At 40.2% G+C, this 115,343-nt stretch carries 112 protein-coding genes, 1 tRNA gene and 1 other annotated feature (2 of these 114 cut by a window edge); of the genes, 19 read left to right on the top strand and 94 right to left on the bottom strand.

All coding sequences use genetic code 11. The features are described 5' to 3' along the window. A protein-coding gene (locus IGI73_RS09940) for a SpaA isopeptide-forming pilin-related protein (RefSeq protein WP_428207116.1) crosses the window boundary here: on the bottom strand, positions 1 to 471 show its start. Its footprint begins 3,105 nt before the window's first position; 471 of the gene's 3,576 nt are visible here — the first part of the coding sequence; the start codon lies at positions 469 to 471; its stop codon lies off the left edge, out of view. Positions 472 to 814: 343 nt separating this feature from the next. On the opposite strand from IGI73_RS09940, the gene IGI73_RS09945 reads away from it, so the two are divergent. Beyond that, positions 815 to 2,308, top strand: a complete 1,494-nt coding sequence (locus tag IGI73_RS09945) for a helix-turn-helix domain-containing protein (RefSeq protein WP_428207115.1) — start codon at positions 815 to 817, stop codon at positions 2,306 to 2,308. 129 nt (positions 2,309 to 2,437) lie between these two features. On the opposite strand, the gene lepB is transcribed toward IGI73_RS09945, so the two are convergent. The 7 genes from lepB to IGI73_RS09980 all read right to left on the bottom strand — a co-directional run bounded on the left by lepB (position 2,438) and on the right by IGI73_RS09980 (position 7,940). Next, positions 2,438 to 2,986: a signal peptidase I gene (gene lepB, locus IGI73_RS09950; protein WP_005229602.1), complete on the bottom strand. Its 549-nt coding sequence runs from the start codon at positions 2,984 to 2,986 to the stop codon at positions 2,438 to 2,440. Positions 2,987 to 3,017: 31 nt separating this feature from the next. After that, entirely contained in the window at positions 3,018 to 4,448 is a 1,431-nt protein-coding gene (locus IGI73_RS09955; RefSeq protein ID WP_428207114.1) for a S41 family peptidase, read from the bottom strand. 68 nt (positions 4,449 to 4,516) lie between these two features. Continuing rightward, a complete protein-coding gene (locus IGI73_RS09960) occupies positions 4,517 to 4,738 on the bottom strand; it encodes a YozE family protein (protein WP_005229600.1) in 222 nt (73 codons plus the stop codon). Between the two features lie 4 nt (positions 4,739 to 4,742). Beyond that, positions 4,743 to 5,252, bottom strand: a complete 510-nt coding sequence (gene msrA / locus IGI73_RS09965) for a peptide-methionine (S)-S-oxide reductase MsrA (protein WP_284591571.1) — start codon at positions 5,250 to 5,252, stop codon at positions 4,743 to 4,745. Continuing rightward, positions 5,252 to 5,902: a YpmS family protein gene (locus IGI73_RS09970; protein WP_005229598.1), complete on the bottom strand. Its 651-nt coding sequence runs from the start codon at positions 5,900 to 5,902 to the stop codon at positions 5,252 to 5,254. The genes msrA and IGI73_RS09970 overlap by 1 nt, the downstream gene beginning before the upstream one ends. Then, on the bottom strand, positions 5,899 to 6,885 hold the full coding sequence (locus tag IGI73_RS09975) for an SGNH/GDSL hydrolase family protein (RefSeq protein WP_010749380.1): 987 nt from the start codon (positions 6,883 to 6,885) through the stop codon (positions 5,899 to 5,901). The genes IGI73_RS09970 and IGI73_RS09975 overlap by 4 nt, the downstream gene beginning before the upstream one ends. 212 nt (positions 6,886 to 7,097) lie before the next feature. Beyond that, positions 7,098 to 7,940 (bottom strand): DegV family protein, encoded by an 843-nt coding sequence (locus tag IGI73_RS09980; RefSeq protein WP_026008095.1) that lies wholly within the window; start codon positions 7,938 to 7,940, stop codon positions 7,098 to 7,100. Between the two features lie 126 nt (positions 7,941 to 8,066). Between IGI73_RS09980 and trhA the strand changes: the two genes are divergently transcribed. Next, complete coding sequence (trhA, locus tag IGI73_RS09985; protein ID WP_005229593.1) at positions 8,067 to 8,720, top strand: PAQR family membrane homeostasis protein TrhA; 654 nt, start codon at positions 8,067 to 8,069, stop codon at positions 8,718 to 8,720. Positions 8,721 to 8,783: 63 nt separating this feature from the next. Here the strand turns inward: trhA and IGI73_RS09990 are convergent, their stop codons facing one another. From IGI73_RS09990 to IGI73_RS10055, 14 genes are all read right to left on the bottom strand, one after another. Next, on the bottom strand, positions 8,784 to 9,272 hold the full coding sequence (locus tag IGI73_RS09990; RefSeq protein WP_005229592.1) for a dihydrofolate reductase: 489 nt from the start codon (positions 9,270 to 9,272) through the stop codon (positions 8,784 to 8,786). A gap of 5 nt (positions 9,273 to 9,277) precedes the next feature. After that, positions 9,278 to 10,024: a hypothetical protein gene (locus IGI73_RS09995; RefSeq protein WP_428207112.1), complete on the bottom strand. Its 747-nt coding sequence runs from the start codon at positions 10,022 to 10,024 to the stop codon at positions 9,278 to 9,280. Between the two features lie 44 nt (positions 10,025 to 10,068). Then, the gene (locus IGI73_RS10000; protein WP_428207111.1) at positions 10,069 to 11,016 is read right to left on the bottom strand and encodes a thymidylate synthase; all 948 of its coding nucleotides are present in this window, start codon (positions 11,014 to 11,016) and stop codon (positions 10,069 to 10,071) included. A 16-nt stretch (positions 11,017 to 11,032) separates the two neighbouring features. Then, positions 11,033 to 12,940, bottom strand: a complete 1,908-nt coding sequence (locus IGI73_RS10005) for an ABC-F family ATP-binding cassette domain-containing protein (RefSeq protein ID WP_428207110.1) — start codon at positions 12,938 to 12,940, stop codon at positions 11,033 to 11,035. 204 nt (positions 12,941 to 13,144) lie between these two features. Next, positions 13,145 to 15,181 carry a cation:proton antiporter gene (locus IGI73_RS10010; RefSeq protein WP_428207109.1) on the bottom strand — a complete coding sequence of 679 codons (2,037 nt, stop codon included), beginning with the start codon at positions 15,179 to 15,181 and terminating at the stop codon, positions 13,145 to 13,147. A 3-nt stretch (positions 15,182 to 15,184) separates the two neighbouring features. Continuing rightward, positions 15,185 to 15,466, bottom strand: a complete 282-nt coding sequence (locus IGI73_RS10015) for a hypothetical protein (protein WP_015510017.1) — start codon at positions 15,464 to 15,466, stop codon at positions 15,185 to 15,187. Between the two features lie 189 nt (positions 15,467 to 15,655). Further along, positions 15,656 to 17,776, bottom strand: coding sequence for a peptidoglycan D,D-transpeptidase FtsI family protein (locus IGI73_RS10020; protein ID WP_428207108.1), 2,121 nt, complete (start codon positions 17,774 to 17,776; stop codon positions 15,656 to 15,658). 310 nt (positions 17,777 to 18,086) lie between these two features. Continuing rightward, positions 18,087 to 19,115, bottom strand: coding sequence for an LCP family glycopolymer transferase (locus tag IGI73_RS10025; RefSeq protein WP_428207107.1), 1,029 nt, complete (start codon positions 19,113 to 19,115; stop codon positions 18,087 to 18,089). Positions 19,116 to 19,300: 185 nt separating this feature from the next. After that, positions 19,301 to 20,110, bottom strand: coding sequence for an ABC transporter permease (locus IGI73_RS10030; RefSeq protein WP_016610774.1), 810 nt, complete (start codon positions 20,108 to 20,110; stop codon positions 19,301 to 19,303). Between the two features lie 45 nt (positions 20,111 to 20,155). Continuing rightward, a complete protein-coding gene (locus tag IGI73_RS10035) occupies positions 20,156 to 21,211 on the bottom strand; it encodes an ABC transporter ATP-binding protein (RefSeq protein ID WP_428207106.1) in 1,056 nt (351 codons plus the stop codon). 168 nt (positions 21,212 to 21,379) lie between these two features. Beyond that, a complete protein-coding gene (gene tagD / locus IGI73_RS10040; RefSeq protein WP_115232543.1) occupies positions 21,380 to 21,781 on the bottom strand; it encodes a glycerol-3-phosphate cytidylyltransferase in 402 nt (133 codons plus the stop codon). 107 nt (positions 21,782 to 21,888) lie between these two features. After that, positions 21,889 to 22,089 carry a cold-shock protein gene (locus tag IGI73_RS10045; RefSeq protein WP_005229578.1) on the bottom strand — a complete coding sequence of 67 codons (201 nt, stop codon included), beginning with the start codon at positions 22,087 to 22,089 and terminating at the stop codon, positions 21,889 to 21,891. 141 nt (positions 22,090 to 22,230) lie between these two features. Then, the gene (locus IGI73_RS10050) at positions 22,231 to 22,836 is read right to left on the bottom strand and encodes a superoxide dismutase (protein WP_428207105.1); all 606 of its coding nucleotides are present in this window, start codon (positions 22,834 to 22,836) and stop codon (positions 22,231 to 22,233) included. A 75-nt stretch (positions 22,837 to 22,911) separates the two neighbouring features. Further along, entirely contained in the window at positions 22,912 to 23,355 is a 444-nt protein-coding gene (locus IGI73_RS10055; protein WP_428207104.1) for a GtrA family protein, read from the bottom strand. A gap of 132 nt (positions 23,356 to 23,487) precedes the next feature. Here IGI73_RS10055 and IGI73_RS10060 point away from each other — a divergent pair, with 132 nt between their 5' ends. Continuing rightward, positions 23,488 to 24,297 (top strand): DUF1189 family protein, encoded by an 810-nt coding sequence (locus IGI73_RS10060; RefSeq protein WP_428207103.1) that lies wholly within the window; start codon positions 23,488 to 23,490, stop codon positions 24,295 to 24,297. Positions 24,298 to 24,323: 26 nt separating this feature from the next. Then, on the top strand, positions 24,324 to 25,319 hold the full coding sequence (locus IGI73_RS10065; protein WP_375819688.1) for a phosphoglycerate dehydrogenase: 996 nt from the start codon (positions 24,324 to 24,326) through the stop codon (positions 25,317 to 25,319). Between the two features lie 67 nt (positions 25,320 to 25,386). Here IGI73_RS10065 and IGI73_RS10070 read toward each other — a convergent pair whose 3' ends face one another. From IGI73_RS10070 to IGI73_RS10180, 23 genes are all read right to left on the bottom strand, one after another. Continuing rightward, entirely contained in the window at positions 25,387 to 26,328 is a 942-nt protein-coding gene (locus tag IGI73_RS10070) for a glycosyltransferase family 2 protein (RefSeq protein WP_010749368.1), read from the bottom strand. A 57-nt stretch (positions 26,329 to 26,385) separates the two neighbouring features. After that, positions 26,386 to 26,685, bottom strand: coding sequence for a HesB/YadR/YfhF family protein (locus IGI73_RS10075; RefSeq protein WP_005229567.1), 300 nt, complete (start codon positions 26,683 to 26,685; stop codon positions 26,386 to 26,388). An 11-nt stretch (positions 26,686 to 26,696) separates the two neighbouring features. After that, a complete protein-coding gene (locus IGI73_RS10080; protein ID WP_005229566.1) occupies positions 26,697 to 27,362 on the bottom strand; it encodes a potassium channel family protein in 666 nt (221 codons plus the stop codon). 86 nt (positions 27,363 to 27,448) lie between these two features. Beyond that, the gene (locus tag IGI73_RS10085) at positions 27,449 to 28,078 is read right to left on the bottom strand and encodes a response regulator transcription factor (RefSeq protein WP_005229563.1); all 630 of its coding nucleotides are present in this window, start codon (positions 28,076 to 28,078) and stop codon (positions 27,449 to 27,451) included. A gap of 3 nt (positions 28,079 to 28,081) precedes the next feature. Continuing rightward, a complete protein-coding gene (locus IGI73_RS10090) occupies positions 28,082 to 29,149 on the bottom strand; it encodes a sensor histidine kinase (protein ID WP_005229561.1) in 1,068 nt (355 codons plus the stop codon). Beyond that, complete coding sequence (liaF, locus tag IGI73_RS10095; RefSeq protein ID WP_010749367.1) at positions 29,146 to 29,877, bottom strand: cell wall-active antibiotics response protein LiaF; 732 nt, start codon at positions 29,875 to 29,877, stop codon at positions 29,146 to 29,148. The genes IGI73_RS10090 and liaF overlap by 4 nt, the downstream gene beginning before the upstream one ends. Before the next feature lie 152 nt (positions 29,878 to 30,029). Next, on the bottom strand, positions 30,030 to 30,509 hold the full coding sequence (greA, locus tag IGI73_RS10100; RefSeq protein ID WP_005229556.1) for a transcription elongation factor GreA: 480 nt from the start codon (positions 30,507 to 30,509) through the stop codon (positions 30,030 to 30,032). 115 nt (positions 30,510 to 30,624) lie between these two features. Further along, positions 30,625 to 31,968, bottom strand: coding sequence for an endolytic transglycosylase MltG (gene mltG, locus IGI73_RS10105; RefSeq protein ID WP_332282987.1), 1,344 nt, complete (start codon positions 31,966 to 31,968; stop codon positions 30,625 to 30,627). Positions 31,969 to 32,064: 96 nt separating this feature from the next. Next, on the bottom strand, positions 32,065 to 34,002 hold the full coding sequence (locus IGI73_RS10110) for a DUF5776 domain-containing protein (RefSeq protein ID WP_438759202.1): 1,938 nt from the start codon (positions 34,000 to 34,002) through the stop codon (positions 32,065 to 32,067). A gap of 16 nt (positions 34,003 to 34,018) precedes the next feature. Next, on the bottom strand, positions 34,019 to 35,044 hold the full coding sequence (locus IGI73_RS10115) for an alcohol dehydrogenase catalytic domain-containing protein (RefSeq protein WP_317720991.1): 1,026 nt from the start codon (positions 35,042 to 35,044) through the stop codon (positions 34,019 to 34,021). 10 nt (positions 35,045 to 35,054) lie between these two features. Beyond that, positions 35,055 to 35,768, bottom strand: coding sequence for an IspD/TarI family cytidylyltransferase (locus IGI73_RS10120; protein ID WP_194188039.1), 714 nt, complete (start codon positions 35,766 to 35,768; stop codon positions 35,055 to 35,057). 15 nt (positions 35,769 to 35,783) lie between these two features. Beyond that, positions 35,784 to 37,280, bottom strand: a complete 1,497-nt coding sequence (locus IGI73_RS10125) for a glycosyltransferase family A protein (RefSeq protein WP_428207101.1) — start codon at positions 37,278 to 37,280, stop codon at positions 35,784 to 35,786. After that, entirely contained in the window at positions 37,273 to 37,929 is a 657-nt protein-coding gene (locus tag IGI73_RS10130; protein WP_194188041.1) for a hypothetical protein, read from the bottom strand. Before IGI73_RS10130 ends, IGI73_RS10125 begins: the two co-directional genes overlap by 8 nt. 2 nt (positions 37,930 to 37,931) lie before the next feature. Next, a complete protein-coding gene (locus IGI73_RS10135) occupies positions 37,932 to 40,649 on the bottom strand; it encodes a bifunctional glycosyltransferase/CDP-glycerol:glycerophosphate glycerophosphotransferase (protein ID WP_428207100.1) in 2,718 nt (905 codons plus the stop codon). Next, positions 40,646 to 43,549 carry a CDP-glycerol glycerophosphotransferase family protein gene (locus tag IGI73_RS10140; protein WP_438759203.1) on the bottom strand — a complete coding sequence of 968 codons (2,904 nt, stop codon included), beginning with the start codon at positions 43,547 to 43,549 and terminating at the stop codon, positions 40,646 to 40,648. Before IGI73_RS10140 ends, IGI73_RS10135 begins: the two co-directional genes overlap by 4 nt. A 128-nt stretch (positions 43,550 to 43,677) precedes the next feature. Further along, positions 43,678 to 46,974: a CDP-glycerol glycerophosphotransferase family protein gene (locus tag IGI73_RS10145; RefSeq protein WP_428207099.1), complete on the bottom strand. Its 3,297-nt coding sequence runs from the start codon at positions 46,972 to 46,974 to the stop codon at positions 43,678 to 43,680. 3 nt (positions 46,975 to 46,977) lie between these two features. After that, complete coding sequence (locus IGI73_RS10150) at positions 46,978 to 48,177, bottom strand: CDP-glycerol glycerophosphotransferase family protein (RefSeq protein ID WP_115232549.1); 1,200 nt, start codon at positions 48,175 to 48,177, stop codon at positions 46,978 to 46,980. Next, positions 48,158 to 48,904: a WecB/TagA/CpsF family glycosyltransferase gene (locus tag IGI73_RS10155; RefSeq protein WP_181409176.1), complete on the bottom strand. Its 747-nt coding sequence runs from the start codon at positions 48,902 to 48,904 to the stop codon at positions 48,158 to 48,160. The genes IGI73_RS10150 and IGI73_RS10155 overlap by 20 nt, the downstream gene beginning before the upstream one ends. Continuing rightward, entirely contained in the window at positions 48,894 to 50,057 is a 1,164-nt protein-coding gene (locus tag IGI73_RS10160) for a CDP-glycerol glycerophosphotransferase family protein (protein ID WP_081116199.1), read from the bottom strand. The genes IGI73_RS10155 and IGI73_RS10160 overlap by 11 nt, the downstream gene beginning before the upstream one ends. Before the next feature lie 201 nt (positions 50,058 to 50,258). Continuing rightward, a complete protein-coding gene (gene asnS, locus IGI73_RS10165; RefSeq protein WP_005229504.1) occupies positions 50,259 to 51,557 on the bottom strand; it encodes an asparagine--tRNA ligase in 1,299 nt (432 codons plus the stop codon). Positions 51,558 to 51,600: 43 nt separating this feature from the next. Further along, a complete protein-coding gene (locus IGI73_RS10170) occupies positions 51,601 to 52,794 on the bottom strand; it encodes a pyridoxal phosphate-dependent aminotransferase (RefSeq protein ID WP_005229502.1) in 1,194 nt (397 codons plus the stop codon). A 50-nt stretch (positions 52,795 to 52,844) separates the two neighbouring features. Then, positions 52,845 to 53,345, bottom strand: coding sequence for a cell wall elongation regulator TseB-like domain-containing protein (locus IGI73_RS10175; RefSeq protein ID WP_010749344.1), 501 nt, complete (start codon positions 53,343 to 53,345; stop codon positions 52,845 to 52,847). Positions 53,346 to 53,393: 48 nt separating this feature from the next. After that, positions 53,394 to 56,150 carry a helicase C-terminal domain-containing protein gene (locus tag IGI73_RS10180; RefSeq protein WP_428207097.1) on the bottom strand — a complete coding sequence of 919 codons (2,757 nt, stop codon included), beginning with the start codon at positions 56,148 to 56,150 and terminating at the stop codon, positions 53,394 to 53,396. A 212-nt stretch (positions 56,151 to 56,362) separates the two neighbouring features. On the opposite strand from IGI73_RS10180, the gene IGI73_RS10185 reads away from it, so the two are divergent. Continuing rightward, positions 56,363 to 57,133 carry an SDR family oxidoreductase gene (locus IGI73_RS10185; RefSeq protein ID WP_015510036.1) on the top strand — a complete coding sequence of 257 codons (771 nt, stop codon included), beginning with the start codon at positions 56,363 to 56,365 and terminating at the stop codon, positions 57,131 to 57,133. A 99-nt stretch (positions 57,134 to 57,232) separates the two neighbouring features. On the opposite strand, the gene IGI73_RS10190 is transcribed toward IGI73_RS10185, so the two are convergent. The 5 genes from IGI73_RS10190 to IGI73_RS10210 form a co-directional block, all read right to left on the bottom strand. Further along, on the bottom strand, positions 57,233 to 57,865 hold the full coding sequence (locus IGI73_RS10190) for an HD domain-containing protein (protein ID WP_010749341.1): 633 nt from the start codon (positions 57,863 to 57,865) through the stop codon (positions 57,233 to 57,235). 109 nt (positions 57,866 to 57,974) lie between these two features. Further along, positions 57,975 to 58,175, bottom strand: a complete 201-nt coding sequence (locus IGI73_RS10195; RefSeq protein ID WP_003126918.1) for a cold-shock protein — start codon at positions 58,173 to 58,175, stop codon at positions 57,975 to 57,977. A 278-nt stretch (positions 58,176 to 58,453) separates the two neighbouring features. Continuing rightward, complete coding sequence (locus IGI73_RS10200) at positions 58,454 to 59,578, bottom strand: baeRF6 domain-containing protein (protein WP_005229492.1); 1,125 nt, start codon at positions 59,576 to 59,578, stop codon at positions 58,454 to 58,456. 107 nt (positions 59,579 to 59,685) lie between these two features. Further along, complete coding sequence (locus tag IGI73_RS10205; protein WP_060792914.1) at positions 59,686 to 60,381, bottom strand: ThuA domain-containing protein; 696 nt, start codon at positions 60,379 to 60,381, stop codon at positions 59,686 to 59,688. A 96-nt stretch (positions 60,382 to 60,477) separates the two neighbouring features. Further along, positions 60,478 to 61,410 carry a DUF7916 family protein gene (locus tag IGI73_RS10210; protein ID WP_074536761.1) on the bottom strand — a complete coding sequence of 311 codons (933 nt, stop codon included), beginning with the start codon at positions 61,408 to 61,410 and terminating at the stop codon, positions 60,478 to 60,480. A 69-nt stretch (positions 61,411 to 61,479) separates the two neighbouring features. On the opposite strand from IGI73_RS10210, the gene IGI73_RS10215 reads away from it, so the two are divergent. Next, positions 61,480 to 61,551: transfer RNA gene (locus IGI73_RS10215), tRNA-Arg, on the top strand. 76 nt (positions 61,552 to 61,627) lie between these two features. On the opposite strand, the gene IGI73_RS10220 is transcribed toward IGI73_RS10215, so the two are convergent. From IGI73_RS10220 to sfsA, 11 genes are all read right to left on the bottom strand, one after another. Then, positions 61,628 to 62,809: a GNAT family N-acetyltransferase gene (locus tag IGI73_RS10220; protein ID WP_428207096.1), complete on the bottom strand. Its 1,182-nt coding sequence runs from the start codon at positions 62,807 to 62,809 to the stop codon at positions 61,628 to 61,630. 60 nt (positions 62,810 to 62,869) lie between these two features. Beyond that, positions 62,870 to 63,283: a DUF3284 domain-containing protein gene (locus tag IGI73_RS10225; protein ID WP_015510041.1), complete on the bottom strand. Its 414-nt coding sequence runs from the start codon at positions 63,281 to 63,283 to the stop codon at positions 62,870 to 62,872. Next, a complete protein-coding gene (locus IGI73_RS10230; RefSeq protein WP_428207095.1) occupies positions 63,283 to 63,468 on the bottom strand; it encodes a DUF3188 domain-containing protein in 186 nt (61 codons plus the stop codon). Before IGI73_RS10230 ends, IGI73_RS10225 begins: the two co-directional genes overlap by 1 nt. Positions 63,469 to 63,510: 42 nt before the next feature. Next, on the bottom strand, positions 63,511 to 63,732 hold the full coding sequence (locus IGI73_RS10235; protein ID WP_010749335.1) for a hypothetical protein: 222 nt from the start codon (positions 63,730 to 63,732) through the stop codon (positions 63,511 to 63,513). Between the two features lie 87 nt (positions 63,733 to 63,819). Beyond that, positions 63,820 to 65,256 (bottom strand): PTS sugar transporter subunit IIC, encoded by a 1,437-nt coding sequence (locus tag IGI73_RS10240; RefSeq protein WP_010749334.1) that lies wholly within the window; start codon positions 65,254 to 65,256, stop codon positions 63,820 to 63,822. 81 nt (positions 65,257 to 65,337) lie between these two features. Next, on the bottom strand, positions 65,338 to 65,655 hold the full coding sequence (locus tag IGI73_RS10245; RefSeq protein ID WP_005229473.1) for a PTS lactose/cellobiose transporter subunit IIA: 318 nt from the start codon (positions 65,653 to 65,655) through the stop codon (positions 65,338 to 65,340). A 37-nt stretch (positions 65,656 to 65,692) separates the two neighbouring features. Continuing rightward, positions 65,693 to 66,010 carry a PTS sugar transporter subunit IIB gene (locus IGI73_RS10250; RefSeq protein ID WP_005229471.1) on the bottom strand — a complete coding sequence of 106 codons (318 nt, stop codon included), beginning with the start codon at positions 66,008 to 66,010 and terminating at the stop codon, positions 65,693 to 65,695. Positions 66,011 to 66,144: 134 nt separating this feature from the next. Then, positions 66,145 to 68,859, bottom strand: coding sequence for a sigma 54-interacting transcriptional regulator (locus tag IGI73_RS10255; RefSeq protein ID WP_010749333.1), 2,715 nt, complete (start codon positions 68,857 to 68,859; stop codon positions 66,145 to 66,147). A gap of 66 nt (positions 68,860 to 68,925) precedes the next feature. Then, positions 68,926 to 70,200, bottom strand: a complete 1,275-nt coding sequence (locus IGI73_RS10260) for a DEAD/DEAH box helicase (protein WP_428207094.1) — start codon at positions 70,198 to 70,200, stop codon at positions 68,926 to 68,928. Positions 70,201 to 70,214: 14 nt separating this feature from the next. Continuing rightward, positions 70,215 to 71,216, bottom strand: a complete 1,002-nt coding sequence (locus IGI73_RS10265; RefSeq protein ID WP_159160909.1) for a Gfo/Idh/MocA family protein — start codon at positions 71,214 to 71,216, stop codon at positions 70,215 to 70,217. 18 nt (positions 71,217 to 71,234) lie between these two features. Next, positions 71,235 to 71,960: a DNA/RNA nuclease SfsA gene (gene sfsA / locus IGI73_RS10270; protein WP_428207093.1), complete on the bottom strand. Its 726-nt coding sequence runs from the start codon at positions 71,958 to 71,960 to the stop codon at positions 71,235 to 71,237. Between the two features lie 183 nt (positions 71,961 to 72,143). On the opposite strand from sfsA, the gene IGI73_RS10275 reads away from it, so the two are divergent. The 3 genes from IGI73_RS10275 to IGI73_RS10285 all read left to right on the top strand — a co-directional run bounded on the left by IGI73_RS10275 (position 72,144) and on the right by IGI73_RS10285 (position 74,447). Then, the gene (locus IGI73_RS10275) at positions 72,144 to 72,488 is read left to right on the top strand and encodes a DUF4828 domain-containing protein (RefSeq protein WP_015510045.1); all 345 of its coding nucleotides are present in this window, start codon (positions 72,144 to 72,146) and stop codon (positions 72,486 to 72,488) included. 214 nt (positions 72,489 to 72,702) lie between these two features. After that, positions 72,703 to 72,867, top strand: coding sequence for a hypothetical protein (locus IGI73_RS10280; RefSeq protein WP_005229460.1), 165 nt, complete (start codon positions 72,703 to 72,705; stop codon positions 72,865 to 72,867). Between the two features lie 245 nt (positions 72,868 to 73,112). Further along, positions 73,113 to 74,447: a serine hydrolase gene (locus IGI73_RS10285; protein WP_195961146.1), complete on the top strand. Its 1,335-nt coding sequence runs from the start codon at positions 73,113 to 73,115 to the stop codon at positions 74,445 to 74,447. 53 nt (positions 74,448 to 74,500) lie between these two features. On the opposite strand, the gene IGI73_RS10290 is transcribed toward IGI73_RS10285, so the two are convergent. Next, entirely contained in the window at positions 74,501 to 75,013 is a 513-nt protein-coding gene (locus tag IGI73_RS10290) for a GyrI-like domain-containing protein (protein WP_010749327.1), read from the bottom strand. A gap of 124 nt (positions 75,014 to 75,137) precedes the next feature. On the opposite strand from IGI73_RS10290, the gene IGI73_RS10295 reads away from it, so the two are divergent. Beyond that, positions 75,138 to 76,337 (top strand): YdcF family protein, encoded by a 1,200-nt coding sequence (locus tag IGI73_RS10295; RefSeq protein ID WP_016610745.1) that lies wholly within the window; start codon positions 75,138 to 75,140, stop codon positions 76,335 to 76,337. Positions 76,338 to 76,385: 48 nt separating this feature from the next. Here the strand turns inward: IGI73_RS10295 and IGI73_RS10300 are convergent, their stop codons facing one another. Both IGI73_RS10300 and IGI73_RS10305 read right to left on the bottom strand, forming a co-directional pair. After that, the gene (locus IGI73_RS10300) at positions 76,386 to 76,895 is read right to left on the bottom strand and encodes an HD domain-containing protein (protein ID WP_005229452.1); all 510 of its coding nucleotides are present in this window, start codon (positions 76,893 to 76,895) and stop codon (positions 76,386 to 76,388) included. Positions 76,896 to 77,018: 123 nt separating this feature from the next. After that, positions 77,019 to 77,780, bottom strand: a complete 762-nt coding sequence (locus tag IGI73_RS10305; RefSeq protein WP_428207092.1) for a TrmH family RNA methyltransferase — start codon at positions 77,778 to 77,780, stop codon at positions 77,019 to 77,021. Between the two features lie 95 nt (positions 77,781 to 77,875). On the opposite strand from IGI73_RS10305, the gene IGI73_RS10310 reads away from it, so the two are divergent. From IGI73_RS10310 to IGI73_RS10320, 3 genes are all read left to right on the top strand, one after another. Further along, the gene (locus tag IGI73_RS10310; RefSeq protein WP_142968304.1) at positions 77,876 to 78,154 is read left to right on the top strand and encodes an acylphosphatase; all 279 of its coding nucleotides are present in this window, start codon (positions 77,876 to 77,878) and stop codon (positions 78,152 to 78,154) included. 124 nt (positions 78,155 to 78,278) lie between these two features. After that, positions 78,279 to 79,208, top strand: a complete 930-nt coding sequence (yidC, locus tag IGI73_RS10315; protein ID WP_010749323.1) for a membrane protein insertase YidC — start codon at positions 78,279 to 78,281, stop codon at positions 79,206 to 79,208. Positions 79,209 to 79,314: 106 nt separating this feature from the next. Continuing rightward, a complete protein-coding gene (locus IGI73_RS10320; RefSeq protein WP_284591896.1) occupies positions 79,315 to 80,256 on the top strand; it encodes an AEC family transporter in 942 nt (313 codons plus the stop codon). A gap of 126 nt (positions 80,257 to 80,382) precedes the next feature. On the opposite strand, the gene IGI73_RS10325 is transcribed toward IGI73_RS10320, so the two are convergent. The 10 genes from IGI73_RS10325 to rpsB all read right to left on the bottom strand — a co-directional run bounded on the left by IGI73_RS10325 (position 80,383) and on the right by rpsB (position 93,926). Next, positions 80,383 to 81,006, bottom strand: a complete 624-nt coding sequence (locus IGI73_RS10325; RefSeq protein ID WP_428207090.1) for a helix-turn-helix domain-containing protein — start codon at positions 81,004 to 81,006, stop codon at positions 80,383 to 80,385. 250 nt (positions 81,007 to 81,256) lie between these two features. Further along, a complete protein-coding gene (locus IGI73_RS10330; protein WP_086295594.1) occupies positions 81,257 to 85,606 on the bottom strand; it encodes a PolC-type DNA polymerase III in 4,350 nt (1,449 codons plus the stop codon). Between the two features lie 118 nt (positions 85,607 to 85,724). Next, positions 85,725 to 87,434 (bottom strand): proline--tRNA ligase, encoded by a 1,710-nt coding sequence (locus IGI73_RS10335; RefSeq protein WP_005229438.1) that lies wholly within the window; start codon positions 87,432 to 87,434, stop codon positions 85,725 to 85,727. A gap of 69 nt (positions 87,435 to 87,503) precedes the next feature. Then, positions 87,504 to 88,772 (bottom strand): RIP metalloprotease RseP, encoded by a 1,269-nt coding sequence (gene rseP, locus IGI73_RS10340; RefSeq protein ID WP_060792267.1) that lies wholly within the window; start codon positions 88,770 to 88,772, stop codon positions 87,504 to 87,506. Positions 88,773 to 88,921: 149 nt separating this feature from the next. Beyond that, entirely contained in the window at positions 88,922 to 89,728 is an 807-nt protein-coding gene (locus IGI73_RS10345) for a phosphatidate cytidylyltransferase (RefSeq protein WP_010749318.1), read from the bottom strand. After that, positions 89,725 to 90,525: an isoprenyl transferase gene (locus IGI73_RS10350; protein WP_015510051.1), complete on the bottom strand. Its 801-nt coding sequence runs from the start codon at positions 90,523 to 90,525 to the stop codon at positions 89,725 to 89,727. The genes IGI73_RS10345 and IGI73_RS10350 overlap by 4 nt, the downstream gene beginning before the upstream one ends. A gap of 191 nt (positions 90,526 to 90,716) precedes the next feature. Beyond that, positions 90,717 to 91,274 (bottom strand): ribosome recycling factor, encoded by a 558-nt coding sequence (gene frr, locus IGI73_RS10355; protein WP_005229434.1) that lies wholly within the window; start codon positions 91,272 to 91,274, stop codon positions 90,717 to 90,719. Between the two features lies 1 nt (position 91,275). Further along, positions 91,276 to 91,998, bottom strand: coding sequence for a UMP kinase (gene pyrH, locus IGI73_RS10360; RefSeq protein ID WP_005229433.1), 723 nt, complete (start codon positions 91,996 to 91,998; stop codon positions 91,276 to 91,278). A 147-nt stretch (positions 91,999 to 92,145) separates the two neighbouring features. Further along, positions 92,146 to 93,027, bottom strand: coding sequence for a translation elongation factor Ts (tsf, locus tag IGI73_RS10365; protein ID WP_005229432.1), 882 nt, complete (start codon positions 93,025 to 93,027; stop codon positions 92,146 to 92,148). A 110-nt stretch (positions 93,028 to 93,137) separates the two neighbouring features. Further along, on the bottom strand, positions 93,138 to 93,926 hold the full coding sequence (rpsB, locus tag IGI73_RS10370) for a 30S ribosomal protein S2 (protein WP_428207088.1): 789 nt from the start codon (positions 93,924 to 93,926) through the stop codon (positions 93,138 to 93,140). Between the two features lie 302 nt (positions 93,927 to 94,228). Here rpsB and IGI73_RS10375 point away from each other — a divergent pair, with 302 nt between their 5' ends. Further along, entirely contained in the window at positions 94,229 to 94,699 is a 471-nt protein-coding gene (locus tag IGI73_RS10375) for an arginine repressor (protein WP_005229424.1), read from the top strand. A gap of 82 nt (positions 94,700 to 94,781) precedes the next feature. Here IGI73_RS10375 and argS read toward each other — a convergent pair whose 3' ends face one another. From argS to IGI73_RS10425, 10 genes are all read right to left on the bottom strand, one after another. Continuing rightward, a complete protein-coding gene (gene argS / locus IGI73_RS10380; protein WP_428207087.1) occupies positions 94,782 to 96,473 on the bottom strand; it encodes an arginine--tRNA ligase in 1,692 nt (563 codons plus the stop codon). A 128-nt stretch (positions 96,474 to 96,601) separates the two neighbouring features. After that, positions 96,602 to 96,795: a binding site (T-box leader), on the bottom strand. Positions 96,796 to 96,874: 79 nt separating this feature from the next. Further along, positions 96,875 to 97,888 carry an ornithine carbamoyltransferase gene (gene argF, locus IGI73_RS10385; protein ID WP_438759204.1) on the bottom strand — a complete coding sequence of 338 codons (1,014 nt, stop codon included), beginning with the start codon at positions 97,886 to 97,888 and terminating at the stop codon, positions 96,875 to 96,877. A gap of 137 nt (positions 97,889 to 98,025) precedes the next feature. Beyond that, a complete protein-coding gene (gene tsaD, locus IGI73_RS10390) occupies positions 98,026 to 99,045 on the bottom strand; it encodes a tRNA (adenosine(37)-N6)-threonylcarbamoyltransferase complex transferase subunit TsaD (RefSeq protein WP_428207085.1) in 1,020 nt (339 codons plus the stop codon). Further along, positions 99,038 to 99,511: a ribosomal protein S18-alanine N-acetyltransferase gene (rimI, locus tag IGI73_RS10395; protein ID WP_005229417.1), complete on the bottom strand. Its 474-nt coding sequence runs from the start codon at positions 99,509 to 99,511 to the stop codon at positions 99,038 to 99,040. Before rimI (IGI73_RS10395) ends, tsaD begins: the two co-directional genes overlap by 8 nt. Further along, on the bottom strand, positions 99,504 to 100,046 hold the full coding sequence (gene rimI, locus IGI73_RS10400) for a ribosomal protein S18-alanine N-acetyltransferase (RefSeq protein ID WP_438759205.1): 543 nt from the start codon (positions 100,044 to 100,046) through the stop codon (positions 99,504 to 99,506). Before rimI (IGI73_RS10400) ends, rimI (IGI73_RS10395) begins: the two co-directional genes overlap by 8 nt. Continuing rightward, positions 100,030 to 100,755, bottom strand: coding sequence for a tRNA (adenosine(37)-N6)-threonylcarbamoyltransferase complex dimerization subunit type 1 TsaB (gene tsaB, locus IGI73_RS10405; RefSeq protein WP_428207084.1), 726 nt, complete (start codon positions 100,753 to 100,755; stop codon positions 100,030 to 100,032). The genes rimI (IGI73_RS10400) and tsaB overlap by 17 nt, the downstream gene beginning before the upstream one ends. Before the next feature lie 265 nt (positions 100,756 to 101,020). Continuing rightward, positions 101,021 to 102,001: a LacI family DNA-binding transcriptional regulator gene (locus IGI73_RS10410; RefSeq protein ID WP_005229404.1), complete on the bottom strand. Its 981-nt coding sequence runs from the start codon at positions 101,999 to 102,001 to the stop codon at positions 101,021 to 101,023. Between the two features lie 32 nt (positions 102,002 to 102,033). After that, positions 102,034 to 103,518, bottom strand: a complete 1,485-nt coding sequence (gene galT, locus IGI73_RS10415) for a UDP-glucose--hexose-1-phosphate uridylyltransferase (protein ID WP_428207083.1) — start codon at positions 103,516 to 103,518, stop codon at positions 102,034 to 102,036. Between the two features lie 3 nt (positions 103,519 to 103,521). After that, on the bottom strand, positions 103,522 to 104,520 hold the full coding sequence (gene galE, locus IGI73_RS10420) for a UDP-glucose 4-epimerase GalE (RefSeq protein ID WP_005229400.1): 999 nt from the start codon (positions 104,518 to 104,520) through the stop codon (positions 103,522 to 103,524). A 41-nt stretch (positions 104,521 to 104,561) separates the two neighbouring features. Continuing rightward, positions 104,562 to 105,719 (bottom strand): galactokinase, encoded by a 1,158-nt coding sequence (locus IGI73_RS10425; protein WP_428207082.1) that lies wholly within the window; start codon positions 105,717 to 105,719, stop codon positions 104,562 to 104,564. Positions 105,720 to 105,869: 150 nt separating this feature from the next. Between IGI73_RS10425 and IGI73_RS10430 the strand changes: the two genes are divergently transcribed. Further along, complete coding sequence (locus tag IGI73_RS10430) at positions 105,870 to 106,037, top strand: DUF3042 family protein (RefSeq protein WP_017144401.1); 168 nt, start codon at positions 105,870 to 105,872, stop codon at positions 106,035 to 106,037. A gap of 56 nt (positions 106,038 to 106,093) precedes the next feature. On the opposite strand, the gene IGI73_RS10435 is transcribed toward IGI73_RS10430, so the two are convergent. The 9 genes from IGI73_RS10435 to IGI73_RS10475 form a co-directional block, all read right to left on the bottom strand. Continuing rightward, entirely contained in the window at positions 106,094 to 106,450 is a 357-nt protein-coding gene (locus tag IGI73_RS10435) for a DUF488 domain-containing protein (protein ID WP_428207081.1), read from the bottom strand. A 148-nt stretch (positions 106,451 to 106,598) separates the two neighbouring features. Then, positions 106,599 to 107,000: a rhodanese-like domain-containing protein gene (locus IGI73_RS10440; protein WP_005229396.1), complete on the bottom strand. Its 402-nt coding sequence runs from the start codon at positions 106,998 to 107,000 to the stop codon at positions 106,599 to 106,601. An 83-nt stretch (positions 107,001 to 107,083) separates the two neighbouring features. After that, complete coding sequence (locus tag IGI73_RS10445; protein ID WP_005229395.1) at positions 107,084 to 108,055, bottom strand: ROK family glucokinase; 972 nt, start codon at positions 108,053 to 108,055, stop codon at positions 107,084 to 107,086. Continuing rightward, positions 108,055 to 108,264, bottom strand: coding sequence for a YqgQ family protein (locus tag IGI73_RS10450; protein WP_005229394.1), 210 nt, complete (start codon positions 108,262 to 108,264; stop codon positions 108,055 to 108,057). The genes IGI73_RS10445 and IGI73_RS10450 overlap by 1 nt, the downstream gene beginning before the upstream one ends. Positions 108,265 to 108,294: 30 nt before the next feature. Next, positions 108,295 to 108,963, bottom strand: a complete 669-nt coding sequence (locus tag IGI73_RS10455) for a rhomboid family intramembrane serine protease (protein ID WP_005229393.1) — start codon at positions 108,961 to 108,963, stop codon at positions 108,295 to 108,297. Positions 108,964 to 108,975: 12 nt separating this feature from the next. Continuing rightward, on the bottom strand, positions 108,976 to 109,515 hold the full coding sequence (locus IGI73_RS10460) for a 5-formyltetrahydrofolate cyclo-ligase (RefSeq protein ID WP_010749307.1): 540 nt from the start codon (positions 109,513 to 109,515) through the stop codon (positions 108,976 to 108,978). Positions 109,516 to 109,605: 90 nt separating this feature from the next. Next, positions 109,606 to 110,583, bottom strand: a complete 978-nt coding sequence (locus IGI73_RS10465) for a FecCD family ABC transporter permease (RefSeq protein ID WP_428207080.1) — start codon at positions 110,581 to 110,583, stop codon at positions 109,606 to 109,608. Next, positions 110,583 to 111,563, bottom strand: coding sequence for a FecCD family ABC transporter permease (locus IGI73_RS10470; RefSeq protein ID WP_428207079.1), 981 nt, complete (start codon positions 111,561 to 111,563; stop codon positions 110,583 to 110,585). Before IGI73_RS10470 ends, IGI73_RS10465 begins: the two co-directional genes overlap by 1 nt. Next, complete coding sequence (locus tag IGI73_RS10475) at positions 111,560 to 112,351, bottom strand: ABC transporter ATP-binding protein (protein ID WP_015510060.1); 792 nt, start codon at positions 112,349 to 112,351, stop codon at positions 111,560 to 111,562. Before IGI73_RS10475 ends, IGI73_RS10470 begins: the two co-directional genes overlap by 4 nt. Before the next feature lie 202 nt (positions 112,352 to 112,553). Between IGI73_RS10475 and IGI73_RS10480 the strand changes: the two genes are divergently transcribed. The 4 genes from IGI73_RS10480 to IGI73_RS10495 all read left to right on the top strand — a co-directional run bounded on the left by IGI73_RS10480 (position 112,554) and on the right by IGI73_RS10495 (position 114,833). Next, on the top strand, positions 112,554 to 113,513 hold the full coding sequence (locus tag IGI73_RS10480; protein WP_428207078.1) for an ABC transporter substrate-binding protein: 960 nt from the start codon (positions 112,554 to 112,556) through the stop codon (positions 113,511 to 113,513). 137 nt (positions 113,514 to 113,650) lie between these two features. Next, the gene (gene rpmG / locus IGI73_RS10485) at positions 113,651 to 113,800 is read left to right on the top strand and encodes a 50S ribosomal protein L33 (protein ID WP_005229384.1); all 150 of its coding nucleotides are present in this window, start codon (positions 113,651 to 113,653) and stop codon (positions 113,798 to 113,800) included. Positions 113,801 to 114,026: 226 nt separating this feature from the next. Next, positions 114,027 to 114,380: a hypothetical protein gene (locus IGI73_RS10490; RefSeq protein ID WP_159160897.1), complete on the top strand. Its 354-nt coding sequence runs from the start codon at positions 114,027 to 114,029 to the stop codon at positions 114,378 to 114,380. A gap of 183 nt (positions 114,381 to 114,563) precedes the next feature. Further along, a complete protein-coding gene (locus IGI73_RS10495) occupies positions 114,564 to 114,833 on the top strand; it encodes a hypothetical protein (RefSeq protein WP_159160896.1) in 270 nt (89 codons plus the stop codon). Between the two features lie 174 nt (positions 114,834 to 115,007). Here the strand turns inward: IGI73_RS10495 and IGI73_RS10500 are convergent, their stop codons facing one another. Then, a protein-coding gene (locus tag IGI73_RS10500; protein WP_428207077.1) for a hypothetical protein crosses the window boundary here: on the bottom strand, positions 115,008 to 115,343 show its 3' portion. Its footprint extends 693 nt past the window's final position; only the last 336 of its 1,029 coding nucleotides appear in the window; the start codon falls outside the window, past its right edge; it ends in the stop codon at positions 115,008 to 115,010.

Genomic DNA, 115,343 nt, shown 5'->3' on the forward strand with positions numbered 1-115,343 from the left:
AGACAGTAGGTTGTACGATTCTTCACCTTCCTTGTCATATTCTTCAATCTGAATCATCAATTTTAGCTTTTTCGTTTCTTCAGGCAGCTGAAAGATTAGTTCTTGTTCCGTTGGTGTTTGCAAGAAATCTTGGGTTGTAAGCCAAGACTGTGCGGAATCATCCTTGACTTGAGTCATCTCTTCATTGCTTGTTTTTAGTAACAACTGTTCCTTCGTTTCATCGATCGCGTATAGTTGTACCCAGAGACGCTGCTGTTTGTTTTTTTGTGGTAGCTGATAGCATAAAGAAAATTGATGCTCCTCTTGGTGACCAGTCAGTTTGATCTGCTTCGTTTCAGCAATAGTGATCGTATGTTCTTCTTGTGCACTTGCAGTCCCATTTATTTGCAAACTCGAATAAATGAAAAATAATATTCCCCCTAACATACAGAAAATGAAAGAGAACCAGTGGTGTCTCTTTGTCAAAAACATAAAAAGACCTCCTTTCAAAGAATCAAAAATTACAAGCTGATCATACAAGAAAGAAGCAAAAGACACCTCTTTTTTTTATTTTCTGAAAAATAGAACTAATTGGCACACCTGTAGTTATTCATAATGAAAAAAAGTTGGTTATTTTAAAGTTAATTCATTATCGAAATGTTATTTAATAATGTAAAAAAACTATCGTTTTTCACCTGCGATTTCTATTTTTGTTCTTTATGAGACAGTTCTATGAAAAATTTGTCTCAATTTTTCTAAAAAAAAGCAAAAGTTTTGAGACGTGTCTTTACACCGTTATATAAATACGTTATTAATAAAACAAGAAGGTGATCATTTGATTGAAAAAATACTCTTAGATACCCGAGCGTTAGACAAAATCGGACTCTACGGAAAACTATTATCAATTGCTCCGGGTGAATACAACCTAGAGTTCGTGAAAAATCTGACCCACTTAAGTACAACACGATTGAAAAGTTTACTTTCCTCGATCCAACTCGACTTGCAAAACCTCTCCCCAGTAAATCTTTCATTACATAAAAACACCCTGAATCTTCCTAAAAATTTGATTGAATACAACCAATATCAGCAATTTTTAGCGCAAGAAAGCATTTCTTACAAATTATTGTTAAGCATCTTGACCAATCAAGATGAAAATTTACTGGCATTTTGCCAAAGAAACTATATCAGTCGTTCGACTTGCTTTCGGCAAACAAAGAAGCTGCAAGACCATTTGAAAGAATTCAACGTGACGTTAAATCAGTCCGCTATGGCACTTACAGGTTCGGAGATGGTAATTCGCATCTTATTGTTTAATTTTATCTGGCACATTTCTTTAGGAGATAGTTTGGCGAGGGCATTTGATCAAGAGATCGAAGAGCTTTTTGTGACTTACGAAGGAACGAAGTACAAAAGCAAGTATGAGATTGGCAAAAAAGAAGCCTTGCTTCATTGCAAAATCTGTCTATTTCGTATCAAGAATGGCCACGCGACAAATCTTTATCAGTTAACGAACCAGTCCTTTATTCCCAGTGGTGAAAATCTTGATTTCTTTTCAGCTTTTTTTGAAATCATTGATTCAGCGATAGATATTCTTGAGATCAATGCTTTGTTTTTCCTTTTTTATTACTGGCCGATGCTAACTTCAGCAGCAGACGTGCGCCTTCCGATCATTCAAGACTGTTACAAGCATGAAAAATCGGAGTTAAAGGAACTGATGGCTGAATTTGAAGCACACTGCCAAAAATTTCTCTGTGATTTTGATTTCGACCATCAATCGTTTCTTTATATGAATACATATCTTACATTGCTGAAGTTCTGCATATTCAAGCAAAAAGTTCCTCTTTTAAATTTTTTTGAAGCTACTATAATCAAAGATAAGTACCCATTACATACGATTTTGACAAATACGATTCAGAGCTTTTGGCGTAAAATAGCAAACCGCAAAGGCTACGAGTGGTTAAAAGCCTGTTATACGGATCTTGCTTTTTATCAAGCGTGTTTGCTTTACCCCATTTACATCGAAAAGGAACAGAAATATAAGCTTAAAGTTGCTTTTGTCTATGTATCCAATTACTTGGTCTCAATGGAAGTGTTTAATATATGTGAACGATTGCCCTATGTTGAAATTGAACGGATCACGCTGCCAACAGAGGAACCTTTTGACTTTTATATTCTGAGTTCCCCACAGCTTTTACCTCCTTTTACAACTGAGGAAAACACGGCGATCATTGATTTTTGCCGTTACCGTGATTTTGAAACGAATTTGTGTCAGAAACTTTTGGCTGCTTTTAATGAAAAAATAAAAAGAATAACTGCCAATAGCGCCTAAGTCCACCCTTTTCTCGATACAAACCACATCCTTTTGAAAAAGGATCATTGCTATACAACATCCCCCCTTGGAATCAACAGATGATTCCAAGGGGGGATGTTTAGTTAGGAACATTCTATTTTTCTCAGTCTAAATCAGCCGAATATGAGTCAATGGATAATAAACAAAGCGGGCATTGCCTAAAATCGCATCGCCTGATATAGGACCAAAGGAGCGGCTATCTTTAGAGGCACGTCGATTATCACCAATGACAAAATAACTGTCTTTGCCTAATTTCTCCACGCCCAATAAAGATTCCAAATCAAAATCATTGGTATAAGAGGCAGACTCATGATCGTTGCTGCGGTTTTTCACTAGAAAATCTTCATCTACCGGTTCATCATCAATGTAAAGCTGATCATTGACATATTTCACCGACTCACCCGGCAAGCCAATCACCCGCTTGATATAGGTCGAACCATCTGGCAGCTGGAAAACAACGACATCAAAACGCTGGATCGGTGAAATCTTTTCGATGACTACCATATCTCCTTGTTGCAACGTTCCTTCCATGGAGTTCCCTTCAACAGGAACCGGAATCAGTAAAAATGCCCGAATCAAGAAGGCTGTTGCAAAGGCGATCAAGGCATATTTCACAACTAGCCAAAAACGATCGATCCACTGTTTCTTGGCATTCACAAATCTACCTCCTCTCCGATTTATTCCTTACTTATTTTTCTGAAAGCAAGGACAGTGCTTTTAAGTACGCTGGGTCCTCTGCTTTGAGTTTTTCTGCTACTTCTTTTTCAATTGCTTGGGCAGTGTCGGCATCGACTTCACCAGTTGCCTTTAGGTCATGAGCTTCTTGGAAGGCTTTCACAGCTGCAGTCGTCTCGTCATTGAAGGTATCGCCACTCGTGGCATACCCTAACGCTTTAAGAAATTGATTCAGATTGTTGACAGCCGTTGACGATTGTCCAGCTTTTAAGGCATTATCACGCGGTAATGGCGGGAAATACGCATATTCTGGATAATCCTCTTCATAGTCCGGCATCACACCTTGATCGTTGACCCAATTTTCATTCGGTGTCAGCCATTTCATGACCGTCATTTTTAATTCACTATTATCCCCCAGATCCTTCACATTTTGAACGGTCCCCTTACCAAAGGTTTCCGTACCAACGACCGGGATATCCGCTGATTCTTGCAAGGCTGCGGCAAAAATCTCAGCTGCGGAGGCACTGCCGCCGTCGACTAAAACAACGACTGGCTCTGTGACTTTGAATCCTTCATCCAATGCTTCGCTCGCTTTGGTCTCACTGACAACCCCTTGATTGTTGGCAAACTTCACGATCGTTTGGCCGTTTTCTAAAAACATACTTGCCATGATCTGGACTTGATCCAGCAATCCACCAGGATTTTGTCTTAGATCAAGAACAAACGACTTCGCACCCTCTTCCCGCAACTCGGTGATCGTTTCTTTCAACTCAGCTGCTGTGTTTTCGGCAAAGGAGGTAATATCAATTCGACCAATCGTATCATCATTTTCAACCAGTTCACCATGGACCGTTTCGATTGGGATCACGTCCCGAGTGATTTCCACATCAAAGGTATCTGCTCCACGCTGAATCGTTAAGGTCACCTGCGTGCCTTTTTCCCCTCGAATCTTACTCACGACTTCAGACAATTCCTGTCCTTGCGTATCTTCCCCATCAACTTTGACGATTCGATCATTCATGCGCAGACCACTTTTTTCTGCAGGGGTGTTTTTGATTGGCGCTTGTGCGACCTCGGGATAGTCTTCCACGATCGACAAAGTAGCACCGATCCCTTCAAAACTTCCTGAGAGGGACTGATCCAAGTTATCCGCATCTGATTGGTTTAGATACGTCGTGTAAGGATCGTCAAGCGCATCGGTCATCCCTTGAAGAGCACCCTCAATCAATGCATCCTCATCGACTTCTTGGTAATAATTCGCAAGGATCTGGTCATACAACGACTGGATTTTCTCCATCCCGCTGGCTTCTGTCGTCGTTTCTGTCGCCGGCTGTGTCGTCTGCTGATTTTGCTGGGCTGTTTGCCATAAGTAGACACCGCCTCCCGACAAAATCGCGACACAGACAAGAGAAACGATATATCGGCTTGTCGTTACATTTTTCATTCACAACACCTCTCTGAGAAAAAACAACTTCGTTCTGAGCATTTATGCAGGCAAAACGAAGGACGTTTTTATTTGTTATTTTCGAGATACTCTGCCCAGATACGATCAAAAATATCCATGGATGGCAAATAATCAACGTTTAGTTCCAGATAAGAAGAGACTTCATCATAATCATCACTGTGCTTTGGAAACTGAATATCATGACTCGCATGAGTGGCAAAGATCTGAGCCTCATCAGTATGACTCGGACCTTTGACTGCCATTAAATAGCTATAAAAACTTTTACGCATGTTCTTACTCCCAATGATCTTCTAAAAAGGCTGCTCGACGAGCATGATTGCGAGCAAAATTTTCAGGATTCTTTTTGTAGTACTCTTGATGTTCTTCTTCCGCTAAATAAAAGGGTTGCGCTGGTTCGATCGTAGTCACGATCGGATCGGTAAAGCGACCGGAAGCCTGAAGTGCTGCTTTGCTGGCTTCGGCTTTTTTTCGCTGCTCTTCGTTAAAATAGAAGATAACCGGACGATAATTGTCGCCGCGATCTTCAAATTGGCCAAAAGCATCGGTTGGATCTGTTTGCTGCCAATAAATCGTCAAGAGCTCCTCAAAACTGATTTTTTCTGGGTCGAAAATGATTTCTACTGCTTCGGTATGCCCTGTTTGATGGCTTTTGACTTCTTCATAGGTTGGATTTTCGGTATGTCCTGCGGTATAGCCAGAAAAAATCGAATGCACCCCTTCGAGTTCATCAAAGGGCTGGATCATACACCAGAAACACCCACCTGCAAAAATTGCTCGTTCCATTATTCATCCTCCGTTTCAGCTGGTAAATATAAGCTCATTTGAATTTCATCATCTACAAGATTGATTTTGTTTGCCTTGATGAACAATCCGTTTTGCATGCGGAATTGATCCAATCGTATCAGTATAATTTGTTCATCGGCATTGACATCGATCCATTCGGGAAATTTAAAACTACGTTTGATCATTTTCATTACTTCACTGGTGGGCAAATCCAAGGTGCCAATCGATAAACTTTTGGCTTTTAATTGGACATTGCCTTCTTCTGTCACATAAGGATCAAAATAGAGATAAAACGTGATAGGAAACCCTAATACTTGAAACTCGCCTGTTAAGAGTGCTTCGTTTCTCAGCTCAAAATTATATTTTACCTCTTGATCCTTTTGAAAATCAGATAGATAAAAATCAATCAATTGATTGACTTGGCTTTTGTTGCTGTTAACGGTCAGAACAGGACTGCCCTCCCGTTGAACAAGTTCAGCACTTTCATTTAAGCCAGTTTCTCGCTGCTGAAAAATTCTTGAAGCAAAGAAAACCGTTGTCCCCAAAAGGATGCCGACCAGAACTAGAAAAGCAATTTTCCAGTAGTTGATCGATTTTTTAGTGCTTGCAGCTGTTTTTTCCAGCTGCTTCTTTGATTCGCTTGGTTTCATTTTGCTTCCTCCTCTAGCAACCAATAGTTTTGTGTTTTGATCACTTCATCGCGAACGGCATTCGCCATCAGTTGATACCCAAGATTATTGGGATGGAAGCGGTCGCCTTCATACAAAACATTGTTGGTGATATTATTCCCGACAGCTTGCGATGAGTCGGTAGTCGCCGACGTGCTGCTTTGTGTCTCATCAGCATTTGGCGCCGATGACTCAGGTAAACTTCCAGTGTCGGTTGTTTGTGTTGTTTCCTCAGTTGCGTCTTCTTCTGTATCCGCAATACCGACCTCATCACTTAACCCTTTATAGAGCAAATCGTTGATAGGAATAAAAAAGGCATTTTCTTGCTGATTGACGAACGTTTCCGTCTGTTTATTCCAGTTATCAATGATCGTCTGCATGTCGGTGATTTCTGGAAAGTTCAGATAAAATGGATTGTAAATACCCAAAACATAGATTGGGGCATCGCTATTTAGTTCACGGATTTGAGCGAATAAATCTTTTAAGCGTTCATTATATTCTGCCATCGGTTCCGTAAACGTCTCGATACTCAGACCGAAGAAATTGCTTTGGATCACTTTTAAGACGTCATTTCCGCCGACGGTCAAAGTAATCAGGTCCGCTTGACTAAGGTCTTGGCGCAAGTCTTCATCATTTTTGACTCGTTTTAAAATCTGGTCGCTTCGTTCACCAGCGACCCCATAATTTTTGGTTACTAAATTGCTCAGATCATAGCGGTCCTCTAGATCTCCTGCCAAAATAGGCACAAAGCCGCCCCGAGCTGTTTCATCCCCAACACCCTCTGTCAATGAATCCCCAAGTGCGAGGTATTCAATGGCGGATTTTTTCGAATCATTGGCTGCTAGCTTATCCACAGGGGTCAGCAGTGGTTGCGCTTTGGGAACAGCTAAATGAAACAGTACACCCGTTCCAACGGCTATCAGTCCCACAACGATCAAATAAGTTACTAATTTCTTCCATTTCACAGGTATTCAAACTCCTTTGTAATCTTTGCTATTTTAACAAAATTCTCATAAAATTCCTAGTCGCAATCCTTCAAACTTAAGAAAGAAAACAGCTCCCTACTCTCTGAATAGACAAAGAATCGCAGCTTCATTCTGCTTTTTCTTCCTTTCAGCTTTTCATACACCAAAAAGCGATTCGTCGTCAAACGAATCGCTGAAAGGAAGCACCTTTTTTATTCCGTACTGTAAGTGATCGCAAACGCACCTCTACCTGTATGAGTGGCGATGATCGGTGTTGTGTGAAGCAATGGGATCTCCAAGTCAGGAAACAATTCTGCTAGTTCTTTTTGGAAACGTTCCGTGATTTCTAACCCTTCTGCATGAGAAATACCAATTTTCGTCACTTTTGGCATATTCTTCAATTCTGCTTTTAATTCCTCAAACCATTTATTGAACGTCTTGACGCCGCGTCCCTTGACGACTGGAATCAGTTCTGAATGATCAAAATCCATGATCACTTTCATGTTCAGTAAGCTCGATAAAAGACCTTTGGCACGACTGATGCGCCCACCTTTTACTAAGTTTTCTAACGTTGAAACGCCGATAAATAATTTCGTATGCTCACGCACCAGATCCACTTCTGGTAAAACTTCTTCTAATGTCTTACCGGCTTTAGCCAATTCTGCTGCCCGAATCACTTGAAAAGCCAACGCTTGGTCTGTCGTGTCGCTATCGATCACGGTGACTTTCGCTTTTGATAAATGACTGGCTTGACGAGCCGCTTCCACAGTGCCACTAAGACCTTTGGTCATATGGATCGATAGTATTTCACTGCCATCTTTGCCTAATTCGTCATACAGTTCTACAAAATGACCAATCGGCGGCTGACTAGTTTTAGGTAACTCTTTGGCTTGCGCCATCATTTGCATAAATTTTTCTCCCGGCAGCGTTTCATCATCTGGATAAACGACACCATCGATCATTACAGATAAAGGCACGACATGGATAGCCAAAGCATCACGGACACTTGGTTCCATCGTACTGGAAGAATCTGTCACAATTTTAAGATTTGCCATCATATATTCACTCTCTCTTTAAATCAAGTCTTTTTTCGTGGTAAAATAACCACAGACCATTTATACTAAGTATAACAGAGAGAAAATTTTTTTTCATCTAATTTCGATTCGAAAGGACGGTGCCGAATGCAGCACATGAAGTTTAGTCGCAGATATTTGATCGTCAATGAAGTATTAAATGCAGTAACCCACGGGATCGGATTAGGACTGAGTATCGCAGGATTGGTCATCCTCTTAATCAAGGGGGCAAATCTAGGGTCACCTATCCACATCGTTTCCTATGCCATTTATGGGTCGATGATGATTTTGCTCTTCCTCTTTTCTACCTTATTTCACAGTTTGATTTTTACCAAAGCAAAAAAGGTCTTCCAAGTCTTTGATCATGCCTCCATTTTCTTGCTGATCGCTGGAAGTTATACACCTTTTTGCTTGCTTAGTATCCAAGGCTGGCTTGGCTGGTCACTCTTTGTCTTGATTTGGCTACTAGCAATTAGCGGCATCGTTTATAAGTCACTGACTCTTCATAAAAAAGAGACCGTCTCAAAAATCTCCACCCTGATCTACATCATCATGGGCTGGCTATGTGTTATTGCCTTTAAACCTCTGATCGAACATTTAGGCTACTGGGGAACATTTTTACTAGCAAGCGGTGGTGTTTCTTATACTGTAGGTGCGCTATTCTATAGTTTAAAATCCGTTCGGTTCATGCATGTGGTTTGGCACTTATTCGTTATGTTAGGTGCTGGACTGATGTACTTTTCCGTCTTGTTGTATACCTAAAAATGAAGCACTACTTACAAAAAAAGAACAGGAAACTTTCGCTGCAGAAAGCTTCCTGTTCTTTTATTTTCTACGATAAAATTCAAATTGATGGGGATAATGGTTCTTTTCATCGACGATCCCATCAATCACATGATCAAGTTTCCATTGCGTCCAATCAATCTCTGGGAAATACACATCTCCGTTAAATTCCGCAGCGATCACTGTACGGTACAATTGATCGCAATCGTCAATCATCGCTTCAAAAACACCTGCTCCACCAGTTAAAAAAACGGGATGCTCTTGCTGCTTCACATACGCCAAAATTTCCTCACGGTCATGCATCACTAAGGCGCCGTTGGCTTGATAATCCCGATCACTCGTCAAAACGATCGTCGTACGCTGTGGCAGTAATCTTTTTCCCATGCCTTCAAAGGTTTTGCGCCCCATTATAATCGTATTATTGATGGTTTGCTCTTTAAAAAATTTCAAATCATTCGGCAAATGCCACGGCAGTGTACCATCCGCTCCGATCAACCCCTTTTGATCTTGTGCCCAAAGTGCGATCAACATAAAAATTACATCCCTTCTGTATAAAATGATTCCGAAATAATAGCAGCAACCTGCAGACGCTGCATCAGCTGAAAAGCTGATTCATGCTCAAATGGATCTTTGTTGCGCTCCTCAAAGCGCAAGCCATCACAGGCTTGGTAAACAATTGTGCCGCCGCTTCTTTGGACATTTCGCGGCCATTCCCCATCGTTTAAATGCGCGTTGTTGTTTTTCAGCAAGGTCGGTATCAGGGAGATTGGAAAGAGAGCACTGCCAGCTGCGACATCAACTTCTTCTATTTGAAAGAAGTCAGCAGCGATCTCGTTGATCAAGCGCTCCGTTCTTTGCCACGTTTGCGGATGACTCGCAAACGCCCTTGCAGTTCGTCCTAGGATACAATACGTATTCGCAGGTAAAGGCTTTTTGCTTATTGCCACTAGTTCTTCTGGATAGGTCTGAATCCACGTGACCACGCGATCAAAATCACAAATATGCAGCGAATCCAAAGCTGGCAGGTGGTGCTGGGCAGCAAAAACAAGCCTTCTGCGGGCATCCGCTGCTCCTTTTGCTGGTATAAAAATGGCAGTACACTGCTGATTTGATCGAATGGCTTCCTTTAGCTCTGGCACTGTTTCTTCGGATACGGATAGCCAAACTGCATCATAGTGCTGATGCAAGAACTCGATGACTTGCTCAATGAGCGCTACAGTAATCGATCCAGCATGTCTCTGATGAAAGGTCGCCGCAAAGCCTCGCTTGTGGGTATTTACCATTACGCCTCATTCCTTTCTTTATGAAATGAAACCCAAACAACCACTTAAACTGCGATCGGTGCTTTGATCGTTGGATGCGGATCATACCCTGCCAAGGTAATATCTTCCATTTCAAAATCAAAAATCGACTGTTTTTCAGGATTTAACTGTAAGGTTGGCGCAGGACGTACCGAACGAGTCAACTGTTCCTTCATTTGTTCCATATGATTGCTGTACAGATGAGCATCGCCTAATGTATGGACAAAATCCCCGACTTCTAGTCCAGTTTCATGAGCAATCAGGTGCGTTAATAGCGCATAACTAGCAATATTGAAGGGAACGCCTAAAAAGACATCGCCACTGCGTTGATACAGCTGACAGCTTAAGCGACCCTCATGAACATAAAATTGAAACATTGTGTGACAAGGTGGTAACGCCATCGTCGGTACATCTTCAGGATTCCATGCGGAGACGATCAGACGGCGAGAATCCGGCGTCGTTTTGATCATGTCGATCACTTCTTTGATTTGATCGATAAACCCGCCGGTACTTTTTTCCCAATGGCGCCATTGATACCCATATACATGGCCCAAATCGCCGAAAGTTTCAGCGAAAGCATCATCGGCTAAGATTTTTTCACAAAATAGTTTCAACTCATGTTGATACTGTTCATTGAAAGCTTCATCCACTAATGAACGGCGACCAAAGTCTGTCATATCAGGACCTGTATAAGCCTCACTTTTAATATAGCGTTCAAACGCCCATTCAACCCAAATGTGGTTATTATGTTCCAGCAGGTAGCGGATATTGGTATCTCCCTTTAGAAACCACAATAATTCGCTCTTGATCAAGCCAAAAGGAACTCTTTTTGTTGTCAGCAAAGGAAAGCCTTGGGACAGATCAAAACGCATTTGATGACCAAAGACACTGCGTGTTCCCGTTCCTGTACGATCACTTTTATCATTGCCTTCTGCTAATATTTTTCTTCCTAGATCTAAATATGCTTGTTCCATCGTTCTCTCCTTTACTCTACACAAATTCGCTCAAATATTCCCAACGATCCATTTTTTCTGCCAGTTGCGTTTCAACCTCGCTGATTTCTTGCTGTAATTTTTGCAGCTTAGTAAAGTCCGCGCCTTGATGATTCATTTCTTCGGTCAAAGCGGCTGCTTTTTCTTCTAATGCCGCGATATCATCTTCAATCGTCGCCCACTCTTTTTGTTCCATATAACTCAGTTTCTTTTTGACAGGCGCTGCAGCAGACGCCTCACTTTCAGCAGAAAGTGAATCGGTTTTTGTTTCTTTTGGCTCTAATACACTCGAACTAGCTTTATTGGTATTGGCTGCTAGATATTCATTGATGGAACCAAAGTAGGACGTAATCCTGCCATTTCCTTCGAAGATCAGCAATTTTTGGGCAACTTTATCTAAAAAGTAGCGGTCATGGGAAACAGTGATGACTGCACCTGGAAATGTTTCCAAATAACTTTCCAAAATCGTCAAGGTATCAATATCCAAATCGTTAGTCGGTTCATCTAACAAGAGAACATTTGGCTGTCCAATCAATAGCTTGAGTAAAAATAGTCGTCGTTTTTCCCCGCCAGACAGCTTGCCGATCTTGGTGCCATGCATGGATCGCGGAAACAAAAACTGTTCCAGCATTTCTGCGACACTGACTTGGGAGCCATCCACTTTTTGCACTTCCTCGGCTGCTTCTTGCAAATAAGCAATCATTCGCTGATCAGGGTTCATCGCTTCAATCGTTTGCGTATAATAAGCCATTTTCACAGTCACGCCCATCGTACGCTCCCCTTCTTCTAAAGGCAGGCGACCAGCTAAAATATTGAGCAACGTCGATTTGCCCGCACCGTTTTCTCCTGTGATCCCTAAGCGTTCTCTTGATTGAATCAACAAATCAAAGTGAGACAAAATCGTTTTGTTTTCAATCTGATAACTTGCATCTTTTAGCTCTAAGACTTGTTTGCCTAAGCGTGTCGTAGCAACATCAATGGCCACTTCGCCGTTTCGTTTTACTTGATGTAGGTTTTCTTTTAAATCATCGAAACGATCGATCCGTGCCTGTTGTTTCATTGTACGGGCCTTCGCTCCAGTGCGAATCCAAGCCAACTCATGTTTGTACAACTGCTTGCGCTTGTCTTCTTGCGTCTCCTCCACACGTTCTCTTTCTGCTCGAGCATGAAGATACGTCTCGTAATTGCCCTGATATTCATGTAGCTTGCCAAAAGACAATTCAAAGATCCGATTAACGACTCGATCCAAAAAGTAGCGATCGTGGGTCACCATCAATAATGCACCCCGATAATTTTTTAGATAGCCTTCCAACCATTGGATCGCATCATAATCTAAGTGGTTAGTCGGTTCATCCAATAACAACAAGTCTGGTTCATCGATCAATACTTGAGCCATAGCCACTCGTTTCTTTTGCCCTCCAGATAATTCACTGATCTTTTTTTCTAACTCATTGATCCCAAGTTTTTGTAAAATGATCTTGGCAGTTGTATCTGTATTCCAAGCATCGGCTTTATTCATCGCTTCTTCTGCCAACTGATAATTCCGTTGCGTTTGTTGATCCAAGCCATTATTCTCTAAGGCAATCAGCGCTTTTTCATAGTCACGAACAACGCGAATCAGCGGACTGGTGCCTTGAAAAACAGCATCTACAACAGATAATTCTTCTTGTAACTGATTGTCTTGAGTCAAGAAACCGATGCGATAATCTTGGGCGGCAAATACCGTTTGGCGATCGCCATCACCGCGATCCAAACCGGCCAAGATCCGTAACAAACTCGATTTACCCGTGCCATTGACACCGATCAAACCGATTCGATCTTTTTCATGTATCAGAAAAGAAAGCTGATCAAACAGTGTTTTTTCACCATATGTTTTGGTTAATTCACTTACTTTTAATTCTTTCACAGAATCCCTCCTGAGTTTTTTCTTCGCTCATTGTACCACATTTCATCAGCGGAAACGATGAGAGAAAAAAATCAATTTTTGCAAAAAAAAGAATGCCTTCGTCAGTCTACTCCTTCTGATCATCGATGTTGATCATCGTTTAGGAATAACCTGACGAAGACACTCCATAAAACGTTCCTCAAGTTGTGCGCCTCTTGAGACGTATTATCGGCGAAACATTCGCTGCTTCGGCTGTTCTTCTGCTCGAGACATCGCATACGATTCTAACAGATTGACATTGCGTCGGTATTCATTTGCCGAAATCGTTGAGATTTTTTCAGCCACTTCATATTCATCGATCGTTTTGCGCTCAAGGTAATAGCCCCAAAGGACTTTCTTAACAAAAATCGGGTCTTGCTCGATCATGATCGTTTCAATGAAATTGCTGTGTTCAAATCGTTTGATGCTCATTTCTCGTTGACGAATAAAGAAATTGATCAGCGAGGAATCATAGACATCTTCTAAATTGCTCAAACTATGAAAAATATATTCACTGTTCTTTAAGTAAATTTTTTGTACTTCAGAAATGTCTCGTTGCTTCAAGGCAGCTTTTAGCTGCTGCTGTCGCTGTAAAAACAAGCGAGGATGAATCAAAATACGGATAAATCGCTGAATAAAGAAGAGCCAAAAACTAAAGAATGAGAGAATTTGTTTTGCGAGGGAATGCTGTTGCTGAGAAATAAACCGTGAATAAAAACGGTAGCCATTTAAGCTGACTTTCCCATTTCGATAAGCTTCATCCAAGCCGTCTTGTTCGATCGATAGGATCAATCCTTGAATTTCTTGGATTTCTTGTTTTTCTGAATCAGTCAAACTATTGCGATACAACTCCCAGCGCCGATTTTCATAGGAATTGATGACAGCATCGATCGCTAAACGGCCTTTATCCGAGAGTTCTGGCTTTTCTTCTGCTTCCAATTGTTCGATGACGTCTTCTAAGATCAGCAAGTGATTGAAGTCGACGCTTTCGGCAGCTTCCCCATCTGCCAAGTATGGCAAGACCATCACGCTGATGATCAATGTCAGTAAGATCACACAAGCGGTCAAAAACAGAAGCAAGCCTCTTTCATGAAAGGGTGCATCATGCACCATCACAGGCAAAATAAAGATGGCTGCCAAACTGACTGTTCCCTTGACTCCGCCAAAAGTCAACAAGGCGACTTGATTCATTGATACTTGTTTTTTTGACTGTAAAAACCAATAGTAAAACAACAAAAAGAGAAAACGAACAAGGAAGATCACCGCTGTGATCACCAAAATCGTAATCACTAGATGCCAGTTTGCATAATTATTGCTCTCCCAGATTGGTGAAAATACTTGTGACAACTCGATTCCTAGAAAAAGAAACACCAATGCATTCAATGTAAAGACAATGGTCGACCAAGTACTTTCTGAAATGTTCGCCAGCTCTGCATCAAACAACGAGATCCGTCGTTTTCTTTGGGCTTGGGCTACACCTGCCACAACGGCTGCGATGATCCCTGAGACCCCGATCATTTCGGCCAGCAAATAGGCAGCAAATGGCAAGAGTAGTTCGATCAATAAGTATACTGTGACATCTTGTGCCGAGATTTTTTCAATAAAGCGCAAAATTCGGCGTTTCAGCCACACGATCAAGTAACCGACAAGCCCGCCGCCGATACTAGAGAATAGGAGCTGGAACCCTGCGTTGGCTGCTGAAAAGCTCCCGGTGGTCAAAGCTACGATAGCAAACTGCAATGCGGTAACCCCTGAAGCATCGTTCAGTAAGCCCTCGCCTTCCAGAATGTGCATAATGTTTTTGGAAATTTTCAAACGTTTTGCTAATGAGGAGACTGCCACTGCATCAGTTGGTCCTAACGCAGCACCAAAAGCGAAACAAGCAGCCAGAGGAATCGTGGGCATCAACCAATGGAGCGTTCCGCCGACAGCAAACAGTGTCATTAAAACGCCGCCAAAAGCCAAAAACAATACGATCTTGCTGTTTTTGAGAATTTCAGGTACATCTGCTCGTTCTCCTTCACGAAACAGCAATGGTCCAATGATCATCACTAAAAACATTTCCGGTTCAAAAGCGATTTCCTGTCCCATTTCTGTTAAACCTAATAAAATTCCTAAGATGATTTGAATAAAAAAGATCGGTACCGAGGGTAATATTTTGCTCGCCACATTTGATAACGTGACGAGAATTGCAATGATAATGACGAGTTCAATAAATTCCATCCATTACCCTCTTTTCTTTCGAATAGCTAATAACAGCTCAAGAAAATCTTCTTTTTTCAAAAGGATCTTATCGTTTAGAAGACCTAACTCCTTTTCGTTATTTTCAATTTCGCATTGGACACGCCGTGATTCCAAGCGGTAAAGATCGTGTTTCATTCGCTCAAATTTACGAAAAAGCAATGGATTTTTCCGTTGCAAGTACTCACGAATCTCTTTTTTTTCAGCTGGTGTAAATTGTCCCAACTGTTTCATCAGTTCTTGTTTGCTTAAACATTCCTTGTTCATGATTGTGCTTTGGGCCCCTTTTTATTATCAATTTATCTTTTTATTTATCGTATAAATCAAAATTATCTCTTGACCGCTAGTATTCTAAGCCAATCATTCAAAAATAGCAAGTCTTTCTCACTAAAAGATGGTTTTCTATCCGCATTCTTATAAACTAAAAAAACCGCAGCTTTCACTGCGATTTTTTGTTTATTTCATATACAAGTCGTAATAAGCATCCATGATCTCTTTCGCGATTTGAATATTGGGATGCGTATCGGTGTCTCCTTTTAATTGAGGCATCACGATCGCAATCGCAATATCCGCATCACTGCTTGGCCCGTAGGCAACGATGTTTAAGTTAACTAAGCTGATGGTATTGCCATTACTATCCACGATGGGTGTTTCGGCAGTACCTGTTTTGGCAGAGACTTCCATTTTCGCAGAAGCCAAGCCTTTGGCAGTTGCCCAAGCATCCGTTCCATGAACCGCATCGTAAAAGCCATTTTGGATAATTTGCATTTGCGCATCTGATAAACCAACCTCGTTCAATACCGTTGGTTCGATGTCCTCAATCAGCGAACCTAGTCCGCCTGTTTCATCATTGTCGTAGATTCCGTCAACGATGTGAGGCTGCAATCTTTTGCCACCATTAGCAACAGTTGCTGCATATTGTGCCAGTTGCAGTGTCGTATAAGTATCAAACTGGCCGAATGCTAAGTCGAGGATCTTTCCGCCATCACTGACAGGGTCCATGTTCTCAATGGATGTGCTGATACCAGTTGCTTCTCCTGGTAAATCGATCCCTGTTTCAGTTCCCATACCAAAAGAGGCAAAAGAGGAACGGAGTTTTTCGTAGACATCCCCTTGACGATCCACTGTTGGAATCGAGATGCCTGACTGATAATTGATGCCCATCAAACGTAAAGCGACTTGCATCATATAGGAGTTAGAAGAAACTTCCAATGACTGCTCCGCAGAAAGATTGCGATTATTTGCCCCAGTTGGGTTGAAAATAGAAGCTTTTACATCGGAGCCGATTCTGATTGGTTGATCCAGCAGCACTTCGTTGCCGTTTAAGACGCCGTTTTCCCAACCGGCAGCCAAGGTTCCTGCTTTGACGACGGACCCTGGTACAAAGGAATTAATAAAGGTACCAATGGCATTTTCCTGCATTTCATTTGATCCCGTGTCATGATGATACCCGGACATGGAAAGGACACCGCCGGTTTTCGGATTTAACGCCACTGCGTATACCCCTGGGGAATACTCTGCAGCACCAGAATCAATCAGTTTTTGAAAATTGTCTTGCAAAATCTTGTCAACTTTCGCTTGAAATTCAGCATCGAGTGTTAAAACCAGATTATCCCCCTTTGCACCTGCAAAGGTTTCTTTTTGACTTTCAATATTGTTGTTGTTGTCAAGCGATATTTCAGAGATGGATTTTGTTCCTTGTAAAACTTCTTCATATTGTTGTTCCAAATAACTACGGCCAACGCGATCATTACGTGCGTAACCTTTTTCTAAGAATTCGTCTAGAACTTCTTCAGGTATTCCTTGTTCTTCACTAGTCACCGTTCCGATCAAACTAGCCAGAGAACTTCCTTCAACGATCTTTCGTGTCCAATCGGTCCCGGTGGAGATTCCTGGTAAATCGACCATGTTTTCAGCAACAACTGCCAATTCTTGGTCAGACACATCCGACGTCTTTATAAAGACCGTACTCAAGGATTGTGCGCTGTTCATCCGCTTGAAAATCGTGGCTGCTTCTAATTCGGCATCGGAGAAGTTGATTTCTTCCTCGGTCACTTTCTCAACGGTTGCCGTATATTGTTCAGAAGTACCTAAAGAACGCTCTTCATCACTCAATCGTTCAGTTGCTTTTTCAAGATTGTCTTCATCTGCCAACCAAAAGTCCTTAAGATCTCGATCAGACAAGTTTTTGTCGACTGGCATTTCGATCAACTCGCTCAATTTTTTGGCCGTTTCTAAAAGATCATGAGCGGTCATTTTGTTTCCCCGGGTAAAAGTGATTGCTGCATTGGCTTGATTTTCCACTAAAGCTTTCCCAGAAGCATCGTAAATCATCCCCCGAGGGGCACTTCCTTTTACTTCCACTACAGATGAAGCTTTCAATTGCTGCTCAATATTGTCGCCATTGACGATCTGTAGATAGCCTAATTGGACAATCAATGATACAAACAAAGCAAAAATAATAAAAAACAAAAAGTTCAATCGAAATGGAACATGAGATTTGCGATACGATTTGGCCTTTGGTTCTTCTGGCCCCTTACGTATCCCTTGGACAACTTTATCTTTCAAATTCTTCATCTCATCTATCCTTCCAATCTATAATGACTACTGTCCTATTTTACCAAAAAATTCGATCTGAAACAGAAAAAACAAAAAATATCTATTAATCCTTAGAAAAAACTATAAAAACTCAACGATATCTGCCTGAATGTTTCACAGATAGATTGTTTCATTTTCACTCTTTCATGAAAAAATTGTTTTTTTAAGCTTTCTTATGTTTTTTCATTTGTTGATTTCGTGAAACAAGAAATTGATTGATGTTATTGTGGAAAACTAAAAGCAGGAGGACATTTTGTCACCCTGCTTTTTAGACTTCTAAAGAAACTAGCTACTCCCCAGTTGTTGAGTTTTCTTCTGAGAAGGTCAGACTGTCGTCGTATAACTGGTAATTAGGCGATCCGTTAGTATATTCATCGCCTTGGGTCAACCCCTCGTTCGTCGGAATTTGCAACTGCTCCTTTAACAAATTTTGCGTATACAATAACTGATTCGTGCCTAATAGCTGATAATATACCCCACCAATCAGTTGTCCTTCCCCTTGTAGCTGCTCTTGCTCGATGGTCGTAAAAGCAGGCATGTAATTCGTGCCGATATCCATCATCTCATTCCAGGTAAGATCCGTCTTCGAATTTTTTTCAACTGCTTTAAGGATGTTGCGGTAATTTCCTATTCCCTCCAAGCTCATGACTTTTTGAAGGATTTTCGTCACCACTTCTCTTTGCCTTCTTTGTCGCCCTATATCTCCCTCTGGATCTTGTTTACGCATTCTTGCGTAGGCCAAGCCTGTTTTCCCATCTAAAGTGATTTGTCCTTTAGGGACATGGACACCTTCTAACGTAAAATCGATGGTATTTGTCACTTCGATACCACCTACTGCATCAATCAAATCCCGCATCCCTTGCATATTGATCGTCACATAATGGTCGATAGGAATGTCTAAAAGATTTTCAACTGAATCCATTGCCATCGCTTCACCACCGAAAGCATAGGCATGATTCAACTTATCGATCGTATTAAAGCCAACGATTTGCGTATAGATATCACGGTCAAGACTAACGATCGTTGACTGCTTTTTCTCAGGATTGACTGTTACCACCATCATGCTATCGGAACGGCCTTGCTCGGTTCGTCCCAGCGCCCCTGTATCAATCCCCATTAACAGAATGGAAAATGGATCGCGCTCTTCAATGCTGATCGCTGTTTCTCGTTTGTCTGTTTTACGATCAACAGACTTTGAGATTTGGTTGAATGTAGCATTCGTCTCTTGATAGATCTGCATGCCATAAATCGTTAACCCAATGATTCCAACTACTAACACGACTAAAATACTGACTATTACTTTTTGATAACTCCGCATCCTGCACCTCGCCAATAAAAAATCACTTATCGAGTAAATTTTCCCACAAAATACAACGTTCAGCAACCGCTATCAAGAATAACTTTCATCCGTAACGCTTCCGTAACTTATTTGAAATAAAGAAAAAATTACAAACAAATAAAGTGCGCTCTCTAAGTTAGAGAGCACACGTCAAAACATCATTTTTAAATGTAATCAACAAAACGAGCACGGAACTTCATATGCAAATGGCTTCCTAAAATAAGAAGCATCAAAGTTAGACACCAGAATATAAGTGTGTAGGTCGTTTTTTCCCAAACCCATGCTCGAGAAAGGAAAGCATCCCGAAATCCTTCGATTAAATAGTAAAATGGGTTTAAGCGAAGGATTTTAATCAACCAAACAGGCATGTTTCGATTATTAATATCCCATATTGGACCAGAAACATAAAATAATAATCTCAAAACAGACTGCAGAAAAATGTGATAGTCACGAATCAGTACCGTTATGGTTGCATTCAAAAGGCCAAATGCAAATAAGAAGATGACCATCGCAAGAAAGTAATAAATAAATTGTAACCAATAGATGCTTGGTGTTACACCCGCTATGAATAACGAACCTATCACTATTGCCACCATAGGGATGTACGATGACAGATTACTTATAATATTGATCGATGGTAAAATGCTTACTGGGAACTTCATTTTCGCTACCATTCCTACTTGTCGATGAATACTGTTGGAGGCACCTAACACAGATGCATTAATATAAAACCATGCCGTGATCCCAATCAGCATCCAAATAATAAAAGGAACGCCATCAACTTTTCTATTCCCGTTCACTCCTAATCCGAAAACTAAATAATAAATACCGATTTGAATCGCAGGGTTTAATATTTGCCAAGCTAATCCCAAATAATGGCTCTGATAAGTAGCCTTATCTTCGTATCGAGACATCCGGAATATAATTCCCGCATGTTTAAATTGTTCTTTTATAACTGCAGCAATCTCTTTCACAAACTTCTTCCTTTTCTATTTGAACTAAACAAAGAAACATCTTCTTTATTTGAAAACTTGACTAATCGTTTCAACAGGATTTTTAATTGCGTAAGTAATCGAACGCCCACTAAAAGAAACCAGCGAACAGAATATCGTTGCGACTACGACCAAACCTAAGATCCCTTTTGTCGGCCAGCTCATTTTTTCTCCTAATGGCGTGCGCTTCAAGTTTTTTTGAATCATTTGGTCGGAAAGATTTTGTTGTTGCAAAAAATGATCTTCACGGCTTTTTTCTGTTAGTTTGTCCAAGTTAAATGCTTTTTGTTCTTCTTTATAGTTATCTTGATAGGCTTTTTGCTCTTTCTTTGGTTGTTTTTTGAACCAATCGATAAATTTGCGGTATTCAGCCATTACTTCTTCAGTAGGACCAAACATCCGTAAATCACCATAGTGCATCCAAATCGTTCGGTCACAAAGTTTTTCTACCTGTCCTAAAGCATGACTAACAAAAAAGATCGTTTTTCCTGCTTCTTTAAATTCCATGATCTTATCCACACATTTTTGATAAAACGTTTCGTCTCCGACAGATAACGCCTCATCAATGACTAAAATATCTGGATCATTATGAACCGCAATAGCAAAGCCTAATCGTGATTTCATCCCACTGGAATAGCTTTTAACGGGTTGATTGATAAAGTCACCTAAATCAGCAAAGGCTACGATCTCAGGCATTTTTTCATCAATTTCTTTATTAGTCATTCCAGACATCAATGCTTTAAGCCGAATATTTTCTAACCCTGTCAGCTGATATTTTAACCCGGCACCGATTGCGATGATTGAGGTATCACCATTTACTTCCATCGTACCGGATGTCGGTGGAATGATGCCACTGATTACGTTCGATAAAGTTGATTTTCCAGAGCCATTGATCCCAATGATCCCCACTGATTCACCAGCTTTCACATCGAAGCTGACTCCTTTTAATGCCCAAAATCGGGGAACATTGCGATGATAGAACTTGAATAGCGCTTTTACTTTATCAGCTTTCTTTTTATATAAGTCGTATTCTTTCGTCACTAAAGTTGCACGGACTTTGATTTCTTTTTCCACTTTCTTCATCCATTCTCATAGAATTTCTAATTGATCAAGTCAACTCACAAAACATCATACCATATTTTGAGTTCTGAACAAATAATCAATGAAAAACTAGTAATAAATTCTTAAGTTCTTGGAGTTGGTTTCAATAAAAAAAACATCTGTAAAAGATGCTTTTTCTATTAGAATTGTTCAATTATTTAGTTTCAACTCTTTTTTAATTTGAGTGGTTGATATTTCTGGCGTCCTCGCTAGATAAATCACTTCAGCATCGGTTTCTTCTTGAATAAAATCAAATTTTCCTGCCCAATCATCTCCCATAACAAAGGTATCAACATGATACTCTTTGACATCAGAAACTTTTTGTGCCCATTCTTTCTCGGGAATAACTAAATCAACATAACGAATCGCTTCTAATAATTGCTTTCTTTTCTCATAGGAAAAGTAGCATTTTTTTTGTTTTTCATTCCAATTAAATTCATCCGTTGATAGTGCCACGATTAAATAATCGCCTTGTTCTTTTGCACGACGTAAAAGATTAATATGTCCATAGTGTAACAAGTCAAATGTTCCATAAGTAATTACTCGTTTCATTCTTGTACCTCTTCGTTTTCTAGTCTTTAATGTATTGAAGATACCAAAAATGGCAGGAAATAGCAAATTAAAAAAGCTGAGAGGTTACTCAGCTTTTTTGTTCTGATTTAGACTTTGGTTACTTCCGCTGCCTGCGGTCCGCGGGCACCTTCAACGATCGTAAATTCAACTTCTTGTCCTTCTTCAAGCGATTTAAACCCATCTCCTTGAATGGCAGAGAAGTGAACAAATACATCATCGCCACCGTCAACTGTAATAAAACCAAACCCTTTTTCGTTGTTGAACCATTTTACTTTCCCATGTTCCATAGTGTGTAAAGCCTCCAATAATTATAATCCGACGATTCCGTCGATTTCATTATAGCGGAATATGTAAGCGTTAGCAATAACGAAATTTCTTTCCATCAACAAAAAAGAAGCCCTTAGTCAGGCTTCTTCCTAATAGTTTGTTTAAGCTTTTGCGAAATATTCGTTTACTTTGTCCCAGTTAACAACACTCCAGAAAGCATTGATGTAATCTGGACGAACATTTTTGTATTTCAAGTAATACGCATGTTCCCAAACATCTAAACCTAATACAGGTGTTTGACCATCCATCAATGGTGAATCTTGATTCGCGGTTGAAGTGATTGCTAGTTTACCGTCTTTAACGACTAACCATGCCCAACCTGAACCAAAACGTCCAGTTGCAGCAGTTTTAAATTCTTCTTTAAAGTCTTCAAAGCTGCCAAAAGTTTCTTCAATTGCCTCTTTGATTGCCCCAGTAGGTTCGCCACCGGCATTTGGGCCTAAGATTTCCCAGAAGAATGTGTGGTTAGCATGGCCGCCGCCATTGTTGCGAACCGCTGTTTGAATATCTTCAGATACAGAAGAAAAGTCTGCTAATAATTCTTCAACTGTTTTTTCACCTAATTCAGGATGTTTTTCAATCGCTGCATTTAAGTTTGTTACATAAGTGTTGTGGTGTTTATCATGATGCAAATGCATCGTTTCTTCATCAATATATGGTTCCAATGCATCGTATGCGTAAGGTAAATCTGGTAATGTGTAAGTCATAAAAAAATCCTCCTCAATGATAATGTTTACATAAGTAACATTATCAGACTATCAGACTTTGTTCAAAAAATATGCTTACTTTTTCTCACTTTTTTTCGTATTGAAAATCAAAAATTTACTAAACACATAATTTGCCAAAACAACAACGACTTGGGTGACCAGCTTGGCAACAAGATCGCCGGTAGCTAAAACTGAGATAAAGAAATACATACAGAGCATGTCCAAGTCTAATGATATAACGCGAAAAAAAATAAACTTTCCAAATGCCGCCCAAGACTCTTGCTTCGTTTTTGTTTTTGCTTCAAAGACCCATAACTTATTTGTAAAGTAAGCGAATAAAACAGAAGCGATCCAAGAAATCACATTCGCTGTTTGATAATAAAAACCAAACCCTTCACGAAAAATGAGATAGACGACAATATTGACTACGGTGGTCAAACCACCAAAAAATAAATACGTGAGTGGCTCCCACAGTTTTTTTTGTTGTAAGATTTGTTTGTATTCAATAAACTTTTGCATACATATGCCTACTTTCATTACTTTATTTACTTATTCAATAGATATTTGGCTCTTTTTTTGTGAATTCCTTGTAATCCTAAGAACCCTTCGTTACAATTACTCTAGTTATACCACAAAGGAGTTTATCAGCAAATGACTATCGTCCAACTATTTAAAATTGCTTTTTTTCGAATACCAGAGCTAAAATTCGTCAAAAAAGCAGAGTTTTCCAAAGTGATCGTTTTTCTATTAGGTGCAGCCGTGATGATGGCTTTGCCAGTTACCATCAATGTCTTAGACGTCTTTCGTGATGTGCAAGCAGATGGACAAAAAATCGGAAAAACGATTCCTGATTTCACGATCGAAAATGGACAGATTTCTGTCGCTCCCAATACGCAAGGGTTCATCTATCAAACCGATTCGATCATCTTTACTTTTGATCCTGATGGCAATCGTACACCAGCAGATATTGCATCTGATGTCACCGGCTCGGTGATCGCAGTAGGTTTGTTAAAAGATCAGCTGGTCATTCGTATCCCTTCTTCTGGTTTCTCAACGTCTATGTTCGATTCAAACCAATTAGAGTTTGATTATAGTGAACCAGCACTGCGTAATCTTAACGGTCAGGCAATTCGAGAAACCTTATCCAACCAAGCGATCCCATGGCTGATAAAAATCATTGTCTTTTTTGTCGCCTTATATCCCACGTTTGTCAGCTTACTGATCACCTTAATCATGGGAACCTTTATTGCAACGATCTATACGAAATTGAAGCTATTCTCTTATACCTTTTTCGAAAATTTAAAGATTCTCATTGTCTGTGCTGCATTGCCTACACTCATTAGTGTTATTGTACAACTAGCGCTGCCTTCCTTTGATGCTACAACCTTTATTTTGTTTGGTTCCCTATTCTTATTTACACAAGGTGTCAAAGATTCCCCAAAAATACAATTAAAAAAATGATCTATGCCATGTTCAATTCATTGAACATGGCTTTTTTCTCATTCTTTGCTACACTTAAGATACAAGGAGGCTTGGCAATGAAAAAAATAATCTTAGCCACTCGCAACTTTCGCGACACTTATGTGGAACAAATGGAAAAAGACTATCAATTTCTCGTGTACTCAAAGGACCAAGCAATTGATTGGTCACAAGTGGAAATCACTATCGGTTGGAAGCCAGCATGGAACGAACACCTGTTAACCGAAAAAACAAATTTGAAATGGGTCCAAGCGATTTCGGCTGGTGTGGACACCTTGCCATTAAAAGAGTTTGCAAAATACGACATTCTCTTATCAAATGGCAGTGGCATCCACGCAGAATCGATTACAGACCATTTATTGGCTTTGCTCTTTATGGAAAACCGCGGGATTTTCCAAGCAATCCAACAACAAAGAAAACAGCAATGGGCACCGGATACGATTCCTTATGCAAAGCTATCGGATCAAGAGATTTTGATCGTTGGTACGGGACAGATCGGCCAAAGATTAGCCAAAGCATTAACCTTTTTTGGTGTACATCCGATCGGCATTAATACAAGCGGCCATGAGGTGGCGGGTTTTGAAAAAACGTTTGCGTTATCTGACTTACACACTTGCGCAAAAACCGCCGATTGCATCATCAATATTCTTCCACTGACAGAAGAAACCACACATTTGTATGATGAAGCCTTTTTTGCACAAATGAAGCCTTCTGCTTCATTTTATAATGTCGGTCGTGGTCCTAGCGTGGATACTGCCGCATTAACAAAGGCATTAGAGAAAAAGCAGCTGGCATTTGCCGCACTAGATGTTTTTGAAGAGGAACCTCTACCAGAAAATGATCCGCTATGGCATACCGAAAACCTGTTGATTACTCCTCACATCTCAGGACACACGCCCCATTTTCAAAAGGCATTTATGGATATTTTCTTAGCGAATTTCCAACAATTTTTAAAAAAACAAGAACTTGTTAAGAATGAGATAAACTTGGAAAAGGGATACTAACAAATTCTTTCCGCAAAAAAAGTGTACAGTTGAAGGCACTCTCTTCAAATTGTACACTTTTATTTTATCATTGTTTTTCTTGGTCTTTTTCGGTTTCTTTCAAGAAGTACAAGGGTCTATTTTTAGTCTCTAAGAAAATTTTTCCGATATACTTGCCGATGATCCCTAAACAAAGCAATTGCAATCCACCAACAAATAAGAAGATACTGACCATTGAAGGCCACCCTGATGTCGGATCTCCAAAAATAAAGGTTCTTATCACAATAAAGATCAAAGCAATCAGAGAACCAAAACAGGAAAGCGCACCAATAAACGAGGCGATATTCAAAGGTGTATCTGAAAAATTGACGATGCCATCGATCGAATATTGGAATAGCTTCCAGAATGACCAGGACGTCTCACCCGCTACTCTTTCTCGATTCTCATAGGCGATGTATTCTGTATCAAACCCAACCCAGCTGAAGATCCCTTTTGAAAAGCGATTGTACTCTGACAGCTGCAAAACTGCATCAACCATATTGCGGCGCATCAAGCGAAAATCTCGCGCACCGTTTACCATTTCAGTATCGGCAATTTTGTTGATGATGTTATAGAACGAGTTCGAAAAAAAACTGCGAATCTTTGGCTCACCTTTTCTATCGGCACGTCTCGTACCCACACAGTCAAGCTCTGGTTTACTTCTTAGCAAAGAAAACATTTCAGGTAGTAATGACGGCGGATCTTGTAAATCTGCATCCATTACAGTGACAAAATCGCCTCTAGCAGCTTGTAGCCCCGCATAAAGAGCAGCTTCTTTGCCAAAGTTTCTCGAAAAAGATAGATAGCGAACACTTTCAGGGTGGGCGTGATACAAGTCTCTTAAAACAGACAGAGTTTGATCTGAAGACCCGTCATTAACAAAAATATATTCAAAAGGCATATTTAAGTGTTTCTTCACTTTTTCTGTTTCTTCAAAAAAAATCGGCAAGCTTGCCTCTTCATTAAAACAAGGTACAACAATTGATAACATCGGTTTCATCTCCTAGAGCCAATCGTGGGAAATCGGTCAGCTGGGACCGAATCCACATTATTTTTTATCTTCGCTAAAATCATATTTCGGTTCATCTAACGTTTCATCATAGTCCACAGTTAGATCATAGCCTTTGAAAAACCATTCGTCTGCTTCATCAATAAAAAAAAGCAAGCCATCAATGGTTTGTTCGACGATCGGACGTTCTGGTTTATCGACTGACATTCCCACGGAAAATCCGTCATGCACTTGTGTTTTGCCATAAATTTTTCCGAAAAAACGAATCCCGCTTCCTTGGTCTACCACCAATTCTTTTTTAAACCATTGCATTGCTTCAGGACTTATTGTTAAGTTCATTTTCTTCACTCCTAATCATTCATATGTTCATCAAGTATATCTACATCATCTGTATTGCCGATCACGAGTAAATTGTCATTTTCACGCACGATCGCCTCTGCATCAGGCGAAACGATCACTTGTCCTGGTCCCCGACGAATCGCAACGACTGTCAGACCATACTTTTGTCGAAAATTCAGCTCAATCAGGGATTTATTGAAAAAGCGTGGATTGGACACGCGAATCTCTGCTAGAGAAAATTCGTCAGATAGTTCAATATAATCTAAGATATTTTTGGAAACTAGATTATGGGCGATGCGAATCCCCATGTCACGTTCGGGATGAACGACACGGTCTGCGCCGAGTTTTTCCAGTACACGGGCATGATATTCGTTTTGGGCTTTCGCTAAGATATTAGGAACACCCATTTCTTTGACCATCAAGGTCACCAAAATACTAGCTTGAATATCCTCACCAATCGCAACAATGACATGGTCAAAGTTACGGATACCCAATGAGCGTAACGTCATCTCATCTTGTGCGTTGCCGACCACCGCATGGGTGGCGATATTCATATACTCATTGACACGATCTTCGTTGCTATCGATCGCCAGTACTTCTTGTCCAGATTCAATCAACGTGCGACAAATACTGCCACCAAAACGGCCCAGACCGATTATTGCATAATTTTGCTTCACCACAAACGCTCCTTTTTTACCAGATCATAATTTAGTATAACAAAAACCTCCTCTGCTTGCCATGAGGAGGTATGATTATTAAGACTTTATTTTATCAAACCATGTTTAAAAGCATATATCGTAGCTTGTGTACGATCTTCTACTTCTAATTTTGATAAGATATTTGACACATGTGTCTTCACTGTTTTCAGCGTAATGAAGAGTGCATCCGCAATCTCTTGATTGCTCTTTCCTTCGGCGATCAACAGTAACACTTCTTGTTCCCGATTGGTCAAATCTTCATGTAGGATCGGTGTCCGATTCGTCAAACGATCCATCATTTTCGTGGTGACTTCGGGTTCTAAGACCCGCTCTCCTCGCTGGGTTGCACGAATGGCTTCCGCAATCTCATGAGCAGTAGACGTCTTTAACAGGTAACCTGCCGCACCCGCTTCAATAGCAGGATAGACTTTTTCGTCATCAATAAAACTAGTGACAATAATGATTTTTGCTTCGGGCCAATCATTTAAAATCAATTTCGTAGATTCGATCCCATCCATTTCATCCATCACCAAATCCATCAAAATCACATCTGGACGTAATTCCAATGCCTTTTCATACCCGACTCGACCATTTTCCGCTTCCCCAATTACTTCTATATCGTCTTGAATCGATAGATAAGAAGAAACCCCCAGACGAACCATTTCATGGTCATCAACTAACAACACTTTAATCATACCTTATGCCTCCTTCAACAGTGGAACTTTAATTTCAATACTGGTTCCTTGATTTTTAAAACTAATAATTTTCAACGTTCCGCCAACGGCACTTACCCGTTCTCGGATATTCATCAAACCATAGCTGCCGGCCTTTTGATCTTGTGGATCAAAGCCAACACCGTCATCGATCACCCGCAACAACACGTTATTATCAATGCGATGCAAGTAAACTTCCAACTCATTGGCCTTGGCGTGACGCAGTGTATTAGATAAGAGTTCTTGGATCACACGAAAGAGTTGATCTTCAATCGAACTAGGCATCGTAAAGTCTTCAATATCCCAAGTCAATAGAATTTTGATTTTGGTCTCTAATTCTTTTAACAATTGCTCGATTCCTTGCTTTAGACTCTTCCCTTCCAAAGTAACAGGTCGTAGATGAAGCAAGAGCGCCCGCATTTCAGATTGCGAAGCATTGATAATGTCTGTGACCATAGCTAACTGTTTCTTTTGGCTTTCTGGCGCATCTGTTCGAATCGCTTGCTCATTTAGTGCAGACATCATCATCATGGCGGCAAACAGCTGTTGAGAAACAGAGTCGTGCAATTCACGAGCCAGACGCTGCCTTTCTGCTTCTAAAATCTCTTCTTTCGTCTGACCATCAACAAACTGCGGTTTCGCATTCAATTGCTGTAATTCCATCGACATCTGTTTCATCTTCGATTGGATACTAGCAATATCACGATCCACATTCGCAATCAAATGGTTTTCAGACGCATGGGGGATTTTTGTTTCCAATAAAGGGCTATCGATATAGCCGCTGGCTAACAGTCTTAACTTTTCTTCCACCGGACCGTATTGACGGTTGCGAAAAAAAGAAATCAGTAAAAAGACAGCTAAAGCAATCAATGCAGATATTACAAGTAAGTGAAAGACGATTGGGATAAAGAAGAGCTTGATTTGAAAGACTTCTATCAGCCAATTATTTTTCCCACTGGCATACAAATAGGAAAACAGCATCAAAATCATGGTGAAAAAACTTGCTAATCCTGCATAAAAAGCGATCATGCCTCTTGAAAATTTCCCGATCATACCCGAATCACCTCAACATCACCAACAAGGGTATTCGTCAAGATTTTCAAACGCCGACTATTTTCGCCATAATCCGGGCTGTAGATCGTCACTTTTTCATTTTTCAAGCTCGTTTCTTCGCCTTCAAAGATAACGGAGCCAATAAAAGTACTGTGCTCTAATTTGATTGCTATACCAGCAGGCACTAAAATACGAGTTCTGCCAAAGCCTTTTCGTACGATCACGACGTTTTCTTTCTTAGGCAATAAAGTGTTGCCTAGATCGATGAAAGTGTCTCCCGTCAAGATATCTAAATTGATATCGTCCCATTCATAGACTTGACTGCCGATCCGTTCATTACCTAACCATTGCTGCTTTTGTTTCAGTGGATGATCAGCTTTGGGTTCTTCAGTTTCAACGATAATCATTTGTTTTTTGCGCCAGAATGAATTTTTAGTTAAGTCGATTCCGGTAATCTCGACTCCTTTTAAACCAATAAATAAAATCGCAAAAATCAGCATCAGCCACAGTGCTGGACTATTTAACAAACTGATCAAAATAGCAATGGAACTTGAGACCATCAAGAAATTTTTAAAATTGCTCTTGCGCTCACTTCGGTTCACAAGGACCAAGCACGTCACACCAAGTATTAATAAAAATAATAATGGCGGATTAGATAAAATTTGCCATACCGCAAAAAGCAGTAAGAGCGCTTCAACAATAAAGAAAAAACGCCAAGGACTTTTCATTCAAGCTCCTCCTCCTAGTAATTCTACTCTATCATACCTGAAAAAAATGGTTTGTCCATCCGTCGCTGGTCCGAAAAAAGACCCTGTTTGATCAAATTCCCTAAAGGAGAATGAACAACAGGGTCAACTAGATTGATCGAGTGATCAAGCAATTAGCTTTTCTTTACTTCTGTGATTCTTACTTGCATATCTCCGCCTGGCGTTGAGATCGTCACTTCATCATTGACTTTTTTCCCAATCAAGGCACGAGCGATTGGTGAATCATTGGAAATTTTACCAGAAAACGGATCTGCTTCAGCACTACCGACGATCATGTACTCTTCTTCGTCACCATCAGGCAACTCAACAAAAATCACTGTTTTCCCGATGGAAACTTCATCAGAGTCTACACCCTCATTATCAATGATCTCTGCAAAACGAATCATATTTTCTAAAGTAGTGATTCGGCCTTCGACAAACGCTTGTTCATCTTTAGCAGACTCATACTCTGAGTTTTCGGATAAATCGCCAAAACTGCGGGCTACCTTGATACGTTCAATGATTTCGCCGCGTTTTACCGTTTTCAATTCTTCTAATTCTTGTTCTAACTTTTCTTTTCCTTCAAGTGTCATTGGGTAAACTTTTTCTACCATAGTTCTTTTCTCCTTTTAGTAACTTCTAATAAATCGCAAAAGGTAATCTTTTGCGATGAGTCCACAAAAGATTACCATGCTTTTTTTTAAATGTAAACTATAAACCTATGAAAATTTAATTTGAGGTATTGTTTACATATTGTTCCACTAATTGCATATGCTGTTCATAGGTTTCCGCAAAGTACACTTCTTGGGTTTGAATGTCAGCAACGAAATAATAGTAGTTGTTCGGTGTTGGATCTAAGACCGCTTGGATCGCTGCTTCACTTGGATTGTTGAATGGTCCAGGTCCGTAGCCAGTATGCACATAGAGATTATAAGGAGAGTCAACTTGGGTGTCCTCATAAGTAACTAGCTCTTTGTGCTCACCTAACGCATATAGAATCGAAATATCCGATTGCAGCGGCATATCAATCGCTAAACGATTGAAGAATACCTGTGCGATATTTTTACGATCTTCTAGCTTACTGCCCTCTTTTTCAACAAGTGATGCCAAAGTAAGGACTTCTTGAACCGTCATTTCTTTTTGAGCAATTTGATCGAAATATTTTGACAAGACTGAATTTGATTTATCCACCATTTGGGTAACGACTTCTTCTAGGGTATTCCCTGTATAGTAGTCGTAAGTTGCTGGGAACAAGTATCCTTCTAGTCGGTAACGCACACCTTGCGCATCGCCGGCACTTGCTAAAAGCTCAGGATAGGTTTCTTTCATTTTTTCAAAGAACTCGTCACTTTCCATCAAAGCTAGGAAATCGTCTTTCGAGATATTCGTCGCTTCCGCTAGAGCATCACCGATTTGATCAACATCAAATCCTTCTGGAATCGTCACTTTTGCATCAGAGGTGACCGAGCCTTCACCATTTTGCAGCATCTTTGAGATTTGATCCAATGTCATACTAGGAGAAAAATGATAATTTCCTGCTTGAAATCCAGTTAAATTATTGAATTTCGTATAATAGTTAAAGATCATACCACTTTTAATGATATTGTCTTCTTCTAATATTTCTCCAATTGCTTTGTTGGACGATCCACTAGGAATCTCAACCGCCACCGTTTCGGTATCTTCTGGATTCAACGGCTGCAATCCTGATGTTACATAACGATACATTGAAAATCCTAAAACACCACCGATGACGAGCAGAGCAAGGACTACAATCAAAACGATCCGATTGACAATCCGATCTTCTTTTTTGCGTTGCTGCTTGCGCAATTGCGTTTCCCCACCTTCAGCTATGGGCACTTCTTCTTCTGCTGCCCTACGACTTGTAGCAGCTTGCTTTGCTTGTTTATTTTTGGTCTTTCCACTTGCAGTTCGCGAACCCACCTCTTCTTGAGGTTGTTGAATAGGACGCTCGTTCAAACCATTGCTTTCTTGGGTTTGATCTGATTGAGGTTGCTTTAAAGCTCCTAATACTTCGTCTTTAAAGGACTTATCCTCTGGATGTTGTTTACTCAAAACAACTCCTCCTAACTTTCGTAATACTGGCTTGTACCATTATACACGAAAGTTAGGAGGAGTGGAATAGAAAAAGATTAATAGTCCCTTCAAGAGCTACTTAGCTTTTACAATTGTTTTTTTCGCTGATAGATACCCTTGGTTTGTTCTAAGCCGTGGTGTACCATTAGCATCAAACTCGATTCCTTGAACTTTTACAACCATACCTTTTGTTGCTTTTTTCTTTCTGGCTCCATTACTAAAATTTACAGAAGAGTAAAAATAATCATTTTTCTGTAAAATGACATTTGAGATATCTTTGTAGTAATAGTTTGAGTAACTAGCTATAAGTTTAGAAACATATTTCTTATTAGCGGTCACATATCCGTTATTAACTTTTAGCCTTGGTACTCCTGATGAAGTGAAAACAACGTCATTGACCTTCAAAACTTGATTTTTCTTAATTTTAGCGCCCCTGTTTTTAAAATTTACATCTTTATAAAAATAGTCATCTTTATTAAAAATAACAAATTGGGGTTTAGACAATAAATAAGAATTGTACGAAGAAGTCACTGTTGATACTCTAGATAAATTCGCTGTAAAATATGAACCATCAGATAAGATTAATCTCGGACACCCATCTGGTGCATATGCAATCCCTTTTACTTTAATAACAGAGCCCTTTGGATATTTTGTTTTTCGAGAAGTAAAAGTTACATTTGAATACGAATAATCATCTTTTTTTGTATAGACATAGCCAGAAGATGGTAAGACATACATATAGTTCTTGTAGCTGCTTAAAATTTTCTGTACATAAGATTTATTCGCCGTTAAATACCCATCATCAGTAATTAATCTAGGTGTTTTGTTATCATATGCAATTCCTTTTATCTTAATAACTTGGTTTTTACTCACTTTTCTTAAACGATTAGCAGTCCCAAATGATAGTTTGCTATAAATGTAATCATTTTTTTTCATAATGATATAATTAGGGTTGCTTGTATAGTATTTAGATAAATCAACTGTATTATTTTCATTATTGGTAAATATTCCTAAATAATCAGAAGACATATCAAATGATGTACTAAGGTTAGGAAATGTTACTAACGAGGACCATTGCCATGCTCCATATTGAGAATACATCTGATCATTGGATAAAGAGTATGGATAAGCAGCAACCCAAATATTTTTTGCTCCTAGAATTGAAGCATCCATTAACCCTTCTGTAATCCAGTACAAGCCGCTATAATGAATAACATTTCCATATCCAAGTTCATTTAAACGTTTTTTAAATGAAAGTGAATTTTGCGTATGATTCCCTTTATCTACAATTTTTGGTTCCTCAATATCATTTACCATTAGAGTAGTCTTAGAAAGTCCTAATTCCTGTGCGAAAGCTGCAAAATAATTTGCTTCTGCGATAGCCTCAGATTCATTGGTGAACCAGCTATAATGATACACTGAAACTTTCAAGCCCGCTTGTTGCGCATTTTCAATTTGCTTTTTTGCATAAGGATTTTTATAAGTAGTATATTCTGTTAGTTTAACCACTACACCTTTGACACCGTATTGCTTCATCATTAGATAATTATCTATAGATATTTCACCATTGTGCGACGACACATCAATAAAATCTTTCCTCGGAGTATTCAAGTCCTCCGCTTTAACGATTGGAGGATTTAAAACAGCTGCTCTTGTCGATCTTCTTACTGAATTTTCATTCGTTGTTTCATACAAGTCAGAACGTCCAGAAGGTATTGCATATTCTTTTGCTAAAGAATCAATTTCGTTGGAGTAGCCAGAGCTAACATCTTTATTGGCACTTTCTTCAGAAGAACTAAAACTTTCAGATATCGTTGTAGAGTTCACATTACCGTCAAATGATGAGGAATATTCTGATGATGAGTTCGTACTTGATATCACAGTTTGCTTTTGATCACTTTCTAAATAACTGCTAATATTTTCATTTGATTCAAATGAGTTAGCGTTCACATGAATAGGAAATAAAAAGAATTCTAAAACACAGCACCCTAACAATAAACATTTTTTTATCATAGAACCTCCCAAAAATCTATAAATTCCACTCCATTATAGCTTTTCCCCATGTGTTAGCAAATTCAGCCTCAAAAAAGTCATGCAGATCATTTATATTGTTGATTTTAGATTCAATTCCCACTAAATTTTCAAATCGTTTTCTTTCAATTGAATGGGTCGATAGGAAATCAATTGTTTCTTGAAAATCCAAAGCGCTGCTTCGACTTGTGCCAGAAATTGTTAATCCTTTTTCTAAGACCATTCTTGTATTAATTTCAACTGGATTTTCAGAAACACCCATAATAGCAATTGAACCTTGCGGTTTTATATGCTTAATAATTTGTTGGATAGCAAAATAGCTGCCTGATCCGCCAACGCATTCAAAAGCTTGTGATATCATTAAATCGTCCGGTATCTCATCTATAGTAAAAACTTTATCTGCAAAGCTAAAGAAGTTCAGCTTATCTTCATTTTTTCCGAAAACATATAACTTCGAATGTGGAAAAAGCCCTTTTAATAAATTTGCTGTAATATACCCTAAATTTCCATCTCCCCATATGCCAAAAATCTCTTGATCACTATTCATTACACGTTTTAATCTCTTAATGGAATGAAAGGAAACTGAAATTAATTCAGTATATGCTGCAACATTTGATGGAACATTATCCAAAACCCTAACTAAGCGATCACTTCTCGCAAATACATATTCTTGCATCAATCCATCATATCCAGAGCTTCGAAATAATGAAGAGGATAAATAATTTTCAGCGATAATCTTATCGGACTCCATAGGAGTATTGGGTACAATTATTACTCGCTCTCCACTAGAAAACTGACCTGAATAATCTTTAACAACTTCTCCTATCCCCTCATGAATCAAAGCCATAGGTAATTTCTTTCTCAAAACAGCTTTATCTCTGCTTCCAGTATAATATCTCTGATCCGCATGGCAAATTGAAAGAAATGTCGGTCTGACAATAACAGTATCTTCACAAATTTTCTCTTCTATTATGAAAGGTTCAAATTGGCGCGGGGCAACTAGTCTATATATTTTATTTAACAAAATTCACACCTCACTGAGCAGTATGCCCGTATTCAATAATCGAGTTAGCAATTTTTAAATCATATGGCGTTGTAATTTTGATGTTTGAGGAATCACCCTCAACCATTCCTACTCTTTCACCACCTAAAAGCATAATTTTGCATGAATCACTTAAGGTTAATCGTTCAGAATCAGACAACTTTTTGAAGCACTCTTGAAATTTCTTAATATTAAAAGTTTGTGGAGTCTGACCTTGGTACATTATATCTCGAACAGGGATTTCATGCACTTCATTACCGTCTCCCTTAACAATTGTATCATAAGCTGGGATTACAGTATCAATTGCCGAAAAATTCTTAGATGCTTTAATATTGTCATCAATTATTTTTTTGGTTAAAAAAGGTCTTACTGCGTCATGAGCAACAATAACATCATCATCAAAGATACCATTCGTATCACTAATATATTGTATTGCTTTACTCAAGGTATCGTTTCTTTCATCACCGCCGGCAATGATACGAATTCTTTCATCCGTTAAATTATTCTTTTCAAATATTTCAATCGTATAATTAATCCAGTTCTCTGGAGTAGAAACAATTATCAAATTAAAATCCGAATTTAGTACAAATTTTTCTACAGTATGAACAATAATCGGCTTATTTCCAAGTGTTAAATATTGCTTTGGTAATGGTATATTTCCCATTCTTTTGCCTATTCCACCTGCCATTATATGAGCATAAATCATAATTTGGAGTCTCCTTTATTTTTTACTTATTAATTTATTCAAAGTATTTTTTGATATAGTTCTTAGATCATAAAATCTTTTGTGCTTACTTAAATCAAATCTTCTTCCAGATGAATTATATTTAAGTGAAACTGTTAATCGCTTATACTTTAGAGAACGAGCTATCTTTTTTTGAGCTTTCATTGAAAGTCTAATTTTAGAGGAATACCCATCACACTCAACTAAAATAGAAAAACTTTCATCAGATAAACGATTTAAGGGATATATCAACTGAAGATAAACATACTCTTTTACTACTTTCCCTAAAACTCTAGTTGTTCTCTCAATAGAAGGCACTAATTGAACTTTTTCATTTGATGTTATTTTATAAAACTTCAATTTATCATTGCTAAACTTCGAAACAAAAGAGAAAACCACGTAGAAACTAGTTTCGTCTATATCATATGATTGAATATTTAAAGATAGTTTGTCTAAGCTCTCATAAATTTTACCATCTATCTCAATTGACGGTATATCGTTATCTATTTTAATTGGTGGGTTATTAAAATCTAAATCTTTTTTCAAACACAATAAATACCATTTTTGATAACCACTAATATACTTTAAATTTAATAGAATTTCATCATCGATATACGACAATAACGTTCTTACCTTATCAGAGAATTTTTCTAGAATACTTTTACTGATGCCAATAGGAACATCTTGTTGCCGCAGTGGCCATTGTATGCTGTATGCTACTATATTTTGCAAATAACGAGGAATTTCCCCATCCACAGCATATTCGTCAATCATTCTCAAAAGAAATTCATCTATAAATGTGGAGTAATAAAACTCCTGAGAATATGTGTTTTGCATAGAGGAATTTTGTTTTATTCTTTTCCTATAAAAATAAGTCGTGTCATGGATAATGCCATATCTTTGGTATTTTAATACTATATTAGTAACGAATTTCGAGTCTTCTCCAAATATCATTTTTTCATCGAATTCTTGATTATCTATTGCTTCTTTCAGGAAAAATGAAGATGCAGAGGAGAGCTGAATAGCCGATGGTTCGTCAATAATATTAATAACCCTAGTATTCTCAAATTTATAGTTCAACATATGAGGCCCATTCTGGTTTTCGAAATATTCCATAGGAATAGAAACCAAAGGGACATCACTATGTGAATCAAAAAAAGAACTTACCTTCTCTAATGCATCATTGCTTAGATAATCATCTGAATCTAAGAAGTTAATATATTTTCCATAAGCAAATTTTAAACCTGTATTTTTCGCAGCTGCAACACCATTCCCCTTAGATTCAATAGATAATACTTGATCAGGAATCTTAGCTGCAAAAAAGTCTGCGATCTCTTTTGAACAATCACTACTGTGATCATTGACTAAAATGAGTTGTACTTTTTTTTCAAATCCAATCGATTGTTTTAAAACTGATAATATGCATTTTGATAGATATTCTTCAGTATTTCTATAAGAAACTATAATAGTAAAATTATATGATATACTACTCATTTTTTATCCCGATCTCCTTAGAATTTGATTCACAAAATAAAAAGTTTTTAAATATTTCCTCAATCAAAGCATATGCGTCTAATTTCAAACTATTCTTACATGAAAGTAGAAATTCTAACAATTCTATACTATCTATTTTAACGACAAACTTATCTTCCTCTATTAAATGCTTCATATCAAATGTCTCGCTTAGCAAAGTTAGTCTCGCCTCAGTAAGAGGATCATTATCAATACTAGTTTTTATATCTGTTTTTATCATCACTTTATTGATTATTTCAATTAAACAATTAAACTCTTGAGAAAAAATAAAATCTTTATCAGCATGTTTTAAATTTTGCATTTGAATGAGGTCATAAATACTCTTATCAACAATTGTATTTTCGTAACACTCATCAAATTTTATTTTATTTTCAATCTCATATTCTTTAGATTTTTCTAAATCACCTATGAACAATAAAGAAACATCTTCACGAGAAAAAGAAACTAATTCCATAATTTTATTCCAATTATTCATTATAAAAAAATCAGTTTCCTTATCTTCGATTAGTATAAATCGCTTCTGCCCAATTGAAAAAAGTTTATTCATTAATAAAACATAATTTTCAATACAAGAGATACTAGTTTTTAAACAATTGAGTGATATTAACATAATTATATATCTCCTTGATCTAACTTGATGAGCGCTTGATATAAATCATCACTAGGATTTCCGCTAAAGGAATAAAACTTTTTCATTCTCTCTAGATATTTCTGCTCAGGAACGAAATTATTTAAAATAATTTTTCTCAGTGCCTCAGCAAAAGTTTCCGTATTATATACAACATCTCCAAAACCATGCTCTAAAGGTAAATCTAGAGATAAGTATGAATGATTATCTGATAAAAAGTATTTATAGTCTGGAACAAAATAAACAATCGGTGTTTTATCTATGACAGCATCAAAAATAAAAGATGAGAAATCAGTCGTAAATATTTTATATATACTACTGTCCTCTAAAGTTTTTAAAATATTTATTCTTTCAGGAAAATTATTGTATTCAGATAGTTCTTCTTGTAATTGAGCAAAAATTGGATGAAGTTTTATATCTAAATATAAATCGTTCTCTTCCAGTAAATTATTGAGTTTTTTCGAGCTTAAAATTTCCAGAAGTGAATGATAATAGGGAGTCGACTTGACATATTCTTCATTGATCAACCATTCATTGCCTTTTTTCCCTTTTATGATCGAATTTCTCCAAGATGGGGCATAGAGAATTTTATTTTGCTTATTTGAACATTCTTGATCTCTTATTGAAAATCTAGGCATACCTGTAGTGATTATATCATTTTCTGTGTATTGATAATTATTAATAAGATTTTCTTTCTCAAATTCGGAAGAAACAACAAATTTATCAATGTATGTTTTCTCCTTTGAATAAATCCATGGAGTATGAGCATGCAGCACTCCATGTTGCAAATAAATAAACTTGATGCGTATAAGGTCTTGCAACAAATTCAACTCACGTCTGTTAAAAGGAAAAATTTCAGTGAAGCCTTGAAAGGATCCCAATAAATAATCAGCTACCATAAATAAACGTCGATGTTCTTCACTGTTGAACTTAACGAAATTTTGTAAGTCTCCCTCATTAACATTTAACCCTAAATCCTCAAATTCACCTTCATAAATATAGTAGCGTTCAATACCATCATTCAGTAGCTTATCATGTTTAAATTGGACATATGCATTATCAATGACACCTATTCTATCTGAATAAAGCCAAATTTTTCTATTACTGTTTGCAAAATTCCATTTGCGCAGATCTCCTATCGAAGAATCTCTATTTCTAATAGTATCCTCTTTATGTCTCACTTTTTCCTCTATTTCAAGTAGACTAGATGATTTTATAGATAATAAAAATGGCTTCTTCAAACTAATAATTTTCCCATTTTTAAATGAGGGTAAAAATTCATTATCCAAAAAGTTAAATAAGCGATTCTTATGAAATTTAACTTTTTTTGGCGTATAAACTACATTTCCAATTTTATACTCAATACTATAATTGTCCAAATCATAAATCTTGTTTAAATCAATTGTAAAGTTAAACGCCGCAAAGTAGTTGCTTCTATATTTTTTCTTATAATAACTGAATGATGATTCATATGTGTTCAGTTCGATTTTCGTTTCATTTTTTACTAAGAAAACATGAACGTTCACTTTTTCTTGAAGTGGCATTTTTAAGAATGCAGAACAGTAAATAGTATCGTTTATACAACGTAAATCAGTAATGACCGTTTCAAAATTTTTCTCTGAACCAAATTTGTGACCTTTATGATAAAAAAGCAGCTTTTTGCTATTCTGAGAAATATAAACATCTTCTTTTTTCATCATAAATAATTGATATTTAGCATACCTATCTAAGGATAGACCAAAAATTATATCGTCATCAATTTCTTTTACAATTGATGAAAACTCTTTTTCCCAAATATCAAACTCAGATTTCTCTAAATGAAATGGTATTAGTGCGTTTCTGTAAGAATTAAGCCTCCATCTTATCTCATAAGCTACCATGTTCTGCACATATCTTGGTATTTTTCCAGATTCATATACTTCAAATTGTTTTTTTGAGTAAGCCAATAAACCTTCAGCTGATTCAACTGGTGAAATATTTTTTTGAGAATTCGAAAAATGTCCTAATCTATAGTAATAACTAGCATCTTGGCAAAATCCGATACTTCGTTTAATCATAACATTTTTCGTGTTAAAAAAAGCATCCTCAGCAAAATTAAGCCTATCATCAAAAAAGATTTTAGATTCATTTTTTACCATAACATTCATTGTTGTTTGCGCTATATTCTGATACTCATCAACACTATAAACACCCGTACCATGCACAAAGTTTTTATTTCTGGCATGAGAAGATATCTTAGCATTAAGTTTCCATCTATCCTCTTTTTTAATTAACAGCTTTTTAATTAAAGGCATTTTCCTCATCGGTACTACTCGAAAATTATAGATAGGATAAGTTATTATGTTTGTTTCTGATTGCACTGTCTCGAAAAATTTATATAGATTTTCAACAGTTTTTAAGCCGAGTAAATCATCGGAATCTAAAAACATAATGTACTTACCCTTTGCTTGTTCAATCCCAAAATTTCTAGCACTTGAAACACCCTTTTTAGGATTTTTCATGACTTTAAATATTTCCGGAAATTCTCTGACAAAACTTTGTGCAATTTCTTTACTATTATCTGTCGAAGAATCATCTATGATCAAGACTTCAAAAGACACAAAATTGTTTCTCTGACTTAATACTGAATTCAAAGTCTCTTCTAAAAATTCAGAAGCATTGAACATGGGCATAATTATAGAAACATCATAGGATATTTTCATTTTTTATTACCTATCCTTTTCATTTTTTTCTTCAAGAAACTTTTCAGCAACATGAATGGAGATTTTTCAATATAATTTTTTCTCTTGTTAATCTCCCAAAAAACTCGCTTCGAATTATTTTGATCAACATAAGCGAAATACTTACTTTGAATCTCACTCATTGTATTAGAGTCTGTAGTTTTATTTAGTGCTGTAGAAAGTTCTTGTAGTAGTTCTTCCTCTGTAAAACTTATAGGCCCAAATAGGTCATCGTTGAGATCCATGTACGCTCCTTGTTCCTCAATATATTGCGATTGATCAAACTGATAAAATAGTGTGGGAATCTTTTGATATAAAGCTTCCCATGCCACACTCGAATAATCAGTTATTAGAATAGAAGCTTGTTTGATTAAATCATTTACTGGCGCTTCACCAAAATATATTATACGAACATTTGAATTTACATTACTAAACAAATGACTATATTGATTAAACTTTGGATGTAAATAAAAATTTGCTATCAATCCTTCTTTTTCTAAAAAATTAGCTAATTCTTTTGAATTAATCAACATATTATATGTTAAAAAATAATCTGACTCTAAGAACACTTTATCTTCCACTTCTTCCAACCAATTTCTCCATGTTGGCATAATGAGAATCGTGTTGCTCTTTTTTGTATTATCCTGATTCAGATTATCCCATCGGGGAAGGCCAGTTACTACCACTGAATCATTAGGATATCCTAAATAATCTATCACAATTTGTTTTTCAAACTCTGAACTTGTCGTAAATACTTCTGCTTTGTTAAGTCCGGAAGCTGAAAATGTATCGTCAATTTTTTTCAGTCCCAATACACCATGCTGTAAAAAGACAAAGGGTTTAATATCTAAAAACTGTCTCACCAAACCTTTAGAAGTTCTCCAGGAAAAGCCATGACCTTTAGATTCAGATGCCACTATCATACTAGCAAAAAGTAAATAATACAGGTGTTTCCTGCTCATAAATGGAAGCACGCGGTCTTCCATGCCATTTAACCGCTTATAGTCTTTTGATTGTGTATCTATCACATAAAACATTTTTTTCTCAGGATGATTTTTATACATATATTTAAAAAAATAATAAGAATTATCTTGAGCTGTCTCCGAGTACTTTTCATGGGTCAACCAAATATTTTTCAAATCTGGTCGCCACCATGTTAATAAAAATTGAAACACTGCAATTTTTTCATTTCTCTTGTATTTCTTGGTTTCAAATTTACCTTGAACCCTATAATTTATGCTTAATTCGCTACTCCTAGTAATATAAGGATAAATCAAATAATTCCCACTGATGTCTGAATCATAAGGAAATAAAAACTGATTGCTATTTAGACTATATTTTAGTTTCCACTTTATAAATCGTGATTCATTTTTTATTTTTCTAAAAAAATAAGTATTGGCATCTACTTGATATTTTAGGTAAATATCTTGATAAAACTGTTCCCAATTGTATTTATTAACGTCAACAGAAAAATACTGGATAATTTCATCATTTTTTGATTTAGTTTCAGAAACTGGCAGAACAGTTTTTTCTTCCCAATTCTCTCCTTTACGGAAATGTATATGAATGCCAATTGCTTTATACATAGAAGTTCCAGTATCCACTGCTATGTTTATTAGATTTTTCTTAACTGAGATTTTCTTCAACTTCGGATCAATCGCCGAGTAATATTCATTTAGTAATCTTTGACGAGTAGCTATCACATAAGAAATTTTACCATTTTGTGCTATATAAAAAGATTGTCTAAGACTAGGCGCCTCTTTACACATTCTTACATGTAGATAATTACCAACATTTATTGTATCCTCTTTTAAATAATAGTAGTCTACTCTTCCTGATGGATAATAGATTGGTAATTGTAAATCTCCTCGAAAAAGCTCTTCCACTTTGAAATCGTCTAAATCATTAGTAAAGAAATAAAGCTCATCATTTTTTTTAAACAATCTCATATGAATAAATTCGTTTGTTTTTCTTCTTTTTATTCTGATTTGAGATTTTATTTCCCCAACCTCAATTAATTGTGCTAATTTAAAAATATATTTATCTGACTCTATACGAAAATTACTCACTAGTAAATTATAGTTTTCAAAATACCACCGAATACTGAACGAATGATTCTTATCAAAAGAAACAGTTTTATACTCATTTTCTCTTACCTTGATTTTTAAATAGTTTTGAAAAGTTGAGGCAAGAGAAACAAAGAACTGTTGCTCTTCAAATTCAAATCTCAGATATCCTATATATTTGCCTGGTTCTAAAAAAACTTTTTTCAGATTTAAAATAAAAGTAAAAAAGTTCCCTTTAATTGAACATTCAAAGTATGATTCCCATTCATCAATTTCAAAATGATGAAAGTGAATGCCTAAAAATTTGTAGTTATTTGGACTAAACTCACCCTGAATTTCGATTTCTTCCGAATTACCAAGTCGTCTAAAACTAGTTATTTTAGCTGAGATAGTTTCTTGGGCTATCGTATTCAGTAATGCTTGCTTCGAGTCAAAAATTAAAGAAGTACCTTCTTTTTCCTTTTTAAATAAAACCCCTAAATTTTCAGAAAGATGCTGAGGTCTGGTAAAAATATCACTGTACTTTAGAGAATCATCGGATAAATGCAAATTTAAAAATTCATCATTAGTATTTTTTACTTTTACTAGAAGTGATTTTCCTTGCATTTTGACCAGTTTTTCATGATCTAGAGTAAAGTATATATTTTCCCCTTTTTCTAAAATTGGGAATTTCAAACAGCCCAGAGTTTTTTCTTCAAGGTATATGCTACTATCAATCTTTTCTGGAGGTAAGTTTTTTACATTTAAAAAAATTTGATACTTTTTACACTCATTTTCCTTATTTTCTATCTGGAAAGTATCTTTTTCTAGAACCATCTTATTTCCTCACTTTATCAAAATACATTTGCTTCAATTCACGCGAATTCAAATATTCATACATAATTATTCTAATCAAGATTATTCCTTAGGTTTATAAAATTACTAGAATAAAAGACTAATCAAATCTATTCTAATTCTTTATAAAATTTTTGGATTGCGTTTTTATTATAGTCAATTGGGTCAAAAATTTTTACATCTTCATCTGAATTTAAAACTTCCATAATTGCTTTCGCAATATTATCAGAGTCGAACCCAAGAATAAACTGTGAAGTATAGTTTTTTAGTACAGAAATATTTGCTGGAATATCCGATGCCAATACTGGTAAATTTAACGTTAGTGCTTCTAATAAAACCATCGGCTGGCCCTCATATAAAGAAGGGAAAACAAATAAATCACACTGTTTCATAATACCAAAAGGATCATCTTGATGCCCCAGCAAGATGACATTCTGATTCAGACCCAGTTGAGTAATCAAATTATTCATCTCTAATTTCAATGGTCCTTCTCCCAAAATATATAACCTTATGTTTGGAATTCTGTCGATAAGAATCTTAATTGCCTTGATTAGATTTAACTGATTTTTTTCTGGTGATAATCTCCCCATATTAACTAAATTAATAAAATCACTCGAAATTTCAAAGGTCGGTAATACATTATTTTTGTATTCTCTAGTATGAAAATTCTCTTTCAGATCTTCATCATTTAATCTTCTTTCCTCTATGTTTTTTGCATCTATCCAGACTCCTCCATTAAAATCATTAATCCAATAATAATCATGGTGTCCAAATGATGCTTTTTTTAATAACAATAACTGATCTTTTGAGTTTAAGGAAACAGATATTTCCTCACTTCCGTATATCGGAGCTGGCTCAGACCAGCCCTTTGTAATATCATCAAGAATTATTCCCTGACTACGAATTGATTGAAAATTATTCAGAATAACTATTTTTTCTGGTTTATTTTTATTCAAAAAATAATTTCTTATGAACTTAAGACCGAAAGCACGATGGAAATTAGATAAACTTCCAATGTTTATCCAGCCTAAATTTCCTTGATTATTCTCAATATAACAGTAAAGTTGTCCATTCACTTTTTTTTGTTTACTTACGTATACATAACTATTGTTTAAGTACTTAAGAGGTGATCTAATGTCTTGAAAATTTTCAATTGAATGATAAATCATTTCATCTTTTTCACAATTTACAGTGGCAATTAACGACACCTTTAATTCAGCACCAGTTTCATCTTGCTTACTTAATCTAACTGGATTGATGTATTTTTTTTTAATCCACCCAGTATATATCCCGTTCAAAGTAATCTTGGCATATTCACAGTTATTAAAAATAGTTTCTGCAAGTACATAGATGTTGTCTTTTTCATTTATTTCTCGATAAAAAAAACTATTTTTGTTTAGGTTATGCAAATTTTTAGCCATTTTATATGAACCAGAAGCAACACTTCCATTATATCTAAAATCATTTATATTCTGATGGAAGATTTCATCCTTCTTGCTACCATGTGATCCAGTTCCTAGAATTCTAGAAACATCAATTGTATTGGTCGTATAGCCAACTTGTTCTTCACGTACATACTTTTTCAAATTTCGTTTGTTGATTTCCATAGTCTCTTTAGACACACTTAAAACCCGATCAAACAAACTATAAATAGAAAAAACAGCAGGTAGATTCTTTTTATGCGGTGCCTTACCATTAATTACTTTTTGGGAATCGGCAAGTAAATCATTATGCTGAAAAATAATTTTTTTCTTGCTATTCACAAACGCAATCATCTTTGCCCAAAAAAAACTATATCCACTAAAGTCAATAGCATCATCAAACTTTATGTTCGCTGTACTTCGAGCAGCTTCTCTTATATAAGCATTTCGAGGAAAAATCACTCCCCATGGCTTATTTGCAGTAAAGATTTGAATAATAATATCTCTAAGCAATTCATTATTAGAATATAGTACCTTTCCGGGTCTAAAAAGCATACGTACTTGAGAATTAATTTTTTCTAGATTTTTTATTTCTTCATTATTTGAAGGTTTATTTAGAATAATAGAAACATCATATTTTTGATAATCAATTGTATTAGACAGATTAATAAAGCTTGTAGTGATTCCATTATTTTTCATGCCACCAGGGTATACTACAAGCTTTTTCTTATTATTTAAAAGAAGAACTTCTTTCATTTGTTTCGATGTTTTTTTCTTAAAAATTCTTTCAATATATCGTTTAGTTGAATTTCCATCTTGGTAAAAGCAAATATGATTCTTCAGTTCTTCATACTGATGCTTATATTGTTCTACAAAATGATTTTTTCCTTCTATCAACGCAATAAGATCATCTATTGTTTCAGCAGCTGGTCCTGGTAAATCACTTTCTTTTAAATACATTCCTCTATCCACTTCATATAAGTCTCGATCCCAAACATAAAAAATAATTGGTTTATCAGTTACTAAAAAGTCGAAAAATATACTAGAGTAATCTGTTATTAATAAGTCAACAATAGACAAAACTTCATTAGGATCTAGGTAGTCCGGAATAAGTATTGAGCGAATCTCTTCATCTCTACTTAATTCACGATAAATATATGGATGTACTTTAACCAATACATTGTACTGATCTTTAAAATGTTCTTTCAAAAAAATGGTTTCTTTAACGATCTGCTCTTTATCATTCGAGGGATTTAAGATGGATGATCCTTTCCAAGTCGGTGTATATAAAATTGTAGGTAAACGATCATTATAAGTTAAGTTTAGCTTCTTTAACTCTTTCTTTATACTTTCTCGATTGATAGTATTCGTCCTATCGATCCTTGGATATCCGCCTTCTAAAATCGTTCCAGGAAACAATCCATCTAAACGATAGCTTTTTGAGAAAATCTCTGTTGTATGTGAGTTAGGTGACAAGATGTAATCAGCCATTAAAAAATTTCGTACAACATTTTGAGAATGGGCTGGATTACCAGGAATGTCAAATCCCATATATTTCAAAGGCGTTCCGTGCCAAGTATTTATGTATGTTTGACCTTCTCTCTTTAAGAAAAATGACTGGAAAGTAGCATTGTTAATTAAATACTCTGCTGTTGCCAGCCAAAGCAAATATCTTTTTGAGTTTCTTTCTACAAATTCAACATTGTCGAACTCTGCCTTAATACGTTTTACTGTGGGATAATTTAAGTCGTTGATAACCCAGATATGATGAAAATGAGCATATTCGGGATCTTTTACTAAATGCATAAACATTGCGTAGGGAGAATCTACAATCGATTGCCCATCTCGAACTTCATAAAGGATCGTGTTCTTTTGTATTTTCTTTTTACTCGCTTTTATATAGTATGATGCTATTTTGCCATTTTCTGAAACAAAACTAGTCATTACTTTACTTAATATCGTTTTCACATTACTTAAAGCACTCATGTGTTATCCCCTTATATTGCATTCTTTGATCAGTTCAGCTACCTTATTAGCAGCATCACCATTTTCCCAAGAACAAAATTTATTATAGAATTCTAGATATTTCGTATCCGAACATTCTGAATCAATAGTTTGACGACAAAATTTTTCTATAACCTGGTAGAATGACTGTTCATCTAAACAGATAGATCCTGGTACTTCACTATAATCGAAGTAAAATCCTCGGATCCCATTTTCATAATGATTTAAATCATATGGATAGAAAATCAACGGTTTTTTTAATATCAAATAATCGAACATTACAGAAGAATAATCCGTTATGAGACAGTCACTAATTAAATATAACTCATTAATATCCTCATCCGAACATATTTTGATTTGGTCTTCATAGCCATCTATTACAATAGATTCTTTGACTAAATAGTGCGGTCGAATTATCAATGTATCGTCTTTATTCATTCTAGAAGTAAGTTGACTCAATTCAAATGGCATAAAGAACTTGTAGTTTCCTTTTGAAATAAAATAATCGTCCCGCCAGGTCGGTGCATATAATAGAACATGCCCTTTTCTATCTCCAATAATTTTTTTCTTAAGCTGACTAATTGTATTATCATCATCTTTGAAACGTACTAAAACATCATTTCTTGGATAACCAATATCTAAGAAAGTATTTTCAAAACCAAACGCCGTCTTGAAGATATTTTTTGAATACTCATTTGGGGCAATCAAGTAATCCCACCGATTACTTTCTTTGTAGAAGCCAGCTTTGTATTTTTGCGTATCAGTATTTGGCATAACCACGTTATCAATATCTGCTCCTAATTTTTTTAGGGGCGTACCATGCCACGTTTGCAAATAAATTGTCTGCTTATTTTTTTTAAGCCATTCAGATAAACGGGAGTTAAAGATCCAAAAACCAGCCCTTGGCATTAACAAAAGCCATTTAAAGGAAAAACGTGAGATAAAAAATATTTCAGGATATTTTTTTTTCGCTTCTGACAAACTTTCTTTTTTTATACTCCAGTAGAAAGTCCAATCTGCAAAATCAGTCGATTGTATCATCTCTTGATAGATCGCTAAAGGATTATCAGAAGGAATTTTCCCGTTAAAACTTTCGAATATAACCATTTGTTTTTTTACTGGAAAAATAGATGCTATAAAATTAAATAGTATTCGATAAAAAAAACTAATTATTCTTTTGATCACTTCTATTCACCAGCTTCCAATAGATACTTTTAACTAAAAAAACAGGCAATTGCGCAATTCTTCCTAATCTGGTCGGATTACTTAACGAGCGATACAACCATTCTAAGTGAAGGTTTATAAAAAAATTAGGGGCTCTTTTTACATGACCACTCAAAACATCAAAGCTCCCACCAACATCTTGAAAAACAGAAGCGTGTATCGCATTCATATTTTGGGCAAGCCACCGTTCTTGTCTGGGAAATCCTAACGCAACAAATACAAAATCTGGCTTTACAGCGTTTATTTTATTTACAATTGACTCATTATCAAGAGTCGTATAACCGTCTATAGCACCCGCAATCCCTAGGTTGGGGTACTGATCATTAATATTTTTTATCGCATCAGACAGCACTTCAGGTTTAGCGCCATAAAAAAAAGCACTCATCTTATTTTCATTTGCGTAACCTAGCAATCTTACCATTAAATCATAACCAGTAACTCTTTCTTTTATCTTTCCTCCAGTTAATCTTGAAACAAGAACCACTCCGACTCCATCAGGTATCCGATGGGTACTCTGATTGATAAACGTTACGATATCTGGATGTTTTCTGCTTTCAGTAATAATTTGCGGGTTTACACTAATGATAGTCATTTTTTTATCACTATCGATATAGTGAGGTAAATCGTCCATCACTTCTCCATAGGTGATTGGATCAACTAAAACGCCCATTATATTTTCAGATTTCATATTGCTTATCAATCCATTCTAAAAAAGAGTCAATGGCGCGCCCGGAAACATACGTATTCCAAGTTTGGTTAAAATCTGACAAATCCTCATTTCCCATCGTCTCTATACTGGAAAAAAGTTCCTCGGAGGATTTCACAATGGAAGAACCTATATCTTTCTTAAACTCTTCTTGAATTCCGACAATTTCATCGTACAGTTCAAAATCATAACAGAAATAAATGATCTTCCCACGAGGGTTTACTAAAGAATATTCAAAAGGTACTGAAGAATAATCTGTAATCAAACAGTCCGCCATTGCTATTAAATTTTTTAAATCGTAGTCCTTATCATCTTTAATAAAATATTCTGGGTATTGGTTTGCTAATTCTATCATCTTTTTATCATGTGGATGTGGATGAATGAATAATGCCCAATCTTCATTCAATTGATTTGATATAGAATCAAAATCTAAGGGATTATTATCATCGGTATTCTCTCTGTAGGTAGGTAAGTAAAGAGCGATTTTCTTGTTCATATCCTCTAGCAAAGCGTTTTTTTGATAAGTTATTGTTTCATCATCTAATTGATAGTAATAATCAGTTAATGGATAGCCGAACTTTAGAAAGATCGGATCAATATTATAACTATCCTTGAAAATCGTTGCCATTGTGGGTGAACTTACTACAAAATGAGTAAATTTATTATAAACTTTCTGATAGCGCCGACGATCCGCAGGAGCAGCATTTTTTGCATACTGTGCTTGAAGACCAAACTTTTTAATTGCTCCATTGGCATGCCAAATTTGAACAACATTCGTTTGTTTATCTAATATCATACCACCCAAAAAAGCAAAGTAATTATCACAAATGATCAATTTTGACTTCTTTAGTATCGGTATGATTTTTAAACAAAGGATTGCAAAGGAATCCACAAGATAGCTCTTAAATCCTTGTTTCTCAAATACTGAAACCATTTGTCGCGCATTTCTGGTGTAACAAATTATCAGTCGATCACCATAGGCTTCAGCCAGAGCTTCCAAAACGTAGTTGCTTGTTGAAGGAAAACTGACAAGAAAAATGATTTTATCATTTTTACGCCTTTTCCCTAAGGAACAAAGACGAACTAAAAATAAATATACTTCTTTTGATAATGAAACAAAAAAATTTTTTTTCATAATTACCCTCTATTTTCACATTAGTTCTTATTTTACATGATTATTAGTGAAAAGAAAATAATTGTAACAAAACCGTTATATTACTCTAACTGTTTTTGAGCTTTTCTTTCATTAGCATCAGTCAATTAGCAGTAATCTTATTCATCACATTTAAGAAAACAAAAAAAGTCAGCTTCAAATCAAGCTGACTTTTTATCTTTTTTACGGATAAATCCGATTCAACAACCGTGGAAATGGAATGGATTCTCTTACGTGCTCGATTCCTGATAACCAGGTAACGGTCCGTTCTAATCCAAGGCCAAAGCCGGTGTGAGGAACTGAGCCGTACTTGCGTAGATCTAAATACCATGAATATTCATTTTCGTCCAAGCCGTGGGCGCGGATTTGTTCTAGCAGGTATTCATGATCGATAGCACGTTCAGAACCGCCTATGATCTCGCCATAGCCTTCTGGTGCGATCATATCGGCACAGATCACGACATCTTCTCTCGTTGGATGTGGCTTCATATAGAAAGGTTTGATGGCTTTTGGATAATTTAAGATAAAGACGGGCTGATCGAATGAATTGGCAATAAAGGTCTCATGTGGTGAGCCAAAGTCATCGCCCCATTGAATATCATCGAAGCCGTTCTTTTGTAATAATGCCACTGCATCATCGTAAGAGATTCGTGGGAATGGTAATTTGGTGTATTTTTTCAAGACTTCACGGTCACGGCCTAAGACGTCTAATGCATAGTCACAGTTATCGAGCACATTTTGCACTAAGAATGCCACGTACTGCTCTTGGACTTCCAAGCTTTCTTCTTGGTGCATAAAGGCCATTTCTGGTTCAATCATCCAAAATTCAATCAAGTGACGACGTGTCTTTGATTTTTCGGCACGGAAAGTTGGTCCAAAAGAAAAGACTTTGCCAAACGCCATAGCGGCAGCTTCCATGTACAATTGACCAGACTGAGACAAATATGCTTTTTGATCGAAATAGTTGGTTTCGAATAAATCAGTCGTTCCTTCTGGTGCTGATCCGGTTAGGATCGGTGGATCGATTTTGATGAAGCCATTCTTGTTGAAAAATTCATACGTTGCCCGAATGATTTCGTTTCGGATTTGCATGATGGCGTGTTGTTTTGAGGAACGCAACCATAAATGACGATGGTCCATCAAGAAATCTGTTCCGTGTTCTTTTGGTGTGATTGGGTAATCATGGCTTTCCCCAACAACCTCTAAACCAGAGATACCAATTTCATAGCCGAATTTTGAGCGGCTGTCTTCTCTGATTTCCCCAGTGACCAGTACGGCAGTTTCCTGATTTAGATTTTTCGCTAATTGGAAAACTTCTTCCCCTACTTCACTTTTTACAACGATTCCTTGAAAATACGCTGTTCCGTCACGAAGTTGTAAAAAGGCGATCTTGCCGCTAGAACGTTTGTTAGCAACCCATGCTCCGATTTGAACGGTTTCGCCAACGTGTTTTTTTGCATCTAAAATTTGAATAGATTCCACTTGATTCTCTCCTATCTAATTAATAAAGGCACCATAGAGCATTTTAAGCTTTTTGGCGTTTCTTTTCAACAAAATCATGGATTCGTTTGGTAGCTTCCGCTAATGTGTCCCAATCAGTTGCATAGCTGATGCGTAAATAATCTGGTGTACCAAAACCAGCACCAGTCACTACTGCCACGTGGGCTTCCATCAGCAAGGCCTCCACGAAGGCATCAATGGTTTGATAGCCGCACATCGTCATGGCTTCTTTGACATTTGGGAACAAGTAAAACGCGCCTTGGGGTTTCGTCACCTGAAAACCAGGAATAGCGGCAATTAGCGGATATAGTTTGTTCAAGCGCTCTTCAAAGGCCTGACGCATCACTTCAATCGATTCTTGATTCCCAGTCAGTGCCTCAACTGCTGCGTATTGGCTAGCAGCCGGCGGGTTGCTAGTAGCTTGGGAAGCGATATCGATCATCGCTTTGATGATTTTTGCATCGCCGACAGCAAATCCGATCCGCCACCCAGTCATAGAATAGGTTTTAGAAACGCCATTGATCACGATGGTTTGTTTGCGGATCTCTTCTGATAAGCTTGCGATCGATGTAAAGGTATTGCCGTTATAAACCAAACGACCATAGATATCATCGGCAATGATCCAAATATTATTTTCCACTGCCCAGTTGCCGATTGCCGTTAACGCTTCTTTTGAGTAAATCGCCCCTGTAGGGTTGGCAGGCGAGTTTAAAATGATGGCTTTCGTTTTCTCTGTACGAGCAGCTTCTAATTGAGCCACAGAAACTTTAAAATCGGCTTCTTGCTTGGCTTCAACAAACACAGGTGTCCCTTGCGCTAAACGGACTTGTTCCGCATAGCTAACCCAATAAGGCACTGGAATGAGTACTTCATCCTCTTCATCAAGGAGCGCTTGAAACAGCGTATAAAGGGCAAACTTCGCGCCATCTGTCACGATCACTTGGTTTGAATCATAGTCAGCACCATAAAACTCTTTCATATAAGCAAGAATCGCCTGTTTTAACTCAGGAATCCCCGCAGTTGCTGTGTAAAAACTGGCCTTGCCGCTCTCAATCGCTGCGATCGCTGCTTGGCGAATGTTTTTCGGGGTAATAAAGTCGGGTTCACCGACAGTTAGACTTAATACGTCTACACCTTGGTCCGCTAACGCTTTTGCCTTAGCAGATGCCGCTAACGTTGCGGAGGGTTCCAATTTTTCTGCTCTTTTTGAAAGTACCATGTTTATCATCCTTTCTACGATCCAAAATTCATTCTATCATAAGCGTCTTCCTATAGTTCAGTGATCGCTTTGATTTCTTCGCCATCTTTGAAACCAATCAAATAATAGTTCAAACGACCATCGCCATCTTTCGTCATGACTTCCCAAGTTGGCTCGCCTTCAAAAATACCCAATGCGGCCTTTTGGATTTCCTGACCTTGATGATTGTCGCGAACAAATGCCTTAGCTTGTGCTTCCGTCAGCCCATCCGCTTGATTAAAAACAGAAACCTTCTCACCGCTTTTTGGGATGATCACAACGATCTCATTGTTATTCGTATCCTTTCCAACAATGCTAAAGGAGGTTTCCTCACGGGTAAACCAATAAAATTGTTCGACCTCTGCTAAATCGGTGTATCTTTCTGCTATTTCGATTGCTTCGTTTCTTGCTTGTCGCATTGGACGAGAAGAACGGAGATAGAAAATAGAAGCGAAGAGAATAACGACCAGTAAGACTGTGATCGCACTCAGCAAAATAACCACACGCCGATGTTCTTTGTCTTTTGTTTTCACACTTCGTACTCCAATCTTAAATAAAATCCATTATATCAGATGTTCAACTCATTTTTCAAAATCGGCTGCTGCTTTTTCCTCTTGCCCAAAAAAATGTTGGATGTCTTCGGCGATCTCGGTTGGACTTGCTTCAATCAGAGGTAAGTTTTTGGGTAAGCCTTTGACCATTCGTTTGCCATATTTTGTCGATAGCAAGCGTCGATCAAGGACGACCATCACGCCGGTATCCTCCTCGGAACGGATCAAGCGCCCCAATGCTTGGCGCAGCCGTAAAATCGCTTTAGGTAAGGCATCTTCTTTAAAAGAATCAATGCCTTCTGCTTCCAAAAAGGCGTGCCGTGCTTGGACCATGGGTTGTTTAGGGTTCTCAAAAGGCAATCGGGTCACCACAGCGATCTTCAGTGCCTGTCCTGGTAAATCGACCCCTTCCCAAAAACTGCTAGTCCCTAATAAGATACCATTTTCCGCTAATAAAAATTTCTTTAAGACTTTCTCACGGGTTCCGCCAGTCCCTTGAGCAACGATTTCTCTGCCATAATGCAGGGCTTTTTTATTCAATCGATCATAGACATTTTTCAAAGTTTCGTGCGCCGTAAACAACACAAGCGCTGGTTGCGGATTGTCAAACAAAATCGGGACCAACGCTTCGACTAAATAATCCGCGTATTCGGCAGCTGATGCTTGTTGGATCGAGAGACCTTTTTTGATTACATACAGTCGCGTTTGCTTGCTGTAATCATAAAAGGCAGGAATCGTTTTGACTGGCACATCCGTCAAGCCGATCTGATGGGCAAAATATTCTTTGTTGCCTGGGATCTTCAATGTCCCCCCTAGATAAATGATGTGCTGATAGCGTTGGTACCATGTGCTCTCCACGATCGAATGTCCTTCTAGATCAGCTAACTCAATCACAGCATTTCCTGACTGGGGATGCTTTTTCAGCCAATGAACGTAACGAGGATGCCACCAAGTCAACCACGCGGTCACTGTTTGTTCCTGTGCGTCCATTTGACTAAAGAAATCAAATAAACGGGCAATCACGATCCGTTGTCTTGCATACCACCGATCATTGGTCAACTCGAATCGCTGACGCAGCTGCTGTTGAATCTCATTGATTTCCTGATAATAGAGGCTCAATTTTTCATGTAGCTTGTCCTGCTCTAATGACCCATCATAGAGGTCATGATGCTGAACGACTTGTAATTCTGGGGCATCGATCGATAAGGTGCGAAAATACTGTTCTTGTGTTTCGACCAAAACCGACAATGCATTTCGATACAACGAGAACATCCGTTGCAAAAAATCGTCCTCGGTAATGATCTGGGCAATTTCTTCAAATAGTCCTTCTTCATTCAGCTGTAAAAACTGCCGCTTGAAATGAGCAGAGTCAAAGACATGTTGACTAAATCCTTCTGCTTGCTGCGGCAACTGTTGGGCTTCATCGATCAACAAATAATCACTCGTTGGCAACAGTGGCTGCGCCCGTCGGTTTTCCTGCATTAAAAAGGCATGATTGACGATCAAAACATTGCTTTGCGCCATCCGCCGATATAAATGTCGAACAAAATCTTGTTCATAGAAGGGTTGATCTTTGGCTAAAAAGTCGACCCCGCGATGGCGAATGTCGGTAAATAAAGGATGATCAAGACGAACTAAATTCAATTCATCAAAGTCACCTGTTTCTGTTTTGGTCAGCCAGACTAAGATCCCCATCTGATATTGGGCGTATTGCTTTTGTTCTACCGGTTGATCCAGCGTCGCTTTAAAGCGCTGCAAATCAATGTAATGACGATGGCTTTTGACCAAGACCGCTTGCAAAGGCTGCTGCAGTACTTGGTTCACCAATGGAATGTCTTTGCTAATGATCTGATTTTGTAAAAGAATCGATGAGGTGCTAACGATCAATGGATTTTCTGGCGTCGCTAAATAAGCGGCTGGAAACAAGTAACCGATGGTTTTTCCCATCCCCGTTTCTGCTTCAATAATCAAATTTTTCTCTGGTTGGGTGTAATGCGTATACACCGCATTCATCAAACGTGCTTGTTGTTTCCGATAGATCAAGTGCTCGCCAAAGCGCTGTTCTTTTTCCGTTTTTACTTTCGGATACGTTTCTTGAAAATGCGTGGCTTCAAAAAGCGGAACAGTTTTTTTTCGCAGGACGACGCCGTCGATCACTTCGAAATCTTCCGCCAACTCTGGTCCTTTTTCTTTCAAAATTCCGTGAATATACTCACTCGTTTGCATCCCCATCTGACCGCTTAAAAGCGCAATCTGTTTAAGAGTCGTCCGTGGTAGCTGTCGCATGATTGCTTCAATGTATAAAAATAATGCTGCGGTCACTTCTGCATCACTATCGGCTTGATGCGGGTTGTCATGACGAAAGCCGATGCTGTCTGCCAGATCACCTAAGCGAAAGCTGCTTTCTGTCGGCAAAAACACTTGCGCCAATTCCACCGTATCGATCCCTGGAATCGATAAAGGCGGCAGACCGCAACGAACAAATTCATTGCTTAAAAAATGATAGTCAAAATAAATGTTATGCGCCACAAAAATCGTATTGCTGAGTAAGTTGTAGATCGTGTCAGCTATGTCTTCGAAATAAGGCGCTTTGCTTACTTGCTGGTTTGTGATGTGTGTCAATCGTTGAATTTGCTTAGAAATTCTGCGGTCAGGGTTGATATCTGCGGCAAAACGATTAATGATCTTGCCATCTTGGACTAAGACGCAGCCAAATTGAATAATTCGATCAATCGTCGAATCGGTTCCTGTTGTTTCAAGATCCACCACAGCGTATATAGGTTTCATTGTATTCCTCCTTGCACACTGTCTGCATTATACTACAAAATCAATGGCGATTACATCTGTTTTCCCATCGGATACGAGGGTTCGCAGGAAGAAGAACCTTACTATCTAGTATCCGTATTTATCAGCCAAAGGAATTTGTCACTCGTCGCTGATCGCTTTTTTCGACAAAAAAAGAGATCTTTTTTATAATTTACTATAAGGAGGCGAAAAAAATGAATGATTTCAAAAACAAACGAGTGATTGTAACGGGGGCTGCTTCAGGGATTGGAAAAGCGGTGGCAGAACAATTTCTAGCCCAGGGTGCTCTTGTTGGGTTGATTGATCGCAACGAAGAGGAGCTGCAGGAGTTTCTTGCTGACTATGACGCACAAACCCACTATCGTGCCGTTGACGTCACTGAAGCAGAGAAGCTGCAAGAAGCGATGAGTGGTCTTGTGGAAGAACTAGGTGGTCTCGATGTACTTCACGTCAATGCCGGCATCAACGGTACTTGGACACCGATCGAAGAATTGACCGTGGCAGAATGGGACCAGACAATCAACACAAATTTACGCAGTACCTTTATTACCGTCAAAGCTGCGATCCCATTTATGAAAGCAAACGGCGGCAGCATTGTCATCACGAGTTCAGTCAATGGAAACCGCATCTTCAGCAATTTTGGTGCAACTGCTTACAGTACATCTAAGGCAGGTCAAGTCGCCTTTACAAAAATGGCTGCGCTGGAACTTTCTGGTTATAATATTCGGGTCAATGCCATCTGCCCTGGGGCGATCGCAACGAATATCGATGCCAGCACAGAAATTGAAGAAGAGGTTGCTCGCGTTGAGATCCCCGTCAAATATCCAGAACGTTCTCGACCATTAAAACAAGAAACAGGCGTGCCAGAACAAGTCGCCAACCTTGTGCTTTTTCTATCTTCAGAGGCTGCGGGCAATATTTCTGGAACGGAAGTCTATATTGATGGAGCGGAATCTTTGCTTTAATACAACAAAAAAACGAAAAATCAAACCTGCTCCCCTCACTTGTTTCAAGTAAAACCTGTGAGATGGATCATTTCTTGATTTTTCGTTTTTTCTTTTTGTTTATTTTTCCACCAAAGCTGCGATTTCTTCTAGAAAAGCAGTCTTGCCATAAAAATCTGCATTCAATAACTCGGGAAAAATGGCTTCAAAGAAATAGGTCACACATGGACGATGCTGAAACGCTTTGACCGTCAAAACCGCTTCACGAAACATTTCTTTGAACACTTTGTCGGGGTTGCTTTTTGAGATCTCTTCAAAAGACTCATACAAAAGATCGATCTTATCCGCAATTGCCAACAGCTGTCCTTCAAGGCTGTTGTCTTTGCCATCCGCCAAGCGTCTGCGATACGTCGCTTGAAAGCTTTGGGGGATTTCTTCTTCGATGAAGGCATCGGTCATTTTTTCTTCAACGGTTGATAACATCGCCCGCAATTCTTTGTTTGCATATTTGACTGGCGTTTTGATGTCGCCGATGAAACGTTCCGTGTAATCATGGTTCAAGGCTTTTTCATAAAGAATTTGCCAATCGACTTGATTTCCCGCTTGTTCTTCGATATCGGCTAAGGTCTGGGCAATCATGGTTACTCGAAACGAATGAGCGGCCACGCTGTGCTCGGTAAACTTAAAAAATCCAGGTGCTCGTTGGATTTTTTCTAAATTAGCCAATCCAAGAATAAATTCATTCAATCCCATCAGTCTGCCTCCTTTTTTTCTAAGAGTATAACAACTACTTTCTCCGCAAGCAAATATCACGCGCACAAAAAAAAGAGCAGCTAAGCTGCTCTTAAAAGGCATTCACAAATTACGCTTTGTTAACGTTAGTCGCTTGAGGGCCACGTTGTCCGTCTTCGATATCGAAAGTCACTGCTTGACCTTCTTCTAAAGTTTTGAAGCCTTCGCCTTGGATAGCTGAGAAATGAACGAATACATCGTTACCGTTTTCTGCAGTGATGAATCCAAAACCTTTGTCTGAGTTAAACCATTTAACTGTACCTGTTTCCATAATAAAAATCCTCCTTGTGTTTATACACATATTTTGCAATTACTTGTATAAGGTGAAAATGTGGAAGATGTTTAAGATGAAACAAGCTACCATAATTTACCGTAACAAAAACTACACTTTGTATTATAGCACATTATCTTCTTTATGACTAATAGAAAATCAAAAAAAATGAAAACGCCTTTATTTTTTTATAATTCGCAAAAAGACTGCTGCACTAAAGATCTGCAACAGTCTTTTCTTTTTTGGAAACGATTTATTTACGAAGGACACAACTGCGTTTAGTAGCGCAAAATCGCAGTCAAACTTTTTTCTCCTGGGGCATCTTTTTGTTCCAAAATAGATACCTCGCCGCCATTTTCTAAAACATCGATTGCCAGCGTATTTAACACTTGGCGACGATCGTATTCCGTGTCAGGATCTTCTCCAAACCCATCGGCGAGATTGGAAGTCGCTACAAACAGATTGGCGATCCTGCCTTCTTTAGCTGCAGGTACGATATCAACCAATTGGTCAATAAATTTCCGATCCAACAGCTTGCCGTATTCCCCAACTTCTTTTTGTGTCAACTCCGCAATCAGCTTTTGCGTACACGTTTGGATCTCTTTCAAAGATAACGATGCTGGTGAAGAGGAAATGCTTGGTTCTGCTTTGAAAAAGTTCGTTTTTGCCACTTTTTTAAACAGGGTTTGATTTTCTGGTAAAGCAAAAAGATACATTGGTAAATGCTCTTCGTTTGAAAAATCATTTTTAAAAAATGCATCAACTGCTTGGTAGTAGTTGACGTGATCGATCTCGACTTCTTCATCTTTGGCACTAAAGCCGTGATAAGCGACGCCTTCTCCCCCTGAGTTAGGGCCACCTTGGGCACTGTAATTAAAGTTGCCGCCGCCAGTGATTTCTTCCCCCAGCGCTTTTTCGATCGTTGTCGGTGCCTCTTCTGGCAACTCGACTTCACGCACTTGATTGTTTTCAACTTGATAGACTTGCATTGAATCGCGATTCAACGCTAAGAGATAAAATGGGTAATTAAACTGTGCGTTTTTGATGACAGCTAATACATACGGGGTTTCCCCTACATAATATTGATCATCCACACGAATACTTAACCGATGGACCAGTACATCTTCTGGTGTGATAATCACCGCCACACTCGTTGTACTGTTACGCCAAAATGATTGATCTGCAAGCAGTTCATCAATTTTCGTTTGAAAAAGATCCCAAGAATGTTCTGGGTATTTCTTTTCAAAGCGGCGCTTCGCATCTTTGGCAAAGTTCTTAAATTTGATTTGATCCTTTTCGACATTCTGGTGGCCGACATGCGTATTGAGCATGATCGTGACAAATGGTCCTTTGATTCCGTCAGATATTACCTGCGATAAAAAACTTTTTCCAAATTTTCCCATTCCACATTACCTCCTGCTTAATCAAATACAAATAAAGTGTACCATGCTTATTTTCTTCCATAAAGTAAAACGATTGCACGCGTTTATTTCTTCATTCGTTTTTCTGATTACTCACTATACTGGCTATTTTTCAGCGGATCAGCCAAGGTATTTCTGGTGGCCCATAGAAAGCCTCGTTTGGTCCAAGTCTGAATGGTGGGCTCTTCTAGCTCTTTTAGACTGTGTCCAACGGATTGGAAAAAGACTCTGCCCTTGCCCCATTTTTTGATCCACATCATTGGCAGTATGACGTCTTGGTTAGCTGCATTCGGATGATCTTTAGCGGCAAATGTTGAGGTAGCTAACACAGTGACGGCTGGATCAACCAGACAATAGTATTGCTCCGTCGTCAACTGAGGGATCGATTGAGTATTTGCCGTAATATAGTGATCTGTCGTAAGATCGATGCTATAGGTCGTTTCCAATCCACCAGGATGTGCCAAAAAACAGCCGCCAGTCAGAAACAACCAGCCTTTACTGGCTTGAAAAGCCGAGGCAAAGCCGCCATGAACGCCTGCTAATCCTAACCCTTCTGCTACAGCCTGAGTGACATTTTGCAGCGGCTCATCAGGCAATTCTCCTCGCGTCCAATTCATGATCAACAGATCCAGCCTTTTTAATTCTTCTTTATGATAGAGAGGTTCAAAATCTGAGGCGAGTGTCACCTGATATCCTTCTGACTCCAGCAGTGTTTGGTAAAACTGACTGGTTTCTTTTGGGGCGTGTCCTTCCCAACCTCCGTAAATGATCAATGCTTGTTTCATTTTGTGTTTCCTCCTTTCTTTCTAACTTAGCGAAAAAAACGCAAAAAGCGAAGCAGAACGATTCTCCGTTTTCCTTCGCTAGTAATTTTTTCTGATTTAACGGTTGATTGAACGCCCGACACGATTGATGGTATGGCGCATACCTCTAATTGCAACCGATGTTTCGAAAATATTTTCGGTCGGTGCCATGCCGCCATAGCCGGCATCACCAATATGCTGCAGATCGACCCCACAAGTTTTGTTGATAATGGCTAATTGTCGCAACGTTTCTGGACGCGCGCTTTCTTGACTCGTTCCGATCGCTGACATCGTCAATAAGTCATATTGTTTGGCAATTTGAACAGCTTCGATCAGATCCTTTTCTAGAAAGCCTTGAATCGAGCCCACGGAAGGCAGTAACAAAATATCTGCTCCAGCTTCAGCGTAAGAAATGATGGCTTCTCGATCAACCACAGGTTCATCTGAGCCGGCACTGTGCATTTTTCCAGCGATGATCAACCCAGAGAAATGTTCTTTTGCCAATTTTACTGCTTTAGCGATTTCTCGGTTGGTCACACCCGTTCCAGGATTGCCTGTAAAGCAAAGAAAGTCCACCCCGAGTTCTTGGGCTTTTTTGATGGTGTCAACCGAACTTGTTCGGCCTTGACTGATGCTGATCTTTTCACTCATCATTTCCGTCGTAGCTGGGATCGGCTCAAGATTGATGCCGACAGGTCGTCCAATCAGTTGTTTTAGTTGAGGAATCGGATTTTCAATGGGCTGTGTAGGATCAAGCAGCTGCTCCAATGTGATACCAGGCATCCCAAAAATAGCTGGACGATAACAATCAAAGCCATTTAACAAAATCAAGTCAGCCCCAAAAGCTGCCGCGACTTCTGCATTGGTGATGTCGCCAGCTTGCGGCATGGTTTGAACCACCGTTTCACAGACGATCACTCGTCCTTCGCTCGCTTTAATGGATTGTTTCAATTCTTGCGCTGACATTTCTTTGATTTCACTATAGTTTGCACTTATCAATCGTTTGACCATGTTTTTCTTCCTTTCTTTTCCTTCTCATCTTGCGAGAAACACGAATAACAGGTAAAATATAGCTATTGTGTTCCCTTAGTTAAATGGATATAACAAGTCCCTCCTAAGGATTAGTTGCTGGTTCGATTCCGGCAGGGAACGTTTTTTGAAGAAAAAGATTCCTTATTTTTAAGGAATCTTTTTTTGTTGGAAAGCAAATACCTCTGCCTCGATTTGCTTAGAAATAATCTTCCAGAATCGGCTTTCCGTCTGGTAAGTTTTCCTGAATCATCACTGCAGCTTCCTTCTCCGTTTCCATTTGCTGGAAAAAGACCAAGGAATCAAGGGATTGTGCCTGCAAAAACAGTTGCACAAAGCGCTGAATCGACAAGGTTGCTTTTGGCAGCTGGGTGGCGGTCGTTTTCGTGACATGATGCTGAGCGTTTTCGATCGTCACTTCATAACACCCATTATTCCATGGGGCATATTCGTCCCCTTGAATTTCTATGGCAAAACGACCAGCTTTTTTCAACGTAAATGGATAGCTTTTTAGAAACCCTTCCACATCGACGATTCTTGCCATCATGTCTGGGCGCACTTGGTAGTGAGCCAATGGTTTGGCTGCATTTACTTGCAGGACTTCCCCATCAAACCCCGGTCTATAATGGATCTGCGCTACTGAATCTGCATGGGAAACGATAAACCGATTGAATCCTTGATACGCGTCAGCGGTCAAATAGCCCCACTCTTGAATATCAAAGCGTCCTCCTTCAACAAAGTAGATCAAATACCCTTCAGGAACGCCCGCTTCATTGCGATAAATCGCAAACGTATACGGTCTGCGCAAAACAAACTTGATTTCTTCCCACCAGGCTTGGCGAATCAGCCCACCTTTTTGATGGCGAGGCAATTGATGATAAATCTCGTGAATGATCGGCTGTGCTTCCTCCCAATTCATGCGTTGAATCCTTCCGTTCACTTTCTTGCCATCGGGCCATTGATGCGCATCAACTTCATAAACGGTGCGTTCAAAGGTATATTCATACCCATATCTGCGATAAAACGCAAAGGAGAAAGGTGCCAGATAGGACAGAACGATTTTTTGTTCATAGCAATCTTTAATGATTTGTTTCATGATCCGATCGATCCGACCTTGGCTGCGATACTCTGGATAAGAAGCCACAAAACCGATCCCTGCCATTGGATAAGTCGTTCCATGAAAATTCACATCAAAAATAGTTGCCATGATTTGGCTCGCTAGTTTTCCATCCTCGTCGTAGGAACCATAATTCCAAGAATTTTCCGCAAGCTTGCGATAGCGCTTGATATTTGTTTCATTCAACTCCCACTGAAAGGCATAAGAAACCAATTCCAGTACTTCTTGCGAACCGAATTCGGTCATTTTTTTGACATCTGTCATTCCTTCATCTCCTCTACTTGAAAACACGCAAGAAACGCAAAAAAGGCGTCAGTCGACCCCTTAATATGCTTCTTCCATCATACTCAACATTTTTTTAAATTGCTTGCGTTTGAAATATCCTAGAATGGTGCCTAAGAGCATGTCATTCAATTGCTGCATGAAGCCATGTGATTTCATGGTTTCCGTATAAATGACTTTACTGCTCTTTTCATCAAGCGGCGCTACTTCATAGCGAGCGACAAATTCATTTTTCGTCGTTTCTGTTTTGAATTGATAAACTTGATTTTCAATGATTTCTTCGATCTCTATCTTCGCACGACTCGTAGTAGAAAATTCCTTTACATATTGAAATCCTGCCAGTTGCTTTCTAGAAAGTGTTTTTCCAGTTGCTTTTCGTACGTCAAAGATAACAGAATCCATAATTTGATCGTAAAAGACATTTGCTGGAATCGATAAATCTTTTTCAATTCTCATTAAGACTTCCTCCTATCTGACTCTTCGGCTTTCTTCTTTCCTTTCACGAACAAAAGACTGCCAGAAATAAGCAAGAAAATACCTGTTGTAAAACTGAATATATCTAACTGCTGATTACTTGGATTCATACTGTATAGGACTACGAGTAGACCGATACTACATATAAACAAGCCGTTTTTTATCATTTTCAATCATCCTATCTATTCGTTGATCCACAGAGAACCTACTCAAACACCAACTGCTTGAAAGTATAAAACAGAACCCCAAGGCTGTGCTTTGATCAATTCTTTTGCTTTTTTTGCCGCCGCTTCTGAATCGGAAGCTGTGGTAGTAAAAATAAGTTTAATCCCTTGTTTTTCTTTGAATGTAAAAGAAATTCCATCTTCGTTATATCCTTCAAGTAATTCTTTGATGGCATCTTGCTGCATTGCACTTGCTATTGAAATCATATTCTTTTCCTCCTAAATAATCAATAATAAAAGGAGGAGCTGCTTTACTTCAAGCGAAGCCATAGCAGTTCCTCACAATCTACAGGTCTATTCGCCTAGTTTTGGATCAATTTTATTTGCTGAAATAACGAACGGCGCCCAAATGAAGAATGTAACGACCATACATACCAACGTTACGATTGGGGCACGCCAGTCAGCTCCTGTTGCCAAGAATGATAGCAACATTGGTGGAACGACCCACGTTACTTGTTGTGAAACAGGTGCTACTAAACCAAAGTACGTTGCTAACCAGCCGATTGAAGTGGCTACTAGCGGAGCAATAATGAACGGAATAAACATGATCGCATTCAATACGATTGGCAGACCGAACATTACCGGTTCATTGATGTTGAATACACCAGGTCCGATTGACAATTTTGCAACAGTTAGATAATCCGCACGTTTTGATAAGATCAAAATAGCAATCAGCAATACAATTGTACCACCTGAACCGCCAAACCAAGCAAATGAGTCAAAGGATCCGCGTACCCACATATATGCCTTGCCGTCTTCGATTGCGGCAAGGACCGCGTTTGTCCCAGTTTGTCCTTCATATCCTTTTTGGAAGATATCGATATTGATCAACTGCGCTTGTCCCCAGATACCTTCTAAAACTGGAGCCAGTACGTTTGGACCATGGATTCCGAAGAACCAGAAAATTTGAACAAAAACAGTTACGATCAAAACTGCGCCAAGTCCTTGAGACAAGCCCAGGAATGGTTCTGCAATATATTTTTGGACAAGATCAATAATTAATTGTCCATCAGTTAGTTTACCGACAATAAAGTTAATAATAGCAATGACATATAAGGCGATTGTTGCTGGCAAAATCGCTGCGAACGCTTTCGATACTGCTGGCGGTACTGAATCAGGCATTTTGATAGTGATATCAGCTAACATCAATTTACAGAAAATAATAACTGAAATAGCCCCCATGATCATTACGGTAAAATAAGCGTTTCCGTTTAGATGATCGAGTTTCAACCAACCCCATCCACCTGCTGTAATTGCATCTGCTGTTGCAGACCATCCGGAAGTTGCTGACCCAGCATTGATTTCATCCATCAAAGCTGTTGGAACAGCTGTCGCCACAGAAGTGCTGTATGAAAAAGCAATCCCTTGAATCAATGTCGCTACCCCGACGATCCCACCTGCGAGATCATTCACTCGATAAGCACGAGCCAGATTATATCCCCAAGAAAAGGCAAATACTAAACCAGCAACAGCCAATGTACCATTCCATACGAAGCCATTAATACTAATAATTTCACGAATAACTGGAATGGTACTGGCATCATAACTCGGCCAAAATTGCGGTGGTAAGTCACGAATGATCGCGTTGATCATTACTGCGATCGAACCAGCCATAGTAGCGGGCATTGTTCCAATAAAGGCATCACGTAATGCAACTAAGTGCTTCTGGGCTCCAATTTTTGCAGCTACAGGGAGAATGTACTTCTCCATCCAACTTGTTAATCCATCCATTCTTAATTCCTCCTATAAGTTCTATTCGTCAAAGAAGATTTTTTGATTCATCGACAATAACTACTTCTATCCGTTCAAAGATTATTCGTTATTTAGACGTCGATAGACATCAATGATTTCTTTCGCTAAATCGGTAAATGCGATTGACGTCATTAGGTGATCTTGTGAATGCACTGTCAACAATGTCACGGTCATATGATTGCCTTGCGCTTCTTGTGTCAATAATCCTGTTTGCGAATGATGCGCTTCCACAAGAGATGCTTCAGCATCTTTGATTTTTTGGTCAGCTAATTCGAAGTCCCCTTCTTTTGCTGCCGCGATTGCTTCCATTGCGTCACTTTTTGCATTACCACCATACATGATCAATCCCATAATGGCTTCCAAATTTTGCTCATCCATCTTTAAAAATCCTCCTTACACTTCGATCCTAAAAATCTTAGTTCATTAATGTTTCTGCTTGCTGCAATACTTTTTCGCCGTTCATCATGCCATAGTCTGCCATGTTGATCACGTCCAAAGGAATGCCTTTTGGTGCTAGCTTTTGTTCAAATTGTGATTTCATGAATCGTACTTGTGGTCCTAATAATAGAACATCGACTGGTTTCGACTCCAAATGTTGGTCGGCTTCTGAAGCTGAAACAGCAAAGATATCTGCTTCCATTCCTTTTGCTTCGGCTGCTTTTTGCATTTTCGTCACCAATAGACTGGTACTCATTCCTGCTGAACAAACAAGCATAATCGTTTTTTTCGCCATCGCGTATCTGCTCCTTTCTGTTGTAAGTTACACTTTACTATAAAGCAAAAAGCGTGCCAAAAAAAAATAAGTCCAGACCTATATATATCAATGGTCTGAACCAATTTTTCTTTTGCACACTCACGGATTTATCATTACACACTAATATTGTGTGCGGATTCATCATAACTTTTTATTTCATTTTCTAAGAACATTTGTGTTAAATAGGCGATCTCATCTTCAGAGATTTTGATTTGATAGTTTTTCTCTATCTGCAATAAATGAGTTCGCAACACATCTGTTTCGATACGATAGCGTTTTTGGAAGGCCGCCAAATTGGGGAAGGTACGAGAATGTTCCTTCTTCAATAAACTTTCCACTAGAAAGGCTAAATGAATCACTAAGCCCGCATCAACGGTAGGTTCAACAATCACATGCAATTGATTTTGAATTTGATGGACGATTCGTTGTAGACTTTCGATCAGATGATAGACGGACCCCACATGCGTTAAAGTATTTTCTAATGAACGTACGATTTTTTCAATCGGCACTTCATCTGAAACGATCCGCTTCAGTACATTCAACCGATTGTCATCAAAGACATCATAGGCGGAAAAGAACGGGATATTTTGATAATCGATCTCGACGGTGCCCGCAATGGCTTTGATCTCATATTCTTCTAGCAAGCCATCAATATGTTTCTTGAAGGTTTCTTTTTCAATAAATTGCATTTGGATGATCTCGACTTTTGATTGATCGACGACGGGATAAATTCGTTGATAAAGTTTAGCAGCGACACCTTCTCCAGTAAAGCAAGTGACGATGACTGCTTTTTTATTCCCCTTCGCTTCGCGAACTGTGCGGAACTGTTCTTGCACGATGGTTTCAAAAGAACGCTGAATGTTTTGATAAATGTCTTCTAAACTTCGGCCACTTTCCGCCATTCGCAAAGCCTCTAAGACGATCATCGTACTGACCATCGAGATGGCTTTCGTACGAATCCCGGTCTCTTCAGAAATTAAATTCGCAAATGAATTGAGGGAACCCATATCAGTTAAAAGCAATAAGCCGTTGCTCATCTTTTCCTTATTGTCAGTGACATAGTTCAATAGCTGTTCATACATTTGACCGACTTCCATATCTAAAGACATATTCATCGCTTTGCCGTGGTCAGTTTCAAGCAGCTCTTGTGCCGTTTCCAACATACTGCTGGCAGTCGCCTTGCCGTGCATCAAGACAATAATCTCGACTTTTTCAAGGGGCAGCTGCGAGGGTTGTTTGACTTGAATCGCTAAAAACATACTGATAAAGCCGATCTCATCGAAGGGGATCTCGACATGGCGTTCTTCTTCGATAATGGTCGATAGATCCATTGCCACCTGGAACTCGGATTTTAAGTTTTTTCTAACTGTATTCAAATCTGGGTGAACGATCATATGTCCTTCCTTGACACGTTCCAGTGTACTTTGCAGATGCAGTGCAAAGGCAAAGCGGGCTTTTTCACTATAGGTTCGAGACAATCTTTGCCCAGCTAGATCATAAAGAACATTTGTCAGTTTCCAAATGTCTTCTGGAATCAGTTCTTTATGAACGGGATTTTGGATCAATTCTTCGACATACTTTTCAAAGTACGCATCGACATCTTTAGAGATCAAATTTTCCAGATCGACATTGGCTACGCCCGTTTCAATCAGCGAGCTGACTTTTTCTTCGATCTCGTTATACACTTGCATATTCCGTTGTGGATCACGAGACCAGACGACATCTGGGTCGCCAGGTTCAAAACTTAGAAAGTCGCCTTTGCCATCCAAAAACCGATCCAAGCGTTCCGACATTTCTTTGATCTTCAGCAAGCCTTTTTGAACTTGCAAGGAGCAGTCGCCTTTTCGAATCAGCAAGTGTTTTTTTCCATAGGTTCGATAATGCAAAAATGCTTTGGCACAGACGAGTTTAAGGTCGCGCTTGATTTGACCAATGTTGCCTTCTGCATCATAGAGCATAAAGGCCAATATCGCATCTCGTTCGACATCGATTCGTTGATTCAGACGGGTCGCCTCTTGCTTGATAAACAACGAAATGATTTCATACCGCTCATCTAAGGAACGACTTTCCACATTTGGCAAAGTAATAGCCATGGGAATTCGCCGATTGAAGGTCGTTAAAAAGGTTTCTGATGATTCCGTGGTGGCACCGATGATCTGCACGGCGGCTTCATGAACTTGATTACTTTCCCCTAATGGACGATAGATCCCTTTATCAATGAAGGTAAAGAGCATTTCTTGGCCTTCTGGCGGCAGTCGATGGATCTCATCTAAGAACAGGATGCCGCCATCGGCTTTTGCCATCAACCCTGGACTATCTTCTGCGGCACCAGTGTAGGCGCCTTTTTTGATGCCAAAGATGTGACCAAACAACAATTGCGGATTTTGTGCATAGTCCGCACAGTTAAAGGACACGAACGGGGCATCTTTTTCTAACATATTTGATTCAACCGCAAAGTGATACATACATTCGGCAAATAAGGATTTACCGGTACCTGTCTCACCAAAAATAATGGTATGGAGTCCTCTAGGCGGATATAAGATCGCCGCTTTGGCTTGCTGGATACTTACTTTCAAGGAAGCTTGGACTCCAACCAGACTTTCAAAACTAACTTCAGAGGAAACATCCACATGGACCGTTTCTTCTAAAGGCTCATAAACAACCGGACGGCCGGAACGTTTGCCGATTTTCTTTTCTTTATAAAGCTCACTGAGATAACGGCTTGCATTGCTGCGATCGATTTGTAAGATTTTAGCGACATCAACTGCGGTCAACCCTTGCTTATGCAGTTCGATCGTTTGAAAAATCTCTTCTTTTCGCGAATTCATTCGATAGCCTCCTCATTTTTTTACACACTAATAATAAACAACGTTAATGGTAACACAAAAAGACGCTCAATGGCGTCTTTTTCCTTTGTCTTTTTGCTTTTTCGTCTTTTTCTTGCTCTTTTTGACAGGAGTGTGTAATTTTTCAGTCGTTTTCTTGGAAATTTTCTGCACACTTGCTGTTTTCGTTTCTTTCTTGCTTTCTTTTTCGACAACAGGAGCTTCTGTGTGTAACTGTCCCCCATGCAGATAGACTTCCTTGAGTTCAATGGACAACTGATTCGCGAGTTTTTTCAAATCCTTCAACGAATGGTCTTGAATGATCGTGACGACGGTTCCTTCTTTGCCCATTCTTCCAACGCGTCCTGCGCGGTGTAAATAGGATTCTTTTTCTAAAGGGACTTCTGTATTGATCACGTAAGGCAGATCCACGACATCTAAACCGCGAGAGGCGACATCGGTCGTCAATAGTTCCACTAGTTTTCCTTGACGAAAGCTCTCTAATGCACCTTTTCGTGCAAGTTTGTTTTGATCAGATGCCAAAGATGCCACCGGCAAGCCATGAAACAATAGCTTTTCTTCCGCATTCCCCATTGTGCTTAATTCATTGAAGAAAACCAAGGCTTGAAAGTTTGGTAAATGAGCAAAGCGTCTTAAAGCATCCACGATTCGTCGTTGCGGATAGTTCAAATAGTAATGATGGATGACGCCTTTGCTCTGATCTTCTTGGGTAACATCAATGATCAGCGGCTCTTTTGACACGAATGGTCGAATCTCATCGATCACTTCGTTCGCGGTTGCTGAAAAGAAACTACGCTGGATTTGTTTTGGTAATGTTTGATTGATCTTGGCTGCCAGGGTGAAGGCACCCTCTTTCAATAATTGATCAACCTCATCCAATACCAACGATTGCAGCTGCTGGGTCTTGATTTTTTTGGCTTTGATCAACTCTAACACACGGCCTGGGGTACCGATCAAGACCTCGGGTTTGTCTTTTAGTTTTTCCACTTGGCGTTTTGTACTTGCGCCGCCAATTAGCGGCAGAACGGTCAAACCAATGGCTTGGGCCCATTCCCTTGCTACTTCTGTGACTTGCATCGCTAATTCTTGTGAAGAAGTCAAAATCAACAGCTGATTGCCTTGCTTTTTTTCAACCTTCGTTAACAATGGCAAGAGATACGCCAACGTTTTACCTGAACCGGTCGGTGAGATTCCTATGACAGACGCGCCGTCTTTTAAAGGACCAAAGGTTTTTTCTTGGATCAAGGACGGTGCGTGATAACCAGCCGCTTGCCATTTTTCCTGCCAGACGTCTGGCAATTGTGTCAATTCAAATACTGTCATAAATGTTCCATTCCTTATTTTTTATCTGCATCAAAAATGATGTCGGCCTGCTTACGCATCAAAGAGATGGTTTCATTGACACTGCGGGCAAGTTCCACCCATTCCTCATAGCGTTGTCCTTGTTTAGGATCATCTTTGTTTTCAATGATGTCTGCAAAGTCTTGCGCTTCTTCGATCATCGGATTGTCTAAAGCAGCGACTGCTAATGGATGCGTTTGTTTTGTTTGGCGTTCATAAAATGCTGCTTCTTCAATAGCATTGACGGCATTCAAATCTAATGTCCCGTCTTCAAAATAAATTTCTGATCGTAACTCTGAATCAGCGATTTTGCCTGTTTGGATCGTGACATCAAAATCAGCATAGCGTAGCACAGCAGTCCCGATACCATCTACACCGGTCGGTAATTTGCGCGCAAAATAATGAACGTCCTGCGGTTTACCAAACCAAGCGACCGCCGCATATACTGGATACACACCCAAGTCGGCTAAAGCTCCGCCAGAAAAATGTGGAGAAAAGATATTTGGTTCCTCCCCAGCTAGTACAGCGTCATAACGAGACGAGTATTTCATATAAGAAAAGTTCGCCCCAAGAATGGCACCGCGTGTCGGTAAGAATTCGGCTACGGTTGAAAAACTCGCTTCATGAATGTTGCGAGCTGCTTCAAAGAATAAAACCTGTTGTTGGTTTGCTAGGTCAATGATCTCCGCCATTTCCTCAGGCGTTGAAAAGGCTGGCTTTTCCACAATGACATTTTTTCCTGCTAAAATACCTTGCTTGGCTTGTTCAAAGTGCAAACTATTCGGAGAAGCGATATAGACCGTGTCCATATGAGCTAAGCCAAAAAAAGTGGCCAAATCGGTCGCATATTCGATGTCCCCGTATTTTTCCCCAAAGCGTTGCGCTGTGGCTAATTTCCTTGAGTATACGGCTACCAATTGATACCGTTTGGTTTCGTGGGCTGCTTGTACAAATTGATCGGTGATCCAATTTGTGCCGATAATCCCTAAATGAATCATGTGTTTTCCTTCTTTCTTCTATAGATTGGGGTCGTCAAATTCGACGTTCAAATCAAAAGGGATCGGTTCTTTGACCGCGATCATCCCTTGGTTTACCTGGCAATTATAAGCAAACACTTCGACACCTTTGCTTTGCGCTTCAGCGATCTTATCGGCCAGATCCGGCTGCATCTGTCGATGGATCGTGGCGATTTGCACCACTTCAAATTGGATCATAAACAAAACCGCCGCATAATAGCCTGCTTCTTTGGCATGGATCAATTCATTGACGTGTTTCAAGCCGCGAATCGTTGGCGCATCTGGGAAAGCGCCGATTTGCTTGTTTTCAAGTGTCATCCCTTTAATTTCTATAAACCCTTTTTCTTGTTCGTCTGTTTCAAAATAAAGATCAAACTTAGACATCCCATAGACGACTTCACGCCGCAAGAGGGCAATTTTCCCTTTGATATTTGGCAACTGGATCGTGCCATCCAAAAGGCCTTCATAGCCTAACCGATTGGGTGCTTGACTATCAATATTGATCCATTGGTCTTCTTTCTTGACTGAGATCAAATCGTAATTGGTTTTACGTTTCGGATTGTCCCAATATTGGAGGGTCACGAGTGCCCCTTTGTGCAATAGTTCTTTTCCTCGTCCCGTATTTTTCACATGGACGATCACTTCTTGCCCATCGACTAGACATCGGGCAATGAATCGGTTGTCTCGAACGAGAAACGTGGCTAAGAGGGTATTTGGATAATTCATTTTCTCACCTGCTCTTTTGAATCATAGCATATTTTGATAAAAACTTCTAAACTTCAAACTAAAGTACCATGCTTTTTTACCTTCTCATGGTATACTTATGGCAATTATTTTCTAGTGTGCAGAAGCGGGCATCTTGTTCACAAGGTACAACTAGATGAATCGTAAGTGATAGGACGTGTATAAATGAAGAAAAGGTCTCTATTGATTGGTTTATCTCTAGCAACGGGCGTGGTCAGCTCCTTACTGTTGCGAAAGGAAAAACAAAAAAATGAAAACCGCCAAAATTTCATTGGAAATTGGCGTTTTACTTCAAAGACAAAAGAAGATGTCATTTTAGAAATTGCCAATGATTATTCATTGACCATCGAAGGCAAACCGTTGCCTGTTTCCATTGTTGAACTGACTCCGATGCGATTAGTGTTACTGGACACATTTGGCTATCATTTAGTCCTGGAACAAAAAGGCTCCGTTATTACTTTATATGATGAAGCAGAAGATTGCCACTATTCTTTGACAAAAATCACGTAAGGGACATGAGAAGATCGAGTTCATGTTTTCTTCACATTTTCTTCGGTCAATTCTCAGACTTTTTATCAGCATTTCCTGGCAATCCATGCTATCATTAACTTAACAAGTGGTTGAACAAGGTGTTCCGTTGAGTGATGTTTGATCGTTCATAGATTAAGGTGTAGGTTCGATTCCTACCTTCCACATTTATTTTAAACAGAAAGAAGGGATTTTTATGTTAACGACCTTTATTTCACTCTTTTCCATCTTTGCTTTAGCTGCGTTACTAGCTGGGACATTCTTTTTAGCAAAATTGGCCATGCAACAAGAAACGAGAGCAGTGAAAGTTCCCGTCAGAGCCCAAAACCAAAACCCGAGAATCCATTCCAATCGTCGCTAAGTGAAATCGTTTGACCCGATGTCAATTCAGAAAAACTTGTCTTCTCTATTAAATAGGAAGGCAAGTTTTTTTTGCTGTCTGTTGCCCTTAGGTCTTCTAGTTTGAAATGGTTTAACAACGCCCATTCCCCCTTTGAGCGGTCTTCTCGCAATTAAATGCTAAGTTTTCTCTTAGAGTATTGCAACAGCGGATACTCTTTGTTAAAATTTTTGCTTAGATACAACTTAAAAGGAGCTACTACATATATGCAGAAAATAACCAAGTTCGGGTATTCCTTCGTTGCTGCTTTGGCAATCCTCTTTGCTGCTGTCGGCATCCCCCTCGTTTCATATGCTGATGATACAGCAATGAGCATCGAAGAGATCCAAGATTTTTCGATTGACGCCAAAGCCGCCTACTCCATTGATTTTGACACAGGGAAAGTGTTGTATGATCAAGATGGCGAGACAGCCATGGGTATTGCCTCCATCACCAAGATCATCAGCCTCTACCTTGTCGCTGAGCAAGTAGAACAAGGAGCGATCGCTTGGGATGATCCTGTGCCGATTTCCGATTATGCCGCAAATCTCAGCGTGTCCCCTAACTTATCAAATGTCCCTTTGCATCAAGACGTTACCTATACAGTAAAAGATTTGTATGATGCCAGTTATATCCAATCTGCAAATGCTGCAATCGTCGCGCTCGCGGAGCTGATTGCTGGGTCTGAAAGTGCCTTTGTGGATTTAATGCAAGAAAAAGTGCAATCATGGGGCATCACCGATGCAAAGATCGTCAATGCTTCTGGCTTAAACAATGCTTATCTTGGGGAAAATATTTACCCAGGATCAACTTCAACTGATGAAAACGAACTATCCGCAAAAGATGTGGCATTGATTGCCCGTCATTTGTTACAAGACTTTCCAGATGTTTTGGAAGTAACCAGCCTTTCAACAAAACAATTTGGTGAAGGTTCCTATTCGCCTGTCGAGATGGTCAATTGGAACTGGATGCTTCCAGGTTTTACGAATACGAAAGATGGTGTCGACGGTCTGAAGACTGGTACGACAGATATGGCAGGCGCCTGCTTTGTCGGAACCGCCGTTAAAGATGGCCAACGAATCATCACCGTGGTGCTAAACGTCAATGGTCATGCAGAAAATCCTAGTGTTCGTTTTATTGAAACAGGCCGTTTGATGGATTACTCGTTTGACGCTTGGGAGCAAGTAGAGATTTTACCAGAAAATGCGCAACTAGAAGATACCCAGACGGTTGCAGTCAAAGATGGGAAAGAATTGAGTGTGCCCGTTGCCTTAAATCAAGGTTTGACCTTATGGGTACGTGGAGATATGGATGCCACAGCCTTTGAAACAACCATTGACTTTAATGAGCATTATCGTGATTCTGCCCTGCAAGCGCCATTGACTGAGGGCACAGAAGTCGGTACCGTAAGTGCTTCGATTCCAGCTGATACGCTTGGTTATATTGATGATTCCGATCATGACGAGACTGCAGGATTGATCACAACACAAACAGTGGAAAAAGCCAACATCTTTGTTCGTGCTTGGCGCGGCGTGTCCAACTTTTTCAGTAATCTTTTTTAACCTAAACGAAAAAATCTGTCCGAAGCAAAGACTGCTTCTCGGACAGATTTTTTTTATTCTACCGTTTCCACCGTTGCTGTTGCCAATGGTTCTACAGGGAAAAACAATTCAACTTCCCCTTCCTTAAAATGAGGAAGATACCTTTCTTGGATGGCTGCTGACAATTGGACGTTGTTTTCTGGTAAAACTTCCATCAGCATCTTTTCAGTCATCATCGTTAAGTTTTTTTCATCCGTTTTTACAACGAGATAGGTCATTGCGGGCATTTCCCAACGGACCCAACCGACAGGAGGAAAATTTTCTGTCTGGACTTGAACGCCTGCCAAGTAGCGACCGGTTTCTTGCCAAGGCTCTAACCAATTGGTGCCATCACTCATCAAGCCCCAAAATTCCAGTTCTTCTGCCTTTTGATCACTTACGAGAAATTCGATCTCTTCAAAATCCTTTGTTGCAAGTTCCCAAAGCGCTGGTACCCAAGAAGCACCTTCTTCTGCTAACCCCTTGCCCTCTTTTCCAATCACATAAAAAGCGGGTCGTTCGACGCGAATCACTTCACCTAATTGCATGTTCCTTCCTCCTTCTTTCCTTCATTTTAGCGAATTGCAAGAAATTCAGCAACTTTGACCTTAGCAACAAGCAATTTCTGCCATTTTTCGGTATACTAAGTGTATCGTTAAAGGAGTGAAAAACATGGATTTTACGCAATTGCTGATTTTTGCCATCAGCTATGTGTCGGGCGTGATCGTCGTTCAAAAATGGCGCAAGAAAAAAGATGATCCGGATATTTTCTTTTTTGAATGTTGTTGGACGATTCTAGCCCTGCTGATTTATTTAGCTGTCTCAGAATTACGGACAGGTAGTTTCTTTATTCTGATACCCGTCGCCTTCGCCGGCCTTTTTTTATTTTCTTATCGGCGCAACAAGCACCAACTTGTAAATGGCTTGCTTTTTAATTTGTTCGTGCTGGCTTTTGGCGGCTACTTAGTCATTAATTTATACCGAACCCAAGACATACTCGTAGGTGGTTTACTCGCTGTATTACTGGCAATCTTCGTTGCTGTACTATTATTCGGTTTGGCAACACTCGTGGTCTTTCTTTACTGGAATTCCATTATCGTACTACGAAGAGAATCGCGATCGATCGCCAATTTGTTAACCCTGATCTTAGCGGTGGTTTTGACCGTTTTACTTTTTTCAGATACTCTTTTGCACTTTTTCCCAGATTGGATCCGAACCTTATTCGGCATTGTTCCCCTAAGTCTTTTGTATCTGTTTGTAGTCTTTTTGAACTTTTTATCCATTTCAGTCATTTATCAGTTCAACCATCCTCGCTATAATCAGGACTTTATCATCGTCTTAGGTGCAGGCCTTTTGAATGGCACCACGGTCTCCCCTTTATTGGCAAAACGCATCAATACAGCGATCTCGTTCTACGAATCGCAATTTAAAGCGAAAAAAACCGCGCCTCGATTACTGATGTCAGGCGGACAAGGAAGCGATGAGCAGCTGCCGGAAGCTGTTGCTATGAAAGAATATGCGATTGCCCAAGGCGTACCAGAAGGTGAGATTTTAGTGGAAACAAATTCCACGACTACTTATGAAAACATGAAATTTTCGAAAGAAATCATGGATTCGCTTAAGCCAAACGGCTACAAAGCGATCTTTGCCTCAAACAATTACCATATTTTTCGTGCTGGTCTCTATGCAGATCAAGCCCAACTTAAAGCGGATGGTATCGGAGCACCTACTGCCTTTTACTATTTACCGAATGCCTTTTTAAGAGAATTTGTGGCAATCCTTTTTATGCACAAAAGACGACATTTAACGGTATTGATCACCTTACTGATTCTCTATGCAGGAGCAGCGATCCTCCAACTTATTTTTGGCTAAACAAACAAAAAAAGTTCTTTGAACCAGTTGGTTCGAAGAACTTTTTTCTTATTGAATCGTGCGATGTTTCTTCCAGAAGCGTTGTTGCCATTTTTCTTTCATGCTGTCTGTAAGGGGTTCTGATGCTTCTTTGATCGCACAATATTTGTCCACCATCGTGACGATATAGCTTTCTTTATAGCGTGGTGGTGCAATCGTTGCTCCCCACATATGTTTCAGGATGATATCTTTTTCAAGATCACTAAGTTCAGTGATTTTTTCGGCATTTTTTACTGCGATTCGTGGATGCATGTACGCATGGGTACCTTCGTCAAACTTTGTAGTACGCCAATCGTAATAAAATAAATCATGAAGGAGTCCTGCACGAGCTGTTGCACGAGCATCGCCGCCCCATTTCTTGGCCAATTTGTAACTATAATAAGAGACGCTGATCGAATGTTCCAAACGTGTGGAGTTCATATGCTGCACAAAATTGGCTAATTTTTTTACAGCTTCTGTTTCTAACAGGTCAGCCACGTAAGACATATATTCGCTATCTTCTTGCCATTTTTCTGTCATAAATTTTTGTCTGCCACCTTTTTTGATCTGCTTGATTGTTACAAGACAAAGTATAGCACCTATTCCTGCAAGTTTCTAGGTGAGGTGCAATAGATTCAAATAGTTTAACAGTTCCTTAAAAATCTAGCTGACAGCAAAATACATCAAAATACCTGCCGCAATGGCGACGTTCAATGATTCCGCCTGACCATAGATAGGAATATATAGATTTTTATCGGTCAATGCCAACAGTTCCTGATTGACCCCTTGCCCCTCGTTGCCTAAAATGAAGGCAGCCGCTTGTCCTTTAGGAAGCTCGGTATAAGGGACTGCTTCTTTGTTTAACTCGGTACCATAAATCGCCACACCAGCTGCCTGCAGCTGCTTCAAAAATGGCGGGATCGCTCCTTCTACGATCGGCAGATGATAGTTGCTCCCTTGCATGCTGCGCAAGACTTTGGTGCTGTAGAGATCGGCTGTTCCTTCGCCGAGAAAAACCCCGCTGAATCCAGCGGCATCCGCTGTTCGAATCATGGTGCCAACGTTTCCAGGATCTTGCACATTATCTAAAATCAGCCAATTGCCCGTCAGTGTCTGTAAGTCTTGTTCTTGCTTTTCCACCACGGCAAAAATCCCTTGTGGTGTTGGCAAATCAGAAAGCATCGCTGCGATCTCCTCTGTGATCAAATAGCTTTCTTCCTGATAATCATCGAGTTGCCCGTTGGCTTCACTTAACCCTCGCGGGGTCACCAACAATGCTTTGATGGGTACTTGTGCATGCAATGCTTCTTGCACCAAATGCCAGCCATCGATCAAATAGCTATTGGTTTGTGTCCGATGTTTTTTTTGTGTTATTTTTTTGATTTCCTTGATAAAGGTATTTTTTTTCGATTGAATTTCTTTCATCTTGTCACCTCGATTCATTATAGCATGAGTCAATCGATCTAACTTGTTCTTTTACTGAAAAAACGCTATCATATAAAGCAGAGGAGGGATTGTCCATGAAGAAACTACGAATCCATGTGCAAGGACGTGTCCAAGGCGTCGGCTTTCGTTATACCACAAAAATGCTTGCCGATCAGTTGGGCGTCACCGGATCTGTAAAAAACGAAGCGGATGGTTCTGTTTCGATTGAAGCAATTGGCGATGACAAAGCCATCGATGCCTTTGTTGCTGGGGTTAAGGATTCTCCTTCACCCGCTGGGAAAGTAAATCAGATCGACGTCCAACCAGACGATGCTATCAAAGAGCGTCGGAGTTTTGATGTAGTGTACTATTAACAATTGAATGTTTTCTAAGTCGAAAGATTGATTTTTCAATGAATTTCTCTTTGTACATTGAAATAGTCGGTCTTTTTTAGTATAGTTATTTTTGTCTAAATTTATTGTGAAGAGGAAGAATAGAATGTCTAAAATGAATAAATGGCTGCTTTCATCAGGATTATTTGGCCTGTTATTAGCATTATCAGGCTGTGTCAGTACCAATGCTGATGGTACGCCGAAAGAAACAGGAATGATTTATCGCTTTTTGGTGAAACCATTAGGGGATATGATCACGATGCTCGTAGAAAACTTCAACTGGTCTTACGGCTGGGCGATCATCGCTGTAACGATCGTTGTCCGTGTCATTATCTTACCATTAGGGATCCATCAGTCTCGAAAAACGATGGTTCAAAGTGAAAAAATGCAGTTTCTGAAACCTCAAGTGGATATTGCGCAAGCCAATTTGAAAAAAGCAACCACTCGGGAAGAACAAATGCAAGCGCAAGCGGAGATGCAAAAAATTTACTCTGAAAACAACGTCAGTATGTTTGGCGGTATCGGATGTCTCCCTTTGCTGATTCAGATGCCGATCTTCTCTGCTCTTTATTTCACCGCTCGTTACACACAAGGAATCCAAAACTCTGAATTCTTTGGCGTATCTTTAGGCGACCCAAGCATCCTCTTTGTGGCGATTGCTGGTCTTTCCTACTTGGCACAAGGGTATATTTCAACCATCGGGATTCCTGAAGAACAGAAAAAAACGATGAAAACCATGTTGATCGTTTCTCCATTGATGATCGTTTTCATGTCCATGAGTGCACCAGCTGGTGTGACACTTTACTGGGTAGTTGGTGGGGTCTTCAGTTGTATCCAAACGTTTATCACGAATGTCATCATGAAACCAAAAATTCGTGCCCAAGTCGAAGCGGAAATGAAAGCAAATCCGCCTAAAACGGTAGTTACGCCTCGTAAAGACGTAACGCCTGAAAAAACAGAAGCTGTCAAAAAAGCGTTGAACACGACAAAGCCTAACGGAAAAGGTCGTAACGCTGGCAAGCAGCAACGGAAGTAATTCTTGACCAAATCGCTCATTGGGCGGTTTGGTTTTTTGTTGTTTTCAAATGGGAATCAGTTGCTTCTTCTATTGCCTTTCGCTATAGTAAATGAGAGGTGAGCGCATGTTTCAAGCATATATCAATATTTTTGTCATTTTCAGTCTCATGTTTATCGGTTATTGGTTGTCTTACAAACAATGGTTTTCTAATCGAACCGCCGATACGTTTTCAAAACTGGTGTTAAATGTCTCATTACCCGCCAATATGTTTTTGACGATCATTAAAAACTTTACGAAAGACGAGTTTCTCTCATTAGTTTCCGGGATGATCATCCCTTTGCTTTCCATGATGATCACTTACTTCGCCGGTTATTTATGGCGCCGTTTCGCGCAAGTTGAAACCAAACACCAAGGGGCATTTTCCGCCATGTTTACCTTTTCCAATACGATCTTCATCGGCTTACCGATCAATTTAGCCATTTTTGGTGAAAGAGCCGTTCCCTATGTGTTGTTGTACTACATCGTAAATACGACATTATTTTGGACCATCGGTATTTTTGAGTTAGCAAAAGATAACCCCGATTTCGGCGAAGCCCGCATTTCCTTTCATCCATTGGTCATGCTAAAAAAGATTTTTTCGCCAGCCTTGATTGGTTTCATTATCGGCTTGATCTGGATGCTGTTCACATTCCCACTGCCCTCCTTTGTTAATGGGCTTGGAAGCTACCTAGCAGATTTAACGACGCCTCTATCAATGTTTATTATCGGGATCATCGTGTACTTTGGCGGGCTCAAGAACTTGCGAATGACCAAAGACATTGCTGGTGTCTTGTTTGGTCGCTTCATTCTTTCGCCCCTCGTTGTATGGCTATTAAGCAGGATCATCCCTGTTCCTGAATTGATGCTTTCTGTGTTTATTATCCAAGCCTCCATGCCCGTCCAAAACTCTGTTCCAATTCTTGTGCGAAACTATCAAGGGGATGAAGAATTTGCAACTTCTTGTCTAGGCTATTCCGTCTTACTGTACATGGTGTATCTGCCTGTTTTGCTTTTTTTCTTTTTTTAGCTAGTTAACGAACTTTGTCGAAAAATACTCGTTGCCAAAGGCATTCGCTTCTTTCGGTAACGAGTATTTTTCTTCTCTTTGTATGGTAAAGGTTCGATTGATTCGCTGTCCGAGCCGCAACTCCCCTTATGATTTTTTACTATAGATCACGATTTTTCTGATTTTCGCCAGATTGTGGCTGCTTAGGTCGATTTCAATCCGTCCTTCAATGGAAATGCGTTCGTCGATTTTTGATTGCTTACTTTGATACAGATTAACCTGCAATTCATCCTTATTGGATTCGATATAATAGGCGATGTTTTGTGGATGATCTACTGTGAGATAAAGTTTGTCCTTTTTCACCTCTACTCGCTTTATTTCCTCTTCTTGGAAATTTGTCATCGGGAAATGATTAGCGACTCTTTCGTCGACAAAAACAATTTCAGGTTTCCTCGTCAAAAATAAATAGATGATCGAACTGACGCCGATAAGTAACAAGAAGACCAAAAGCTTATTGACTTTCTTTAGCTGCTCTTTCTTCTTGTTGTCTTCAGCGAATTTATTTACTAGATCGATATCATCATAAAACAATTCATCCAAAGAAACTTGATACATTTGAGCTAGCTCGATCAATGTAGTGATATCCGGGTAATTTCTTCCAATCTCCCAGTTTGAAATCGCTGAGCGACTGACATTCAATTCTTTCGCTAACTCTTCTTGCGTCATTCCTAATTGTTTTCTTCTTTCTTTTATCATCTGATGGAATGCCATTTTTTCCTCCTTCTGATCTTTTCTTTTCTTATATTAAAACACAAAATCCCTTCTCTTTTGTTGCGAAAATGAAGCATTGACGATTGCCACATTTCGTGACATCCTTGATAACTGCCTAAAGCCTGTAAAAATAGTAACCTTCTTTGTTCACCCCTTTCATACACAAGACAAAAAAAGCCCATCATGCAGAAACTAGCTATACTAGATGCTGCGATGATGGGCTTATTTTTTTAAGTGAACAGCCGTTGGCTTACAACATATCGAACAACGACAACTGATTTTCATCTGGTAGATCTTTTAGAACACCGTTATCCGTCATGTATTCAATCAATGTCTTAGAAACTTTCCCGCGATTGGCGAGGTCTTCTTTCGATAAGAAGGGACCATCTTTTCGTGCTTCCACGATTTGTTTCGCTACGTTCAGCCCTAAACTCGGTACTGCTCGGAACGGTGCGATCAATTTTTTCCCATCGATCACGAAATTTTCCGCATCCGATTTATACAGATCGATCATCCCAAATTCATAGCCGCGCTCCAGCATTTCATTGGCTAATTCGAGAACCGTCAACAGATTTTTTTCTTTCGTTGATGCATCCATTCCTTTGTCATTGATTTCTTGCATCCGTTCTTTTACGGCGTCTTTTCCTTTTGACATGGCAATCAAATCAAAGTCGTCTGCTCGGACAGAGAAATAAGCACAGTAATAGAGAATTGGGAAGTACACTTTAAAGTAAGCCACCCGCAACGCCATCAAGACATACGCCGCCGCATGGGCTTTCGGGAACATGTACTTGATCTTCGAACAAGAATCGATATACCATTCTGGGACATTGTTTTCCCGCATCGCTTGCAAGTAAGTATCTCGCAAGTCGTCAGGGATCTTGTTCCATTGTCCTTTACGGACCGTCTCCATGATTTTAAAGGCCATGCCGTCATCTAAGCCAGCATGGATCAAATACACCATGATATCATCCCGACAGCCGATTACTTCCGCTAGGCTGGCATCTCCGCGACGGATCAATTCTTCCGCATTGCCTAACCATACATCGGTACCATGGGAAAGACCAGAGATCTGCAGGAGTTCAGCAAAGGTCGATGGATGGGTTTGATCCAGCATCCCCCGCACAAAGCGGGTACCAAATTCCGGGATGCCTAATGTACCGGTTTTCGAATAGATCTGCTCTTCGGTCACGCCTAACACATCCGTGCCGCCAAAAATACGCATCACTTCTGGATCATCGGTGGGGATCGTTTTTGGATCGATGCCTGATAGATCCTGCAGCATCCGAATGACCGTCGGATCATCGTGTCCGAGGATATCCAGTTTCAAGATATTGTCATGAATCGAATGGAAATCAAAGTGGGTCGTTTTCCACTCCGCATTTTGATCATCCGCTGGGTATTGGATCGGGGTGAAATCATAGACATCCATATAGTCGGGAATAACGATGATCCCCCCCGGATGCTGACCAGTCGTCCGTTTGACGCCTGTGGCACCTTTTGCCAGGCGATCGACTTCGGCTGCTCGATAATGAAGATTATGATCGCGCTCAAAGCCTTTTACGAAACCAAAGGCTGTTTTGTCGGCTACGGTACCGATCGTTCCTGCACGATAGACGTATTCTTCACCGAAGAGTACTTTCGTATAGTTATGGGCTTCTGGCTGATATTCTCCTGAGAAGTTCAAATCGATATCGGGTACTTTATCGCCGTGGAAACCAAGGAACGTTTCAAAGGGAATATCGTGGCCATCTTTGTTCAGACGGGTGCCGCATTTTGGACATTTTTTCTCTGGCATATCATAACCAGAACCATACGAACCGTCTTCGTAAAACTCCGAATACTGGCAATCGGGACAATAATAATGAGGAGCTAATGGATTGACCTCAGTGATCCCCGTCATGGTTGCCACGAAACTAGAACCGACTGATCCCCGTGACCCTACTAGATAGCCGTCTTCATTGCTTTTATGAACGAGTTTTTGTGAGATCAAATAGATCACGGAAAAGCCGTTTCCAATGATCGAATCAAGCTCTTTTTTCAAACGTTTTTCCACGATCTCTGGTAATGGATCGCCGTATAACTCTTTGGCACGGTTGTAACTTAAGTCGGTGATCTCTTGTTCTGATCCGGGAATCTTTGGTGTATACAGATCATCTTTTACCGGAATGACTTTTTCACAAAGATCGGCGATTTTATTCGGGTTCGTCACCACGATTTCTTTCGCCGCTTCTGGACCTAAAAATTGAAAAGCGGTCAGCATCTCATCCGTAGTACGGAAGTGCACGTCTGGTAGGCTATGACGATTCAACGGATTGGCGCCTCCCATTGAATTGATCAAGACCTTGCGATAAATGGCGTCTTCTTCGTTTAGGTAATGGGCATTCCCAGTAGCCACAACGATTTTCCCTAACTCTTCCCCCATTTTTACCAGATTCCGAATGATGTCTTCTAGGTCTTTTTCACTTTTCACGAGTTCCGTTTCCAAAAGATGGGCATAAACTGCTTTGGGCATGACTTCGATGTAGTCATAAAACTTGGCAAGTTCTCGTGCTGCATCGACCCCTTTTTGCATCATTGCGACAAAGACTTCTCCTTTATCACAGGCGGTTCCGACTAACAATCCTTCCCGCAATTTCACCAATTCTGAACGTGGGATTCGTGGGACTTTATCATGGAAGTACTTCACATTCGACATCGAGATCAGCTTGAATAAATTTTTCAATCCTGCCTGTGTTCGAGCTAAGATCGTGGCATGGAAGGGTCGAGCTGCTTTGTAGGAGTTCTCGCCTCCCACGTGTCGGTTCAACTCTTCGTGCAGCAGCATCTCATGTTTTTCCATTGCTTCTTTGACAAAGATCCATGCTAAATGACCGGTTGCCTCCGCATCGTAGATCGCTCGGTGATGTTGTTCTAAGCTGACGCCGAATTTTTTAGAAAGGACACCTAAACCGAATCGCTTAAACTCTGGATACAAATAACGAGCGAGTTCCAATGTATCAATGACCGGATTCTCCGCTTCTGGAATACCGTATTTTCGATAACTGGTATTTAAGAAGCCCATATCAAATGACGCATTGTGGGCAACTAAAATGGCTCCTTCAGAAAACTCACGGAACAAACGTAAGACTTCTTCTTCTGATTTTGATCCGCGAACCATTTCATCGGTGATTCCCGTCAGTTCTACGGTCGTTCGCGATAACGGATGACCTGGATCGATAAATTCATCAAAGGATGCCTCCACGTTGCCTTTATGCATCCGCACAGCGGCCAACTCAATGATGGTGTCGTATACTGCAGACAACCCAGTGGTCTCCACGTCAAACACGATATAAGTAGCATCGGTCAGTGGAACAGGCTGAGGATTGTAGGCAACCGCTACGCCGTCATCCACGATATTGGCTTCCACACCGTAAAGAATTTTAACACCAGCCTTTTCTCCTGCATGATGGGCATCAGGGAATCCTTGCGCTCCACCATGATCGGTGATCGCAATCGCCTTATGGCCCCATTTGCCTGCTTGAGCGACAAAATCCGCCACGTTGTTGGTGGCATCCATCGTACTCATATTGGAATGCAGGTGGAGTTCGACCCGTTTTTCTCCTTCAGGTGCATAGTCTTTGCGAGCTTCGTGTTTAACTTCCAGCAAATCTTGCGCATTCATAACAAGATCTCGCATGAAGGTATCTTCTTGGACGCTACCGCGTACTTTGACCCAACTACCTTTCGCGATGGCATCGAAGACTTGTTCATCTTTTTCATTGTTGGAGAATTTTTTCACACTAAACGATGACGTATAGTCGGTGATTTTTAAGATCAAAATCTTCCGTTTTGAGCGCAGTTCTCGGACTTCTTTATCAAAGACATAGCCTTGGATCGTGACCCGACGTTCTTCCTCAATGATATTGATCATCGGTGTCACAGGTTCATCGGCAGGAATATTACGTCCCAAGGCGATTGGTCCGTCAAATTCGACTGTTTTGACTTCTTTTTTGCGTTGCTCGTGAGCCATTAAGTTCTCAGCAGCTTGTTGTTGGAACGCTGCTGTTTGCTCTTCCTTGCGTGCTTCAAGTTCTTTTAAGGCCGCCTCCGCTTGCTCTTGGTCTAGCTGCGGCAAGATCCGAAATTTTTGAAAGCCGAAGGTACTATAATTTTCCTCAATGATCGGCAAGTACTGCTGCTGCAAAATCGTGATGACCGCATCATTGTTGACTGGTAAAATCACTTTGTTCTCTTGCAGCACAGGCATTTGGTTTTTGATCACTTGATGAACCAGTGGTCGATCACAATTTTGATTGGCTAACGCTAATGGCCAATATTCTTGAATGAATTGCTCATCAAAGGAACCATCTTGAGCTTCAATGATGATACGAACTTCCGCAATCTCTTTAAACGCCAATTCAATATGTTGTTTAAAGGACTGATACACCATCACCGGTAATAAACGTTCAAATTGGAAATAAAACGTCCACGCTTTTGATTGTCGATGCACGGTCACTTGTTTGATTTGGGCAGTCTGCATCAACGGATGCTGCCGAAGATTTGGGGCAGCTGCAATTTGGTCTAATAATATCTCAAAGGTCTCTCTTTCTTTTGACAATTGAAGATCCTCCTTTTCTCAGTACTCACTAGTATACCTCTTTTTGCCCTCATTTTCATTAAAAAATCGAGAAAGGATTTCCTCTCTCGATCTGTTATTCACTCTTGTTCGTTCCTGTTTATTCCTGATTGGCTAACAAAATCGTCAAGGTCGAAGCGACTTCTTCTTTTCTCACTTCAACGGTCGCACCAGTATGCTTGATTTTGATCTCTACGATGCCTTCTACGGCTTTTTTACCGATAGTCAAGCGAATCGGACAGCCAATCAAATCGGCATCTGCAAATTTGACCCCTGCACGTTCATTGCGGTCATCTACCAGCACTTGATAGCCGACTTGGTTCATCATTTCTTCTACTTCTTCACTTAAGGCATTTTGATAGCTATCTTCAATCGACGTTTGAATGATATGCACATCAAATGGGGCAATTTCTTGGGGCCAATCGATCCCAAACTCATTGCCGTATTGTTCGACGATCGTTGAAAGCAGCCGAGAAACCCCCAGCCCATAACAGCCCATGATGATTGGTTGCTCATCGCCGTTTTCATCGACAACCGTCGCTTCTTGCGCCTCACTGTACTTGGTTCCTAACTTGAAGATATGCCCAACTTCGATTCCTCGCGTAAAGGTTAAGGTTCCTTTTCCATCTGGGGAAGGATCACCTTCTTGAACCAAGCGAAAATCGGCAAAGGCTAATGGTTGAAAATCACGCCCCACATTCGCATTGAGATAATAGCTTTGTTTTTCTGCCGCTGGAACGATCAGATTCGCCATATCTTGGACATGCTGATCGGCGTACAACTGGATCGAATCAGCAAGCGCAATGGGACTGCGCAGCTGCGTCTCACTCGTCAGATAAGACTCCGCTTCCTCAACAGTCAGCACCTTCACTTGATCAGCGGCTAAGTAATGCTTGACCTTTGTTTCATTGAGGCTGTGATCGCCTCGTAATAACACCATAATGACTTGCTCGTCAACGAGTAATAAAGATACTTGAACGATTTTTTGCAAGTCTGTTTCGTATGCCTGCGCCAGCTCCTCTAACGTTAAAGGCTCATCCTGAACGACTTTTTGTAATTCTAAATAGGTCTCGTGAGATTTTTTGGCGATGTATTGACTGGTTGCTAATTTCCAATTGGCGACATAATCGCTTTCGGTCGAGTAGCAGATCAGCTCTTCGCCGATCCCCGACAATGCCAAAAATTCTTTCGAATCTCTGCCACCCATCAAGCCATTGTCCCCGACCACGGCCCGATACTCGATCCCACAGCGTTTCAATATTGCATGATAAGCCATTTCGTAACGATTATAGGTTTGATCTAAGCTGGCTTCATCGGCATGAAAGGAATAGCCATCTTGCATGATAAATTCACGGCTGCGGATCAATCCAAAACGCGGCCGCTGTTCGTCCCGATATTTCGTTTGGATCTGATACAAGCTCAATGGCAGCCGTTTATAAGACGTGATCTCGTTTTTGATCAATGTCGTAAACGGCTCTTCATGAGTAGGTCCTAAAACGATCTCTCGTTCATTTCGATCTGTTAATCGATACAAGGATTCACCATACAATGAGGCACGTCCTGACTCCTTCCATGGCTCATACGGAAGCAAAGAAGGCATCGCCATCTCTACGGCATCTATTTGTGCCAATTCTTCACGGATGACCCGCTTGATCTTTTCTAACACCCTTTGTGCTAGCGGCAAGTAAACATAAATGCCTGCCGCCACTTGTCGAATATACCCTGCCCTAACTAACAGTTGATGACTTAACGTCTCCGCATCGCTGGGGGTTTCCCGCAATGTCGGAATCAAACATTTTGACTGTTTCATTTTTTTCTCCTTTGCTACAAAAAATCATGTTCACCCGATCAACAATTGATTTGCTTGTGCGTCTTATTTTTAAAAGAAGAAACGTTGGATATCATTCCAGGTAACGAGAACCATCAGCAGCATCAAAAACCCAAACCCAATCAGAGTAATGATGCCTTCTTTTTCTTGGCTGATTGGCTTGCCTCGCAAACCTTCTAAAATATTTAAAACCAGCTTACCGCCATCCAATCCAGGAATCGGTAATAAATTAAAGATCCCCAAGTTGATAGAAATCATCGCCATCATCGCGATCACCGTTGTTACCCCTTGCGATGCAGCTTGAGAAGACAGTTGGAAAATCGCTACCGGTCCACCCAATTTATTGATATCTGGTTGTGCAATCAAGTTACCGACTGCTCTAAAAATCACCAGTGAATTGTCAATGGTCGTTTGCAAGCCGCCCAGTAAGATATCTCCGATCCCAGTTTTTAAGGAAGCGGTGATCCCTAAGAAACCAATCGTGGTCTCCCCTGATTCTTGACTCGCAGGAGTTGCCGTCAAATCAAGTGTTTCTGATCCTCGTTTGACTGCTAGAGCAATCTGAGTATCTGGGTACTTTTGGATCTCAGTCGTTAATTCTGACCAGTTAGAAACATCGACACCTTCGACAGCTAAGATTTCATCGCCATTTTGCAGCCCTGCTTCAGCTGCCGGTGTTCCTGCTTCGATTCCTGTCACGATGGTTGCATCTTGATTCGCAACACCACCTTGTGCAAACACCAACCCAGTGAATAAGACCAAGGATAAAATAAAGTTGTTCATCGGTCCAGCAAAATTCGTCAGCATTCGCTGCCAAAGCTTTGCGGACTGGAATTGAACGTCTTTAGGTGCGATCCGAACTTCAACGCCATCTTCATGGATGATCGTTGCATCATGATCCACAGCGTACGTCATCGCTTCTTGTTCATTGCCATTGATGAACCCTGTGATCGTCAACTTCTCCTCCAAGTCAAAGTCGGTCACTTCCATAGGGATCGCTTGCGGCAATTGGATCTTTTTGCTCGTATTGATTTTGATAACTTTGCCAGTTGCATCTTGAACCAAGGAGACTGGCATACCTGGTGTTAATTCTGTTTCATCTTCACCCCAGCCCGCCATTTGGACATACCCGCCTAATGGCAGCATCCGAATCGTGTAGGTTGTCCCATCTTTCGCTTGATGCGCGAACAATTTAGGCCCCATACCGATGGCAAACTCTCTTACTAAAATACCTGCCCGTTTTGCAAAGAAGTAGTGTCCAAACTCGTGAATCACTACCACTACGGAAAAGATAATGATAAATACAAGTATCGTTTTCATGCTCGTTCCTCTCTTTCACAGCATCCCTCTCATTCAGGGCAGCCTTTCCTTATTTTATCACACCGATTCCCGTTGAGGAACTCACATTCCCGTTGTAACAAGAATTTAAAAAAAGAAGCGCAAGCCAAGCCTGCACTTCTAAATAATTTCTAAAAAACACCGAATAAATACATGATTGGAAACACAAACAGCATGCTATCGAAGCGATCCAAGATCCCGCCATGTCCTGGCAAAAGATTGCCTGAATCCTTCACGCCATAATGACGTTTGATTGCCGATTCCACTAAATCCCCGAATTGACCAGCGATCGAAAAGAGGACCGTCAATAAGATCATGATGGCACTACCATGTCCAAAATAATCTTTCCCTGGAAATGCTAGCAGATACAAACCGGCTACGACCACCGCAGCAGCAATCCCGCCTAGGGCCCCTTCGATCGTTTTATTAGGGGAAATCTCTGGCCATAATTTTCGTTGACCGTAACGCCGTCCCACCATGTAAGCCCCAATATCTGTTGCCCACACGATAAACAGCCCGAAAACTAAAACGACTAAGCCATCTGTTGCTGAACGTGCCGTCAAGAAACGTTCAAACCCGACACCCGTATATAAGCTGACGATCACTGGAAAACCAGCTTCATCGATAGTATACGTATTTTTAGAAATAACCGCGATCCCTAGTAATAAAAGGACGATTACATAATACAAGGCACTTTTATCTGTGCCCTCTGGCAAAAAGAAAAACCAGCGTTCTTGAGGTAAAACTAAAATCACCGCACCGATGATTGAAAGAATTCCTTCAAAACTGAAAACAGCTAGTCCTTTCATCCGAAATAATTCATAAACACCAATCCCTGCCATCGCTGCTGCCAGCAATTCGACGGCAATGCCGCCAACGTAAATAATTGGCAGGAAAAAGGCTAATGCGACGACCGCAGTGATTACACGTTGTCTCACTCTTCTTCCTCCTTCGTTTTCAAACCGCCAAAACGCCGGTTTCGTTGTTGAAAGCTCCCGATCGCATCTTCTAGTAAAGCAGCATCGAAATCAGGCCAGAGCGCTTTCGTAAAGAATAATTCGCTGTAAGCAATCTGCCATAACAAGAAGTTGCTGATACGTTCTTCACCACTCGTGCGAATCACCAATTCAGGATCACGTAACGCGTTTGGCAAAAAACCAGTCATCAAATGTGTCGCCAGCATGTCTTCCGTGAGCTTGGGCAGGGCTTCCTCCGAAGCTGCAAGCTCTTCATAAAGGGCTTGGACCGCAGTCAAAATTTCTGCGCGGCTGCCGTAATTTAAAGCAAAATTCAAGATCATCCCAGTATTATCTTTGGTTTGGTCAATCGCTCGCTTGACCGCTTCTTGTGTGTGTTCGGGTAAAGATTCCGTGAACCCCATCACTTTGACTTGAACATTTTCTTTGATCAGCTCAGGAACAAACGTGTCGAAAAAGTCGACGGGCAGTTGCATCAAAAAGTCCACTTCTTCATTTGGCCGTTTCCAATTCTCTGTTGAAAACGCATAAAGAGTCAATACTTTCACACCAAGGTGTGAAGCATGTTTCGTGATCTTTTTTACCGTCTCCATGCCTTCTTTGTGACCAGCTACTCTTGGCAAGCGCCGGTTTTGCGCCCATCTGCCATTGCCATCCATAATGATCGCGATGTGTTGGGGAATCGGCAGTGATGGATCAAATTCATGTTCAGCCGCTTCTTTGATATATTTGTCTTTTTGTGGAAAAAAACGCAGCATCGTATTCGCTCCTCTTCCAATTCTTGAAATTCATCTTTTACATTATAACAATAATCAGATTTCTTGCCTATGAAAACCAAGAAAAGATTTCCATATTAAGAAAAAACAAAAAAACAGTCGTGATATTCAAGTACATACGGCACTTTCGACCATAAAAAAAGAGCCGCTGAAGCGACTCTTCGTCATTCCTTTTAAACCTCAAGTAGCTCTTGCTCTTTTTCAGCTGCGATCGCATCGATTTCTTTGATGCTGTTATCTGTAGCAGTTTGCACTTCTTTTTCAGATTCACGCAAATCATCTTCTGTAATATCGCCAGCTTTTTCTTGTTTCTTGTAAGCTTCCATCGCATCACGGCGAATGTTACGGACCGCTATTTTCGCATTTTCAGCTTCTTTTTTCACGTCTTTGGCTAATTCTTTACGACGTTCTTCCGTTAATTGAGGAATCACCAAACGAATGACTGTTCCGTCATTGGCAGGCGTGATACCAATATCACTTTGCATGATAGCTTTTTCTACTTCTTGGATCATTGTTTTGTCAAAAGGTGTGATCATCAAAATTCTTGCTTCTGGAATCGTAATTGAAGCCATTTGGTTCAAGGGTGTTGGTACACCATAGTAAGTAACCATTACGCGGTCTAAGATGCTCGCATTCGCGCGGCCAGCACGGATTTGTCCTAATTCCCGCTGCAAGTTTTCTGCTGCTTTTTTCATTTTGTCTTTTGCTTCTGTTAAAATTTTGTCAGCCATGTTATTTCCCCCTTACTGTCGTTCCAATATGTTCACCTAAAATGGCGCGGCGAATGTTTCCATGCTCATTCAAGTTGAATACGACTAATGGAATATCGTTGTCCATACTTAATGAACTTGCGGTTGAATCCATTACTTGCAATCCTTTAGAAATGACTTCTAAATGGGTCAATTCTTCAAATTTCACAGCACTTTGGTCCGTTTTAGGATCTGCTGAGTAGACGCCATCAACATTGTTTTTCGCCATCAAAATGACATCAGCGTTGATTTCAGCTGCCCGTAAGGCTGCGGTCGTATCAGTTGAGAAATAAGGGTTTCCGGTTCCGCCTGCAAAAATGACGACCCGCCCTTTTTCTAAGTGACGTTCTGCTCTGCGACGAATATAAGGCTCTGCGATTTGACGCATTTCGATCGAAGTTTGGACACGCGTTGGTACACCAGCATTTTCTAGCGTGTCTTGTAATGCTAAAGCATTCATCACAGTCGCTAACATGCCCATGTAATCAGCTTGTGCTCTTTCCATCCCCATTTGCGCGCCGATTTGTCCACGCCAAATGTTTCCGCCGCCGACCACGATCGCCATCTGTACGCCTAATTCGTGGACTTCCTTGATCTCTTTAACGATCTCTTGGATCGTCGGTGGTTTGATCCCAAAGCCTTCGTCACCCGCTAATGCTTCACCACTTAATTTTAATACAACACGTTGATATTTTGGTTTGCCCATCATGATTCCTCCGTACATTCTCCAATACTATTGTAGCATATTGGTGCTCTTTCGTTGAAAATTATCTACACTATTTCTTCAAAAACCGTTTTTGCTTAAAAAAAGGGAGCGCACTTCCATGCGTTCCCATCTGTTCGAGGAACAGAATTATTTTTTCACTTGGCTCATTACTTCTTCAACGAAGTTGTCTTCGCGTTTTTCGATACCTTCGCCGACTTCAAAGCGGACAAAAGATTTCACAGTTGCGCCTTTTGATGCAACGTATTTTTCAACTGTCATATCTGGGTCTTTAACGAATGGTTGGTCAACCAAAGCGATTTCTGCTTTAAATTTCTTCAAGCGTCCTTCAACCATTTTTTCAACGATGTTCGCTGGTTTGCCTTCGTTCAATGCTTGTTCTGTCAAGACTTGTTTTTCATGATCCAATTCTTCTTGAGAGATTTGTGCTTCGTTCACGTAGCGAGGGTTGATCGCTGCAACGTGCATTGCAACATCTTTCGCAACTGATTCGTCAGTTGTTCCTTCAAGAACAGTCAATACAGCAATACGTCCGCCCATGTGTAGGTAACCGCCGAAAGCAGCATTGTCATCTTTTTCAACAACTTCAAAACGACGGAAGCTGATTTTTTCTCCGATTACTTGTGTTGCTTCGATCAACGCAGCATCCATTGTGCCTTTAGAAGTTTCTAATTTTAAAGCAGCATCCATATCAGCTGGTTTGTTTGCTGCGATTACTTCAGCGATTTCTTTTACTAAGTCTTGGAACATTTCGTTTTTAGAAACGAAGTCAGTTTCTGAGTTCACTTCAACGATTGCTGCTGTGTTGCCGTTGATCGCTACAGATGCTAAACCTTCAGCAGCAATACGGTCGTTTTTCTTCGCAGCTTTTGCCATACCTTTTTCACGTAATAAGTCTACGGCTTTTTCGATGTCGCCTTCTACTTCAACTAATGCACGTTTTGCGTCCATCATTCCTACACCAGTCATATCGCGTAATTCTTTTACTAATTTAGCTGTTACTTCTGCCATTTTTTGTTTCCTCCTAAATGTTTTTAAACAAGATTGCTTGTCTTTAAAAAAAGCTGTTTCAAAGGAGAGTGAGGCTTGGCGCCTAGCCTTTGAAACAGCTCCATCATTTATTATTCAGCTGATGCGTTGTCGCCTTCGACAACATCAACGATTTCTTCGATTGAAGTTGCGTTTTCTGTTGATTCAGCAGCAAAATCTTCTTCTGCTACTTGGTCTTCGCCTTGGTTACCTTCGATGAAAGCATCTGCCATTTTCGCAGTGATCAATTTAACGGCACGAATAGCGTCATCATTTGATGGGATAACAACATCGATTTCGTCTGGATCACAGTTTGTATCGACCATAGCTACGATCGGGATATTTAATTTGCGTGCTTCTTGGATCGCGATACGTTCTTTACGTGGGTCAACAACGTACATTACATCTGGAATTTTTGGCATATCAGCGATACCGCCTAAGAATTTTTCAAGACGTTCGCGCTCTTTGTTCAAGCCAACGACTTCTTTTTTAGGAAGAACAGCAAATGTGCCATCTTCTTCCATTTTGTTGATTTGTTTCAAACGAGCAACACGTTTTTGGATTGTTTCCCAGTTTGTCAAAGTTCCACCTAACCAACGATGGTTAACATAGTATTGACCTGAACGGATTGCTTCTTCTTTGATTGCTTCTTGTGCTTGTTTTTTAGTACCTACGAACAATGCAACGCCGCCTTCTTCAGCAACATTTTTCATGTAGTCGTAAGCTGCGTCTACTAATTTCACTGTTTTTTGCAAATCAATGATGTAGATGCCGTTTCTTTCTGTGAAGATATATTTCTTCATTTTTGGGTTCCAGCGACGAGTTTGGTGACCAAAGTGTACGCCGGCTTCTAGTAATTGTTTCATTGAGATTACTGCCATGTTGTGTTTCCTCCAATTTGGTTTTTTTGTTTTCCTCTCTTGCTCTTTTACTCCTTGAAGAACTGAATCGATCAGCACCGCTTCGCAGATGGAACAAGATGTGGGATTGACGTGAAAAACTCACGCCTTAAACAGTATACAGTAGCTAAAAAAGAAATGCAACTGATTCAAATGAAAAACTACGATTCGTGGTCCAGCTTTTTTTTAACGTTCTAATTCTTTTCTTATTATATCTAGGTTTTTTCGGCTTTATCTGCTATGATAAGGCTGACTTAATCAATCATGCTTAAAGGAGTTTACCTATGCGAAAAGCTGATCGCCATTTACTTATTAGACAAATCATTACTGAACATACTGTACGCACGCAAGAAGAATTATTGCAGCAATTGGAAGCCCAAGGCGTCTCCGCCACGCAAGCGACCATCTCTCGCGATATTCGTGATTTGAAAATCGTGAAAGTGCCCGATGAAACAGGTCAGACGAAGTTTGTCATTTTTCAAGGAATGCAATCGTCAGAAGATGAAAAAGAAGAAGAGCAGCGTTTGATACAGATGATCGAAGACGTTGTCACTAAAGTAGATCGTGTGCAATTTATGACGTTGATCCATACCGTTGCGGACAATGCGCCTTTGCTTTCGGCTGCGATCGATGAAGTGACTATGCCAGAAAAAGTTTGCTCGTTGGCGGGCTTTGATACAGTAGCGGTGATTTCCCGCAGCGACGAAGATGCTGAAACTTTTTATCAATTTATCAGAAACCACGCGGTCTTATAAGACACCGAACAAATGTGACCTATCTGTATTTTTACTACAAAAAAGCTGTGTCCTTGTCGAAACAAGGACGCAGCTTTTTTTGTTACATTTTGTCGGGTGCATGTAAACCAAGCAACCGTAAATCTTCTTTTAATAAGGTCGTTACTGCATAAACTAGAGCCAGACGTGCGTCTTTTTCCGCATCTTCAGCTAAGATTTTCACATTGGCGTAATACTTATTAAAGGCCTGTGCCAATTTGATGGCATGTTTAGCAATGACGGATGGTTCATATTTTTCTGCTGCTTGCAGCACGGTTTCTGGGTAGCGCTGAATCAATTTGATGACTTCCCAGCTCTCAGTATCTGCCAATGACAGACTGCTGACAGCAGCAGGATCAAAGTCGGCTTTTTCAAGAATGCTCATGGCACGGGCATGAGAATATTGCACATAGGGTCCGGTCTCTCCTTCAAAACGGACAACTTCTTCTAGCGTAAAGTCGAAATTATTCAAACGGTCATTTTTCAAGTCGTGGAAAACGACTGCCCCGACACCGACTTGTTTTGCAACTGCTTCTTTGTTTTCAAGGGTTGGGTTCTTTTCAGTGATTTGTTCTTTCGCCGAATCGATCGCTTCATTCAATACTTCTTCTAAAAGAACGATCTTCCCTTTTCTCGTAGATAATTTTTTCCCATCTTTGGTGATCAATCCAAATGGTACGTGGGTCATATCATCTGCCCACTCAAAGCCCATTTCCTTCAAAACAGCTTTTAATTGCTTGAAGTGATAACTTTGCTCATTTCCTACCACGTACAATGATTTGGCAAAATTGTAGGTCCGTTTGCGGTACAGCGCTGCGGCCATGTCCCGTGTGATGTAAAGAGTCGCACCATCGGATTTGCGGATCAAGGCTGGATTTAAGTCATACGCAGCCAAATCAACGATTTCTGCCCCTTGGTCTTCTTTCAGCAAGTGTTTTTCCTCTAATAATTCCACGACTTCTGTCATTTTATCATTATAGAAAGCTTCGCCATTCAATGAATCAAAGGAAACTTCCAACATATCATAGATTTTATTGAATTCTTTTAATGATTCATCACGGAACCATTGCCATAAATCCATTGCTTCTTGGTCACCATCTTCTAGTTTCTTGAACCAAGCTCTCGCATCATCTTCTAATTGTTTATCTGTCTCGGCAGCTTCATGAAAATCAACATACAAACGCAACAGTTCGTTGATTGGTTCCGCTTTGACCGCTTCTTCTGACCCCCATTTTTTATAGGCCACGATCAATTTCCCAAATTGTGTGCCCCAGTCGCCTAAATGGTTGATGCGAATTGGCTGGTAACCGATTTTTTCTAAAATAAAGCCGATCGAGTTACCGATCACAGTGGAACGCAAATGCCCCATTGAGATGGGTTTGGCAATATTTGGTGAAGACATATCGATCGGTACTGCTTGCTGATTGCCGATGGTTTGATCGCCAAAATGATTTTTTTCTTTGATAACCATCTCTAAGACGTGGGCAGAGATTGCTTTTTTATCCATAAAGAAGTTTAAATATGGACCGACCACTTCAATTTTTTCAAAAGACGCTTGATCGATTTTTTCTGCTAAGTCTGCGGCAATTTGCTGCGGCGCTTTCCGATAGACTTTTGCTAGCGAGAAGGCTGGGAATGCCACATCCCCATGGTCAGCTGACTTTGGATTTTCCAGTAATTGCTGAACTTGTTCGATCGATAGATCTTCTTTTACTACTTGATGGATGGCTTGTGCGACGATTTCTTTGTTATTCATAGTATCCCTCCTATAATGACTGAGCCCATGTTTTGATGAAAAGTTGTTTGAAGCAAGCAGACAGCTGTATGTTTTTCATGCAAGAAATGATTGATAAAAACAAAAAAAGCCTCTAGCGCATAACATGCACTAGAGACGAGATTTCCCGCGGTACCACTCTGATTGTCCTTTTCGGACCTACTTTTTTCTGATAACGGCAGAATTCCGTTTGCTTGGCAAATTCTCACAAGTGCGTTTCACAATCTGATCAATTCGGCTTCCACCACCCCGAACTCGCTAACTGATACTCGAATCGCTACTTCTCTTGTTTCATCAAATCAAGGCTATTTACTTCCCAGAAAGTATAGCAAAGAAATGTTTGTTTGGCTAGCGAGATTTTGGCATTTTCAAAAAAAATTATTTTATACTCTAGGAATAAATAGATCTCCAGCAGTCACTGCCATGATCGCTTTGATTGAGTGCAAACGATTTTCGGCTTGATCAAATTGACGGGCATACTTACTGCGAAAGACCTCATCAGTGACTTCCATCTCAGAAATTCCATACGCCTGCGCTGCTTTTTTGCCATACGTGGTCTGATCATCATGAAATGCTGGCAAACAATGCATAAAAATCACTTGATCGTTTTGTGTTTTTTTCATCAACGATTGGTTGACTTGATACGGCAGCAGCTGTTCGATCCGCTCTTGGAATTTTTCTTCTTCACCCATTGATACCCAAACATCGGTATACACGACATCAGCGCCTAGAACACCTTGATCCACATCATCAGTCACCAAAATCTTTGCGCCCGATTGCTTGGCATAGGCTTGTGCCTGTGCGATGATGGTTGCTTCTGGCTGCAAGACTTTCGGAGTGACGACATGAATATTGACCCCTAAAATCGCACTGGTCACTAATAAAGAATTAGCGACATTGTTGCGCCCATCCCCACAGTATGCGATGGTCAAGCCAGTCAGCTCACCGAAGTTTTCTTGAATGGTTAAAAAGTCAGCAATCATTTGCGTTGGATGCCATTCATCCGTTAAGCCATTCCAAACAGGTACGCCTGAATAGTTGGCCAGATCTTCGACAACCTGCTGACTAAAACCGCGAAACTCGATCCCGTCAAACATGCGGCCGAATACTTTGGCGGTATCTTCAACGGATTCTTTAGACCCCAACTGAATATCATTGGCCCCTAAAAATTCCGGATGTGCCCCCAGATCCACCGCTGCAACCGTAAAGGCTGCTCGCGTCCGTGTCGAATTCTTTTCAAACAAAAGTGCAATGTTTTTGCCATCTAAATAACGATGTGGTTGATTGTTGGCCTTCATCCCTTTCAAGTGCTGGGAAAAATCAATCAAATATTGTAGTTCTTCTTTTGTAAAATCCTTTTCTGCTAAAAAACTGCGTCCTTTAAAAACCGATGTCATTGCATACCCGCCCTTCAATTAACTAATAATTATACATTATAATATCAAATGATGAAATAAAATACAACAAAATCTTCTATTTGCTCATAAAGAAACCAAAAAAAAACACCTAAGAACGGATCTTAGGTGCAATCATCTTAAGAAATCGTATGGGCAAAGCTGACACTTGGATCAGCATTCAATGAAAGATCTGCTAAGCGCTGCTTTTTCAACGCAACATGGGCATAAGCTCCAATCATGGCCGCATTATCTCCGCAAAGACGCAACGGTGGAATCAACAATTCCACTTCCGGCAATTCCTGCATCGCTTTTTGTAAAGCGTCACGCAAGCCTTGATTCGCCGCGACTCCCCCAGCAACGATCAGCTGGTTTACAGGATAAGCTTGGCATGCCCGCAACGTTTTGTGAACCAATACTTCGACAACGCTGGCTTGGAAACTAGCTGCTAGATTTTCTACTGACAAAGCTTCCTCTCTTTGCTGTGCATTATGCACAAAATTGATAAAGGAACTCTTTAAGCCGCTGAAACTAAAATCAAAATTATCTTCTTGTATCATTGCTCGAGGAAAGTGATACGTATCACTGCCTAGATGCGCAAGGCGATCAATTTCTTTCCCACTAGGATAAGGCAAACCTAGAACACGACCGACTTTGTCATAGGCTTCACCAGCGGCATCATCTCTCGTTTCACCGATGATCTCAAAAGAGCCATCTTCTGCCATATACACCAATTCGGTGTGGCCACCACTGACCAATAACGCCATTAAAGGAAAAACCAATGGCTTCACTAGGCGAGCTGCATAAATATGTCCTGCCATGTGATTGACCGGAATCAGCGGTAAGCTGTGGGCCCAGGCAAAGGCTTTTGCTGCAGACAGCCCAATCAACAGTGCCCCAACCAACCCTGGACCATAGGTAACAGCAACAGCTGACAACTCTTCAGGTTGGGTGTCGGCCTGTGTCAATGCTTCTTCGATACATAAAGTAATCTGTTCGACATGGTGACGACTAGCGACTTCTGGTACGACACCGCCGAAGCGCTGGTGGCTCTTGATCTGCGAAGCAACAATGTTACTTAAAATAGTGTCGCCGTCTTTAATCACTGCCACACTGGTTTCATCACAACTGCTTTCAATGGCTAAAATCAATTCATTCATTTGATTTTTGTCCGCCTACTTTCTTTTCCATAATCAACGCATCCTCTTCTGGATGACTGTAATATTTTTTTCTACGACCGATGACTGTATAACCCATACGTAAATAAAGAGCTTGTGCTTGCAAATTCGACACACGCACTTCAAGATAGATGCGCCGACCATCGGTTTGTTCCACGAGCGATTCCATTTGCTTCAACAATTCTTTCGCCAAACCTCGACCTTGATACGCTGGTAAAACCGCTACATTAAACAGCTCTGCTTCATCCAGCACTTGCTGAAAACAGAGAAACCCAATCAGCTCTTGATTGGTTTTTCCATAACGGAACAAATAGCGACTGTTGCTGTTTTGCAAATCTTGTTGAAATTGCTGCACATTCCAAGGCGAGCCAAAGGGATAGCTCTGATCTGCCAATGACCAGAGCATTTGCGGTGTCGGGATCGTTTGATCTGCTTGTTCGTTAGTCATTTAAAAATTTCACCATATCCAATGCGTCTTCATTGCCTTCGGTGTAGTACGCCGTTTTGATCGCCTGTGAAACAAACCCGAGGGTCCGATACAAACGTTGCGCATCACGATTGCCCAGGCGAACTTCTAATGTCAAACGGTCACATTTGTTTTTCCTCGCATAACGTTCGATTTCTCCTAGCAAGAAAGAACCGATCCCTTTTCCTTGATAATCAGGAATGATCGCGATATTGGTGATATGGGCATCAGCGCCTAAAATCCGCACCCCGATAAACCCAATCATCCGCTCATTATGCAAGATGCCCAAATAAAGATGTTTGACCTGTGAATAAAGTTCTGACAAAAAGGCGCTCTTGGTCCAAGGCAGTTCCCCAGCATACACGAGACGCTCCACCTGCAGCAGCTCTTTAATGTCATCTCCGACTAATTCACGAACAACGTACGTTTCCCCTCGTATCTCTTTTTTACGCTCTGGGTATTGAATCTGACGGAAAAGAGCCAGCTTTCCCGTCATCGTTTTAAATTTTTTCAACATAGGCATCCACTCCCGGTTCATGCGAGGCTAACCATTTTTCTTCGGCTTCAACTAATTTTAAATAGTCTGGTACAAAATCATGGATCGAAGCGACCGGCGCTTCTTCTTTCGCAATAGCAGCTAAAACAACGCCATTCGGGTAATTCCATAACGACACTTGATTGATATGGGCTGTCGGCAGTTCCGCCTCGATCATGTCTTTAAATTTGATGGTATCGGCGCCGACAAATAGCACTTCTTGACCATCGACTGCTTTTAACTGGGTCAATAATTCAGACAGTGAGATATGCTGGTCTTTGATCCTTGTTTCTAAGGTCCCATTATGCCATTGGTAGGCACCTGCGTAGACATTTTGACGGCGAGCGTCAAACAACGGCACGATCACTTGCGATACGCCCACACAATTGGCAGCGACTGCTTTCAAACTAGAAACACCAATCAGCGGGATGTTCAATGTTTGCGCCAGCGTTTTTGCTGTTGTGACGCCGATTCGCAAACCTGTATACGAACCAGGACCTTTCGCAACAACGATTTGCTCCAGCTCTTTAGGTGCCATCCCCACCGCTTGCATCAATCCATCAATGGCAGGCATCAATGCTGTGCTGTGGTTTTTGATCGCCATCGTCTGGCTTTGTCCCAACACTTCTTGACCATCGACCACCGCAACCGCCAGTGTCTGCTTTGAGGTATCAATCGCTAATGTTTTCATCTATCTTCTCCCCATTCAAAAAACTCTCTCATATTCTACCATATTCTAATCAAATGCCCAACCAAGTCTCCAAAAAGATGCCTGCGTTTAGAAAAAAAGCAATAGGACAACAATACCCGAACCTTTGAAAAAAGCAAGCACGGCTGCAGCTGCAAACCGACGAGGCTGTTTAAAGGTTCGGGTAAGACGATAGTCATTTTTTTTGTTATTCCATTAAAACTCAGTTGACGTGTGTAACGACATCCTTCGGTGATTCAACTGGTTGCTAGGAGGATTGGCGCGTGATCAGTTCCGTTGCGATCGTAACTTTGCGAGGAACGGGGGCTGCATTCGTAATGATATCCAGCAAGGTCGTCACTGCCAGCTCCCCCAGCCATTCCGTATGAACTTTGATGGTTGACAGCGTCGGAAAGACGTACTTTGCAACACTGACATCGTTGAAGCCGATAATTGCGATCTCCTCAGGAATCTTGATGTTTTTTTCTTGCAAAGCACGCATAGCGCCAATCGCTAAGGCATCACTGGAAGCAAATAAAGCACTTGGCAACTCTTTGTTTTGCTGCAAATACTCTTTCATCGCCTCATAACCGCCCTCTACTGTAAACGGTGCGCTGAGATGATATTGTGGGTGGTGCAGCTTCAACCGACGGAGCCGTTCCTCAAAAATTCGGCGCCGAGGGTCTTCGATTTCTTGGTGATGATCCTTGGTAAACTCAACACCTGATAACAAGCCGATCCTTTGGTGGCCTTTTGCAATAAAGTCATCGATCACTAAATCCACCGCTTGTTGAAAGTCCACCACCAGAGAGTTGACGCCCTGAGCCAATGCGTCAAAATCGACCATCAACAAATTGGCTTGGCTTTTTTTCAATTGTCGAATCTGGTGATCATCAAATTTCCCTAGTGCAATCGTTCCATCGACTGCGGTATCAGTCAATCCTTCGTAGGGTTCTTTCAGCAAACGAATCCCTAATTCTTCGGTTTTGTTTTCAATCCCGATACGGATCGCTAAATAGTAAAGATCTGCTAATTCTTCCTCGGTATCAAACCATTGGATCAAGCGCATACTACTGGTTTCTGGCTGACTCTTTTTTTTATGTTTTGTGTAATTGAGTGCTTCTGCGGCTTTAAAAATTTTCTCTTTGGTTTCAGAACTGACCGATAATTCTGAATCGTAATTCAGCACCCGTGATACAGTGGCTGGCGAGACGCCAGCCTGTTGTGCAATATCTTTGATCGTTGCCATCTTCCAGCCTCCTTTTTTTGCGGGGAACTTTTTTATAAAGTAGCTATAAAGCGAGCAAAGGCCGCTTGCCCTGTCTGGTCTCGCTTGAAGACGCCTGCATGCGTCAATACTTGTGTAAAGACTTCCCCTAATGCATTACGTAAAATCTGCGACACGTTTTCGGCATTGCATTCTGGGTGCTGGGCTTTGATCGCATCTGCCCAAGGAATATGGTATGCCGCGATTTGATTGGGCTGATCCAATAGATAAGCAGTCACTTCTTCTAGTTCCGGAGCTAAACGCGGCGGGAGAACTGCCAAGCCCATGACTTCAATCAATCCGATATTTTCTTTTTTGATATGCTGCACTTCTTGATGCGGATGAAAAATGCCGTCAGGATGTTCTTTGGAAACATTATTATCTCGCAAGACTAAGTCCATTTCAAACAGCTCTCCTTGCTTGCGTGCGATCGGTGTCACCGTATGATGAGGCGTTCCATCTTCTGAAAAGGCATTGATCGAAACACTTGGATCTGAGTACTGTTGCCATTGGGCTAACACATATTGGCAAGCAGCGGCTAATTTTTGTTTGTTTTTCGCTTGTAGTCGTATCACCGACATTGGCCACTTCACGATCCCCGCAGCGACATCAGGAAAACCAGTTAAAGAAAAGCGTTGCTCGATCGGCGCTTTTGCCATGGCAAACGTGTGCCGTCCTCCTTGATAATGGTCATGAGACAAGATCGAACCCCCAACGATCGGCAGATCGGCATTGGACCCGACAAAATAATGCGGCATCACTTCAATGATCTGCAACAAGCGAGCGAAGGTTTGCAAATTGATTTTCATAGGACGATGGTCTAAAGAGAGAAAAATCGAATGCTCATTGTAGTAGGCATAGGGCGAATATTGAAAGCCCCATGCTTCATTATCCAAATTCATACGGATGATCCGATGGTTGGTCCGCGCTGGATAATTGACTCGTCCTTGGTAGCCTTCATTTTCCAAACACAACAGACATTTCGGATAATCTACAGAAGCAGCAGCTCCTTCTTTCGCTATTTGCTTGGGATCTTTTTCAGGTTTTGATAAATTGATCGTGATCTCGATCTCCCCATATTCGGTATCAACTGGGAACACGATATTCTTTGCGATGGCCCGAGTCTTGATGTAATCATTTTGACGGCACAGCTCAAAGAAATAATCCGTCGCTTCTTTAGGATCATTGGCATAATGCTGCGCAAAAAAAGCATTGACTACTGAAGGCGGTGGCGTCAAAAAGTCCATCAACTGGGCTTCAAAGATTTCTCTTTCTGCGTGAGAATCGCCAATTTGCTGATTGCTTAAAGCGCATGCCACCAGCTCGTCCATCAAATCAGTGGAGGACCGATCGACAGAACGAATTTCGCTGGGCTCAAAAACAGCTTCCCCGATCATGGCTAGTACTCGGTTTTGCAAATAAATACGATCCATTTCCATCCAGCCGCCAGCCTTGATTGCTAAAGTGACGAAATCGCTGATTGTTTGGCTGATCGTCATTGGTTATTCCTCCTGCCCTTGATACCCATTTGGATGGCTGACATGCCAATTCCAAGCAGTCTCGATGATTGCTTCGACGTCGGTATAGACTGGTTTCCAGCCTAAAACCTTTCGTGCTTTTTCACTCGATGCCACTAAGGTACTTGGATCACCGGCACGGCGAGGCGCCACTCTGGCTGGGATCTCTTTTTTCGTTACATTGCGAGCAGCTTCCACCATTTCTTTCACAGAGTACCCATGATTGCTGCCTAAATTGAAGACATTGCTCTCATTGCCTTTTTGTAAATATTCTAATGCCAACAGGTGAGCAGCGATCAGATCTTCGACATGGACATAATCGCGAACACAAGTACCATCTGGAGTATCGTAATCCTCCCCAAAAATCGCTACCTCTTTACGTTGTCCTAAAGCAGCTTGCAAGATGATCGGTACTAAGTGTGTTTCTGGATCATGGTCTTCACCAATCGAAGCATCCGACTTCGCGCCAGCCACATTGAAATAACGCAATGCGACATACTTCATTCCATAAGCTTCATCGCACCAACGCATCATTTTTTCCATGATCAACTTGCTTTCGCCATATGGATTTTTAGGATTTGTTGGGGTTTCTTCCGTGATTGGACTATGGTCAGGTTCCCCATAAGTTGCTGCTGTAGAGGAAAAGACGATATGTTTCACTTGATGTTCCTTCATCACTTCTAAGAGGACCTGCATCCCATACACATTATTGTTGAAATACTTCAATGGTTTTTCCACAGATTCTCCCACCAAAGAGCTGGCAGCAAAGTGAATCACGCCATCGATCGTTTCTTTTTCAAATACCGATTGTAAAAATGCTTTGTCGCGAATATCTCCTTCATAAAAGGTTGCTGCTGGATGGATCGCTTGGCGATGTCCTGTCAGCAAATTGTCAACGACAACGACTTGTTTTCCTTGTTCGATCAATTGATCGACTGCATGAGAACCGATATAGCCGGCTCCTCCTAATACTAAAATCGCCATATTTTCAGCCTTCTTTCTTCATTCCTTCATCGTTTCTTATTCTACAGTTTTCGTGCACCATCATCAATACTTGCTTGATAAATGTCGGTTGCGTAGCCGATTTCTGCTAAATAGGCTGCTTTGACTGACGCTTCGAAATCAGCCCATTCACTTGCTTTGACCAATGCGATCCCGCAACCGCCAAAGCCCGCACCAGTCATCCGCGCACCTAGAACAGCAGGGTGCGCTTGAGCGGCTGCGACTAGTGTATCTAGTTCATGTCCTGTCACTTCATAATCATCTCGCAATGAAGCATGGGAGGCATTTAATAACTGGCCGAATTCTTCAAGATCACCAGCAGTCAAAGCAACTTTTGCTTTCAATGTCCGTTGGTTTTCCGTCACCGCATGTTTCGCCCGTTTGATCAAGCGTGGATCATCGATCAATGCTGTATTTGCAAAAAAGGTTGCTTCGTCTAATGCGCCCAATGAATCAATGGCTAATGATTTTTGCAAACGAGCCAATGCTTCTTCACATTCTGCACGTCGTTCATTGTATTTAGAATCAGCCAATTCGCGTCGCTTATTGGTATTCATGATCGCTACGACATAATCGCCAAATGCCGCTGGTACGACTTCATAATTTAACGTGTTCGTATCTAAAAGCAGTGCATGGTCTTTTTGACCCATTCCGATCGCAAATTGATCCATGATCCCTGAGTTAACGCCAATAAACTCATTTTCGACTTTTTTGCCAATTTTAACTAAGTCCAAGGTCGTCAGGGTTAAATCAAAGAGATCTTTTAGACAAACCCCCGTCAGCAATTCAATCGATGCCGAAGAAGAAAGACCTGCGCCATTCGGAATGTTGCCATAAAAAGCGATGTCAAAGCCTCGATCGATCACTTGCCCCGCTTCTTTTAGGAAACGAACGACTCCTTTCGGATAGTTTGTCCAATCATCTTCTTTTCGGTAATCCAGCTCATCTAACGAAAAGGAGATCACGCCTTTTTCTGGAAAGTTCTCTGAATAGAGTTGGATCAACTGGTCTTCACGTTTTCGTGCTACTGCATACGTCCCTAATGTGATCGCCGCCGGGAAAACATAACCGCCATTGTAATCCGTGTGTTCACCGATCAAGTTGATTCTCCCTGGTGCAAAATACATGCCTGTGCCTTCTGTTCCAAATTTATCAATAAATATCTGTTGCAATTGCTCCATTTCTCTCACTCCCACTTTCTTTTTAGTAAACTTATTGTAAAATATTTACTAAATTATTTCAAGCGTTTTCAGTCCCAAAAGTGATTTTTTTTGATATTTTTTCCGTTTTCATTCATAATGAACCTATAACTAAAGGCGAGGTGTTTAATGATGAAACGATTTCTTTCAGGATTTTTAGTAGGAACAGTCGCAACGGTTGCTGCAGCTGCAAGTGTTGTTATGACGGTCAAGAAACAAGTGATTGATCCAATTGATGAACAGCAAGCGGATCATGATGAAAAACGGAAACGTGCGATGCGTAAAAGCGTTGCCCGTTAATCATTTGCTACAAAAGAGCCGTCAGCCTTCAATAGGCTGGCGGCTCTTTTAGTTAATCATTCTTCCTTCTCCAGTAAGTCCTGCAAAATCACGGCTTGATTTTGTTCTTCATTTTTCGCTCCGTATAGTAAGGTAACGGTCTCTTGTTCAGCAACCAACGCGTTTAACTGTGCCAAGGCAACTTTTGCGGGCGCTTTCTCTAATTCTTGTAGATAGCGGTCTTTAAACGCATCAAAACGTTCAGGATCATGCCCAAACCATTTGCGCAATTCAGTACTTGGTGCGACTGCTTTGAGCCATAGATCGATCTGAGCTGTTTCCTTTTTCATCCCTCTAGGCCAGATGCGATCCACCAATACCCGATAGCCATCTATCGTTTCCGCCGCTTCATAAATTCTTTTTCGCTTGATCAACGCACACTCTCCTTATTGATAGACCTAAGTTCAAATAAAGGCAAAAGCCCACAATGTAAATTGAACAATGACTTACTTGAAACACTCCGTTTGGTGTTTCGTCACTCATTCAAATTTGCTTGTGTTCTTTTGCCTTGAGTTCTCTGTTTTATAAACTATTTTTCTTTTTCGTCTTGCCGCTCCAGCCTTCATATCCTTCTTTTAGGATATAGACATTGGTAAAGCCTTCTTTACGTAATTTATTCGCTGCGCGAATACTCAACGATTTACGCGTGTCATATAAGTAGATCGGTTGATCTTTACGAAATGCGCTGAAGGAATTCGTCAAAACAGTAAAAGGAATATTACGCGCCCCTAAAATATGTCCACTGTCAAACTCATTTTTTTCCCGAACATCGATCACTTGGGCTTTCTTCATTCCTGCTTTGAATTCATCTTCTGAGATGATCGTTGCTGAACGGCGTCCCATGATTTGAAAATACGCCCAGTTCAAAGCGATTGCTAAGATGATTAATCCCAAAACCAAGTTTAGCCACATAATTGGTGTCATTTCTTCTATTCCTCTCTATTGTAACAATCATTCTTTTTTTGATTTATGCTGGTTGAATGTATCATTGCCTAGCAGCTTGGCATCTAAGCTTTTGCTGCAAATTGCAAAGCTAATGATGCTGCCCCGATCACACCGGCATCATTCCCAAGTTCTGCCAATTTGATTTCGGTACTTTCCGTTACCTGTGGGAAGGTAAACTGAGCAAAGTAGGCAGCAACTCGTTCACGTAAAAATTCACCGGCTGCTGATACGCCTCCACCTAAAACGATACTCGATGGATTTAATGTGTTTCCTAAGTTTCCGCATGCCAACCCAAGGTAGAAGCACACTTTATCAACGACCATCAAGCCAAATGGATCGTTTGCTTGAGCCGCTTCAAAAATATCTTTACTTGAAACATCTTCCCCATTGTCCAGCTGCTGTTTCAATGCCGAATCGCCAGCATATTCTTCTGCCAACTGTCGAGCAACTCGCACAACACCCGTCGCACTAGAAACCGTTTCTAAACAACCACGTTTGCCGCAAGTACATTCAAACCCTTCAGGATCAACAGTGATATGACCGATTTCTCCAGCACAACCAGCAACCCCATGAAGCAATTGCCCTTCCATGATGATACCGCCGCCAACACCTGTACCTAGTGTGATAAAGATGACATCAGGATTGTTATCCCCTGCCCCTTTCCAGCGCTCACCTAAAGCTGCTACATTGGCATCGTTATCGATGGCAAAGGGGATTTTTGTGCCTTTTTCAATCAGTTCTTTGACTGGCTGAAGTGTTTTCCAGTTCAGATTGTAGGCACCGATGACGGTTCCTTTGTCACGATCGACACTTCCTGGTGTCCCCATACCAATACCGATAAATGCTTCTGGCTGTAAGCCATATAATTCTAGGCGATGATTGATCGATGCCACGATTTCTGGCACAATATGTGAGCCTTCATCAAGAATATTGGTGTCAATACTCCATTTTTGCTGAATCTCGCCTTCGCTCGTTAAAATAGCGAATTTCACCGTTGTTCCGCCTAAATCAATTCCGATGATTTTTTTGTCCATCACTTGTTTTCCTCCCGGCTTTCTTCAATTCGATGCTCCCGCGTAAGAATTCGCCGGGCAGTCAGATATACATCCCGATCTATCAAGCGACTGTCATAAAAGTTTTTCAGCTCGATTTGCATCAGTTCTATATCGTAGATCCGCTTGCCGACATATACGTAAACACCAAATTGTTTCAGTAATTGTTGTACGTCATATAACGTTTCCATTTAACCACTTCCTGCTTATTATACAAGTAATTAATATTTTTTAAAACCATATATCACAAAAATAGCCAATAAGAAAACAAAGAGTACGCCAGAGAGGATTCTGGTGTGTATCGAATATTTTCCGTAGTTCTTTGGCAATGCCAAAAGATTCCCTAGTAATAACCCACCGAGGATCCCCCCAATGTGTCCCCACATATCGATCGTTTGATCAAACACCCCAAAAACCAGGTTCAATCCAACGAATAGGGCAAATTGCCGTACCATTGCTTGGATGCGGTAATCATTTCTAAAATGCCAACCTAAAATCAAAAATGCCCCGAAAAGTCCGAATAAAGAAGTACTCGCGCCTGCTGATTGAACCCCTATTTGGTTGAAGGCAAAACTCATGGTATTGCCCATGATGCCGCTTAGCAAATACAAGGCAAAAAAACGGCTATGACCATAGATGGCTTCTACTTGCTGCCCCATATAATACAGAATCACAGAATTGATCGCAAAATGAGCCAAACCGAAATGTAGAAAGATCGGGGTAACGAAACGCCAATATTCATTTAAATAAACGACAAACGGACCAAACATCACCCCGCCTGATTGAATAGAGGGACTAAAATAACCTAAGATAAACACAATTGTTTGGATAGCTAAAAACAGATACGTGAAGACCGGCTGATTCAGCCATCTTTTCATTTGAGAATTCATTGACGTGCTCCTTTACGTGCGAATAAGAGAATCCGTATAGATTTTATCGATTGGGATGTCGAATACATCTGGTGTCCATTGATCGTTGAATTGCTCTCCGAAGACCAAAGAAACGGTCTTGCCATCGAAAGCTGACAAGAAACGATCATAATAGCCACCGCCAAAGCCGATGCGATAGCCGTTTTTAGAAAACGCCAAACCGGGAACAATCAGCAAATCCAAGTGATGGGCTTCTTGCTCACTGATCGGCTCTTCAACTCCAAATGCCGACGCTTCATAACGCGTTGTCGGCTCCACATGATAAAACTGCAATTTTTTCTGTTGTGCTTTCGGCACTGCGATTCGTTTGTTTTGTTCAAATCCTTTAGCAAAAATAGCCGCTGTATCAAATTCAAATGGCAACGAACGGATCACACCTACTGACTCAGCTGTTTGCCAAATCTGAGAAGAAAACAGCAACTGCAAAATCAGCGTTTCTTTCTGCTGCTTTTGTTTGATTGGCATTTGTTTTAATGTTTGGATCATGTGCTCTCTAATGACTGGTTTTTCCATTGGATCACTCCTCTCAGAAATAGTACCAAAAACTGTGTCCAAATAGCAAACTAGAATCGCAGATTTCTTGACAAGATCATGACTAGTTGCTCATCCTTCTTTACGTCGGATCAGCAAAAAGACAAAGTATGGTGCCCCTACGATAGAAATGATGATACCAGCTGGGATCTCGCCGCTTGTCAATAGCAAACGACCGATCGTATCACTGACTAAGACTAGCAGACTGCCGATCATTCCCGCTAAGAAAAAGGCACTGCGAGATTCTCTGCCGATGAGTCCCTTAGCGATATGAGGCGCCAATAAGCCCACAAAGGCTAAATTACCAGTATAGCCAACCGTACTGGTAGCCAAACCAACCGCGATCACTAAAAACCACGTCCGCAAACGGGTCAAAGAAACCCCTAAGCTAATTGCCTGCTCCTCGCCAAAGCCAAGTAAGTTAAGCCTTGGTACGGTCCAGAAAGCTGCGGCAGACAATACGATGACCCAAGGAAGCAGACTGGTGATTTGCTGCCAAGAAGTTCCCCAAATCGAACCAGAAAGCCACGCTGTTACAAAGCGATAGCGGTCTTTTGATAATTCCACCGTAAAGAGTAAGGTAGCCGCCGCCAGCCCTGCATTGACGGCGATTCCCGCCAGCAGTACTCGCTCCATCGATAACAATTGGCGGTGCTTATAGGCAATCAAATAGACCAGTACAGCAGCTAATAAACCACCGATGATCCCAACGACAGGCAAAAGCTGCGATCCTTGGGTATAAAAACCTAAGTAGATCATCACAAAGAGCCCTGCCCCATTGTTGATTCCTACGATACTTGCATCAGCCAACTCATTTCTCGTCACTCCTTGCAAGACAAACCCAGAAAAACCAAAGGCACCACCAGCGATCAGCGCTAGACAAGCCCGTGGTAGTCGAAACTCAGTAAAAGTCAGTACTTGACTCGAAGATGCCGTTCCTTGAAAGATTGCCCCTAATGCCTGAAAGGATAAAATTGTTTTTCCCACCATGACACTTCCTAAAAAAGCGACCATCAGCAGTAGGAAAAAAACAGAGAGTGTTTTTTTCATCAGCCTTCCCTCCGTATCTTGATCAATAGAAAAGGCACACCAATCAATGCCATCAGTATCCCAAAGGGTGTCTCAAAGGGCGGATTGATCAGGCGGCCAGCCAGATCAGCGGCCATCACCAGTGTTCCCCCTCCAAGGATCGTCAAAGGCAAAATCAGTTGATAGTTTTTGCCCACCATTCCCCGCACGACATGAGGAACCATTAAGCCGACAAAACTGACCGGTCCAACAAGCGAAACTGCCATTCCCGCCAAAACTACGACTAACAGTAAGGCAGATGCCCGAATCAGATGCGGGTGCTTGCCTAATGAAATGACGGTGTCATCTCCTAGCGCTAACAGATTCAACGCTTTTCCTAGACGTAGCACAAAAACGATGGCAATCAGATATATGGGGCCCACAAAACGCAGTTGCTGCCAAGTCACATTTGCGGCACCACCGATAAACCAAAAGGCTAACTCTTGATTTAAATCAAATTGCAGTGACAGGGTCTGACTGATGGCTGAGAAAAAAGAACTTAGTGCCACACCAGCCAAAATCAAACCTGTAGGTGACATACCCAATTTGGCATAGCGAGTCAGTAAAAAAAGCAGCGCAGTTGCCGCAAAGGCACCAAAAAACGAAAATAGCGCCGCTTGACTCGGTTGAATACTAGGAAATAGGATAAATGCGATCGCTAATCCCATCGCAGCCCCACTGTTGACACCTAAAAGACCGCCATCTGCCAGAGCGTTTTTCGTAATTCCCTGCATGATAGCTCCCGTAACAGCAAAACAACTTCCTACTAGAAAAGCAGCCAACACACGGGGCAATCGAATATTGCGCAAGACTTGATGCAGCTGATTCTCATAATCAAAAGCAAAGATAGCATTCCAGATCGTTTCAAAGGAAAGGTCTACAGCGCCTTGGGTGATCGCCAAAAAGAAACAGATAATAAAGCAGCCGCTAAAAAGCAGCAGCAACCAAGAAAACTTTTTCATGCTTGGGCTCCTAACTCATAGGTCAAGACCAATGGCTTTGTGCTATTAGGAAAGGTTCCTAACATGGCGTCGATCTCAAACAAACGCTGTAGCCACTCTTTGGTCAGCACTGTTTCTGGTGTACCAGAGACCAACAGTTCTCCACCTTTTAATGCATAAATATAATCAGAAAAACGCGAGGCATGATTCAGGTCATGAATCGACATAATGATCGTTTTTCCGTAGGTTTTATTGATTTGCTGTAATAAGAGCAAAATTTCTAATTGATGCGCTGGATCTAAAAAGGTCGTTGGTTCATCTAAAATCACGATATCCGTATCTTGCGCAAGTGCCATGGCGATCCAAACGCGCTGTTTTTGTCCCCCTGACAGCGTGCTGATCGTTTCATCTGCTAGTGCTGTCAAACCCGTTGCCTGCAAGGACCAGTCGATCGCCGCAAGATCTTGTTCCGATAAACTATTTAGTCCTTTTTGATAGGGAAAACGACCATAAGAAACAATTTCGCGAATCGTCAAGCCAATCGATGAATCGCTAACTTGTGAGAGCAGCGCAATCTTTTTTGCTACTTCTTTGGTTTTGATGTTTTGCAGGTTTTGTGCATCTAAGAGGACCTCACCAGACAATGGCTGTAAAATTCGGGCAAGTGCCTTTAAAAACGTCGATTTCCCACTGCCGTTCGGACCGATTAAGCCGATGATTTTCCCTTCTGGCATCTCAATTGTTAGATTTTGCACAATTTTTTGTTTTTGATAGCCGACACTCAAGTCAACTGTTCGTAATTTCGCCATATTCGTCCCCAAAATAAATGATTGATAATGCTTATCAATTATGAATGTAATCCTACTATTCGTCAATAGTTCTAAAAAAAGGAAATAAAAAAATAAGATTGACAAAGGCGCGTTTCTTCGTGATAATAGCTATCAGCAAATGAGAACTATTCTCAATTAAAACAATAAGTGCTCAACATGTAACAAAGGAGGAAGTGTTTCTATGAAACAATGGTCAAAAAGAAGTACTTGGCTTACCCTGCTAGCTGCCTGCTCCCTTACCCTACTGGGTGCTTGCAGCACGAATAATGACTCAACGTATAGCAGTGGATCAGCCACTACTTCTTCAGAAATAGCAACAACCTTTACCGATGCGATGGGAAATGAAGTCACTGTTCCCGAAAACCCACAGCGGGTGATTGGTAGTTATTTGGAAGATTATTTGGTCGCTTTAGGGGTAACACCGGTTGCTCAATGGACCGTCGGCAATGACAGTGATCAAGCATACTTGCAAGACAAACTGGCGGAGGTTCCAAGGATCAACTACGATCTGCCCTTTGAAGATGTCTTGAGCTTTGAGCCAGACCTGTTGCTGATGGATAGCAATTCCATGGTGGAAGGCGACAAATATGATCAATACAGTAAAATCGCGCCGACCTATGTGGTCACAAATGGCGAAGACGTGACTTGGCGGGAACGTCTGACAGATATCGCAAAGGTGTTACACAAAGAAGAGCAAGCTGCCCAAGTAGAAGCTGATTATGATGAATTAGTCGCTGCTACCAAGGAAACGTACGCTGATCAAATCCAAGGCAAGTCGATCGCTGTATTATGGGTGGTCAATAACTCTGTCTTCATGGTTTCAGAAACAAAATCAAGCGGTCAGCTGCTGTATCACGAACTCGGGTTTGAAGTTCCCTCACTGGTTTCGGAAATCAGTGAAAGTGCCACTGCTGACTGGTCTGCCGTTTCTCTGGAAAAATTAGCAGAATTGGATGCCGATTACTTGATTTTAGTGAATAGTGATAAAGGCGCTGATTTTTTCAGCGAACAAGTCTGGCAAAATCTTGATGCAGTCAAAAACAATCGTTTATGGGAATTCGGCCCTGAATCAAGCTGGCTCTACAACGGTCCGATCGCCTATACCAAAATGATCGAAGATATCCAGAGCAAATTGGACTAATGCGTTTCAAGAAATTCGTCAAGTAAAACTACTTAACAAATTTCAGGAAAAAGCTAGCATTCCCTCACGAAACATGCTATTATATTTTAGTCTGAGAGATTTCTTAGAGGATTCTTGTATCGTTAGGGGGGAAAATCATGCGCGTAAACATCACATTAGAGTGCACTTCTTGTAAAGAACGCAACTACTTATCAAACAAAAACAAACGTAACAATCCTGATCGTTTGGAAAAGAAAAAATATTGCCCACGCGAAAGAAAAGTTACTTTACACCGCGAAACAAAATAATGCTATTTAAGAAGTTCGCAAACGCTGATAACCAAGGCGTTTGCGAACTTCTTTTTTTGAATCAATACAATTTGACCCACATATTGACCCACAACGAACGGACTTTTCTTCTACTCTACCCTAATGTATTCTAACAGCTAATTATATTGAGGATTAATTTATAAACTTGTTCGCTTTACAAAGAGAACAAACGTTCTTATTATTTGGGTAAGGAGGAGTGATAATCATGGCAATGATAAAACCTTATGTAGACCGAAAAAAGCTCAAATGGGTAGGATTTTTTCTGTCTGAGCATACAGCCGACATCGCTAGAATTGAAAAAGAATTGAAATACACATGCCCTGCTAAACCTGAAATGGATGAAAAAGAAATCAGTGATTTTTTGCAAACTGCAGTCACAAAAAATAGAAAGCTAGCAATTCAACTTAATCATGTGGTAGACGATAAATACATGCCGAAAATCGTTGGTTTTTTGAAAGGCTATGATGATATTGGTATTTACTTGGACGACACCCTCGTGCATTACGACGAGATTCGGAACGTAGAATTTTACGTTGAACAAAAGTGGTTTGAGGTATGAATATTATTACTATGTACGAACAAAAATATATCGACCTTGAAACGTTTATCGATGAATTTCCAGACAGTATTTCTGAGTCACAGGAAGCTTTGTACGGCTCACAATGTATCGAGTTTTATGTTGATGTCACGCTAGGTAAAACGGACTATCACTATTATGTACTAGCTTATGGAGGCGATCAATGTGAAAACGATGAAAGGCTATGTTTCGAAGATACGTGTGTTGAAGATGAGCAAGACCCCTTTGGTGTGGCTCTCTCTCGATGAAGTGAATTGTTTAATTGCGGTGCATAGTTTAAAATTTCTAGCCGACGTGGACAAGGGAATGGAGATTTTGGTTGCTGGCGAATATAACGATCACAAACAGTTCATCGTGAAGAAGTATTCAGTAATTGGTAAGACGAAAATTATGATAGAATTTGAAGCAATGAAAAAAGACCTTAGCTTTCGCTAGGGTCTGTATGTTATGATTTACAAAAAAAGTGAGGGTTTAAAATGAAAAAATTTCAGGTTTTCTTTGGATATATTGTAATTATTAGTTTCATTTTTTTACCAATCAACTTTTTTGTTAAAAATGATTTATATACAGTTCTCATAAGTGTTTTTACGACTTTGACACTTTTTAGAATTAGTCCTGGTCAAAGTCAAGACTATCCTTTTTCTTTTTCATTGGGATTATTTTACCAGGGTCACTCGGAATAATTCTTTTATCCTCAATTTCTTTTGAAATCTTCTTATTATTAAGATTGATTGCTTCAATTTCAGCTTTCATTTTTTCTCTTTCAAGTTTTCCTTTTCCGAAAAAGTAAGGGTGTATTCCTTGCAGTTTAAACCCAGCAATATTTACTTCACCAAAACCAATAGCACATAATATAACCGAATAAGCCAATATAGTACCCGGTGTGATTGAAGAAGGATCAACTATATTTCCTAATATTTGAAATAATTTAGAGATAGAATCTAC

Source organism: Enterococcus sp. DIV0755f (assembly GCF_051713725.1).
Taxonomy (GTDB): Bacteria; Bacillota; Bacilli; order Lactobacillales; family Enterococcaceae; genus Enterococcus_D; species Enterococcus_D casseliflavus.

What these genes read in the sequence shown, in the direction of transcription:
- IGI73_RS09955 (WP_428207114.1), bottom strand. Translation starts at nt 4,448, where the DNA reads ATGAAAAATGTAACGACAAGCCGATATATCGTTTCTCTTGTCTGTGTC.
- IGI73_RS09960 (WP_005229600.1), bottom strand. Translation starts at nt 4,738, where the DNA reads ATGCGTAAAAGTTTTTATAGCTATTTAATGGCAGTCAAAGGTCCGAGT.
- msrA (WP_284591571.1), bottom strand. Translation starts at nt 5,252, where the DNA reads ATGGAACGAGCAATTTTTGCAGGTGGGTGTTTCTGGTGTATGATCCAG.
- IGI73_RS09970 (WP_005229598.1), bottom strand. Translation starts at nt 5,902, where the DNA reads ATGAAACCAAGCGAATCAAAGAAGCAGCTGGAAAAAACAGCTGCAAGC.
- IGI73_RS09980 (WP_026008095.1), bottom strand. Translation starts at nt 7,940, where the DNA reads ATGGCAAATCTTAAAATTGTGACAGATTCTTCCAGTACGATGGAACCA.
- trhA (WP_005229593.1), top strand. Translation starts at nt 8,067, where the DNA reads ATGCAGCACATGAAGTTTAGTCGCAGATATTTGATCGTCAATGAAGTA.
- IGI73_RS09990 (WP_005229592.1), bottom strand. Translation starts at nt 9,272, where the DNA reads ATGTTGATCGCACTTTGGGCACAAGATCAAAAGGGGTTGATCGGAGCG.
- IGI73_RS09995 (WP_428207112.1), bottom strand. Translation starts at nt 10,024, where the DNA reads ATGGTAAATACCCACAAGCGAGGCTTTGCGGCGACCTTTCATCAGAGA.
- IGI73_RS10000 (WP_428207111.1), bottom strand. Translation starts at nt 11,016, where the DNA reads ATGGAACAAGCATATTTAGATCTAGGAAGAAAAATATTAGCAGAAGGC.
- IGI73_RS10010 (WP_428207109.1), bottom strand. Translation starts at nt 15,181, where the DNA reads ATGGAATTTATTGAACTCGTCATTATCATTGCAATTCTCGTCACGTTA.
- IGI73_RS10015 (WP_015510017.1), bottom strand. Translation starts at nt 15,466, where the DNA reads ATGAACAAGGAATGTTTAAGCAAACAAGAACTGATGAAACAGTTGGGA.
- IGI73_RS10020 (WP_428207108.1), bottom strand. Translation starts at nt 17,776, where the DNA reads ATGAAGAATTTGAAAGATAAAGTTGTCCAAGGGATACGTAAGGGGCCA.
- IGI73_RS10025 (WP_428207107.1), bottom strand. Translation starts at nt 19,115, where the DNA reads ATGCGGAGTTATCAAAAAGTAATAGTCAGTATTTTAGTCGTGTTAGTA.
- IGI73_RS10035 (WP_428207106.1), bottom strand. Translation starts at nt 21,211, where the DNA reads ATGAAGAAAGTGGAAAAAGAAATCAAAGTCCGTGCAACTTTAGTGACG.
- tagD (WP_115232543.1), bottom strand. Translation starts at nt 21,781, where the DNA reads ATGAAACGAGTAATTACTTATGGAACATTTGACTTGTTACACTATGGA.
- IGI73_RS10045 (WP_005229578.1), bottom strand. Translation starts at nt 22,089, where the DNA reads ATGGAACATGGGAAAGTAAAATGGTTCAACAACGAAAAAGGGTTTGGT.
- IGI73_RS10050 (WP_428207105.1), bottom strand. Translation starts at nt 22,836, where the DNA reads ATGACTTACACATTACCAGATTTACCTTACGCATACGATGCATTGGAA.
- IGI73_RS10055 (WP_428207104.1), bottom strand. Translation starts at nt 23,355, where the DNA reads ATGCAAAAGTTTATTGAATACAAACAAATCTTACAACAAAAAAAACTG.
- IGI73_RS10060 (WP_428207103.1), top strand. Translation starts at nt 23,488, where the DNA reads ATGACTATCGTCCAACTATTTAAAATTGCTTTTTTTCGAATACCAGAG.
- IGI73_RS10065 (WP_375819688.1), top strand. Translation starts at nt 24,324, where the DNA reads ATGGCTTTTTTCTCATTCTTTGCTACACTTAAGATACAAGGAGGCTTG.
- IGI73_RS10070 (WP_010749368.1), bottom strand. Translation starts at nt 26,328, where the DNA reads ATGTTATCAATTGTTGTACCTTGTTTTAATGAAGAGGCAAGCTTGCCG.
- IGI73_RS10075 (WP_005229567.1), bottom strand. Translation starts at nt 26,685, where the DNA reads ATGAACTTAACAATAAGTCCTGAAGCAATGCAATGGTTTAAAAAAGAA.
- IGI73_RS10085 (WP_005229563.1), bottom strand. Translation starts at nt 28,078, where the DNA reads ATGATTAAAGTGTTGTTAGTTGATGACCATGAAATGGTTCGTCTGGGG.
- IGI73_RS10090 (WP_005229561.1), bottom strand. Translation starts at nt 29,149, where the DNA reads ATGATCGGGAAATTTTCAAGAGGCATGATCGCTTTTTATGCAGGATTA.
- liaF (WP_010749367.1), bottom strand. Translation starts at nt 29,877, where the DNA reads ATGAAAAGTCCTTGGCGTTTTTTCTTTATTGTTGAAGCGCTCTTACTG.
- greA (WP_005229556.1), bottom strand. Translation starts at nt 30,509, where the DNA reads ATGGTAGAAAAAGTTTACCCAATGACACTTGAAGGAAAAGAAAAGTTA.
- IGI73_RS10110 (WP_438759202.1), bottom strand. Translation starts at nt 34,002, where the DNA reads ATGATAAAAAAATGTTTATTGTTAGGGTGCTGTGTTTTAGAATTCTTT.
- IGI73_RS10120 (WP_194188039.1), bottom strand. Translation starts at nt 35,768, where the DNA reads ATGATTTATGCTCATATAATGGCAGGTGGAATAGGCAAAAGAATGGGA.
- IGI73_RS10125 (WP_428207101.1), bottom strand. Translation starts at nt 37,280, where the DNA reads ATGAGTAGTATATCATATAATTTTACTATTATAGTTTCTTATAGAAAT.
- IGI73_RS10130 (WP_194188041.1), bottom strand. Translation starts at nt 37,929, where the DNA reads ATGTTAATATCACTCAATTGTTTAAAAACTAGTATCTCTTGTATTGAA.
- IGI73_RS10135 (WP_428207100.1), bottom strand. Translation starts at nt 40,649, where the DNA reads ATGAAAATATCCTATGATGTTTCTATAATTATGCCCATGTTCAATGCT.
- IGI73_RS10140 (WP_438759203.1), bottom strand. Translation starts at nt 43,549, where the DNA reads ATGGTTCTAGAAAAAGATACTTTCCAGATAGAAAATAAGGAAAATGAG.
- IGI73_RS10145 (WP_428207099.1), bottom strand. Translation starts at nt 46,974, where the DNA reads ATGAGTGCTTTAAGTAATGTGAAAACGATATTAAGTAAAGTAATGACT.
- IGI73_RS10155 (WP_181409176.1), bottom strand. Translation starts at nt 48,904, where the DNA reads ATGAAATCTGAAAATATAATGGGCGTTTTAGTTGATCCAATCACCTAT.
- IGI73_RS10160 (WP_081116199.1), bottom strand. Translation starts at nt 50,057, where the DNA reads ATGAAAAAAAATTTTTTTGTTTCATTATCAAAAGAAGTATATTTATTT.
- IGI73_RS10170 (WP_005229502.1), bottom strand. Translation starts at nt 52,794, where the DNA reads ATGGTACTTTCAAAAAGAGCAGAAAAATTGGAACCCTCCGCAACGTTA.
- IGI73_RS10180 (WP_428207097.1), bottom strand. Translation starts at nt 56,150, where the DNA reads ATGAAACCTATATACGCTGTGGTGGATCTTGAAACAACAGGAACCGAT.
- IGI73_RS10185 (WP_015510036.1), top strand. Translation starts at nt 56,363, where the DNA reads ATGAATGATTTCAAAAACAAACGAGTGATTGTAACGGGGGCTGCTTCA.
- IGI73_RS10190 (WP_010749341.1), bottom strand. Translation starts at nt 57,865, where the DNA reads ATGGGATTGAATGAATTTATTCTTGGATTGGCTAATTTAGAAAAAATC.
- IGI73_RS10195 (WP_003126918.1), bottom strand. Translation starts at nt 58,175, where the DNA reads ATGGAAACAGGTACAGTTAAATGGTTTAACTCAGACAAAGGTTTTGGA.
- IGI73_RS10200 (WP_005229492.1), bottom strand. Translation starts at nt 59,578, where the DNA reads ATGGGAAAATTTGGAAAAAGTTTTTTATCGCAGGTAATATCTGACGGA.
- IGI73_RS10205 (WP_060792914.1), bottom strand. Translation starts at nt 60,381, where the DNA reads ATGAAACAAGCATTGATCATTTACGGAGGTTGGGAAGGACACGCCCCA.
- IGI73_RS10210 (WP_074536761.1), bottom strand. Translation starts at nt 61,410, where the DNA reads ATGGTCAAACGATTGATAAGTGCAAACTATAGTGAAATCAAAGAAATG.
- IGI73_RS10220 (WP_428207096.1), bottom strand. Translation starts at nt 62,809, where the DNA reads ATGACAGATGTCAAAAAAATGACCGAATTCGGTTCGCAAGAAGTACTG.
- IGI73_RS10225 (WP_015510041.1), bottom strand. Translation starts at nt 63,283, where the DNA reads ATGAGAATTGAAAAAGATTTATCGATTCCAGCAAATGTCTTTTACGAT.
- IGI73_RS10230 (WP_428207095.1), bottom strand. Translation starts at nt 63,468, where the DNA reads ATGATAAAAAACGGCTTGTTTATATGTAGTATCGGTCTACTCGTAGTC.
- IGI73_RS10235 (WP_010749335.1), bottom strand. Translation starts at nt 63,732, where the DNA reads ATGATTTCAATAGCAAGTGCAATGCAGCAAGATGCCATCAAAGAATTA.
- IGI73_RS10240 (WP_010749334.1), bottom strand. Translation starts at nt 65,256, where the DNA reads ATGGATGGATTAACAAGTTGGATGGAGAAGTACATTCTCCCTGTAGCT.
- IGI73_RS10245 (WP_005229473.1), bottom strand. Translation starts at nt 65,655, where the DNA reads ATGGATGAGCAAAATTTGGAAGCCATTATGGGATTGATCATGTATGGT.
- IGI73_RS10250 (WP_005229471.1), bottom strand. Translation starts at nt 66,010, where the DNA reads ATGGCGAAAAAAACGATTATGCTTGTTTGTTCAGCAGGAATGAGTACC.
- IGI73_RS10255 (WP_010749333.1), bottom strand. Translation starts at nt 68,859, where the DNA reads ATGAATTCGCGAAAAGAAGAGATTTTTCAAACGATCGAACTGCATAAG.
- IGI73_RS10260 (WP_428207094.1), bottom strand. Translation starts at nt 70,200, where the DNA reads ATGACAGTATTTGAATTGACACAATTGCCAGACGTCTGGCAGGAAAAA.
- IGI73_RS10265 (WP_159160909.1), bottom strand. Translation starts at nt 71,216, where the DNA reads ATGATTCATTTAGGGATTATCGGCACAAATTGGATCACCGATCAATTT.
- sfsA (WP_428207093.1), bottom strand. Translation starts at nt 71,960, where the DNA reads ATGAATTATCCAAATACCCTCTTAGCCACGTTTCTCGTTCGAGACAAC.
- IGI73_RS10275 (WP_015510045.1), top strand. Translation starts at nt 72,144, where the DNA reads ATGAAGAAAAGGTCTCTATTGATTGGTTTATCTCTAGCAACGGGCGTG.
- IGI73_RS10280 (WP_005229460.1), top strand. Translation starts at nt 72,703, where the DNA reads ATGTTAACGACCTTTATTTCACTCTTTTCCATCTTTGCTTTAGCTGCG.
- IGI73_RS10285 (WP_195961146.1), top strand. Translation starts at nt 73,113, where the DNA reads ATGCAGAAAATAACCAAGTTCGGGTATTCCTTCGTTGCTGCTTTGGCA.
- IGI73_RS10290 (WP_010749327.1), bottom strand. Translation starts at nt 75,013, where the DNA reads ATGCAATTAGGTGAAGTGATTCGCGTCGAACGACCCGCTTTTTATGTG.
- IGI73_RS10295 (WP_016610745.1), top strand. Translation starts at nt 75,138, where the DNA reads ATGGATTTTACGCAATTGCTGATTTTTGCCATCAGCTATGTGTCGGGC.
- IGI73_RS10300 (WP_005229452.1), bottom strand. Translation starts at nt 76,895, where the DNA reads ATGACAGAAAAATGGCAAGAAGATAGCGAATATATGTCTTACGTGGCT.
- IGI73_RS10305 (WP_428207092.1), bottom strand. Translation starts at nt 77,780, where the DNA reads ATGAAAGAAATTCAATCGAAAAAAAATACCTTTATCAAGGAAATCAAA.
- IGI73_RS10310 (WP_142968304.1), top strand. Translation starts at nt 77,876, where the DNA reads ATGAAGAAACTACGAATCCATGTGCAAGGACGTGTCCAAGGCGTCGGC.
- yidC (WP_010749323.1), top strand. Translation starts at nt 78,279, where the DNA reads ATGTCTAAAATGAATAAATGGCTGCTTTCATCAGGATTATTTGGCCTG.
- IGI73_RS10320 (WP_284591896.1), top strand. Translation starts at nt 79,315, where the DNA reads ATGTTTCAAGCATATATCAATATTTTTGTCATTTTCAGTCTCATGTTT.
- IGI73_RS10325 (WP_428207090.1), bottom strand. Translation starts at nt 81,006, where the DNA reads ATGGCATTCCATCAGATGATAAAAGAAAGAAGAAAACAATTAGGAATG.
- IGI73_RS10335 (WP_005229438.1), bottom strand. Translation starts at nt 87,434, where the DNA reads ATGAAACAGTCAAAATGTTTGATTCCGACATTGCGGGAAACCCCCAGC.
- rseP (WP_060792267.1), bottom strand. Translation starts at nt 88,772, where the DNA reads ATGAAAACGATACTTGTATTTATCATTATCTTTTCCGTAGTGGTAGTG.
- IGI73_RS10350 (WP_015510051.1), bottom strand. Translation starts at nt 90,525, where the DNA reads ATGCTGCGTTTTTTTCCACAAAAAGACAAATATATCAAAGAAGCGGCT.
- frr (WP_005229434.1), bottom strand. Translation starts at nt 91,274, where the DNA reads ATGGCTGACAAAATTTTAACAGAAGCAAAAGACAAAATGAAAAAAGCA.
- pyrH (WP_005229433.1), bottom strand. Translation starts at nt 91,998, where the DNA reads ATGGGCAAACCAAAATATCAACGTGTTGTATTAAAATTAAGTGGTGAA.
- tsf (WP_005229432.1), bottom strand. Translation starts at nt 93,027, where the DNA reads ATGGCAGAAGTAACAGCTAAATTAGTAAAAGAATTACGCGATATGACT.
- rpsB (WP_428207088.1), bottom strand. Translation starts at nt 93,926, where the DNA reads ATGGCAGTAATCTCAATGAAACAATTACTAGAAGCCGGCGTACACTTT.
- IGI73_RS10375 (WP_005229424.1), top strand. Translation starts at nt 94,229, where the DNA reads ATGCGAAAAGCTGATCGCCATTTACTTATTAGACAAATCATTACTGAA.
- argS (WP_428207087.1), bottom strand. Translation starts at nt 96,473, where the DNA reads ATGAATAACAAAGAAATCGTCGCACAAGCCATCCATCAAGTAGTAAAA.
- argF (WP_438759204.1), bottom strand. Translation starts at nt 97,888, where the DNA reads ATGACATCGGTTTTTAAAGGACGCAGTTTTTTAGCAGAAAAGGATTTT.
- tsaD (WP_428207085.1), bottom strand. Translation starts at nt 99,045, where the DNA reads ATGAATGAATTGATTTTAGCCATTGAAAGCAGTTGTGATGAAACCAGT.
- rimI (WP_005229417.1), bottom strand. Translation starts at nt 99,511, where the DNA reads ATGACTAACGAACAAGCAGATCAAACGATCCCGACACCGCAAATGCTC.
- rimI (WP_438759205.1), bottom strand. Translation starts at nt 100,046, where the DNA reads ATGTTGAAAAAATTTAAAACGATGACGGGAAAGCTGGCTCTTTTCCGT.
- tsaB (WP_428207084.1), bottom strand. Translation starts at nt 100,755, where the DNA reads ATGAAAACATTAGCGATTGATACCTCAAAGCAGACACTGGCGGTTGCG.
- IGI73_RS10410 (WP_005229404.1), bottom strand. Translation starts at nt 102,001, where the DNA reads ATGGCAACGATCAAAGATATTGCACAACAGGCTGGCGTCTCGCCAGCC.
- galT (WP_428207083.1), bottom strand. Translation starts at nt 103,518, where the DNA reads ATGACGATCAGCCAAACAATCAGCGATTTCGTCACTTTAGCAATCAAG.
- galE (WP_005229400.1), bottom strand. Translation starts at nt 104,520, where the DNA reads ATGGCGATTTTAGTATTAGGAGGAGCCGGCTATATCGGTTCTCATGCA.
- IGI73_RS10425 (WP_428207082.1), bottom strand. Translation starts at nt 105,719, where the DNA reads ATGGAGCAATTGCAACAGATATTTATTGATAAATTTGGAACAGAAGGC.
- IGI73_RS10430 (WP_017144401.1), top strand. Translation starts at nt 105,870, where the DNA reads ATGAAACGATTTCTTTCAGGATTTTTAGTAGGAACAGTCGCAACGGTT.
- IGI73_RS10440 (WP_005229396.1), bottom strand. Translation starts at nt 107,000, where the DNA reads ATGACACCAATTATGTGGCTAAACTTGGTTTTGGGATTAATCATCTTA.
- IGI73_RS10445 (WP_005229395.1), bottom strand. Translation starts at nt 108,055, where the DNA reads ATGGACAAAAAAATCATCGGAATTGATTTAGGCGGAACAACGGTGAAA.
- IGI73_RS10450 (WP_005229394.1), bottom strand. Translation starts at nt 108,264, where the DNA reads ATGGAAACGTTATATGACGTACAACAATTACTGAAACAATTTGGTGTT.
- IGI73_RS10455 (WP_005229393.1), bottom strand. Translation starts at nt 108,963, where the DNA reads ATGAATTCTCAAATGAAAAGATGGCTGAATCAGCCGGTCTTCACGTAT.
- IGI73_RS10460 (WP_010749307.1), bottom strand. Translation starts at nt 109,515, where the DNA reads ATGGAAAAACCAGTCATTAGAGAGCACATGATCCAAACATTAAAACAA.
- IGI73_RS10465 (WP_428207080.1), bottom strand. Translation starts at nt 110,583, where the DNA reads ATGAAAAAAACACTCTCTGTTTTTTTCCTACTGCTGATGGTCGCTTTT.
- IGI73_RS10470 (WP_428207079.1), bottom strand. Translation starts at nt 111,563, where the DNA reads ATGAAAAAGTTTTCTTGGTTGCTGCTGCTTTTTAGCGGCTGCTTTATT.
- IGI73_RS10475 (WP_015510060.1), bottom strand. Translation starts at nt 112,351, where the DNA reads ATGGCGAAATTACGAACAGTTGACTTGAGTGTCGGCTATCAAAAACAA.
- IGI73_RS10480 (WP_428207078.1), top strand. Translation starts at nt 112,554, where the DNA reads ATGAAACAATGGTCAAAAAGAAGTACTTGGCTTACCCTGCTAGCTGCC.
- rpmG (WP_005229384.1), top strand. Translation starts at nt 113,651, where the DNA reads ATGCGCGTAAACATCACATTAGAGTGCACTTCTTGTAAAGAACGCAAC.
- IGI73_RS10490 (WP_159160897.1), top strand. Translation starts at nt 114,027, where the DNA reads ATGGCAATGATAAAACCTTATGTAGACCGAAAAAAGCTCAAATGGGTA.